A 97089-nucleotide genomic window follows, 5' to 3' on the forward strand; every position below is an offset into this window, starting at 1 on the left:
AGAGGACGGCCATGATGACGCGCCCCATGACGCCACCGGGCCGGACACCCCCGACCCCACGGCTCCGGGCGGCCCTCCGGAGGCGATCGAGCGCACCGCGGCCGATGGCGATGGCGTACGCACCCCGCACGCCGGCACGGTGGTGCCCGGCGGAGTGGCCAGCTCCGCCCGGGCGTTCGCGGCGTACGGGCGTGCGTTGCGCGAGGGAGCGCTCCCGGGCCTTGAGTCGTTCGACTACCTTCCCGAGCGCCCCGACCGGGTCCGGGACGACGATCTGCTGGGGCTGGCCCTGCGCGGTGTACTGCGCCTGGCGTCCGGCCGGTTCGCCGAGGCGGAGGCCGACCTCACCGCCGCCACCGCCCGGGTGCGGCCCGGCGGCGTGCGCCTGCTCGGTATGAGCTCCCGGATGTACCTGGGTATCTGCCACTTCCTGACCGGCTACTGGGACCAGGCCGCCCGTGATGTGGACCGCGGTCTGGCGATGGTCGCCACCCACGGGCGGGTGTTCGACCGGGCCATGCTGTTCTCCCTGAGCGCCATGATCGAGGCGGCGCGGGGAGACCAGAGCGCCGCCGCCCGGAGCGTGGGGCTGGCCACCGAGGCCTCCCGCGACCTGGACTACGCGGGCCCGCAGTTCCACATCGCCCTGGCGCGGGCCGTGACAGCACGGGCCCGGGGGGACTTCCGCGGCGTTCTGGCGGCGTTGCAGAACGTGGCCCAGCAGGCCGCGTACATCGAACGGGCGCGGCTGTTCGCCGCCTGCTGGCTGCCGATCCGGATCGAGGCGCTGATCGAGTGCGGTCGGCTGGAGCAGGCGCGGCAGGCGATCGCCGCGCTCGCGCCGGAGTCCGATCCGGACAACGCGCTGCTGGCCGTCGCCGACATCTGGCTGCGCGGGCGGCTGGCGGAAGCGAGTGGCGATCCGAAGGCCGCCGAGGAGGTGTACGCCACGGCCGCCGACGCCCTGCGTCCGGAACAGGACATGCCGCTGTTCCGGGGGTTGCTGGAGCAGGCGTACGGGCGGTGTGTGGCGGCGCAGGGGAGGGTGGCCGACGCCCAGCGCCATCTCCAGGCGGCGGAGGCCACGTTCACCGCGCTGGGGGCCATCCCGTTCCAGGTGGCGTGCCGTGCCGACCTCGCGGCGCTGGGCACCCGGGAAGGGCTGGGCGAGCTGGAGGCCCTGCTGACCCCGCGGGAGCGCGAAGTGGCCGGTCTGGTGGGGCTCGGCCACACCAACCGGGAGATCGCCCAGGAGTTGCTGTTGAGTGTGAAGACGATCGAGTACCACCTGCGGAGCATCTTCAGCAAACTCGGGGTGCGCAATCGCCGGGAGTTGCGCAACCGGGTGCAGGACCGGAGCTTATGACCGTTCGCGGGCCACTTCGCGCGGTCCGGCCGGGGAGGCGTCCGGAAAACGGACGGTGCCGTGGCCGCCACCGCATGCCCATGCGCTGTCGAGGGGTGAATGCGGTGTTGATGGCGCACAGGTGTTTCAAAACGAAATGATTTGCATGGTCGCACTTCTCGCTCGTGCGTTTCATCGGCGTTACCGTACTGGCAAGTTAGGAAAGTTTCTTGCTGGTGGGTGAAAACAATGGCGTCTGGTGCCTAAGATGTTGTTGTTCCCGGACGACCACGCAACCCGCAGAACTCCCACGATCGGACCGGCTGTTGACTCCCTCGGCCGCCGCTGTCCATACCCGCCTCCCCCGGGTGAGGCGGCTGACCATCATGCCGGAAGCCATGCGTCGAAGTTGAAAGCGAAATGACCAACCAACTCGCGCGCGGACACCGGCGAAATCGTGGCAGGCGGGCACTGCGAAGAACTACACCATCGGGGTTGGACCATGCCATTGCTCGCCTGGAAGGCCAGGAAAGACACCCTCGTACGACGGGCTTCCGCACAGCCGCCCGCGGCCTTCACCGCCACCGTCTCGCGGCGACGGTCCGGCTTCCCGGCCCTGAGCTCCTCATCGGCGGAGAGCGCGTTAGAGCGGCGTGCGCCATGTCCCTCGGCTCCGGCAGCGGGTGATGGCGTCGATTTTGGTCCGGCCGCGGGGGGTCGCGGGGGTGGCGGCCGATGAACCGGGCGTCGATGGCATCGCTGGTCCGGGAGTCCGTGGACGGCGATATGGCGGCGCTCCGAGCGGTCCGGGAGGGCCGTACCTCGGTCTTCCGTGAGGTGTACGAACGCCATCAGGCATCCGTCCGTGCCTACGCGCTGACCTGCACCACCTCACCGGCGCTCGCGGCGAAGCTGGTGTCGGTGGCCTTCGCCAAACTGGGGGAGCGGGTGGCCTCGCCGCATCCGCTGGACCGCGGCCGCCACGCGGGATGTGTGCGGTTGCAGCTCCTGGAGTCCACCCGGCTGGCCGCGGTGGCGGACGCCCTGAGGCATCCACACGCGTTCTCCTCCGAGTTCATGGCGTGGATCGCCAGTGGCTCGGTGTGGCCGATGCACGACGACGGCCAGTTGCAGGTGGCGTACGAGGGTCTGACACCGCTGGAGCAGTGCCTGCTGTGGCACACCCTGGTCGAGCGGGACGACTTGGCGGCCGTCGCCGGTGTCACCGGCCTGACGGGCCGCGTGCTGCGGGCGCGCCTCGCGACGGCCGACCGCGGTCTGCGGCGCTCGCGGATGGAGCTGTACCTGGCGCGGGTCGACGGCGAGGAGTGCGTCAAGGTCCTCGGGGACGGCGGTGGCCTGCCCTATGGAGACCCGGGACCGGAGGTCGCGGCGCATCTCGCCGTATGCCCCCGGTGCCGTGCCCTCTACGAGGACCTGGTGCGGCTCGACGCGCGCGCGGCACGCCATCTGCCGTCACGGTTGCTGGGGTGGTGGCCCGCCGAGGAGTACCAGCGCAACAAGGAGACCACCGCCGGTACGGCGCCCCGGCAGCGGCCGGTGCGCGATGCGCCGGTCCCGCGCCCCGCGGGTGCGGGCCGCCGTCGGCACCGCGACACCGGGTCGGTGGGGAAGGCGGTGACATGGCTGCGCGGTACGCGCCACCGGACGACGGTCTTCGTCGCGGTGAGCGTCACGGTGGCCACGGCGCTCACCGGCACCCTGGCGATGCGCTGGATGGATTCGTCCGAACCTGCCGCCTGTGGACCGGGGGGCCAGAACCCCGATGTGACGGCCTCGTCGGAGACGGGCCCCCCGCTGTCGCTGTCCGCGCGGCTGCGGGTGAACGCCGACGAGTACACCAGCCACGAGGGGACCGCGGAGTCCAAGTCCGGCTACCGACACGCACGCACCCTGGCCGACGGGGACCGGCTTCGCTACGACCGGGTGGACTTCGGCCAGCAGGGGGACGGCCGCCTGGTCACCCGGGTGTCCAACGGCCGGGAGAGCGGAGCGCGGTTGGAGCTGCGGATCGACTGCCTGGACAGTGAGCCGTGGGCCACCATCACCGTCCCCGCGGACGGGGAGCAGGAGGATGTCACCGCCGAGGTCCAGGCCCTCCAGGGCAGACACACGGTGTTCATCACCGCGGTCTGCGACACCCGCGAGGCGTGCGGGGACCTCCACTGGTTCGGCACGGTGGCCCACTGACACCGCGGGTGGCCGCCGGATCCCGGCGGCCACCCCGAGTCCGGGCCGGTCAGTTCAGCTTGGCGAGCTGCGCGGCGATGGTCTTCTCGGGCAGCTGGCCCTTGTGGGCCGGGTTGAAGCTGGTCGTGCTGAAGAGGGCGAGGACCTGGCCCTTGCGCACGGCGGCGACCCGGACCGGCACCGATATGTCACTGCCTGCCTGCTCGGGCAGCGTGATGTTCCACGCGGCGCTCTCGTCGCCCCAGTCGGCGGGGAGTGCGGAGACCGAGCTGAACTTCACCGGCCCGTCACCGAATCCGCCGTCCATGCCCTGCCGCTTGTCGGTCTGCTTGGGGAAGGACTTGGTGGGCGTCGCGGTGAACCCCTGGGAGCACTGTGTCCCGGCCTTCTTCAGACCGGCGAGGGCCTGGGCGGCGCCCTGCCCGTGGTAGGAGCTGAGCGAGATCATCTCCATCCTGATCTTGGCCAGGAGGCCGAAGCTCTTCTCCATGGCCTCCATCCCCTCCGACGGGTTGTCGTAGTGCTTCTTCTTCGGGAGCCCACGCACCCCGCCCGTCCCGGTGGTCGCGTCGGGGCTGCCCTGGGGGAGGGCCATGAAGGCGCGGGCGAGTGGCAGACACGCCTGCTTGTCGGCCTTGATGAAGGCGGAGCTGTCCTGCGCGTAGACGTCGGCGGCCTCGTCCTTCTCGCCGAGCTCGAGGCCCTTGGCGTCACCCTGCTTCAGAAGCATGCTCTTCAGTTCGGCGGCCGTCGGTCCCTTCGGCTCGGCGGCCTGCTGTTCCTCCTTGGCGCTGGTGCTGTTCGTGGTGGATCGCTCGGGTTCCGTGGACTCCTCGCCGCCACAGGCGGAGGCCATGAGGGCGAGTGACACGGCGGAGGCGGCCATGGCGGAACGGCGGACGATGGTCTTCACGCGCACATCCTCAATGTGGCTGACAGCTTGACAATTCCGTCGTCTCCCCTGTCGGCGGGAGTGACGGCATTCTCCCGAAGGCATCACGGCACCAAGGCGTCATCCGGGGAATCCGCGCACATCGGCTCAGGATGCGATCCCACACGGCAGCGGCGGCCCGATGCGTGGTGGCTTTCGGGTATTCCGCGCAGGCGGACGTGGAGGTGCGTACAAAGGTTCGGATGCCTCGGAAGTGTGCACAGCGTATGTCACAAGATTCCGGATCGGCTCCCCCGGGGATGACTAGGGTAATTCCCTGATGCTCTCCTCTCGCATTCCTGAAAAGCTCCGTACAAGCGGAGAAATGCACCCTCGGACAGGGGTATGCGCGCCGACGGCGGCGAATGGCGAAAGCCGCCCCGCCGGACACCGCCATTTCCCGTATGGACCTGACCGGTGCGGGCCACGTCGTGTGCCGCCCCTCCGGTGTCATCCCCTCGTGCGTCACCGCCGGGGCCGGTGTGTGCGCACGGCGGCGCCATGTTCCCCGCCCGGCACATGTCCCGCGCCCTGCTCCGCGGCTCGTCCGCCTTCTCCCCGCAACGCTTCCCCTCGTGCTCCGCGCCATGCGCGCCGCGCCGTCCACGGGTCCGTACCTCGCCGCCGGTCGATGTGTGCGGTGAGGTATCGGGGTGCGGACGGGGGGTTGACGTGGCCGTCCCGCGTAACCCAATACTGAACGCTCAATCAGTAAGCGAGTCCTGTGCCGTCTGGAGGCAACCGTGTCCGCTCTTCCCGAAGTCAAGCCGCGAAAGACGCGCTACGACGCCGTCATCGTCGGTGGTGGTCACAACGGGCTGGTCGCCGCCGCCTACCTGGCCCGCGCCGGGCGCAGTGTGCTGGTGCTGGAGCGCCTGGACCACACCGGCGGCGCGGCGGTGTCGACCCGCCCCTTCGACGGGGTGGACGCGCGGCTGTCCCGCTACTCCTACCTGGTGAGCCTGCTGCCCCAGCACATCGTGCGTGACCTGGGGCTCAGCTTCCAGGTGCGGTCGCGGTCGGTGTCGTCCTACACCCCGACGGTCCGGGACGGGCAGGCCACCGGGCTGCTGGTGCACCGGGACACCGCCCGCACCCGTGACGCCTTCGCGCAGCTCACCGGTTCCGACCGTGAGTTCACCGCGTGGCAGGAGTTCTACCGGATGACCGAGCGCGTCGGGCGCCGGATCTTCCCCACGCTCACCTCGCCACTGCCCAGCCGGGAGGAGCTCAGGGCCCGGGTCGGGGACGACGAGGCATGGGAGGCGCTGTTCGAGCGGCCCATCGGGGAGGCCGTGGAGTCGCGGTTCCATGACGACCTGGTGCGCGGTGTCGTTCTCACCGATGCCCTGATCGGCACCTTCTCCGGTGCCCATGACCCGTCGCTGCGGCAGAACCGCTGCTTCCTCTACCACGTGATCGGCGGTGGCACCGGCGACTGGGATGTGCCCGTGGGCGGTATGGGCGCGCTCACCGACGCGCTCGCGGACGCCGCCCGCGCGGCCGGAGCCGAGCTGGTCACCGGCTGCGAGGCCACGCGGGTGGCCAGCGACGGCACACGGGCGGAGGTGACCTTCCGCCCGGTCGACGGGGAGGGGCGGCCCGGCGACCGCGAGCTGGTGGTCGACGCGGACCATGTGCTGGTGGGCGCCTCGCCCAGGGCCCTGGCCGAGCTGCTGGGCGAGGAGCCGCCCGCGTCGGCCGAAGGGGCCCAGCTCAAGGTCAATATGGTGCTGCGCCGGCTGCCCCGGCTGCGGGACACCTCCGTGGACCCGCGCACCGCGTTCGCCGGCACCTTCCATATCGCCGAGGGCTACACCCAGCTCGAGGAGGCGTACCAGCAGGCCGCGGCCGGGAACCTGCCCACCACACCGCCCTCGGAGATCTACTGCCACTCGCTCACCGACCCCTCGATCCTGGGTCCCGGGCTGGTGGAGAAGGGCTGGCACAGCCTGACCCTGTTCGGTCTGCACGCCCCCGCCCGGCTCTTCGCCGAGGACAACGAGGGTGCCCGTCAGGCGCTGCTGAAGGCCACGCTGGCGCAGCTCGACGCGCACCTCGCCGAGCCGCTCAGCGACTGCCTGGCCACCGACGCCGAGGGCAGGCCCTGCGTCGAGGCCAGGACGCCACTGGACCTCGAGGAGGACCTGCGGCTGCCCGGCGGCAACATCTTCCACGGCGACCTCGACTTCCCGTACGCCGAGCCCGGTGCGGGCCGCTGGGGAGTGGAGACCGGACACGCCAACGTCCTGCTGTGCGGGGCCGGAGCGGCCCGGGGCGGCGGAGTCAGCGGTGTACCCGGACACAACGCGGCCATGGCCGTGCTCGGCCGCTGACCCGCGGCATGGCAACGGGGCCGTCCGCGGGGTCTCGCCCCCGGACGGTCACGGCCGGGCCACGCGCGATGTCCGCCCGAGGCCCGGCCCGCACGCCAGCGGTCCCGCCACCGGGACCCGCCACAAGGAGCGGTATTGATTCGGCAGTCAGTAAATTCGGTGACGTCTGTTGACTCCCCAGTCAGTAGCGTCCTACGGTTCAAAACCAGTGAAGCGCTCGGCTTTCCTTCTGTGCCGGCGCCATGTTTCTCACCGAAGCCCCAGTCCGCGCCCGAGGAGCACGACCATGGGTAATCCGGTCACCTTCCCCCCGATAGGCCATCTGGACCCGGACCGCCGGGAGTTCTGGATCGGCGGTGCGTGGCAGGCTCCGCTGGAGGGGTCCGCCGACGCACATGTGGTGGTCAGCGATCCGGCCACCGGACGTGCCATCGGCCGGGTGCCCCAGGCGACGGAGGCCGATGTGGACGCGGCGGTGGCGGCGGCCCGCGCCGCCTTCCCGGCCTGGGCGGCTTCCGGCGTCTCGACCCGGCAGGCGCTGCTCGCCGCGGTGGCCACCGGTATCAGGGAACACGAGGCGGAGTTCGCCGCGGTCATCACCGCGGAGATGGGCGCCCCGCGCGACAACGCCCTCGAGGTGCAGACCCGCCTCGCGGCGGAGGTCTTCGACTCCTACCTCACCGTCCTCGCCGACTTCCAGTGGCAGGAGCGCGTCGGCTCCTCCCAGGTGGTCCAGGAGCCGGTGGGGGTCGTCGCCGCCATCACACCGTGGAACTACCCGCTCTACCTCATCGCGGCCAAGGTGGCCGCCGCACTCGCCGCGGGCTGCACCGTCGTCCTCAAGCCGAGCTGTGAAGCCCCGCTGAACGCCTTTCTGCTCGCCACCGTCTTCGAGCGGGCGTGTGCGGCGGCCGGGGCGCCCAAGGGTGTGTTCAACCTGCTCACCGGCGCCGGATCGGTGGCCGGTGCGGCACTCGCCGCACACCCCGGTGTCGACGCGGTCTCCTTCACCGGCTCCACCGGAGCGGGCCGCGCCGTGGCGCGCACCGCCGCCGAGACGGTCAAACGCGTGGGCCTGGAGCTCGGCGGAAAGTCGGCCCGGGTGATCCTCGCCGATGAACCGGACGGCGCCACCGTCAAGGACCTGGACCGTGCCATCGCCACATCCCTCGCCGACGCCTTCTACAACTCGGGCCAGACCTGTACGGCCTGCACCCGGGTGCTGGTGCCGGCGGCGGTGTACGAGCAGGCGGTGGCGCTCGCCACCGAGGAGGCCGGACGCTGGCGGCTGGGAGATCCGGCCGGGCCCGGAGACCACCTCGGCCCGATCGCCACCGCCGCGCAGTACGACAGCGTGCTCGCGCATATCGCCCAGGGGACGGCCGAGGGAGCCCGGCTGGCCACCGGTGGCGAGGCGCCCGCGGACCGGCGGCCCGACGGCCTGGCCACCGGCCACTGGGTGCTGCCCACCGTGTTCGCCGATGTCACCCCCGACATGACCATCGCGCAGGAGGAGATCTTCGGCCCGGTGGTGTGCCTGATCGCCTACCGGGACGAGGAGGAGGCCGCCCGGATCGCCAACGACTCGATCTACGGTCTGGCCGGAGCGGTGTGGAGCGCCGATCCGCTCCGCGCCGAACACTTCGCCCGCCGTATCCGGGCCGGGCTGATCACCGTCAACAACGGCACGTTCAACGTCCTCGCCCCGACCGGTGGCTACAAGCAGTCCGGAATCGGCCGGGAACTGGGCGCACACGGACTCGCCGAATACCTCGAGACGAAAACCATCCAATGGTGACACCGACCCCCCGCGCAGGCGAGGATGAACCGGGCGGAGCCTGACCGGCCCCGACTCCCGGACGTTCCCGCCGTCCCCGGGCGCCGGCGCCACGGCTTGCCGCGCGTACCGCCGAGGACACCGGGTGTCCGCCGGACCCACCACGGTGTCCGTGCCACCCCGGCCCCGTGCCCCACCCCGTACGGCACCGGCCGGCTCCGCCACCCAGACCCTTCCGGGGTGTGCCGCCATCGCGGCGGCGCACCCCCCGGAACCCACCCCCGCACCCCGGGGGACACCGCCACACGGCCCCACCCCGGACCACCCTCACCCCGGGTTTCGAGCCACCGCACACCACAGACCCCGCCCGCCGCTTCGGCGCACCTGCACGTGAATCACCGTTCGCCGTTCCTTCGCTCCCGACGTCAGGCCCCCGTACCTTCCTGCCGCCCGGTCATCTTGCGAAGCGGCAGCTTCACGAGAGGACACCCATGGCCGGACCACCACTCATACCGAGCCGACGACATCTGCTGACCTTCGGTGCCGCCGGAGCCGCGGCAGCCTTTCTCTCCGGCTGCGGCGGACCCGGCTCGCCCCCGCGCCCCGGGCAGCTGGCCCACGTCGGCGGCTGGGCGCCCGGCCCGGGCGACCAGAGCGGCGCCCGCCGCGGTGGACACGTCATCACCGCCTGGTCCGACGAGGCCCAGTCCTACGACCCGGCCATCGGCTGGGACCTGCACAGCTGGGAAGCCATCTCCACGGTCCTGCACGCCCCGCTGTACCAGTACGCCGGAGCCGCCGACGGCCCCGCGCCGCACGCCGCGGCCGCCATGCCGAAGATCTCCGCGGACCGCAGGACGTACACCGTGCCGCTGCGGCGGGGCGTACGGTTCCACAACGGGCGCCTGGTGACCGCGCGGGACTACATCTGGTCCTGGACCCGGGTCCTGGACCCGGAGCTGGCCTCCTGGGCGTCGAGCTATCTGCTGGGCATCGACGGCGCCAACGAGGTGTACGAGAAGAAGGCGAAGAAGGTCCGCGGGCTCGAAGCGCTCGACGACCACACCCTGCGCATCCACCTCAGCGAGCCGGACATCCTCCTCCAGGCGCTGCTGTGCCAGCCGTATATGGCCGCGCTGCCCAAGGAGGAGGTCGAACGTCTCGGCTCGGGCTTCTCCCGCACCCCCGTGGGCACCGGCCCCTTCCGGATCACCCGCTACGACAGCAAACGGCAGCGCGCGGTGTTCCGCCCGTCCGAGCACTACTTCTGGCGTGGCACCCCACTGATCGACACCCTGGAGTACCGCTGGGGCATCGACTACCCGCTCCAGGCCCTCCAGCTCAGCGGTGGCAAGGTCGATGTGCTCGGCGAAGGGCTCGTGCCCAGTCAGGCCGCCCGCTTCACCGCCGATGCCGGGATGCGGGAACGCTTCGTCCAGCCCGTGCCCGTGCGCGGCAGCCGGTGGATCTCCGCCAACCAGAAGCGGCGCGAGCTGCGGGACCCCCGGGTCCGGCAGGCGCTCAACTGGGCCGTCGACCGGGAACAGCTCAGCCGTGTCGCGTTCGGACTCTCCGACCCGTGGGGCTCTCCCTTCCCCAAACACCTCGACCGCTACCGCCGTACCGCGCGCCCCTACACCCATGACCCGGAGCGCGCGCGTGCCCTCCTGAAAGAGGCCGGTGTACGGCGGCTGCGGCTGAAATTCCTGCACGGCACCCAGGACCCCTGGCCGCTGATGGCCCAGGTCGTCCAGCAGCAGTTCGACGCCGTGGGGGTGGAGATCACCCTGGACGCGATGAGCGAGTCCGCCTTCGAACTCGCCATCTCCAAGGGGGAAGGCGATCTGTACGGGAGCGACATGTACATCGTGCTGGACAGCGCGCTGGAACTGGTGACCACCTGCTACACCGCCTCGGCCACCCAGAACTACTCCAGCTACCGCAACAAGCGGGTGGAGTCCCTGACGGCCAAGGCCCGCAAGGCACCCACCGTCGAGACGTCCAACAAGCTGCTCGCGGAGGTCGAGCGGGAACTCACCGAGGACGCCGCGGGCATCTTCATCGGCAGCCTCAACTTCCTCGCCGCGCGCTCGCCCAGCATGCGCAACTACCAGATGCGCGGCGAGACCGGCAGCTACTACGACCGGCTGTGGGTGAAACGATGAGCACCGTTCCCGTCACACCGCAGACCGCCACCGCCCCGGTGGCGCCCACCGGGCCCGGCCAGCCGCCGGACCAGCCACGGCCCGCCGCCCGCGCCACCGCGCGCGCCACGGGGCGCCGGCTGTGGCTCACCGGACTGTGTCTGCTGGGGTTCCTGGTCGTCCTGGCGCTCTGCGCCCCGATGGCCGGATCCCCCTACACCATCCACACCGACAGCCTCACCTCCCAGGGGCTGCCCGCAGGAGTCGGCGAGAACGGACACGTCCTGGGCACCGATGCCATCGGCCGTGATCTGTTCGCCCGCTCGCTCTACGGATTGCGCGCCACCCTCATCATCGCGCTGACCGCCAACCTCACCTCGGTGGGCCTCGGCGCCGTGGTCGGACTTGTCGCCGGCTTCTACCGCGGCTGGTTCGAACAGGTGCTGATGCGCATCGTCGATGTGTTCCTGTCCGTCCCCACCGTGCTCTCCGGGCTCGCCCTGGCGAGCATCGTCGGCCGCGGCACCACCGGCATCATCATCGTCGTCACCGCCCTGTACTGGGCCTGGACGGCGCGGCTGGTGCACGGTGAGACGGTACGGCTGCGGGGCCGCGGCTTCGTCGAGGCGGCCCTCGCCCACGGTGTGCGCCGCCACACCGCGCTGCGCCGCCACGTACTGCCGCATCTGTCCACCATCCTGCTCAACGTGGCCGCGCTCAACGGCGCGGCCGTCGTGGTGGTCGGCGCCGGACTGTCCTACCTCGGTGCCGGTATCCAGCCGCCCACCCCCGAACTGGGCAATATGCTCGCCGACGGTTCGAGCAGCATGACCTACGCGCCGCACACCCTGTTCGTCCCGCTCGTCCTCGTCATCGCGACCGTCCTCGCCTTCGTCCTGGTCGCCGAAGGACTCAACCGCCGCAACCCCCTCTCGGAGCGACGCTCATGGCTCGACGCATAGCCGTCCGCATCCTGCTGGGCGCATTCACCGTCCTGGCGGTCGTCCTGCTCACCTTCGTGTTGCAGTACGTCGTCCCCGGCGACCCGGCGCGCAGCATCGCGGGCCCCAAGGCCACACCCGAAGTCCTCAAGGAGATCCGCGGACAGCTGCGGCTGGACGACCCGTGGTGGTCCCAGCTCGGCCACTACCTCTCCTCGGTCCTCCAGGGCGACCTGGGAACCTCCTACTCCAACGACCGGCCCGTGCTCTCCCTCATCCTGGAGCGGCTGCCCGCCACCGCCGCCCTGGCCGCGGCCGCCCTGGTGGTGGAACTCCTCCTCGGCGGTCTGTGGGGCATGTGGGAGGCCATGCGGCCCAAGCGCAGCTGGCTGCTGGCCACCGTCAATGTCGGACTGCTGTCGATGCCGGTGTTCTCCCTGGGCTTCCTGCTCCTGCTGCTGTTCGGATACAAGTTGCCGATCTTCCCCATCGACGGCGGCTCCGGTCTGCCCCAACTCGTCCTGCCCGCGGTCGCCCTCGGGCTGATGGGCTCGCCGTACTACGCCAACGTGGTCCGCGACAGCATGCGCGAGGCACTGTCCTCGGCATATGTGCGCACCGCGGTGTCCAAGGGCCTCAGCCGCAGGCGGATCGTCTCCCGCCATGTGCTGCGCAACATCGCCTCCCCGGTGACCACCCTGATCGGCATGGACGTGGCCGTGTTCCTGTCCGGTGTGGTCTTCGTCGAGAAGATCTTCGCCTGGCCCGGGATCGGCCAGATGCAGACCGACGCCTTCGCCGACCTGGACCGTCCACTGCTCACCGGCACCGTCATCGTGGCCGCCGCCCTTGTCGTCACGGCCAACCTCCTGGTGGATCTGGTCCGGACCGCCATCGACCCCCGTGCCGCATCGGAGGCACCATGACCACCGCCCAGGCACCTGCCGCACCCACCCTCGGCAGCGACGTCACCATCGACCAACTGTCCGTGAACTATGGCGACTTCACCGCACTGCGGGACGTCAGCCTCACCGTGCCCGCGGGCACCACCACCGCCCTCGTCGGCGAGTCCGGCTCCGGGAAGTCCACCCTCGCACTCGCCGCCGGGCGCATCCTGCCACCCGGCGCCGCGATCAGCGGCGGCTCCGTACGGGTCGGCGACACCGAACTGACCGCCCTCACCGGCAGGGCGCTGCGCGAGGCACGCGGCCACACCGCCGCCTACCTCGCCCAGGACGCCTCGGCCGCCCTCAACCCCGTCATGCGTGTCGGCAAGCAGATCGCCGAGGTCCACCAGGTGCGCGGCGGGGCGAGCCGGGCCGAGGCCGCCGAACTGGCCCGGCAGGGCCTGGCCGATGTGGGGATCCCCGACCCCGACCGGGTGGCGCGCCTCTACCCCAACGCGCTGTCCGGCGGTATGCGGCAGCGGGTCATCATCGCCATCGCGCTCGCGTTCCGCCCCCAGCTGCTCATCGCCGACGAACCCACCACCGCTCTGGACGTCACCGTCCAGGCCGAGATCCTCGCCCTGGTCTCCAGGCTCCAGCAGCAGTGCGGGCTCACCGTCATCTGGATCACCCACGACATGTCGGTGGTCGCCGAACTCGCCGACCACGTGGCCGTGCTCTACGGAGGGCGGCTGGTCGAACACACCGATGTGCTCACCCTCTTCGAACGTGCTCGCCACCCCTACACCCAGGCCCTGCTCACCTGTTTCCAGAGCGGCCGCACCGCGGGGCCCAAGGAGCCCTTCACCACCATCTCCGGAAGTCCGCCGGTCGCCGGCCCGCCCGGTGGCTGCCCCTTCCACCCCAGATGCCCGCAGGCCGACAGCCGGTGCACCATCGAGCTGCCCGTACCGCGCCCGGTCGGCCATGACCACCTCGCGGCCTGTCACCGCCTGGAGGAGACACCGTGAGCACGACGAAAAACACCCCCGGCGGACCGCTGCTGGAAGCCACCGGGATCACCAAGCGCTATGGCCAGTACACCGCGCTGGACGATGTCGACCTGTGCATCGAGACCGGCCGCACCGTCAGCATCGTCGGTGAGTCGGGCTCGGGGAAGTCCACCCTCGCCCGCATCATCGTCGGCCTGGAGCGCGCCGACAGCGGCACCGTCCGCTTCCGCGGCGAGGAGGTCCGCGGCCGCCGCGCCCGCCACGCCTTCCGGCGCAACGTCGGCATGGTCTTCCAGGACCCGTACGAGTCGATGGACCCCCGGCTGACCATCGGCGAGATCGTCGCCGAACCGCTGCGCGCCCACGGTATGTACCGGGACGGCGGCGAGCAGCGGGTCCGCGAACTCCTGGACTCCGTCGGCATGCACGGCGCCGAACCCGACGCCTACCCGCACAAGTTCTCCGGCGGACAGCGGCAGCGCGTGTGCATCGCCCGCGCCCTGGCCACCGACCCCGATCTGGTCATCTGCGACGAACCCACCTCCGCCCTGGACGTGTCCGTACAGGCCCAGATCCTCAACCTCCTGCTGGACCTCCAGTCCCGGCGGCAGCTGGCCTATCTGTTCATCACCCACGACCTCGACGTCGTACGGCGGATCAGCGACGAGGTGGATGTCCTGCTGCGCGGCACCGTCGTGGAACGCGGCAGCGCCGAACAGATCACCCGCAGCCCCGAACACACCTACACCCGCCGTCTGCTGGGCGCGGTACCGGCCATCTCACCGCGTCAGCGCCACATCGGTCCGCCGCTGGACACCACCGGCCCGGAGCCGTACCCGTCCCGGAGCGTGAAGGAGGGCCCCGCGTGACCACCACCACCGCCACCGGCACCACGCAGACCGTCACCATCCCCCTCGGTGACGGCACACGGCTCGCGGCCACCCTCTATCTGCCGGTACCCGGTGCCGAGGCGGTGCCCGCCCTCCTGGAGGCGCTTCCGTACCGCAAGGACGACCACCTCGGAGTGGAAGCCCGCCCGGAGTACCTGCGCTTCCGGGACGAGTACCGCTTCGCGGTGTGCCGGGTGGATCTGCGCGGCACCGGCAGCTCCGAGGGGTTCGCGGACGACGAGTACCCCGAGGGGGAACCCGACGACCTGTGCGAGGTCATCGCCTGGCTCGCCGAGCAGCCCTGGTGCAACGGGTCGGTGGGCATGTTCGGCACCTCCTACAGCGGCTTCAACGCCTTCCACGCCGCCATGCGCGCCCCGGCCGCCCTCAAGGCCATCGTCCCCATCTACAGCTCGGACGACCGCTACACCGACGACGTGCACTACCTGGGCGGCGCGCTGCGCATGGTCGACCTGATCGACTATCCGCTCTACCTGGCCGCGATGAACGCCCTGCCGCCGGTGCCCGCACTGGCCGGTCCCGACTGGCGCGAGACCTGGCACAAGCGGATGGACACCATGGAGCCCTGGCTGCTGAGCTGGCTGGAGAACCAGCGCCACGGCGCCTTCTGGCGGCGTGGATCGGTCCGCCCCGACTACGGTCTGGTGCGCTGTCCCACCATGATCGTCCAGGGCTGGGCCGACGGATACCGCAACAACAGCTTCCGGACCATCGGCCACCTTCAGGCCCAGGGCACGCCGTACCGGCTGCTGATCGGACCGTGGAGCCATATGGCCACCCACAGCTCGCTGCCCGGCCCCTGGATCGACCTGGTGCCGGAGATGGCCCGGTGGTTCGACCGCTGGCTGCGGGGGATCGACAACGGCGTCGAACGCGAACCCAGGATCAGCTACTTCACCCGGCGCTCCACCCGCCCCGAACCCGACCTCGCCCAACTGCGGGGGGAGTGGCGCAGCGAGCGGCAGTGGCCGCCGGCCCGCGCCGAGGAGGTCGTCCTCGGCCTCGGCGAAGACCCCCGTGAGCTGCGGGTCAAGCCCTCCACCGGCACCGCCGCCTGGATCGACTGCGCCGGTTCGCTGCCCTGGGGGCAGCCGAGCGACCAGCGCTACGACGACGCCGACTCCCTCACCTGGGAGTGGACCGTCGGGGAAGGGCCGTTGCCCGACGGCTCCCTGGAACTGCTCGGCCACCCACGGCTGCGACTCACGGTGAGCGCCGACGTCCCCGTCGCGTATGTGTCGGTCAAACTGTGCGATGTGTTCCCGGACGGCACCTCCTCCCTGATCACCCGTACCCTGCTCAACCTCACACACCGGGACGGCTACGACGCCGACCCGCGTCCGCTGACTCCCGGGCAGGCGGAGACGGTCGACATCGACCTGAACGCCATGGCGTGCATCCTGGAGCCCGGACACCGGCTGCGGCTTTCCGTCGCGGGAGCCGACTGGCCCAACACCTCCGCCCCGCCACAGCCGTTGACCCTGACGGTGGACGGGGCCGGGAGCGGGCTCACCCTGCCGGTCGTCGCGGGGCCGGGCCCCTGCCCGCCGCCGGTCTTCCACGAGGTCACGCCGGAGGCCCTGCCCGACGGCAAGGGGGTGACCTGGACCGTCGAGCGTGATGTCCTGGCCCGTACCACCACCTGTTTCGTGGACTACGCCGACGCCTGGAACACCCACGACGGCACCGTGTGCGAGGCGCGCAACACCGGCCGCGTCACCGTCGACGAACGCACCTACCAGCAGACCCTGGTGGCGCGTTGCGCGTATGTGGTGGGCTGGCCCGAGGCGCGGGTGACCACCGTCGCCGAGCTGTCCCTGACCACCCACGCCGACCGTTACGAGGTGGACATCACCGTCCGGGCGAGCGAGGATGACCAGCAGGTCTTCGAACGCGACTGGAAACGATCCCTGCCACGCGACCTCGCCTGACGGCGGCGGTCCCGGCACCACCGCGACCCGACCACCGACGTCCCCTACCGGAGCCGCCATGTCCAGTGAGCGCGCCGGATACCCGGCACTGCTGCGTTCCCCGGGCGTTCCCGCCGTCGTCCTGCCGTCCATCCTGGCCAGGCTGCCGGTCGGGATGACATCGGTGCTGCTGGTCCTGCTGGTCCAGCACAGCACCGGGTCCTACCGGGCGGCCGGTCTGGCGATGGCGGCGAACTGGCTGGCGTTCGCCGCCACTTCCCCCTTCTACGGCCGTATCTCCGACCGGGGCCACGCCGTGTGGGTCATGGTCGTGGTGGGCTGTGCCAACCCCCTGGCTACCGCGGCCTTCCTGCTGTTGGTGCACAACGGCGCACCGGTGTGGGCCATCGTGGCGGGCGCCGCGGTGGCGGGTGGCGCCGCGCCGCCCGTCGCCGCCGTCACCCGAGCGGTGTGGCCCCATCTGGTCGACGGCCGTCTCCACCCCGTGGCCTTCGGCTTCGAGGCCGTGGTGGTGGAAATCCTCTACGTCCTGGGCCCCTTGGTGGCCGGTCTCGTGTGTGCCGTCGCCAGCCCCTCGGCGGGTCTGCTGGTGGGCGCCGCCGCGGTGATGATCGGTTCCCTCGGTCTCGCCCGCGCGCCGGTGATCCGCTCCTACAGCAGCCGTGACCAGCCGCGTCCGGCCGGTGGCGGCCATGTCCTGGCCTCGCCCGCCATGCGCCGGATCCTCATGGTCACCTTCCTGATGTCCGTCGCCTACGGCGTCCTGGAGGTCCTGGTACCCGCCTTCGCGGTGGAGGCGGGCTCCCCGTCCTCCAGCGGACTGCTGCTGGGGGTGTGGTCATCCGCGAGCATCGTGGGCGGGATCCTCTACATCCGGATCACCCCGCGCTCGTCCCTGGTGCGTCAGCTCGTCGTCCTGATCTTCGCCAACGCCGCGGGCTTCGCCGTGCTGGCCGTCGCCCGCGAGCCCTGGCAGCTCGGACTGCTGCTCGCCCTCGGCGGTACCCTGATGGCGCCCGCCACCTCGGTGGAGTACATGCTGGCGAGCCGGGCCACCGACGGCGCCCGGGCCACCGAGGGATTCACCTGGTTCGGCACAGTGGCCTACGGAGGCGCCGCCGCGGGCGGAGCCCTGGCCGGTGTGCTCATCGTGCCCTGGGGCCTGCCCATGACCTTTCTCGCGGCGGCCGGCGGCGCGGTGCTGGCCGGGTGCTTCGCGATGCGGATCGCCGAACCCGGCACGGTGCAGGAGCGGGAAGCGACCGCCGCCGAGGGGCAATCGGCGGACGCCCCGGCCCCGCACGCCGAGGACGAGCTCCGCTGACCGCGGGCCGGGTGCGCACGGGTCACCAGGCCGTGGTGAACAACTCCTCCGCGGCGTCGACCGCCTTCGCCAGGGCCTCGGGCTCCGGACGCAGCCCCGCCACGATCGTGTCGGTGCCGCGCAGCCCCGCCCGCTCGAGGAGCCGTTTCTCGTTGGTGACCCATTCCCCGCGCGCCGCCAGCACCGCGTGAGCCGTCTGGAGGGCGGCGGTGGCCACCGCCCCGGCCATCTCGGTCGTCTGTCCGCGCGGTGCGTACGCGGCCCTGGCGTACTGGAGCGTCAGCGCGGCCCGGCCCCGCCACTCCCGCGGGGCCGTCGTACGCAGCTCCGGGGGGAATCCGGGGCGGGGCAGCGAGCCGCGCAGCACTCTGTTGAGGGCGAGTTCGGCGACCAGCAGATAGCTCGGGATCCCCGCGAGGTGGAACATCAGCGGCTCCCAGCGGAAGCGGCCCCGCTCGGCTTCGGCGAGTTCATGCTCCACCACGTCGAGGTCGCGGTAGTGGACGTCGACGCGCCGCCCCTCCACGGTGAGCCAGGCGCCGCCGTTGAACACCCCGCCGCCCCAGGCGCCGAGGTCCGACACCTCACCCTCCCACCCGACGGCCCGCAGCGTGTCCGGATCGAAGGCGCCCCGGTAGTACACGCCCAGGTCCCAGTCGCTGTCCGGAGTGTGGGTGCCCTGCGCCCGTGAGCCGCCGAGTGTGACGGCGCGCACCGTCGGCAGGGCCGCGAGCCGGTCGGCGAGGAGATCGAGAAACGCGTTGTCCGTCGTTCCGGTCATGGCAGGAAGGCTAACGGTGCGGGGGCCTGCGGACATGGGACGGCGCCGCCGCACCGGTCGTGTCCGGAGCGACGGCGCCGCGTCTCACACCGGCTTCCCCTGCCGTCAGCTCCGGCCGGTGGTGTGTGCGCCCAGCAGGAAGGGGGCGGGCGGGCCCTCGCCACCGGTCGCCAGGTCCGCCGTCAGTTCACCGATGAGCGGGGCGAACTTCGCGCCGTGTCCCGAGCAGGGTGAGCACACGATGAGCGCGCCGACCCGGTCCAGGAGGAAGTCCTCGCTCGGTGTGGTGGTGTACAGGCAGGTGGTCTCGGTCCGCGGGGTGGGATCCAGCCCCGGCAGCCACCGTTTGACGTACTCGATCGTGCGCTGCCGTGTCTCGGGGGTGACGATGCCGTCCCGGCCGGTGGCGGTGGTCCTGCGGCCGCCGTAGTGCTCACCGATCTTGCGGTCGTCCCCCGGTCCGCCGTCGCGGCCCCCGGCGAGGTGGTAGACGCCGTTGCCGTGCTCATGGATGACACTGGGCCAGGCGCCGGCGGCCTCGTCGAGCCGGGGGAAGTGGAAGGCGTCCTGCTGGGTGACGGTCAGCGCGGGCAGCGGAAGGCGGTCGCCGAGCAGTTCCGCGGTCCAGCCTCCGGCCGCGACCACCACCTGCCCGGCCTCCACCGTCTCCCCGTCGTCGAGGAGGATGCGGACACCGCCGGGGCCCTCTTCCAGGGAACGCACCGTGGTGGAGAAGCGGAGCGTGGCGCCGCGCCGTTCGGCGCCGTCCAGGAACGCGGTCACGGCTGCCGCCGCGTCGACCGTCCCGGCCTGCGGATGGTGGATGACAGGGCCCTCGAAGACCATGCCCGGCCAGCGGCGCTCCGCCTCGCGGGCGTCCAGCACCTCATGTTCCACCGTGGCGGCGGAGAGCTGTCCGGCGACGGCGTCGACATAGGAGCGGGCCCCGAAGTCCACGCCGCCCAGCATCCGCAGCAGGGGCACACCGCTGTCGAACTCCAGCTCCCGCCACAACTCGAAGGCGCGCCCGGTGAGCCGGGTGTACATCGCGTCGTCGTAGGCGCGGCGGACGATCCGCGCGCTGCCGTGCGAGCTGCCGCGGTGGTGGCCCGGGTCGAACTGTTCCAGCAGCAGGACCGACAGTCCTCGGCGACTGGCCGCCCACGCGGTGGCGGCTCCCATCAACCCGCCGCCGATGACGGCCAGTTCAACGCGTTCCGACATGGTTTCCTCCACCAGGGATCGAACCGGCCGGGGTGCCACCGGGACCGAACCGGGCGTCAATGGCGGTGATCTTGTCCGCGACGACGCCGAGCGCGGCATCGCGGGGGGTGACGCCGTAGTGCCGGGCGTTGGTGAGCATGTCGGTGGTGATCCGGCGCATCGACTCCCGGACCTTGCGGTCGGCCTGCGCGGCGTCGGCGCCGATGTCGCCGAAGAGGGTCCACCACCACCAGGCGTTGGTGGCCGAGTTGGCGACGAAGTCCGGTATCACCTGGACACCGCGGGCGTGCAGCGCGGCCTCCGCCTCGGGGAGGGTGGGCATATTGGCGGCCTCGGCGATGATCCGCGCGGTGATCCGGGTCTGGTTGACCGCGTCGATGCAGTAGGAGACCGCCGCGGGCACCAGGACGTCGCAATCGATGTCGAGCCAGCTGTCGCCGTCGGCCTCCCGGTCCCCTGGGCGCAGCTGGCCGCGGTCGATCCCGCCGAGGGGGTCACGGGTGCGCAGCAGATGCTCGACGTCGAGACCGTCCGGGTTGGCGATGACGCCGTGGGCGTCGGCCACCGCGACCACCGTGACACCCGCCTGCGCCAGATAGCGGGCGGTCGCACCGCCCATCGAGCCGAAGCCCTGGACGACGGCGCGTGCCGAACCACGGGGGATACCGGTCAGATCCAGGGCGGTGAGGGCCGATTCGGCCACCCCCAGACCGCCGACCAGCTCGGGCAATGCCACCCCGTCGACATCGATGGCGAACGCGTCCGCCAGCCGCTGCCGCGCCTGGGCGTCGTCGTCCAGCAGCGGGTAGATGGCCTGGATGGAACTGGCCAGCCCCACCTCGGTGATGACGTCGTCGATGGTGTCCTGGCGCAGCCCGAGGTCCTCACCGGTGGTCCAGTGGTGTTCCAGGACGCAGCGCACGGCCTCCAGGAAGCGGGCGAGGATCGCACGGGCCTCAGGGTCGTGCGGACTGCAATCGATACCGCCCTTGGCCCCGCCCAGGGGGATGTAGCGGTTGCCCGGGTCGTAGTGGAGCGCTTCCTTGCGGGTCATCCCGGCCGCCAGGCCGCGCACCTCCTCCAGGGTGCAGCCCTCGCGCATCCGCAGGCCGCCGCTGGCCACGCCGCGGATCAGACGGTCGATGACAACGAAGCCGCGCCGCCCGGTGACCGGGTCGGTCCAGATCAGCTGGAGATGCGGCTGGGTGGTACCGGTGAGGAGAGGTGTGCTCAAGGGGGTCGCTGTCATGGTTTCCGTCCAGTGCGGGCACTCGTCACTGAATGCGCGTTCAGTCGTGGGTGGGGAGTGCGGGTCGGATATCGGCTGGATCCGGTGGCCCGGGGCGGGGCCGCCGAACCGGCTCAGGTCATCCAGTTGACCGGGTACTGGCTGTCCGTCAGCGCCGGGCGGTCGAGCCGGAAGGTGGTGTACGGCTCGGTCTCCGCCAGCTTGGGGTCGCCGGCCAGCTCGGACAGCATCCGGCCCAGTGTCGGCGCGAACTTGAAGGCGTGGGCCGCGCCGAGCCCGACCAGGACACGCTCGGCTCCGGGCACCGTGCCGAGGACGAAGTCACGGTCCGGGGTCAGGGTGTACAGACAGCGCTTGGACCTGATGGGACGGCCACTGAGCGGGAAGCGCTCACCCATGAACCGGGTGAGCCGGTCCAGCATGTCCAGATCCGTACTGCCCGACCGCGACTCCGCGCCCACCTCGGGCCCTCCGCAGTCCTGGCCGGCCTTCACGGTGGCCTCGCCGAAGCAGGGGAAGCCGTAGTAGCAGGGTTCGTCCAGCCAGATCCAGACGGGGAACGACTCCGGGGCGAACGGTGCCGGGTCCGCGGGCCGGAAGTAGGTGACCTGCTCCTCCAGCACGGTCAGCGGGATCTCATGGCCGAGCGGGGTGAGGAGCGTATTGGCCCAGGCGTCGGTGCACAGCACCACCTGCCCGGCGGAGTACCGGCCGCCCGGGGTTTCCACCTCGACCCCGTTCGCACCGTGGTGCACGGCGGTCACCGGGGTGTTGTCGAGCAGCTGGGCACCGGCCGCGGTCGCCAGCCGCTGCATGGCGGCGGTGGACCGCGCCGCGGGCACCATGGAGGTGCGCTCCTGGTACATCGCGGTGGTGTCCTCGGGCACGGAGATCTGCGGCCAGCGGCGCCGCACCTCGGCGGCGTCCAGCAGCTCGTAGGAGATGCCCTCGGCGTCCAGGCTCTGCCAGTAGTCGGTGAGCGGGATGGAGGACTCACGCGGACACAGGTCCACACCGCCCGTGGTGGTGACGAACCGCTCGTCGGCGGCGCGCTCCAGATGGGCCCAGTCGTCGTAGGCGTGGCGGGTGAGACGGACGTAGTCGGGCCGGTGGTAGCTGTGGCGCAGGATGCGCGAGGTGTCGTGGGACGCTCCGCGTTCATGGCCGAACGCGAACTGTTCCAGGCCGAGCACCCGGCGCCCGGAGGCTGCCAGATGCCACGCGGCGGCGGAGCCCAGGCCGCCCAGGCCGACAACGATGACGTCGAACGACTTGGTCCCGTGGTGCGCGTTCATGGATTGGCCTCTCGACGCGGAGCTCGTGCCACCCGTGTCCCGGTGAGATGAGGAGGGGAAGCCACGGTGGCGGAACAGGAGCTCGGAACTACTCGTGGTGAGAAGTGAAGGCCCGGCGGCCGACGCGCGGGATGACCCTGCCGCGTGGCCCGCAGGCTTATCGGTTACTGAACGACGATGTAGTACGTGTTCCGCGCTTGTCAATACCGGCGGGTCGAGTGGCATGTCCGCCACGCCGGGAGAAGCCGTGCCGGCGCACGGCGAAGCGCCTGCCCGTACACCGGGGAAAAGTCCAGGGCGGGAGGTGGGGCTCAGGGTCGGGACGCGAGTGCGGGACGACAGGGCCGGGGCGGCGGGGAACCGTGCCCGGGGCCGCTCAGTCGCGCTCCAGATCGCTGCTCTTCACGCCCAGCTCCCGGGCGACGATCTGGCGTGACCAGTCGGCCGCCTGCTTCCGGTCCTGGGTGCCGCGGTGGACGATGGTCTGCACGGCCACCCCGTCCAGCAGGGCGGTGATCCGCCACACCGCGCCCCGCGGATCGTCGGTGGTGAACTCCTTGGCGTCCACGCCGTCCTGGATGATCGCGGTCAGCGCCTCTTTCCAGCGCAGATCCAGCTCCCGTCCGACCTTGCGCAGGGTCGGCTCCCGCAGCGCTCCCGACCAGCCCTCGATCCACAGGGTCCAGCCCTTCGCCTGCCCGGTCGGCGCGTACCAGTCCAGGGCCGTGCGCAGCCGCTCCAGCGCGGTGGGCAGTCCGGCGGTGAGGTGGTCCAGGTGGTCCAGCTCCCGCTGGACGGCCCAGGCGAAGGCCTCGGCGATCAGCGTTTCCTTGTTCTGGAAGTGGTAGATCACCAGGGCAGGGCTGACCGACAGTTCGCGGGCCACATCCGAGATCCGCAGGGGGTGGATGCCCTGCTTCTTGATCTCGGAGACGGTGGCGCGAAGGATCTCCCCCCGGCGCAGACTCGGGTCCTTACGGCTGCGTGTCACGCCATGAGGATAGGACATGCCCCGCCGCCGTCCCCAGCCGTCAGCCGGACCCGGTTTTGAACCGGTGCTGAACAGGCGGCCAGCGAAGTGGTCACGGGCATTGACAAAGTCCCGAGGAAGAATCCACGATGCTGACGGTTTAACTGTACGGCTAGTCAGTAAAGAGCGTGGCGGAACCCCTCGCCCGCGTGCGCTCCGGCGCGGCTGACCCGTGAAAGACATCAGGCCCCCGCAGCCCCGGCGCCCGGTCGCCCGTCCCCCCCGGCGCCACCCTCACCGCCCCCTCCCGCCGAGAGGAGCCGCAGGACTCATGCCCACCACCTCGTCGCCCGCCGGTACCCGGCGCGCCGGACTCGCCGCCTTCCGCGATCCGGCGTCCGTGGCCGTCGTCGGGGCCTCGGCCAATCCATCGAAATGGGGATACTGGCTGGCCCGCGGCGCCCTCGCCGGCCGGGACCGGCGCACGGTGCATCTGGTCACCCGCGGCGGCGGCGAAATCCTCGGCGCTCCCACCGTGGCCTCGCTCGGTGATCTCCCCGAGGTCCCCGAACTGGTCGCGCTCTGCGTCCCCGCCGCGCAGCTGGACACCGTCGTCGACGAAGCCCTCGAGATGGGCGTACGCGGACTGCTCGGCATCACCGCCGCCGTCCAGGACGAACAGCGGCTCGCCGCCAAGGTGGCCGCCGCCGGTGCCAGGATGATCGGCCCGAGCAGCCTCGGCCTGTTCGACGCCGCCACCTCGCTGCACATCGCCTGGGGCGACTTCACCGCCGGGGGACTGGCCGTGGTCTCCCAGAGCGGACAGGTGGGCAGTGAGATCGCCCTGCTCTCCCGCCGCTCCGGCCTGGGGATATCCCGTTTCGTCTCGGTCGGCAGCCAGCTCGACGTCACCATGGCCGACCTCCTGGAAGACCTCGCCGACCACGACCTCACCCGCGCGGTCGGGGTCTACCTGGAGAGCTTCCACGAGGGCGGACGGGTCTTCGACGCCCTCCGGGCGCTGCGCGCGGCAGGCAAACCGGTCGTCCTGCTCGCCGCCGGTGACAGCGAGGCCGGAGCGCGCGCGGCACGCTCCCACACCAGCGCCCTCACCTCACCGATGGAACTCGTCGACGCCGCCTGCCGGGCCGCCGGTGCGCTGCGCGTCCCCACCCCCACGGCGCTGGTGGACGTGGCCGCGCACCTCCTGAGCGCCTCGCTGCCCACCGGGCCGCGCGTCGCCATCGTCAGCGACAGCGGGGGACAGGGTGCCCTCGCCGCCGACCGGGCCACCCGGCAGGGGCTGACCGTCCCGGAGCTGAGCGGACCGCTCACCACGGAGCTGGCCCGTCGGCTGCCGGACGGCGCCGCCACCGCCAACCCGGTCGACCTCGCCGGTGGCGGCGAGCGCGACCTCACCAGCTACCGCGATGTGGTCGCGGCCCTCCTCGGCTCCGGCGATGTCGACAGCGTCCTGCTCACCGGCTACTTCGGCACCTACGGCCTGGACAGCCCGCCCCTGGCCGCCGCCGAGGCCCGGGTGGCACGGGAAGTCGGCGAGCTGGCCCGGCAGTACGGACGGCCACTGATCGTCCACTCCATGGGCGCCCACAGCGACACCGCCGCCGAGCTGCGCGCCGCCGGTGTCCCCGTCTACGCCACCATCGACGCCGCCACCAGCGCGCTGGCCGGGGCCCACACCCTGCACCAGTACCCCGGGCGGCCCCCGCGGGGCACCGCGGGCGACGGCCTCGCCACGCCCCGCGGCTTCTGGGCCACCCGAGCCCTGCTGAGCGAGTCCGGTATCGCCTTCCCCGCGGCGCACCGGGTCCATGACGCGCGGCAGCTCGAAGCCGCCGCCGCGCGGCTCCGCCCGCCCTACGTCCTCAAGGCCTCCTGGCTGGAGCACAAGAGCGAAGCGGGCGGTGTGGTGACCGGTCTCCAGGACGCCACCGGCGCTCTGCGCGCGTTCACGGCGATGCACACGCGGCTCGGCGACGGCCCGTATGTGCTGGAGGAACAGGATGTCCGCCCCGATGTGGTCGAAGTGATCGTCGGCGCCCGCCACGACGCCCGGCTCGGGCCGATGGTCATGGTCGGCGCGGGCGGCACCGAGGCCGAGCTGCACCGCGACGTGGTCACCGAATGCGCGCCGGTCGACCCCGAGCAGGCACGGGCGATGATCCAGCGACTGCGCTGCGCCCCGCTGCTCGCGGGCTGGCGCGGGCGGCCCGCCACCGATATCGCGGCGCTGGCCCGGGCGGTCGCCGCCGTCTCCCGGCTCATCGCCCAACTCGACGGCCAGCAGGTGGAGTTGGAGATCAATCCACTGCGGGTCGCCCCCGACGGCGCCATCGCCGTCGACGCCCTGCTCCTTTCGGCGGACCACGACCCGGCGGACCCCGATCCGGCGAGCCCCGACCCGGTGGCCCCTGACCCGGTGGCCCCCGATCCGGCAGCCCGCGACACCAGCACCGACAGCCCGGCCCCCCTCGGCACGGCCCCCGACACCAAGGGAAACCCATGAGTCACCAGATACAGGCCGACGAATTCACCGGCCGCACAGCACTGGTCACCGGCGGCGGATCAGGCATCGGCCGGGCCATCGCACAGCGCTGGGCCGCGGGCGGCGGCCATGTCACCGTCCTCGGCCGCCGCGAGGAAGCGCTGCGGGAGACCGTCGCCCTGATCGAGGCGGCGGGGGGCAGCGCCGACGCGGTGAGCTGCGACGTCCGCGACGCCGCCGCGGTGGACGCCGCCGTGGATCAGGTGGCGGAGCGCCACGGCCGACTCGACGCCCTGGTCAACAACGCCGCGGGCAACTTCGTCGTCCCCGCCGAGGAGCTCTCCCCGGGCGGCTGGAAGGCCGTGGTGGACATCGTGCTCAACGGCACCTTCCACTGCACCCGCGCCGCCGCCCGCCATATGCTCCCGGCCGGTCGCGGCGCCGTGCTCAACGTCATCGCCAGCTACGCCTGGCACGGCCATCCGGGCACCGTGCACAGCGCCGCCGCCAAGGGCGGTGTCCTCGCCATGACCCGCACCCTCGCGGTGGAATGGGGCGGCCGCGGCGTCCGGCTCAACTGCATCGCCCCCGGCCCGACCGAGACCGACGGAGCCTCCGCCGCCCTGTGGCCGACCGAGACCGCCCGGGCCCGGGTGAGGGGCAGTGTGCCGGCCGACCGGTTCACCACCCCGGAGGAAGTGGCCGAGACCGCGGCCTTCCTCATCAGCGACCGCGCGGCCTACGTCACCGGCGATGTCCTCGTCGTGGACGGCGGCCAGTGGCTCGGCAAGGCCATCTACACCACGGAGCAGGACCGCTCATGACCGATCAGCTCACCGGCGGACAGGCCCTGGTCGCCGCACTCGAAGCACACGGGACGGACACCGTCTTCGGCATCCCGGGCACCCACAACCTGCCCGTCTACGCCGCCCTCGCCGCCTCGTCGATCCGCCATATCCTGCCGCGCCATGAGCAGGGGGCGGGCTTCGCCGCCGACGGCTGGGCCCGGGTCACCGGGCGGCCCGGGGTGTGCGTCACCACCACCGGGCCCGCCGTCCTCAACGCCGCGACCGCGGCCGCCCAGTCCTACTCCGACTCCATCCCCGTCCTGCTGGTCTCCCCGGGGCTGCCGCTCGGCCACCCCGGCCGTGGTAACGGCTATCTGCACGAGGTCAAGGACCAGCGCGCGGCCCTCGACGCCATCGTGGCCTACAGCCACCGGGTCACCAGCGTGGCGGAAATCCCGCTGGCCGTGGCACACGCCTTCGCCGCCATGACGGCCGGACGGCCACGCCCCGTACACCTGGAGATCCCGCTCGATCTGCTGGACGCCTCCGCACCGGTCGAGGTGGCCGTGCCGACACCGGTGGCCCCGGTGACGGCCGGACGGGCCCAGATCGCGGCCGCCACCACGGCGCTGGTCGCCGCACGGCGCCCCGTGATCATCGCCGGAGGCGGCAGCAGCGGCGCCGCCCACTCCCTGCGCCAGGTGGCGGAACGGCTCGGGGCGCCGGTGGTCACCACCGCGAACGGAAAGGGCGTCTTCCCGGACGGCCACCCGCTGGCCATCGGCGCCGGACTGCACCACACCGCCGTACGCGAGCTGGTGGCCGACAGCGATGTGGTGCTCGCCGTCGGCACCGAACTCGCCCCGGCCGACCTGTGGTTCGGCCCGTTCGACATCCCCGGCGCCCTCATCCGCGTCGATATCGACCCGCAGGCGCTCACCACCAACGCCCTGCCCGACATCGGACTCGTCGCCGACGCGGCGGACGCCCTCAAGGCCATCGGCACCCGGCTCGAGGCGGCCCGTACCACCGGCCCCGCGGACCCCGAACGCGCCGCCCGCACACGCCGGGAGTTCACCGCCGCTGCCCGTGCCGAGGGGGCCGACTACCTCGGTCTCACCGCGGCGCTCGGCCAGGTCCTGGGGCGCGAGGGCATCCTCGCCGGGGACTCCGCGATGGCCTGCTACTACGGCGCGCTGTCCAATCTGCCCGCGTACCACCCGCGTTCGTTCCTCTATCCCACCGGACTGGGCACCCTCGGCTACGGACTGCCCGCCGCCATCGGCGCCAAGCTGGCCCGCCCGGACGCTCCGGTGGTCGCCCTCCACGGGGACGGCGGCCTGATGTTCACCGTCCAGGAGCTGGCCACCGCCGCCCAGCTGCGGCTGCCGCTGCCCGTGGTCGTGTGGGACAACGGCGGCTACGGCGAGATCCGCAACGAGATGGCCGACCGCGACGACCCCGTCCACGCGGTGGATCTGCCCACCCTCGACTTCCCGGCGCTGGCCCGTTCGATGGGCTGCCACGGCGTGCGGGCCGAGGACAGCGCACAGCTGGCCACCGCGCTGGAAACCGGGCTCGCCGCCGACCGCCCCACCCTCATCCACCTGCCAGGAGGAACACCGTGAACGCCCTGACCGAACCGTGGCCGCTGACCGACGAGCAGCGCGCGATCATCGACCTGTGCCGCGACTTCGCCCGTAACGAGATCCGCCCGCGCGCCCGCGAGGTGGACGAGGCCGATGTGGTCACCCCCGTCGACATCTGGCAGAAGGCCGCCCAGGTCGGCATCACCGACTTCATGCTGCCCACGGAGGTCGGCGGCGGTGGCTTCACCGATGTCTTCACCCAGTGTCTGGTCCAGGAAGAGCTGTGCTTCGGCGACCCCGGCATCGGCAATCTGCTCTGCTCCAACGGCTTCTTCGCCGACCCCGTCCTCGAACTGGGCACCGAGGAACAGCAGAAGAAGTGGCTCGGCCCGCTGGTGGGCCCCAAGGCCCCGATGACCGCGCTGGCCACCACCGAACCCGGCTCCGGCTCCGACGCCGCGTCGATCAAGACCACGGCCCGCCGTACCGGCGGCGGCTATGTGCTCAACGGCCAGAAGGCGTGGATCTCCAACGCCGGGTCGGCCAGGTCCTTCGTGGTGTTCGCCAAGACCGACCCGAGCCAGCGGTCCAAGGGTGTCTCGGCGTTCCTCCTGGACGCCGACACCCCCGGACTCAGCGTCGGTGAGCCGATGCGGAAGATGGGCCAGCGCGCCATCGTCTGCCGCGAGGTGTTCTTCTCCGATGTCGAGGTCGCCGAGGAGAACCGGCTGGGCGACGAGGGCCAGGGTTTCCGCGGCCTCATGCGGACGTTCGACATCTCCCGCATCGTGCTGGGCGCGGCGGCCGTCGGCGCCGCACGCGCGGCGTACGAGTACGCCCGCGACTACGCCCGTACCCGCATCCAGTTCGACAAGCCCATCATCGAGCACCAGGCCGTCGCCTTCCGTCTCGCCGATATGGCCGCCCGGATCGAGGCGTCCCGGCTGCTGGTGCTGAGCGCCGCCCGCGCGGTGGACGCCGGAGCGGCGGTCACCGGACCGGCCGCCATCGCCAAGCTGACCGCCTCCGAGACCTCGATGTTCTGCACCTGGGCCGCCGTGCAGACGCTCGGCGGCTGGGGGTACTCCCGCGAATACCCGGTGGAGCAGTGGATGCGCGACGCCAAGCTGGAGGAGATCGAGGAGGGCACCTCGGACATCATGCGCCTGGTCATCTCCCGCAACCTCCCCTGACCTGCCCACCTGACCCCCACGAACGAGACTGGAAAGAGGCCGAGGACATGGCACACGAGGTACGAGGCGTGGTCGCACGCGCCAAGGGCGAACCCGTCCGGCTCGAGACGATCCTGGTACCCGACCCCGGACCCGGTGAAGCCCTGGTGAAGGTGCAGGCGTGCGGTGTCTGCCACACCGATCTGCACTACCGCGAGGGCGGGATCAACGACGACTTCCCCTTCCTTCTCGGCCACGAGGCCGCCGGAACGGTCGAGGCGGTCGGCGAGGGCGTGACCGATCTCGCCCCCGGTGACTTCGTCATCCTCAACTGGCGCGCGGTGTGCGGCAATTGCCGGGCCTGCCGCCGTGGCCGCCCCTGGTACTGCTTCAACACCCACAACGCCGAGCAGAAGATGACCCTCGCCGACGGCACCGAGCTCTCCCCGGCCCTGGGGATCGGCGCCTTCGCCGAGAAGACCCTCGTGGCCGCCGGACAGTGCACCAAGGTCGATCCGGCCGCCGCGGCCACCGCCGCGGGGCTGCTCGGCTGTGGGGTGATGGCCGGTCTGGGCGCCGCCATCAACACCGGCGGGGTCACCCGCGGCGACTCGGTGGCCGTCATCGGATGCGGTGGTGTCGGTGCCGCGGCCATCTCGGGATCCGCCCTCGCCGGTGCGGCCCGCATCATCGCCGTCGACATCGACGACCGCAAACTCGACACCGCCCGTGGCCTCGGTGCCACCCACACCGTCAACTCCGCCACCACCGACGCCGTCGAAGCGATCCGCGACCTCACCGACGGCAACGGCGCGGACGTGGTCATCGACGCCGTCGGCCGCCCCCAGACCTATGAGCAGGCGTTCTACGCCCGTGATCTGGCCGGGACCGTCGTACTGGTGGGCGTGCCCACCCCGGAGATGAAGCTCGAGCTGCCGCTGCTCGATGTCTTCGGCCGTGGCGGTGCCCTCAAGTCGTCCTGGTACGGGGACTGTCTGCCGTCCCGCGACTTCCCCATGCTCATCGACCTGTACACCCAGGGCCGTCTGGACCTGGACGCCTTCGTCAGCGAGACCATCGGGCTCGACGAGGTGGAGAAGGCGTTCACCCGGATGCACCAGGGGGATGTGCTGCGCTCGGTGGTGGTCCTGTGAGTTCCCCCGTCCGTATCGACCACCTCGTCACCTCCGGCACCTTCAGCCTCGACGGCGGCACCTGGGAGGTGGACAACAACGTCTGGATCGTCGGCGACGACACCGAGGCACTGGTCATCGACCCCGCCCATGACGCCGATGCCGTGGTCCGGGCGCTCGGCGACCGCAGGCTCACCGCCATCGTGTGCACCCACGCCCATGACGACCACATCAACGCCGCCCCGGCGCTCGCCGTGCGCACCGGCGCCCCCATCCTGCTCCACCCCGATGACCTGCCGCTGTGGCGGCAGACCCATCCCGACCGGGCCCCGGACGGGGAGCTGGCCCACGGCCAGCGGCTCAACGTCGCCGGGATCGGCCTGACCGTGCTGCACACACCCGGCCATGCGCCGGGCGCGGTCTGCCTCTACGCGCCCGACCTGGACACCGTGTTCACCGGGGACACCCTCTTCCAGGGCGGCCCCGGCGCCACCGGCCGGTCCTTCTCCGACTTCCCGACCATCGTCGACTCGATCAAGCACCGGTTGCTGCCCCTGCCCCCGGGGACCACGGTCCGTACCGGGCACGGGGATTCCACGACCATCGACGCCGAAGCACCGCATCTGGAGGAGTGGATCGCCCGCGGTCACTGAGGTGGTGGCGTGGGCCGCGGGGCGGTGGTATTCACCGCCCCGCCTCGACACCCGGCAGGCCCAGCCGCGCCAGCCGCCCCGCGGCCCCGGTGAGCGCGGAGAGCACCACCGGCAGGTCCAGGGGCGGCGCGGCCTCGTTCCACACCGCGCCGTAGCGGCACATCGGGGCGTCCTCCAGCTCGAGCGCGATCAGCCCCAAGAGCGGGTGGGCCGTGTAGGAGACCGGCCGGAGCATCACCATCGCTCCGGCCGTGAGCCGTGCGTGGGCCACGCTGAGCCAGGTCTCGTGGATCATCGGCACCGCGCCCACGGACGAGGCCAGGGCGTGCACCGCGTGCCAGTACCCCGGATGGCTCGACCGCGGCCACGTCAGCCACTCGTACGCGGTCAGCTCCGCCAGCCGTACCCGCCCCCGGGACGCGAGCGGATGGTCGGGGCCCACCACGGCGCACCAGGGCTCGCCGCCCACCACCTGCTGGGCCAGCCCGTCCACCCCGGACTCCAGCTCCAGGCCCACCCCCAGATGCACCCGCCCGTCGGCCACCGCGGCCCGCAGACCCATCTCGGTGTGTTCCTCGGTGCGCAGACACACCGCCGGATCCCCGCCGTCGAGCAGACCGGCGGCGTACGGCAACAGCCAGTACGCGGCCGTCGGCGTATGGCCCACCCGTACCGTCCGGCGGCCGCCCTGTGTCCCCAGCTCGCGGGCGGCGCTGATGGCATCGTCCAGCGCCTGGAGCGCCGGACGTACCCGGTCCTGCAACTCACGTCCGGCCGCCGTCAGTTGGACGTTCCGTGTGGTGCGCCGGAACAGCTCCGTGCCCAGTGCGTGTTCCAGCGCCCGCACCTGGGAGGAGACCGCCTGCTGGGTGAGGTACAGCCGTGCCCCGGCCCGGGTGAAGCTCATCTCCTGCGCCACCGTCAGAAACGACCTGAGCCGGCGTATGTCGATCAGGTCGGCATCCGGTGTCCCGTCGCCCATACCTTTCCCTTCTCTGACATACCGCCGGTGACCAGTGGTACGGAACCGTGGGATCGCGGCACAGCGACCGGCGATCTCCGCGTCTCGGACCAAGCGTGACGTCGGTCGGGGTCCCTCACCACCACCTTGTCGCAATCGGACAACAACCTCGCGGCGCGGCCCCCGGCTTCGCGCCGCGGACCACGCTGAGTAGGCGGTCGGCGTCACACCGTAGGTACTCCCGGATCCGTGAACGTGGGCCGCCTCCTGAATTGCGCGGCCCGGCGGCCGACGGGATGCTTGAGGTGTCAGCCCTGCGGCGTGCGCTCACCCGTCGGGCCGCTGACGGGTGCCTGGGCGCCGGCGCACCACCAGGAGATCGCCATGGACGCCGGAACACTCGAAACGATGCGGACCACGCTGCGCGGACCGGTCATCGGCCCGCGGGACGGCGCGTACACCCGGACCCGCCAGGTGTACAACGCCATGATCGACCGGCACCCCGCCGCGTTCGTGCCCTGCGCGGACGCCGCCGACGTCATGGCCGCCGTCACCTTCATCCGCGACAACGGACTGGAACTCGCCGTCCGGGGCGGTGGTCACAGCGGACCGGGCCTCTGTCTGGTGGACGACGGCGTCACCATCGACCTGTCGCCGATGAACTGGGTCCGTGTCGACCCGGACGCCAGGACAGCGCAGGTCGGCGGGGGCACTCACCTCGGCGACCTCGACCACGCCACCCACCCCTTCGGTCTGGCCACTCCCACCGGCATCATCTCCATGACCGGGGTCGGCGGTCTGACCCTCGGTGGTGGCCACGGCTACCTCACCCGCAAGTACGGCCTCACCGCGGACAACCTGCTGTCCGCGGACGTCGTGCTGGCCGACGGCAGCTTCGTCACAGCCGATGAGACCGAACACCCGGACCTGTTCTGGGCGCTTCGCGGGGGCGGTGGCAACTTCGGCGTCGTGACCTCCTTCACCTACCGGCTCCACCCCGTGGACACGGTCGGGGTGGCCATCACGGTCTGGCCGGTCGACCGCACCCGCTCCGTTCTCACCTGGTACCGCGAGTTCCTGCCGCAGGCGCCGGATGACGTGTACGGCTTCTTCACGCTCTTCTCCATCCCGCCCGGGCCGCCGTTCCCCGAGGAGATCCACGGACGGAAGATGTGTGGCGTCGTGTGGTGCCACACCGGCGGCCTTGACCACCTCGAGGAGGCGCTCAGGTCGGTGCGGGAGCCCGGCCCCCCGGCCTTCCACTTCACGTCACCGATGCCCTATCCCGCGTTGCAGAGCATGCTCGACCCGGTGATCCCGAGCGGGTACCAGTGGTACTGGCGCGGCGACTTCTTCGACGCGATCCCGGATGCCGCCGTGGAGGTGCACCAGAAGTACGGCGAGAACCTCCCCACTCCGCTCTCCCTGATGCACCTCTATCCGGTCGACGCCGCCGCCCACCGGCCGGGTCCGGACGACACGGCCTGGAGCTACCGCGACGCCGTCTGGTCCGGTGTCTTCGCCGGTGTCGACCCCGATCCCGCCAACGCCGGGGCCATCAGGCAGTGGTGTGTGGACTACTGGGAGGAGACGCACCCGTACTCCATGGGCGGTTCGTATGTGAACTTCATGGGCACGGGCGAGGGCCAGGAGCGGGTCCGCGCCACCTACCGCGGTCACTACGACCGCCTCGCCCGGATCAAACGCGCGTACGACCCCGACAACCTCTTCCACGCCAACCAGAACATCGAGCCGGCCACGAAGCCTCCTGACGGGGTCAGCTCCGGGGCATGAGCTCCACCACGACCGGGATGACCTTTGCGCCTTTGCGCCTTTTGCGCCTGAGCCCTGCGACAGGGAGACGCGCGTCACATCCATCCATGTCACAGCCTGCCGAGCTGTTTCGTCCAAGAGGTGTAGCCATCGACAACCACACAGGAGCACACACCATGGAAGCTCGGCTGAACATCATGGCCAGCCCGGTCGCGGCCAAGGCCATTGGGCACCTCGTCGCCGCGAGCAAGGCGCTCGCGGACTCGACACTGCCGGCCGCCACCCGCGAACTGGTGATGCTCCGCGCCAGTCAGATCAACGGCTGCGCCGGATGCATCGATATGCACACCAAGGAGGCCGCCCACGCCGGCGAGAGCTCGGTACGCCTCCACCTGGTCGCCGCCTGGCGGGAGGCGACGGTGTTCACCGAGGCCGAGCGCGCCGCCCTGGACCTGGCCGAGCAGGGCACCCGCATCGCCGACGCGGCGGGCGGGGTCAGCGACGAGGTCTGGGCGAACGCCGTCAAGCACTACGACGAGGACCAGCTCGCCGCCTTGGTGGCCCAGATCGCCCTCATCAACGCCTTCAACCGCGGAAACGTCATCACCCAGCAGCCCGCCGGCGACTACCGGGTGGGCCAGATCCACTGAGGGGACGGCCGTGGCAGCCGGCGCCGTCCGGCGGTCCGGCGGATCCCGGTCCGACGATCCGGACCGGGACGACGCGGGTCTCCTCGTTCAGCCCGGCGCGAGCCGGTGCGCCTCACCTCCGGTCACGGGGGTACCGGAGGTGAGGGGGTGCAGCACCTGGGCGAGGACCTCGGCCCCGCGCACCACACGCGGCCCCGGCCGGTTGAAGTACGCGGGGCCGTCCACCACCCACACCTCACCCGCGCGGACAGCGGGCAGTTCGTCCCAGCCGGGCAGCCGGAACAGCGACTCCCGCTCGGCCTCGGTGCGTGGGGGGCTGAAACCACACGGCATCAGTACGATGACCTCCGGCCGCGCGGCCCGCACCGTCTCCCAGTCCACCGGTGCGGTGTGCTCGCCCGCGGCCGCGAGCAGCGGTTCGCCACCGGCGTACCGGATCTGCTCGGGAACCCAGTGGCCCGCGGGCCACACCGGGTCCAGCCACTCGATGGCGGCCACCCGGGGGCGCGGGCGCCCCGCCGTTGCCCGCGCCACCGCGGCCAGCCGGTCCCGCAGCGCACGACAGCGCTCCTCCGCGACCTCACCGGCACCCAGCTCCCGCCCGACCCGGAGCAGGCAGTCCAGGACGTCGTCCAGGGTGCGCGGCTCCAGGCTGAGCACCCGCGGACCGCCGTCGAGTACCCGCAGTGCCCGCGACACGGTGTCGTAGGAGACGGCGCACACGTCGCACAGGTCCTGGGTGAGCACCACATCCGGGGCGAGCCCCGCGAGCGCCTCGGTGTCCAGGGTGTACAGCGACGAGCCCCGATGGGTGGCGCCGCCGACCGCGTCGGAGATCTCACGGCTCGTCATGCCGTCGGTGGGCAGCGCGGACGCCGTGACCACCGGAATCCGGCCGACCTCGCCCTCGGGCCAGTCGCATTCATGGGTACGGCCCACCAGGCTCGGGAGCAGACCGAGCTCGGCCACGATGTCGGTGGCGGCCGGGAGCAGGGAGACGATGCGCATGCTCCGAGCCTACGAGCACGGCCGTGCCGGTCGGCTCATGTGCTGTCGGCCGCCGGAGATCCGTACGCCGCCACCGCTTCGGTGTCGACACCGATCGGCGGATGCGACGACGCTCCGCCCAGCGAGCCGAGCGGGCTGTCCCGGCCGGGCAGCGGGCGGGCGAAGAACGCTGCGTCCTCGGCGGCGATGGGGTCCGGTGCGGATCCCCGCGACACCACCACCGGGGCGCTGTTCGGGCACACCTCGGCACAGGCACCGCAGTCGATGCATTCGCCGGGATGGATGTAGAGCTTGCGGTGACCCTCGTAGATGCAGTCCACCGGGCACACCTCCACGCAGGAGCCGTCCATCTCGTCGACGCAGCTCTCACCGATCGCGTAGGGCATCGCGGGCCTCCTTCTCCTCCGTGTTGTCCGACTGCCGCGTGTGGGCCGTCCGTTGGTCGCCGTCCGTGGAGTGTCCGGGGAAGAGATCGGCCAAGGGGTCGAGCCGTACGGCCGCGTTCGCCACCGCCGTGGCGGCCTCGCCGAAGCCCACGGACATCAGCCTGACCTTGCCCGGGTACTCGGTGATGTCCCCCGCGGCGAAGACCCCTGTAACGGTGGTGGCCATCCGGCTGTTCACCACGATCCTCCGGTCCACGATGTCCAGGCCCCAGCTCTCCAGCGGTCCGAGGTTGGCGGTGAAACCGAGCGCGGCGATCACCGACTGGCAGGGGATCTCCTCCGTCCCGCCCGAGGCCCGGTCGATCAGACGCACCCCGTCGACCGTGGCCCCGCCGAGCACCGCCTCGATCTCCGTGTTCGTCCGGATGTCCACGCCCGCCTCGGCCGCCGCGCGCACACCGGCCTGGTGGGCCCGGAACGCCGTACGCCGGTGCACCAGTGTGAGGTGCTTGGCGAGGGGCGCCAGCGCCAGGGCCCAGTCGACGGCGCTGTCGCCACCACCGGCCACCACCACCTCACGCCCCCGGTGCGCCTCCGGATCGGGGACGAAGAACTCCACGCCCCGGCCGGTGAAGTGCGCGGCGCCCGGCAGCGGCCGCGGCACGAACCTGCCGATGCCCGCGGTGATGACCACGGCGCCCGCCTCCACCCGTACGCCGCTCCGTGAGACGACCGCGATCCGGTCGCCGGGCGTGTGCCACAAGGTGTCCGCCTGCTGGTCGAGCAGGAGGCGGGGGCCGAACCGCGCGGCCTGACGGGCCAGTCCGTCGACGAGCTGCCGTCCGCGGACCGCGGGGAAACCGGCGACATCGTGAATCAGCTTCTCGGGATAGAGCGCGCTGATCTGGCCGCCCACCTCGGGGAGGGAGTCCATCACCGCCACGCTCAGTCCGCGGAATCCCGCGCAGTAGGCGGCGTAGAGGCCGACCGGCCCGGCCCCCACCACCAGGATGTCGACGGCCACCGTCCCGGCCGGGCCTTCCTTCGATGGCGCGGTGATCTGGGCGTCCACCGGTAAACACCTCCTCCTGCCCCGGGGGCATGTCGATCACATGGACTTGCCTTCGTTCCGCGGCGTCACTAAACTGACCGCCGGTCACAAATAACTTCTGATCGGGGTCACAGTGGCGGCGAACCCGAAGTCGTCTTCGGCGTCTGAACAGCCCCCCGTACGGCGGCGGGCGCGCGGGATCAAGACGCGTGAGCGCATTGTCGAGGTGGCCATGCGGCGTTTCGCCGACGAGGGCTACCACGGGACGCGAGTCGATCGCGTCGCCCAGGAGATCGGGATCTCGAAGGCTTCCGTCTTCCAGCATTTCGGGACCAAGGAAGAGCTGTTCATCTCCGCGTTCCGGAAGGCCGTCGAGACGTTTCCCGCCTATCTCGACGCCCCCGACGAGGTGCTGGCCGAGGGTTTCTTCGCCACCCTGGAGTACTGGCTGAACCGTACCGAGGGCTATATCCAGGACGACTGGGTGCCCTACCGGGTGGCCCTGCTCGGTTCACACGCCGTGGAGCTGTCGGTCAAGCGGGAGATCAATCGCTTCCTGGCGGAGGAAGACCCCTACGGGACCTTCGCCTTCGTGCGGTTCGGTGTCGAACGCGGCGAGGTCCGCGACGACATCGCCATCGACATGATCGTCGCCATGGTGGACTGGCTGGTGGAGCGGATCCAGGACGCGCTGGTCACCGAGGAGCTCGACCCCGGTCTGTTCCATCACCCCGGCCGCGCGGGCGAGACCACCACGGCCAGGATGGCCCAGTTCCTGGAGCTGGTCCGCAGCGCCATCGGCGTCCGCTGACGGGCCGGGCCGCCTCCGGAAGGGCCCGTCAGTCATCCCGCAGCCTCTCGTGGATATAGCGGCGGATGTCGAGGGAGTAATCCTCCATCGGGGCGTAGTAGCCGGAGGTGAACGGACGGGATCCCATTCCCCGCTGCACGCTCTCGCAGATCCGCCAGTCCTGGCGATTGACGAGGTCCCAGAAGTCCACCGCGTCGGACGCGTCGAACTCCGGGCGCTCCATCTCGGCCGGGTCGAAGAGGAAGTCACAGGTGATGACCGTGCGGTGCGGGCCGTCCGGCCACAGCAGGAACGCCGCGACATGGTCGGCGGAGCAGCTGATGAACATGTTCGGATAGACGAGTTCGCCCTTGTGGCGCTCCCGCTCCTCGGCCGACAGCTCCGGGAACGGGCGGCGGTTGCTGGTGCCGGAGAAGGTGAACGTCCACGCCCCTTCCCGGTGGGGCACGCCGTCCTCCCAGTCGAGCCCGGCGCCACCGTCCTCGCGGAACGCCGGGACCACTTCGCACAGTTCGGGATGGACCGGTCCGCAGTGGTAGCACTCGTTGTAGTTCTCCGCCACCACCTTCCAGTTGGCGGCCACGTCATAGGTGATCCGCCGGGCCGTCCGCAGCCGGTCCAGGGGGTAGCGGCGCAGGTTCTCGGGGATGGGGCCGAGCTGGTCCTCCAGGGAGCCCGCCTCCGCCGGTGAGAGGTTCACGAAGACGAAGCCGCCCCAGGTGGCGACCCCCACCTCGTGCAGGGACAGCTGATCGCGGCGGACACCGTGCCGCTCGTCGAGGAACCGCGCCTGGCGGAGCTCACCGCTGAGCGCGTAGGTCCATGCGTGATAGGGGCACACGATGGCTCCCCGGAAGCGGCCGCTGCGGCAGGGCGCCTCACCGTCGGTGGTCTCGGCCGCCGCGTCGGGGACCAGTTGGGCGCCGCGATGGCGGCACACGTTGTAGAAGCCTTTGAGGGATCCGTCCTTGTCCCTGACGACCAGGACGCTTTCGCCGACGACATCGACCTGGAGGTAGTCGCCGCGGTCCGGCAGCGATTCCTCCCGGCCCACGCAGAACCACTCGCGGGTGAAGATCCGCTCCCGTTCGCGCTGCCACGCGTCCGCCGAGAGGTAGGCGTCGCGGGGGAGTGTGCGCTCCATCGGTGTGTCTCCGCCGGTGTCCGGATCCGCGGTGGTGGCGGGGGCGGGGGAGGGGGTATCCGAGGTCGATGCGGCACTTTTGTAACCCATGGTCACCTCATTCTCCGGGGTGGACGGGCCCAGTGTAGACACAGATATTTCAAGATCGCACTAACTTTTACGACCCGAGGTCACTTAACTCGACACCCCATCGCGGCACGGTCCCGGGGGAAGGGATCTTGAAGATCACCGGAAACACGCGGGCGCGCACCGAACGCACACCGCTCAGGGGCGGCGGTGATGGGTGCCGGGGGTGCGGCCGAACGAGCGGCGGAAAACATCGATGAAGGCACTGGCCGACGCCCATCCGCAGCGATGCGCCACGGCTGTGACGGGCATGTCGTCGGCCAGCATGCGCAACGCGTGGTAGAGCCGCGACTGGGTGCGCCACTGCGGAAACGTCATGCCCAACTCGGCCCGGAACAGACGGCTGAGAGTGCGTTCGCCGACACCGGTCGCCGCGCCCAGGGCCGCGAGGGTACGAGGGTCGTCCGGATGGTCGTGGACGAGCGCGCACACGGCCACCAGGCGGGGATCGGAAGGGGCCGGCAGGTGTACGGGCTGCTGGGGAGAGGCGCGCAACTGGTCGCGCAGCACGGCTCGCAGACGGCGGCGTTCGGCACTGGTGTCATCGGGGGAGCGGGTGTAGGCGAGGATCAGCTCGCGCAGCAGCGGGCTGACGCTGAGCACGGTCGGGGCGTCCAGCCGGAGTGGGTTGTCGTCGGCGGGCAGGCCCACCAGATGCAGATCGAGCGTGCCATGGGCGCGGTGGGCGTGGACGGTCCCCGCCGGAACCCACAGGGCGCGGGTGCCGGGCGCGAACCAGGTGCCCGCGTCGGTGGTGACGGCCACCACGCCCGATCCCGCGTAGATGATCTGGTGGTCGTCGTGCCGGTGCGCGTCGATGCCCTCCCCGGCGGCCAGCGTCCGGGCGCGGGTCGGGGCCTTCGGCGTATGGCGGATATCCGGCATCGACTGGCACTTTATCGGAAGCGGGACACACCGCCACCGGCCCACGATCGAAGGGTGCCCACATCCAAGACCCCACCACGCCACCGGTCCGTCACGCTGCTGTCCGTCGGGCACGGCTGCGTGGACATCTACCAGGGAGCGGTGGCCGCGCTGGTGCCGTTCTTCGTCTCCGAACGGGCCTACACCTACGCCGCGGCCTCCGCTGTCGTGCTCGCCGCCACTCTGCTGTCGTCGGTGGTGCAGCCGCTGTTCGGAGTGTTCACCGACCGCTGGGCACTGCCCTGGCTGCTTCCGGTGAGCACACTGGCGGCCGGTGCGGGCGTGGCTCTGAGCGGACTGGGCGGCTCCTACCCGCTCACCCTCCTCGCCGTCGCGGTGACCGGTATCGGTGTCGCCGCCTACCACCCCGAGGCGGCGCGCGTGGCCCGCGAGGTCAGTCACGGCAGCCACACCGCGATGAGCTGGTTCTCCCTCGGCGGCAACATCGGCTTCGCCCTCGCCCCGCTGCTGGTCTCCGCCGTCGTGGCCACGGCCGGACTGCGCGCCTCGCCGCTGTTGGCCGTGCCCGCCCTCGTCGGCGCCGTGCTGTGCGCGACGGCACTGCGGTCCACGCGCACCTCCGCCACCGCCGCGGCCGCCACCCGCGCGGCCACGGCCGCCGGCCGTGACGACTGGGCGTCCTTCACCAGGCTCACCGGCGCCATCGTGTGCCGTTCGATCGTCTTCGTCGGCCTGAGCACCTTCCTCTCGCTCTACGTCCACCAGCGCACCGGCGCGGGCAGCGCCGCCGGCACCGCGGCCCTCTTCGTGCTCTACCTCGGCGGTGCGGTGGGCACCGTGGCCGGAGGCAGGCTCGCCGCCCGCTATCGACGCGTCACGGTCGTACGGTGGGCCTACGCCCTGACCGTCCTCGCCGTCGCCGGAGTGGTGTTCGTCCCCGGTCCGCCGCTCTACGTCTTCGTGGCGCTCACCTCGGCCGGTCTGTACGTGCCCTTCTCCCTCCATGTCACGCTCGGCCAGGACTACTTGCCACGGCGGGTGGGAACGGCCAGCGGGGTCACCCTCGGCCTCGCCGTGAGCGTCGGTGGTATCGCGAGCCCGGCCATCGGTGCCCTCGCGGACGCCACATCGCTGCACACCGCGCTGATGCCGCTCATCGCCTTCCCCGCCGTCGGCTGGCTCCTGCTGCGCACACTGTCCGAGCCCGGCACACCGCGGGCGGCGGCGCCACCGACGCCGGACGGCGCGCGCCCCACGCCCGCCGCGGACACCGGCCACCGCCCCTGAGAGCCCGGCCTCGGGGTGTCCGGCGCCCCGCCGCCCGTGGGGGCGGACTGAGTAGCCGTCCGAGTACTTTCGCTCAGGCTCCGGCCCGGCCACTGTTGGATACTGATCCCATGACAACGGCCCCACACGACGGCACCCTGCCCGCCCCACCCGCCACCGGACCACTGCCTCCGCACCCCCCGGCCCCGCCGCGCAACCGGCGGACCACGGTGGCCGGTGTCCTCGTGGCGCTCCTCGTGCTGGCCGCCGGGGCGGGTACGACCTGGTGGCTGACGCGTGATGAGGACGGCTCGCCCCTGGCCGGGCGGCCCCGGGTCACGGACCGCGCGGCGGGTCTCTCGTACGCGGTCCCCCAGGGCTGGAAGCGGGAAAGCAAGGACCTGATCGGCGCCTTCACCTCGTCCATCACCCGGCGCCCCGCCGAGGACACCGCGGGGACCGGGGGCAGCACCGAGGACGACGGCAGTGTGGTGCTGGCCGGACGTGGCGGGCCCGTACCGCACTCCACGCTGCGGCGGCGGGCGGAGGGCGCGGCGCGCTCGAACGCGGAGTTCTTCTACCCGGACGGCAGTTCGACCTTGAAGGAGTCACGGGCGGTCGAGGTGGGCGGCCGTCCCGCGCACACGGTGGCGTTGGCCGTGCGCGACGCCGACGGCGGCACCGAGAAGCGGCTGCGGCTGACGCTGGTCTCGGTACGCGACGACCGTTCCGCCTTCCTCCTCGGCGTCGCCCAGTCGCCCGAGAAGGCGGCGCGGCAGGAGGTGGACTCGGTGCTGGAGAACGCCACCGTGCTGTGACCGCCGAGCCCCGACCACCGATGCCACCGCCCGCGCCGCCACGTCCCGCCGTCAGCCCGCGTAGACGTCCTCGATGTACCGGCCCCGGTCCGTCAACGTCCGCAGCCAGCCGTGCGCTTCGTCCTCCCCGGCGCCCGGGGTGTGCCGCGTGTACAGGGCCCTGAGGGCGTCGCGCACACCCGGCGCCATGCGGCTGCCGTCACCGCACACATACACCGCCGCTCCCGCGGCCAGCAGCCGCCACACCTCGTCGCCCTCCGCCGTGACGCGGTCCTGGACGAACCGCAGTCCCTCGACCGGCGCTTCGCTGAAGACCGGCCGCAGGGAGACGGCACCGGCCCGCTCCGCGCCGTACAGCTCCTCGGCATGCAGGAAGTCGGCGTCCGGGGCGTCGCAGCCGAAGTAGCAGAGCGCCGGGGCGAGTTCGGCCCCCTCCGCCACCAGGGCCCGGCGGTCGGCGATGGCGCCGCGGAACGGGGCCAGCCCGGTTCCGGCCGCGATCATGATGACGGGCGTCTGCGCGCCGTGGCGGACGCGGAACGCCTCACGGCACGGCTGGATCCGGGCCAGCACGGTGTCCCCGGGACGTACGGAGGCCAGATGGCCGGATCCGGTGCCATGGAACGTACCGCGTCCGGAGCGTGCGGGCGCCCGGAGCACCGAGACCATCAGGTCGACACCACCGGGGCTGACCGCGGGGGAGGAGGAGATGGAGTAGTGGCGCGGCCGGATCGGCGGCAGCAGCTCCAGCGCCACCGGCAGGGTGAGCGCCTCCCGCAGGGCCGGGTGGTCCTCGATCAGATCCAGCACGGTGCGGTGGTCGGCGGAGCGCGCGGCAGGGTCCTCGGCCAGCCTCAGCAACTCCCGCCGCTCCGGCGGACAGGGGTTGAGCTCGGCCAGAGTGGTGAGCTGTGCGGCGGTCGGCCGGTCCTGGAGTTCGAGATGGCGGGTGAGCAGTTCACGGACGGTCAGCGGCCGGTCGATGGCGAGCCCGTCGTGGCGCGGACGGCGCGCAGTGACCCGGACGACCGTGTCCGGCTCGACGCCGAGGAGCCGGGCCACCCGCTCCACCAGGCCGGGGGCGTTGGCCGGGAGCACCGTCAGATGGTCCGCGGTGCGGTAGGCCATACCGTCCGGAAGTGCCAGCCGGACCAGCCGTTTCACCCGCGGATACGCCGGGTCGCTGAGGCTGTCCGCCCCGGTGACGGTCAGCTCCGTCATCCCGTGGCGGGCGGTCAGCGCGTCCAGCGGACCGCCGGTCACCTCGGTGACCGAATAGCCGGGGCCGTCGTCGGTCGTCTCCTCCCGCGGGGCGCCGACGGTGGCCGGGTCCCCGGCGGATGCCAGCAGCGCGGTGCGCAGCGCGGCGGTGAACTCCTTCACCGAACCGGCCAGATCACCCGAGGCGTCGGCCTCGGCGCGTGCCAGCAGCCGGGTGCCGCCGAGGGCCACGAGCCGTTCGTCGATCAGCGTGGGGATCCGCTGGTAGGTGGCGGACCAGTTGCGGTCGCCGACCCCCAGGACGGCGTAGGTGACACCGTCCGCCGCGCCGGGCTCGGCGCTCTCGAGCCACCGTACGAAGGCGGAGGCGTCGTCCGTGGGCTGCCCGTTGTAGGAGGCGGCGGTGATGACCACCGGCCGGTCGGTGGGCAGCGCGCCGGTGTGGGCGTCCAGCGGAGCACACGCCGTGGCACAGCCGATGTCCCCGGCGGTGTCGGCGAGCCGGGCCGAGAAGTCGCGGCAGGTGCCGTAGTTGGAGCCGTGGAGCAGCAGCAGCCCGGTGTCCGGCAGCACCCGTGTGGGCAGCGAGCCGTCCTCGGCGGCGGAGGTGTGCGGGACGGTGTCCGTGGGCAGTCCGGTACCCCGGTGCGTGCGGTCGGCGGCCGTACGCGGTACGAGGGTCAGGGTGAGGCCCTCGGGCTTGATGGTGAGTGTCTGCTTGAGCCGCAGCCGGTAGTCGTCGTGGTCGATCAGCCGGTAGCGGTGGACGAGCATACCGAGCAGCATCGTGGCCTCATGGAGGGCGAACTGCCGTCCGATACAGGCGCGTTCCCCGGTGCCGAACGGTTTGAACGCGTGCGGTGAACGGGCCGCCTCCGCCTCCTGGGTGAAACGGGAGGGGTCGAACCGCTCCGGGTTGTCACCCCAGACCGGGTCGCGGTGCAGCATCGTGGTGAGCACCCGGACGTCCTGTCCCGCGCGCAGTGGAATCCGGCCGCCCAGCAGGGTGTCCCGGCGTGGTGTGCGGCTGAACGACGGTGCGGTGGGCCACAGCCGCAGCGTCTCGTTGAGCACCTGCCGGGTGTAGCGCAGCCTGCCGATGTCCTCGAACGTCGGCTCGGGGTCACCGGTCCCACCCCACAGCCCGTCCACCTCGCGCCGCACCAGCTCCAGTGCGGTCGGATTCCTGGCCAGGAAGTACAGGGCGAACGCCAGGGTGCCCGAGGTCGTCTCGTGTCCCGCGATCAGGAAGGTCCGTCCGGTGGGGTGCCCGGGGCGGTACGTGCGGCGATCACCTCGTCCACCACCGAGGCCAGATAGTCGGCGTCCTGGCGGAACGCCTCGTCGCGCTCGCTGTAGTCGACCCCCGGCTTCCGGCTCAGCCCGGCCATCGACCAGGCCAGACAGCGCACCATCGCATCGACGAAGGGATGCGCCTCCTCGCTGTCGAAGGAGCCGAAGTCGAACCCGAATCCGGCCAGTCCGATGGTGTCCAGCGTCATCCGCGTCATATCGCCCGCGACATCCACGGGAGTGCCGGTGGCGGCGCGCCGGTCCCAGGCGGCGATCAGCCGGCGGGCGACGCGCAGCATCACCGGGTGGTAGGTGCGCATCGAACCCAGCGCGAACGCGGGCATGAGGATGTCATGCGCCTTGGCCCAGTTGGGCTCGTCGTTGAAGGCCGTGAACAGCCCGTCGCCGGTGAACTCGCGCACATGGCGCAGCCCCGGGCCGACCGCCTTGCCGAACCGCTGCTCGTCGGCCAGTTCGGTGACCAGGTCCAGGCCGCTGACGAACAGGGTGTCCTTGCCGTGCAGACGCTGTACGAAGGCGGGGCCGTGGCGCCGTGCCTGGTCCATCGCTTGCAGGGTGGGGGTGGCGGTCATGCCGGTGGCGGAGATGTCGACGACGGGAAGGCCGGGGTGGACGCCGTCGTGCGGAGGGAGGATGACCTCGGTCATGGAGAAGCCTTTCCCCGGAAGCCGGAAACTGCCGTGCGGGTGGATGCCGTTGGTGCGGCGTTTCCTTCAGCGTGGCCTTCCCGACGGGCCGTCCGCAGACCCGCTCCTACACGAATGTGTAGTGACCGGGGTCTCCTGACTCTTGCCCCCGCGCCGGATGCCGCTGTACAGCCCATGGGCAGACAGATGTGCTGAGAGCCGCGCCGATCGGCCCTGCTTACGGCCGGCCGTCGCCCGTACGGTGGCGCTCCGTCGGCGGGGACTCCGCCGTCGGCGGCCAGACACCGGTGTCCAGGACGCCCAGCACATAGGCGCGGGCCACCAGCGCCGTACGGTTGGCCACGCCCCAGCGGCGGGAGAGCTGGGAGAGGTGATAGCTGACACCGTCCGTGGTCAGGCCCACCGCACGGGCGATCTGGGCGGTGGTGGCACCGCCCGCCGCGAGCGCCAGGATGGCCCGCTCCATGGCGGTGACCTGCTCCGTCCGCGGTCGCGGGGGCTCGTCGGGAGTGTCATGCGTGCCGAGCACCCTCAGCAGCACCAGCAGCCACAGCGGCGCCTCGGGCGTATCGCTCACCGTGTCCGCGGTCAACTCCCCGTACCGCTCCCGGCCGTCGGGGCCGGGCCAGTGCACCAGGATCGGATACCGGGAGCGATGTCCATGGCGAATCGCCTCGACGATGCGCTGGACCTGCGCCACGGAACGGGGATGGAACAGCTCCAGCACATCACGGCCCCGGAGCCGCCCCGGGGTGGTGCGCCACTCCGCGCCCATGGCCGGATTGGCCAGCAGCACGGTGCCATCGGTACGGCACACCGCGGCCGGGATCGGTACGCGGTCGAAGACGAGCAGTGCGCGATTGCGCCACGCCGGAACATCCGCGTTGCCGAAGATCTCTTCCGGACCGACGTCCATCGCCCCACCGCGTCCTCCCGCCGCCCCACGCGGCTCCTATGAAGATCGTAGGGGCCCGATGAGGCCCTGACACGCCGACGAGGTGCCCGAAGACATGTGCGCGGGGGGTCTGCGCACTTCGTCTTCGGGCACCTCGCCGAGCTGGTGGGATCCCCGGCCGCCGCCGGGTACGGCACCGGTCCACGCCACGGAGCGCGGCCGGAACGTACGGCGGCGGACCACGGAAGGGGAACCGCCTGTCGGTGGCCGACCTCAAGTGCCGAGTCGGCCACCGGTCAGCCGTGCGAGAGGGCGACGGCGACGCGCGGCCCTCCGGCGCAGGACGACCACCGTGGCGGCCGCGGCGGCGGCCCCGGCACCGGTGGCGGCGGTCAGAACCTTGCGCGCCTTGATCACCATCCAGGCGGTACCGGCCGCTGCCGCGGCCTTCTTGGGTGCCTCGACCGCCGCGGTGCGACCGGCGGCGGCCGCCTTCCCGGCAGTGGCTTGCGCCTTTTCCGCGGCGGCGTGGGTGACGCGGCTCGCGGTGCGCGTCGTGGTCTCCGCTGCCTCCTTCGCGGTGTCCTCGGCCTTGTCCGCCGCCTCCTTGGCCTGAGAGGCGGTCGTCCCCTTTGCCTTGGCGGCGGTGGCCTTCGCCTTTGTGGTGGCGTTCCGGGCAGTGGTGTGTGTGTTGTTCCTTGTTTCGGCCATGGTCTCCGCGTTACCGGATGGCCCGGCTGCAAACGTCGCGGCGCGATTCGGGCGGGCGCACGCCGGTGTGCGGGTGTCGGCCGTGGTCGCTCGCGATCGTCCGCGGAGCCATGCGGACGAACATGGCGCCGTCCGTGGCTCCGTGGGCGGAGCCGGTGGCGAGTGCCATAGTGATCACCTGAGGCGGACCGCGCCGGGATCCGAGGAGGATGCGTATGGGCGAGACCCTGGGCGACATACTGGATGAGGCCGTCCATGGCCGGTTTCCACCGCCTGACGGCGGAACGACGGTGGTGCCGTCGCCGAGCCACCGGGACTCGGGGGTGGTCGCCTTCACGGCGCACTCGGTCGTGTTCACCGATGAGGATCCACGGTGGGTCAGAGACACCCTCGCGGGCATGGACTGCGATCCGCTGGCCGCCACCATGAACCCGCGCTTCCTGGGGGCGTTGCTGGACCGCACGGGGCGGTCCTTCGACACCATCGACCTGCTGACCGTCGCCGATCCTCTGCCGGGGGCACCCGCGCTGGAGCTCCACGAGATCGAGGACCCCGGCCATCCGCGGGTGAGCAGGGCGCGTAAGCGCCGCGACGAGGTGCGGGTGTGGGCGGCCGACGGTGGCATCGTCCTCCTGGGCCGCGGGGTGGCCGGTCGCTGGGAGACCGCCGTCGAGGTGGACGAGAGCGCCCGGGGGCGGGGGGTCGGGCGGGCGCTTGCCATCGCGGCCCGTCACCTCGTACCCGATGGGCAGCCGGTCTGGTCACAGCAGGCCGCGGGTAACGCGCGCAGCGTACGTGCCTTCCATGCCGCGGGGTTCCGGCCGGTGGGCGCGGAGGCGCTCCTCCTCGCCCGGTGACCACCGCGGGTCACAGCCAGCCGAGCGCTCCGAACACGATCAGACCGACCGCGTCCACACCGAGAATGGCCGACACCGTGATGGCCTTCGCGCGCACCGTGCGCATGTCGTGGACGGCGAAGCAGGCGATGAAGAAGGGCACATAGCCCAGGAGGAACACGAAGAGCGGGAAGCTCGCCTGCCACCAGGACCAGTCCCAGGTCAGGACGCCCGCCCGGTTCAGCAGGAGCTCGACGCCCACCGCCGCGGCGGAGTTCACCGCGATCAGCACCGGGCGATTGGGCATGCCCAGGACGCGCACCTCACGTGGTGGCAGGAACTTGGCCGCCACCACGCCCATGATGGCGAACATGAAGCAGATCTCGATGTTGAGCCCGATGAGGATCTGATACGCGGTCTCCCCCCGCGCGCCCCACATGGGGGCGCGGTCCGTGAAGTGGAAGACCAGTGAGTTCCAGATCTCGTTGAACCAGTCCATGCCCCATAGGGCGAGACCGGCGAACAGCACGTTCCAGTTCCTGCGTTCCACCTCGACGGCGTACACATACAGGACCACCAGCAGCAGCGGTATCACATACCACTCGAAGTGGCTCGCATCGCGGAGCTGATCGAGCGCAGCTCGGGCGTCGTCGGTCACCGTCCACCTTCCCGATTCTCTGGGTTCCGCAGTGCCGGTCCGTGCCACACAGCGCCACAGGTCCGCCTTACCAGTGGGTAACTATGGAGGTGGCCCCAGCCGGGGTCAAGAGCGACGCCGAACTCCGCGGGGCCGGGAACGCGGCAGATGGCCCAGCCGATCGGTGGTGAAGTGGCCCTGAGGAACGGGCCATCGCCCTCATAGGCTCGGGACGTGACCACACACCGCATCCTGCCGCCCGCCGGTCCGCCCCGGATCCTGGCTCTCGCGCAGCTCATCAACTCCATTGGCGACGGAGCGTTCTACACCACCTCGGCTCTCTACTTCACCACTGTCGTCGGTCTCGACCCGACGCGGGTCGGTATCGGACTCACCGTGGCCTGGGCGGTCGGCGCGGTGGCGGGCGTGCCGCTGGGGACACTCGCCGACCGGCGGGGCCCGCGTGGCACGGCGGTGCTGCTCGCGCTGGCCACCAGCGCGTCCGTGGCCTCGTTCCTCGCCATCCGGTCCTTCTGGCCGTTCCTGGTGGCGGCGTGCTGCTACGCCGTCGCGCAGTCCGGGCTCGCGGCCGCCCGGCAGGCCCTGCTCGCCGGACTGGTCGCGCCCGGTGAACGCACCGGTGTACTGGCCCATTTGCAGTCGACGGTCAACGCGGGGCTCGCGGTGGGGGCCGGGCTCGGCGGGCTCGCGCTGTACTCCGGCACCCGCTCGAGTTTCCTCGCCGTGTTCGCGGTGGACGCGGTGAGCTTCCTGGGGTGTGTCCTGGTGTTGCTGCGACTGCCCGTCGTCGCACCCGTGTCCGTCGCCCGGGGAGCGGCGCTCGCGGTGCTGCGGGACCGTCCGTTCACACTGATCACTCTGCTCAACGCGGTGCTGCTGCTGCGGATGCCACTGCTCAGCCTCGGGATACCGCTGTGGATCAGTGAGCACACCCGGGCGCCGGAGTGGCTGGTGTCCGTGCTGTTCCTGCTCAACACCCTGGCCGTGGCCGCGTTCCAGGTGCGCGCCGCGCGAGGGGTCTCCTCGACGGCCACGGCGATGGGCGCCGTCCGCCGGTCCGGATGGATCCTGCTGATGTCCTGTGTGGTGTGCGCGGTGTCGGCGGCCGATGTGCCGGTGTGGGTGGCGGTCCTGGTGCTGCTCACGGGCGCGGTGCTGCACGTCGTGGGCGAGATGCTGCACTCCGCCGGGTCGTGGCACATCGCCTTCGGCCTCGCGCCGGACGGCCGGGTCGGTGAGTACCAGGGCTTCTTCGGGACGGGGCTCATCGTGGCCCGCACGGCCGGACCCCTGCTGCTCACGGCGCTGCTGGTCACCTGGGGTGTGCCGGGATGGCTGACGCTGGGCGGGCTGTTCGTCGCCGCGTCGTACGCGATGGGACCGGCGGTGCGGTGGGCCGAGCGGTCGACGCCGGTCGCGCCGGTGCCCGCACCGTCCGGGACACCGGCTGCCGACCCCGTCCAGGGCTGAGGGTCCGTCTCCATCGGGGGAGGCGTCAGCGCCCGGGGCCGGGGGCTGGCAGTATCGGCGTATGGCTGAACAGATCATCGCCGCGTGTGACGGGGCATCGAAGGGCAACCCCGGGCCTGCGGCCTGGGCATGGGTCATCGCGGACAGTGACGGCACGGTGGCGCGCTGGGAGGCGGGGCCGCTCGGCACCGCCACCAACAACGTGGCCGAACTGACCGCGCTGCGCAAGCTGTTGGAGGCCACCGACGCGAACCATGCCTTGCAAGTGCGGATGGACTCGCAGTACGCGATGAAGGCGGTCACCACCTGGCTTCCCGGCTGGCGGAGGAAGGGATGGAAGACCTCCTCGGGCTCGCCGGTGGCCAACCGAGAGCTGGTGATGCGCATCGACGAGCTCCTGGACGGCCGGTCGGTGGAGTTCGTCTACGTGCCCGCCCACCAGGTCGACGGTGACCCGTTCAACGCGGCCGCCGACCAGGCGGCCAGCCACACCGCCCGTACCCAGGAGCCCGCGGGGACCTCCCTCGGATCCGCCCTGCCGCCGCCCGAGGCCCCGACGGCACGCGCGGGCCGTACCGGTGCGGCGCGCCCGCGGAAGGCGGCGGCACAGCGGGGGAGCGGCACCCGCTCGAAGGCGTCCCTCAAGGCGAAGTTCCCGGGCCGGTGCCGCTGCGGTACGCCCTACGGGAAGGGCGAAACGATCATGAAGAACCCCGACGGCTGGGGGCATCCGTCCTGCGCCACCGAGGCCGCGGCGACGGACTGAGCCATCCCGCCCGCTCGTGCCCGACCGGCCGGGCCCGGCGCCCCGGCCGGGACCGGCCGTCTTCCGCGATCGATGTCACCCGACCCCGGACCATCGTCCGCACCACCGATCAACCGCCGATCAACCGCCGTCCAGCGCGGCGAGCAGCGCCCTGGCTTCGGAGTGCAGTCGGCCGTCCGGCCGGTCCGCGGTCTCCTCCTCCGCGAGGTCCACATCCCGCTCGTACGGCTCGGCCGCCACCGGAAGGTCCAGCAGGGCCTGGGCGAACTCCCGTACGTGCGCGGCGTCGTCGAACGGGACGAACTCCCTGAAGACCGGTGGACCGGCCCACAGCAGCCACCGCCGCCCGTCCTCCGTCGGCTCGTACACCACGGAGAGCAGCGAGGGGGTCCCCTCCGCCGGGTCGTTCCGCCAGACGTGGATGAAGACCTGCTCGAACTCCGGGAGATGGGTGATCACTGTTGTACGCCCCCGTTCCCTCGTCCCGCCCCGGCCCTCATCGTGTCTCGGCGGCGGCCAGGACCTCGGCCTGACGGTGCGTCAGCCGTCAGAGCTGTTCCGAGCCGGAACAGCCTGTCGGCGCCGACGATCGCCCCGTCCAGCACGATCGCGTAGGAGAAGTCCCGCCCGTCCGCCCAGCGTTCCGAACGGCTGGCCAGGAAGCTGGCGGTCCTGTCCATACTGTGCTCGGCGACCCATCGCACCCACGGGCGCAGGTGTTCCAGCGACTCCTCGATGACCCGGAAGAGCTCCGGGAGGTCCTCCTCGCCGTTGAAGCGGCGCGGTGTCAGGCCGTCCAGCTCGATCACCTGCGGTGGGGGGTCCATGCGCTGTGGGAGGTCCATACCAGGAGGATCGTATGCGGCCGCCTCCGCGGGCAAAGGGATTCCCCGGGGCCGTGAGCGGAGGTTCAGTCGATGATCGCGGTGGCTTCGATCTCCACCAGATGCTCGGGTACGTCCAGCGCCGCAACGCCCAGCAGTGTGGCGGGCGGGACCGGTGTGACGCCCAGCTTCGCGGCCGCCCGGGTGACCCCCTCCATCAGCAGGGGCATCTTGCCGGGGGTCCAGTCGACGGCGTAGAGAGTCAGTTTCGCCACGTTGTCGAAGGACGCTCCGACCCCGTCAAGGGCGGTGGCGATGTTGAGGTAGCACTGCTCGACCTGAGTGGCGAGGTCACCTTCGCCGACCGTGACCCCATCGCCGCCCCAGGCCACCTGCCCGGCGATGAAGACCAGCTTCGATCCGGTAGCGATCGACACCTGATGGTAGACGTCGATCTTCGGCAATCCGTCGGGGTTCACCAGGGTGATGGCCATGCTGCCCGCCTCCTCGTCATCAGAGCCCTAGGGGCTCACTTCCACCGAACCACGACATCCGTGGTCTCTCGTGGTTACTCGAGAACCGTAGGAGAGCAGGCGCTGACCTGGAAGAACGCACTTTTTGGTGACTGGGGAACCTGAAGGTGACCCAGCAGTTCAGCGGCGTTGCCCACCCGGAATCCGCGCATGCCGGAGCGCGAGCCTGCCGCCGCCGCGGAGCCAGATGCCGCGCCCCATCACTGCGGTGTCGAGCTGGCGGTTCTCCGTCGCGGCATGGCCCGGAACCAGATGCCGGTAGGCCGCGGGGACCGTCACACGTCGCCTGTCAGGCGGGGGCGGCGGCGCGGGGCGGCAGATCGTCGAGGAGTCGAAGAGCGTCGATGGCGGCCGGGGAGAGCGGGGAATCCCCAAGTTCCGACAGCGGCAGCCAGGCCGTCGCGTCGGTGGAGCCCTCGGTCTCGACTACCGCCGGTGCGCCGCCGGTGAGGTCAACGGCGTAGAACAGCCCGGTGAGATGCCAGCTCACCCCGTTCCGGTGGACCGCGTAGGTCCGGGCGTCGAGCAGTCGGCAGGTGTCCAGCTCAAGGCCGGTCTCCTCGCGGAGCTCACGGGTCAACGCGTCCGCCACCGCGATCGTGTAGGCCGACACACGGGTCCGTACGGGTTCGTCCAAGGCCCCCACCCTTTCACCGCAGTTGGACGGCGTGCGCACTCTGGCCCGGACATGATCCCTTTCGCGTGGCGAACGCGCTCGGCGATTTCGCTCGGCAACAAGCACGGAGGTGGTCGCGGGTGTGAGGGGTGTCAGGGCGAGGTTCCCCGGGTGGTGGACCCCGTGCTACAACTGGTCTAAACCACTTGGCGGTGCAGAACCCTATGTCCGCCGCACCCCGGGTATCAGGACGCGGGCGTTTGCCGCGTTGTTCAGGAGGGCCATCGTGACCAGCGTGACGTCACCGCTTGCCGGGCGCGCCATCGGCTTGGCGGCAGTGCCGGATCCCGTCTTCTCGGCTGCGATGGTCGGTCCGGGTACCGCCATCGATCCGGTCAGGGAACCGCAGGAGGCGGTCGCGCCACTGGACGGCGTCGTGCTGTCCCTGCACCACCACGCCTTCGTTGTCGTCGATGACGAGGGACACGGGGTGCTGACCCATCTCGGTATCGACACCGTGCAGTTGGGCGGGGAGGGCTTCGAGCTCCTGGTCGGCAAGGGCGACACGGTGGTCCGCGGCCAGGCCGTGGTGCGCTGGAACCCGGCCGCCGTCGAGGCCGCGGGCAAGTCCCCGGTCTCCCCGGTCGTGGCGCTGGAGGCGGCGGCCGACTCCCTCTCCGACGTCCGCGCCGACGGCGAGCTGAAGCCGGGCGACGGACTCTTCCTCTGGACGTGACGCGACGGCCGTCGACGCGGCGGCACGCAGGACGACCAGCCCCGCGGCGCGGACGCCGCATGACCGGAGACAGGTGAGATGGGAACAACGCTGCGAGACGTCGGTGTGAGCCACGGGGCGGCGACCGGTGAGGTGCACCGGCCCGGCCGGATCATGGCCCGCGAAATGGCCGAGCAGCCCGAGGTGCTGCGCCGGATCCTCCACGAGGGCGCCCCGGGGATCCGGCGGATCGCGGACACCATCGCGGCGCGTCATCCGCGCTTCGTGCTGCTCACCGCCCGCGGCACCTCCGACAACGCCGCGCTCTACGCGAAGTACCTGATCGAGGTGGTGCTCGGCAGACCGGCCGGACTGACCTCGATGTCCACCACGACCGCCTACGGTGCCCGGCAGGACCTGACCGATGTACTGGTCATCACCGTGAGCCAGTCGGGCGGCTCCCCGGACCTGGTGGCCTCCACCCGTACCGCCCGTGCGGCCGGTGCGATCACCCTGGCGGTCACCAACAACGCGGACTCCCCGCTGGCCGCCGTCTCGGAGTTCCATATCGACGTACTGGCCGGGCCGGAGAAGGCGCTGCCCGCCACCAAGACCTACACCGCCGAGCTGCTCGCGCTGTATCTGTTCGTCGAGGGGCTGCGCGGCGGCGACGGCTCGGCCGCCAAGGTGCTGCCCGACATCGCCCAGCGGATCCTCGCGCGGCAGCCGGAGGTCACCACGCTGGCCGCGCGCTACCGCTTCGCCGAGCGGCTGGTGCTCACCTCGCGCGGCTACGGCTACCCGACCGCGAAGGAAGCGGCGCTGAAGCTGATGGAGACCAGCTACATCCCCGCTCTCTCCTTCTCCGGCGCGGATCTGCTGCACGGTCCGCTGGCGATGGTCGACAACGTCTCACCGGTGATCGCGATCGTCCCCGAGGGGAAGGGCGGCGAGGCGCTCCAGCCGGTGCTGGACCGACTGCGCGGCCGGGGCGCGGACCTGGTCGTCATCGGTGGCGAACACCAGGTGCGGCAGGCATCCGCGGGCTTCGTCCTGCCGACGGATGGCGTGGCCGAGGAGGTCCAGCCGATCCTGGAGATCCTGCCGCTCCAGATGCTGGCGTACGAGATCACCGTGGCCCGCGGCCAGGACCCGGACGCGCCCCGCGCGCTGGCGAAGGTGACGGAGACCCGCTGACGTCCACCGTCGGCGGGTCCGGTGCGGCCGGATCGTGCCGCCCGGATTCCCGTTTCCCTCGAGTCGCCGCGGTAACTCGCCCGACATGGTGCGATGCGGATACACGATGATGACCGAGCAGGCCGGCCCCCGCGAGCTCGTGGAACACGTCGTACGGGCCGAAGAGGTCGGCTTCGACTTCTCCGTCACCTCCGACCACTACTCGCCGTGGCTGGCCTCGCAGGGGCACTCCCCGTACGCCTGGAGTGTGCTGGGGGCGGCCGCGCAGGCCACCTCGCGCATCCCGCTGATGACGTACGTGACCTGCCCGACGACCCGCTACCACCCCGCCGTCGTCGCGCAGAAGGCCGCGACCGTGCAGCTGCTCGCGGAGGGACGCTTCCGGCTGGGACTGGGCTCCGGTGAGAACCTCAACGAGCACGTCGTCGGTGGTGGGTGGCCCAGCGCCGATATCCGGCAGGACATGCTCGCCGAGGCGATCACGATCATCCGCGAACTCTTCGAGGGCGGTCACGTCAACCACCGTGGTGAACACTTCGACGTCGAGTCCGCCAAGCTCTGGGACCTCCCCGACGACCCGCCGCCGATCGGCGTGGCGGTCTCCGGCGAGCAGTCCTGCCGCCTGGCGGGCGAGCACGCCGATCTCCTGATCGCCACCGAGCCCGAGTCCAGGCTGCTGACCGCCTTCGACCGGCACGGTGGCGCGGGCAAGCCACGCGTCGGGCAGCTGCCGGTGTGCTTCGACCGCGACCGCGACGCCGCGGTCGCGCGGGCGCACGAGCAGTTCCGCTGGTTCGGCGGGGGCTGGAAGGTGAACGCCGAACTGCCCGGCCCGGCCTCATTCGAGTCCGCCACCGCCTTCGTCCGGCCCGAGGACGTCGCCGCGTCCATCCCCTGCGGCGATGACGTCACGTCGTTCGTCGACGCCGTACGGGCCTACGTGGACGCGGGGTTCACCGAAGTGGCGCTGGTCCAGGTCGGCGGCGCCTCCCAGCTGCCGTTCCTGGACTGGGCGCGGAAGGAACTGCTCCCCGCGCTCCGCGAACTGTGACATGTGTGTCCGACTGACACGTGTGTCCGAGGCCGGAGGGTCGCCGGGCCACTCACGGCCGTGGTCGAAGCGGCCACCGCCGGGCCGCCCCCGGGGAGGCGGCCCGGCGCCGTCGGGCGCGTCCCTCGCGCCGGCGTGCGACCAGGCCGGCCACCTCGTGGTGGTGGCGCGATCGCACGCCGTGCGATGTGCGAGTCCTCGCGGACGGTGTGTACGCCGGGTAGGCCGTCAGCGTCCGGCGAACCGGTCCACCAGGACGTCGAGTCGCCGCGAGGCGTCGTCCCGGGGGAGTCGGCCCGAGCGGGTGAGCGCGACCTGCCCGTGCAGGGCGGACCAGAACACCTCGACGAACAGGGCCGGTTCGGTGTCGCCCGCGATATCGCCGAGGGTCTCGAGCAGCGCCCCGAACGCCTCGCGCAGTGGCCCCGGGGTGTCGTCGTCGGCGAATGGGAGACCCGTGTCGAGGAGAAACATCGCGTCGTAGAGCGCGGGGTTGCGCTCGGCGAAGTCGACGTAGGCGCCCGCGAGCGCGGCCACCGCGGCGCGTCCGGCCGGACGGTCCGCCACCGCCTGCCGGATCGCCGTCGTCAGCTCGGGGAAGCCCTCCAGGGCCACGGCCCCGACGATCTCCCGTTTGCCACGGAAGTGGCTGTAGAGCACGGGCTGGCTGTACTCGATGCGCTCGGCGAGCCGACGCGTGGTCACCGCGTCCCAGCCCTGGGACTCGGCGAGTTCGCGGGCCGTCGCGACGATCAACCGGTGGCGGTGGGCCCGCTCCCGCTCTTTGCGTTCCTGTACCGACATACCCCGGATCCTAGCACTGCTAGACATTCGAGCGGTGAGCGCCCAGCGTCGAACTGTGATCTAACGGCGCTGGAGTCGCGCCGGACTCCTCGGGAGGGGACATGGAGAGCACACTCGTCACGGTCGTGGTGGGTACATCGGCTCGGTCGTGCTCGGCGGCTCTGGGCGGGACTCGCGTCCTCGCCGCGGCGTTCGTCCTGCTGGTCCTCGGCCTCGTGTGAACCCGGCCGTCAACCGTCGCCCTCCACACATGCGTTCATGCTCGCAAGTGGGATCGACGGGGTGGACGGGTGCGGCTCAGCGGAATTCGCGGACCACCTGGATCTCATCGACGGCCGCCCCCGGTTCGTCCGGGCGGTGGCCCAGCGGGTTGAACGCCCCGCCGCGGGCGGCGAGATACGCCGCCTCGGCGCTCGTGCGGACCAAACGCGCGTCGATCGTGCCGCGGAGGATGAGGATGCGGTAGTAGAAGGGGGCGCTGAGGGCCGCGATGACCTCTGTGGCGTCGGCTTCCGCGGTGAGTTCGCCACGTGCGACGGCGCGGTGCACGAGGCGTGTGACGTGCTCGGTGCGGGCGGTGAAGGCACCGCGCACGATGTCCGCGATGCGCGGGTCATGTGCGGCCGCCACCACGACGCCCTCGATGAGGTGGCGATTGCGCGGCGTGGTGTGGAAGTCGGCGATGGCCTGGGCCAGTTCCCGCAGGTCCTGGCGGAGGTCACCGGAGTCGGGGGTGGGGATCGTGGTGCTCTGCTGGGCCAGCAGATCACCGATGACACCCTCGACGGTGCGCCAGCGGCGGCGGATCGTCGACACATGGACGCCGGAGCGCGTGGCGAGCCTGTCGAGGGTGAGCGAGCCGATTCCGGCGTCGTCGAGTTCGTCCAGGGCAGCCGTGAGGACGGCGGCGCGGGTGCGGGCGGTCCGTCCGCCCGGGCGGGTGGAGCCGTGAGGTGGTCGCTCAGTCATCGCTGCCCAACGTACACAACATGTTCACGCCCGGCCTCACCCCTCCACAGCTTCGATGGGCGTCTACGGGCTGGAACATTGCGAGTGCCACCGACCGCGGCGTCTCAGCCGTCGGCGAGGGTGGCCAGATAGGCGGGCCAGCTTCCGTGCACGGTGATGTCCGTCCCCGCCTCCGAGGATGCCGGGTCGGTGTGGAAGCCCACCACCCACATGCCGTCGGTGAGTTCGACGCGGCCGAGGTACAGGGGGGCAGGGAGGGCCGCGAGGAAGTGACCGAGGGCGCTGGGTGAGAGGGTCCACCGTTCGCCGGTGATCTCGGCGCCGTCCGGTGGGGACACGCGGAGCAGGCCGGGCTTGGGCGGGACGGTGTCCAGGGCGGTGAGGCGGTAGACGGGGGCCGTGCGGATCTCGCCGCGGTAGCGGGCTCCGGCGTCCGTGAGCTGGTGGTTCAGCGGCTGGCCGCGCAGGTGGGCGCCGAATACCGCCAGGTCGACGCCGTTGCCGGGATAGGGGACCGGGGCTTGTTCGGCGGTCAGGAGGGCCGCGATGTCGATGGCCGCTTGGTCCTCGAACGCCCGGGTGATGACGCTGACGCCGAATGGGCTGCCGTCCGCCTCGCCCGCCGGAACCGCGACGGCGGCCAGGTCGAGCAGGTTGACGAAGTTGGTGTAGGTGCCGAGGCGCGCGTTGAGGGCGATCGGGTCGGCCTGTACGGCGGCGATGTCCGGGTGTTCGGTGGTGGTCGGCAGCAGCAGGGCGTCGAAGCCGGAGAGGACACCACGGGCCGTCGCCCGGTAGCCGTCCAGGCGCTCCAGGTCGTCGACGAGCGCGTGGGCGGGGAGGGAGGCCGCGGCCAGGATGATGGCACCGACCGAGGAGTCCGCGGCGGAGGGGGCGTCGGCGATGAAGTCGCCGACAGCCGCGTACCGTTCGGCCACCAGGGCACCGTCGTACAGCAGCTTCGCGGCCGCCAGCAGGGGGCTGACATCGATCACCGCGGTCTCGGCGCCCGCGTGTTCCAGTTGCTCGACGGCCTCGTGGAAGGCCGCGCGGGCCTGGGCCGAGAGTGGTGCCAGGTCCTCGTCGCGGGGAAGGGCGACGCGGGGGTGCGGTGGTGCGGACAGGCGCACGTCGTCCGGCCAGGTGCGGCCGCGTGGATCGGCATCGTCCGGGCCCGTCATGCGCGCGAGGGCCCGCTGCGCCTCGGTGAGGGTGCGGGCGAAGACGGTCACCGCGTCGTAGGAGCGGGCCGCGGGCACCACACCGGTGGTGGGGACCAGTCCGAGGGTGGGCTTGATGCCCACGATGCCGTTGAGGGCGGCCGGGACCCGGCCCGATCCCGCGGTGTCGGTGCCGAGGGCGATGTCGGTGATGCCGAGCGCCACGGCGACCGCCGAACCCGAGCTGGAGCCGCCGGAGATCTTCTCGGGGCGCAGCGCGTTGCGGACCGGACCGTGCGGGCTGCGGGTGCCGACCAGACCGGTGGCGAACTGGTCCATGTTGGTCTTGCCGAGCACGATCGCCCCCGCGGCCATCAGCCGTAGCACCGCGGGCGCGGAGACACCGGGGGTATAGGCGTACGCGGGGCAGGCGGCCGTGGTCGGGAGCCCGGCGACGTCGATGTTGTCCTTGACCGCCAGCAGCGTTCCCGCGAGGGGCAGTTCCTCACCGGCGGCGACGCGGGCGTCCAGCGCGTGGGCCTCGGCCCGCACGTCCGCCTGCTCGCGAAGGGAGATCCAGATCTCCGGCCGGTCGGTCTCGGTGATGCGCCGGTAGGCTGCGGCGACGCGCTCAGCGCAGCTGGGCGGGGTCGGGGTCAGGGTCATGCGGCTTCTTCCCTCACGAGGACGGCCAGCGGGGTGCCGGCGTCGATCTGCTGTCCGGCGGTGACGAGTATGTCGGTGACGGTGCCGGAGGCCGGGGCACGTACCACGACCTCCATCTTCATGGCCTCCAGGACGACCAGCGGCTGGCCCGCCTCGACCGTGGCACCGGGGCCCGTCTCCACCTTCCACACGCTGGAGCTCAGCGGTGCCTCGACCAGCCGGGAGCCCGGTGGCGTGGCGACGGGGGCGAGGGCCGGGGCGGGTGTGGCGGGCGGGCGTTCGGTGAGTTCGCCGGACGCCTCCCAGGCATGGCGCTCGGCGGTGAACGCGGCGGCCTGGCGAGTGCGGAAGGCGGCGATGTCGTCGGCGTTCTCGCGGAGGAAGCGCTCGTGCTCGGCGAGGTCGAAGGTGCCGGGCCGGATGTCGAGTCCGGTGCGGCCGGAGGCCAGATCGGCGCGGATGTCGAGGAGTTCGGCGGGCGAGACCGGGTGCCAGATGATGCGGTCGAAGAAGCGCAGCAGCCAGGGCGTGCCGTCGGCGAACGAGCGGTGCGGACGCAGGCCGCCCCAGATGGGCACCGTACGGCCGATGAGCTGGTAGCCGCCGGGGCTCTCCATACCGTAGACGCACAGGTAGGAGCCGCCGATGCCGACGCCCGCCTCGGCGGTCCAGGTGCGGGCCGGGTTGTACTTGGTGGTCACCAGGCGGTGGCGTGGATCGAGCGGGGTGGCTGCCGGCGCGCCGAGATAGACGTCGCCCAGGCCGAGTACGAGGTATTCGGCCTCGAAGACGGTGCGCCGTACGTCGTCTGCCGAGTCCAGGCCGTTGATCCGGCGGATGAACTCGATGTTCGACGGGTTCCAGGGGGCGTCGTCGCGCACGGAGGCCGAGTAGCGGGCGATCGCCTCGTCGACGGTCGGGTCGTCCCAGGACAGCGGGAGGTGAACGGCCCGGCTGGGGACGGTGAGTTCATGGGCGGCCGGAAGGTGGTCCTCGGCCTCCTGGAGGACGGCGAGGAGAGTGCGCAGCGGCAGGGAGTCGGGGTCGGTGTGCAGATGCAGCGAGCGCACGCCGGGGGTGATGTCCACCAGACCGGGCGGACGGTGTGCGGCCAGATGCGTGGCCAGGGCGTGTACGCGCATGCGCAGGGCCAGATCGAGGGTCATGGGCCCGTACTCGACGAGGATGTTGTCGTCGGCGCCCCGCCGGTAGGTCACCTCGGGGGCGATGTCCGTGGCGGCGCGGCGGGCGAGGACACCGTCGTCACCGTCCGCGCCGTCGGTGGCGAGGGTGAGCAGCGCCGGGGTGCGGCGCAACGCGTCGGCCGTCGCCTCGGTGACGGGGACGAAGCGGACGGTGTCGCCGGGGCGCAGCTGACCCGCCTTCCACCGCTCGGCGCTGACGATGGTGACCGGGCAGGCGAAGCCGCCCAGGCTCGGTCCGTCGGGGCCGAGTACGGCGGGGGTGTCACCGGTGAGGTTGACGGCACCGACGGAGTACGCGGTGTCGTGGACGTTGGAGGGGTGCAGTCCGGCCTCGCCGCCGTCCCGTCGGGCCCAGGCGGGCTTCGGGCCGATCAGCCGGACCCCGGTGCGCGCCGACTGGGCGGACACCTTCCACTCGGCCGCGTACACGGTGGCCAGCCCCTCACGGGTGAGGAAGTCCGGCGCGGGGTGCGGGCCCTCGCTGACCGCGATCCGCCACTCCCTGGTGAAGTGCGGCCGGGCACGGGCCGATACGGGGGCGGGGGCGGGGCCCTCGCCGCCGTGGGCGGCCGGGCGCAGTACGTCGCCGGTGCGCAGGGCGCGGCCCGCGTGTCCGCCGAAGCCGCCCAGGGTGAAGGTGGCGGCGCTGCCGAGGTATTCGGGTACGTCGAGGCCGCCGCGGACGAGGACGTAGGTGCGCATCCCGGGCCCCTCGGCCGTGCCGACCTCCAGCAGCGCCCCGGCGGGCACCTGAAGCGGCTCCCACTGGGCCGCCGGGACGCCGTCGACCGTGACGGGAGCGGGGGCGCCGGTGACACAGACGACCGCGGGGCGGGAGAAGCGCAGCGCGGGGCCGTCGAGGGTGCACTCCAGACCGGGTGCGCCCTCGGGGTTGCCGAGTGCGGTGTTGCCGAGACGGAAGGAGAGGTCGTCCATCGGGCCGCTGGGCGGAATGCCGACCTCCCAGTGGGAGATCCGGCCTGGCCAGTCCTGGACGGTGGTCATGGTTCCGGGCCGCTCCACGTCCACGCGCGGGCGGTCATCGGCCACCTCGGCGAGGGTGGCGGTGGTGTGCCGGGCCGCGGCCATGTCCGGGTGGTGGCAGGCGGCCCGGAGCAGGCCGAGGTTGGTCTCGACACCGTCGATCCGGGTGTGGGCGAGGGCGTGGTCAAGACGGGTCAGGGCTACGGCCCGGGTCGGGCCGGTGGCGATGACCTTGGCGAGCATCGGGTCGTAGGAGGTGGACACCTCCTGGCCGGTCTCCACCCAGCTGTCCACGCGGACGTCGTCGGGGAACTCGACCCGGGTGAGGAGCCCGGCGCTGGGGCGGTGGTCGCGGGCCGGGTCCTCGGCGTAGACCCGGGCTTCGACGGCGTGGCCGTCCCGCGGCGGACCGTCGTCGGGTATCCCGTCGAGGAACCCGTTCTCGCCACGGGCCAGACGAAGCATCCAGCCGACGAGGTCGACACCGGTGATCTCCTCGGTGACCGGGTGCTCGACCTGGAGGCGGGTGTTGACCTCCAGGAAGGACGCCTCCTCGCGGTCGGCGTCATACACGAACTCCACGGTACCGGCGGACCGGTAGCCGACCGACGCGCACAACTCACGTGCACTGAAGTGCAGTTGAGCACGGACGGCCGGAGGCAGTCCCGGCGCCGGAGCCTCTTCGAGGACCTTCTGGTTGCGGCGCTGGAGCGAGCAGTCGCGGTCGCCGAGGCTGACCACCCGGCCGGTGCCGTCCCCGAAGATCTGCACCTCGACATGGCGGGCGCGGGTCACGTACCGCTCCAGGAAGACTCCGCCGTCACCGAAGTTGCCACGCGCCAGCCGGGTTACCCGGGCGAACGCCTCGCGCAGCTCCGCCGGACCGGCACACGCCTGCATCCCGATACCGCCTCCGCCGCCGGTCGCCTTGAGCATGACCGGATAGCCGGTCTCCTCGGCCGCGTGCAGCGCGCTCTCGGCGGTCGCCAGCAGCCCGCTGCCCGGCAGCAGGGGCACTCCGGCGTCGAGCGCGGCGGCGCGGGCGGTGTGCTTGGAGCCGAAAACCTCCAACTGGGCCGGAGCAGGGCCGACGAAGACGAGTCCGGCCTCCTCCACGGCGGTTGCGAACGCGGCGTTCTCCGACAGGAAGCCGTACCCCGGGTGGACCGCTCCCGCGCCGGTGGCCAGGGCCGCGTCCAGCACCTTGTCGGCCCGCAGATAGCTCTCGGCGGCGGGCGCCGGGCCGAGCCGTACGGCCTCGTCGGCCATCCGGACGTGGGGCGCGGTGCGATCGGCGTCGGAGTACACCGCCACGGTCCGCAGTCCGAGGCTGCGCGCGGTGCGGATGACGCGGCAGGCGATCTCTCCGCGGTTGGCGACGAGCAGGGTGTCGAACACAGCGGCTCCTCCGGGGCAGGACGGGGCGGGGCAGGGGGATGGTGTGTGTGGTGGACCGCCCGCCGGGCGGTGGACTCATATCGTGGAAGGCTGCGCGGGCAGTACGTGGTCACCGGCCCGGTCGGTGCTCAGGCACAGCGAACACACCACCGCCTGATGTGCCTGGCATGCCGTCAGATCCGGGCGCTCATAAGGCTGCTCGCACACATGGCAGTCGTAGGTGGCCGCGCTCGGGTTCCCGTCGGCGTCCAGGAGGGGTTCGGCGATACCGTCATCGGTGCGGCGCAGGTAGTACCTGCCTTTGGTGATGAGCGCCATCAGCGGGGTGAGGACGAAGGCGATCACGGCCGCGGCGACCGGGGAGTACGGCTGGAGGGCATCGCCGAGAAGGTGGAAGTACATGGCGATGGACAGGCCGGAAGCGGAGACGAACGCGACCACACCGACCGGGTTGACGGCGTGGAGCATGCCGCGGCGGAACTCGGGGGCGTGCGGGGAGAGTTTGAGCAGGTACTTGTTGATGAGGATGTCGGTGGCGACGGTGACCACCCAGGCGATCGCGCAGTTGGAGTAGAAGCCCAGGATGTCGTTGAGGAAGCTGAACATGTCGGCTTCCATCAGCACGAGCGCGAAGCCCAGGTTGACCAGCACGAAGACCATACGGCCGGGGTAGTGCCCGGTGACGCGGGTGAAGGAGTTGGTCCAGGCGAGCGAACCGGAGTAGGCGTTCGTCACGTTGATCTTGATCTGGCTGATCACTACCAGGACCACCGCCAGCGGGACCACCAGCCAGGACGGCATCATCGCGTCGAAAGCGCCACGGAACTGCTGGATCGGCTCGGGCGCGGCGGCGGGTCCCACCTCGGCCAGGATGTGGACGGCGAGGAAGACGCCGATGGCCTGTTTCAGCGCCCCGAGCACCACCCAGCCGGGACCGGCCGTCAGCACGGCGGTCCACCAGGCGCGCCTGTTCGCCGCCGTCTTCGGCGGCATGAAGCGCAGATAGTCGATCTGCTCGCCGATCTGGGCGATGAGGGACAGACACACGCCCGCGCCGAGAAGGACGGACGCGGTGTTGATACCGCCGTCCCCGTCCGTGCCCGCGTAGGAGAGGAAGCGGTCGACGGTGCCGGGGTCGGTGGCGACCAGGTACACCAGCGGAGCGACCATCAACAGCAGCCAGACGGGAGTGGTCCATACCTGGAGCGTGCTGAGCGCCTTCATACCGTAGATCACCAGCGGGATCACCATCAGTGTGGAGACGAGATAGCCCAGCCACAACGGCAGTCCGAGCCCGAGTTTGAGCCCTTGCGCCATGATCGAGCCCTCGAGGGCGAAGAAGATGAAGGTGAAGCTGGCGAAGATGACGCTGGTGAGCACCGAGCCGTAGTAGCCGAAGCCGGAGCCGCGGGTGATCAGGTCGAGGTCGATGTTGTAGCGGGCCGCGTAGTACGCGAGAGGGAGGCCGGTGACGAAGATGACCACGGCGGCGACGGCGATCGCCACCAGCGCGTTGCCGGTGCCGTGTGCCAGCCCGATTCCGGCGCCGATGGAGAAATCGGCCATGTAGGCGATGCCACCGAGTGCGGTGGTCGCCACGACCGTCGGTGTCCAGCGGCGGTAGCTGCGCGGTGCGAAGCGGAGGGTGTAGTCCTCAAGGGCCTCGTTTACCGCCTGGTCGGTGCCCGGGGCGCCGGGCGGCTCTGCCCGAGCGGTGTCATGCGCCGCCGTCGGCTGTGACTCGGTGGTGCTCATACCACGCCTCCTGGGAGTGCGATGGGTGGTGCCGGATGTGCCGTGCGGGCGGCCGGTTCCCCGTGCGACGTCGTCGGCGGGACGGGGGAGTGTCGGGACGGGGGAGTGTGCGGAGGGTGCGGGCGAAGGCCCCGCGAGGGGGGAGGAGAGGAGTTCAGAGCCGGTCCGCGTGCAGGGCCATCTGCGTCATGGCCCGCTGGGCGCGCTCCATCACCACGGCCATCGAGTCGCCGACGTGGGCGTGCAGAGCCCGGTAGCCCTCGTCGAGACGGCCGTCGCGGACCAGTTCCATGATCTCGATGTGTTCGGTGATGGTGGTCTCCACCCGGTCCCGGGTGAGGAAGTCGTACATCCGCACCCGGCGGATCCGTTCGCTGACCGCCACGAGCGCTTCCGTGAGAGCTGGATTGCCGGAAGCGCGGGACAACTCGGCGTGGAACCGCTCATCCATGACGACGAAGCGCGGATCCGGCGGCGGAGGGGACTCGCGCATCGCGTACCAGCGCTCCAACTCGGAGGTGAGGAGCGAGGGATCGTGCCGTACGGAGGAGTCCTCGATCGCGCGGGCCACCCCTCGCAGCTCCAGGGTGACCCGCAGTTCGTAGAGGTCCTTCAGCTGGGTGAGGTTGGGCACGGTGGCGAAGAGGCCGCCGTCACCGCGCTCGACCAGCCCGTCGGCGTTCAGCCGCACCAGCGCCTGGCGCACCGGTGTCCGCGACACCCCGAATCGCGCGGCGAGCCGCAGCTCGGTCAGCGATTCGCGCGGCCCGAACTCCCCGTCCAGGAGAGCGTTCCGCAAAGTGGCGTAGACCGTCTCGGCGAGCGAGGACACGGGCCGGGCCGCTGTCGCGGAGGCGGTGTCCAGCTGTGTATACAGCTCTGCATCCATAGGTGGAAACGCTAGGAACGGCGTGTTTCCCGGACGGCCGCGCTCCTGTGAAGGGCTCGTTTCGGAGACCTCACCGTGGCGGGTACCGGCGTCCGGCCACCGTTCCGGCGCCGGTACCGCCGCCCCGGGTCGAAGCCGCGCGTCCAGCCAAGGGCCACCGCCCGCTCGGGGCGTTGGGGCGACGGCGGCGGGGCGCTTCTAGTGGTGGAAGCGGGTGGTCTCCGCGAGCTCCGCGCGCGGCATGCGGGCCTGGTTCCTGGGAGAGGACTCGTCGGCGTAGCCGAAGGAGATACCGAAGATGAGCTTGTTGTCGCTGACCCCGAGCGTTTCGCGGAGGGTGTCGCAGAAGAAGCCCAGGGACGCCTGCGGACAACTGGCGACACCGTGGGAGGCCATGGCCAGCATCAGGGTCTGTGCGTAGATCCCGGTGTCATTCGCCATCCGCTCCTCCGCGTTCGGCGGCATGAACAACAGCGCCACATGAGGGGCGCCGAAGAACCGCAGGTTGTCCCGGATGATGACTTCGCGCGCCTCGTGGTCGTCCCGCGCGATGCCCAGTGAGGTGTACATCCGCGCCCCCATGTCGCGACGCCACCGGTCGTTGTTGCCCGAGTACATGTCGTCGCTGTAGGGGTAATCGAAGGTAAACGCGTTCTTCTCCTTCGCCGCGAGGAGCGCCTTGCTCAGCCGGTCCCGGGTGCCCCCGCTGGCCACCTCGACCAGCCAGGGCTGGCTGTTGGACGAGGAGGGTGCCGCACCGGCCAGTGTGAAGATGTCCTGGAGCGTTTTCTCGGGGACGGGGTCCGGGAGGAACGCCCGGGTGGTGCGCCGGCCACGGATCAGCTGTTCGGCGTATGCGGGCATCTGGGTGGTGGAGGACATGCGCATCACTTCCTTGAGGTCATGACGAGGGATGGGTAAGAAGGCCGGGCGGCATCGCGCGGTCCCGACGGATGGCCCGGACGTCCCCGGACGGCACTCCTCCGCGCTGCCTGCCCACAGCAACCCTCCCGGCGCCCCACCCCGGCCCGCCCGAGCAATTCCTACTCCCTTGAGGCTCCGGGCCCATGCCATGAGTAATCGCACGAGCACATCGTGGCCTCCACGGGGTCAGCGAACGCTCTTGATCGGCAGCACGGCCACGGCGCCGACGACCGCGAGCACCACCGCGGCGCCGAAGAGGGCGCGGTAGCCGCCGAGAGCGCTGATCAGGCCCGCGGCGACCACAGGGGCCACGGCAGTGGCCCCGTTGTTGGCGATGCTCAGGATGCCCATGTCCTTTCCGCTGTCCTCGGCGTTCGGCAGCACCAGTGTCATCAGCGCCTGGTCCACCGCCGCGTAACAGCCGAAGCCCAGACCGGCGATCGCGTAGAACACGTACATCGCGGTGACGGTGGGCCAGATCAGTGGCGCCAGCCCGGCGATGGCGATGGTCAATGAGGAGAGGAGCACGAACACCTTGCGGCGGCCGAGCCGGTCGGACAGGGCACCGGAGGGCAGGGTGCCGAAGATGACCCCCACCACCAGCACCAGGTTCAGCGCCGGGCTGAGCTCCGCGGCGTCGTCCAGGGACATGCCCACGTAGTCCTGGAGGATGTACAGCTGGTAGGTGAGGATCGCGTTGAAGCCGAGCACCATCGCCGTGCGGGCGAGGAACGCCCACGCGAAGTCCGGGTATCTGCGGGGACTCACCCAGAAACCACGGAGGAAGCGCCTCAGGTGGAACGGGGCCCGCGGTTCACCGGCGGTGGAGCGGTCGCGGGAGAGCAGTGCGAACAACCCGGCCGCGGCCACCAGGCCCACGGCGATCACCGCGTAGCCGACGGGGATCCGTGACACGAAGGCCGCGGCCACCAGCGTGCCTCCCACCGCACCCGCGAATCCCGCCAGTCCCATGAGGGCGGAGACGAAACCACGCTTCTCCGGGGGAGTCCGGTCCGGAACCAGCGCGTTGACCGGTGCGATCAGCACGTTGAGGAACATCTTCGTCAGCGCCCAGAACACCGCGATCCACACCAGTGATCCGAGGGCGCCGAGCGCCAACAGGGACACCGCGCTGCCCAGGCCACCGGCGAACACCCAGGGCGTGCGCCGCCCCCAGCGGCTGCGGGTGCGGTCCGACAGGGCACCGGCGATGGGATTGGCCAAGACGGTGACGGCAGCGCCGACCGCGGTCACCGTGGCCAGCGCGCCGACCTTGCCGTCGGGGGTGATCTCGGCGATCTGCTTCGGTATCAGGATCCCCAGCGCGCCTCCCAGGCAGATGTTGTACATGAGGGTGACGCCGACGACCGACGTCATCAGTGCGCCGTACCGTGCCTTCGGTGGATTCCCGGTTTCCGGCGGGGCGGTCGTGACGTTCATGGAGCGACTCCCTGAGGGTCTGGGGGTGGCCGCGCCGCCGGGCGGTGTGCGCAGCCCTCATCACACAGCGCACCGGGGCAGGCCGGGTGTCGGGCTGCCCGTTCCGGCAGGCACGCACCGGGCCATGGAGGAAGGCCACCACACAGGTGTGCTCCCACAGCGGTCGCAGAGGCGAGGAGTGAAGAGGTGTCGATCATTGGGACGCGGCGCGCCTCGTGGCCCGAGGAGCGCGTGTGCGGATACGCCGTGGCGTCCCTGCGGTGGGTGACGGCCCGCTCGGCGGGCCCCCGCTGCGCAAAGTGTTACCGGCCGCACGCGTTCGTGTCCAGATTGCGGACGTGGTGGCGGCGACCACATCGGGTGGGCGGACTGTGGTGGCGGTCCGCCGCACACGTTCGGCGCCGCCCGGCAGGGCCTCTCCGGCCCGGGAGTGTGGACGGCCCAGTGTTATTACGGATGCGGCCGCGTCCGGCCCCGGCCTTGGATGACGGGCAGGTCGGCAGCGTTGCCCAGGGTGACAGCGGCGCGGTCGGCCGCAAGGGCGCGAGCCCACGAACGGCCGCCATCCGGTCCCGCGCCGCCATCGCGTCCCGGAGAGGGACAGGAAGGGACAGCCGCATGTCCGAGACGATCGTCCGTACCGGTGAACTCCAGCTGTGGACCGAGGATTTCGGCGATCCCGCCGATCCGACCGTACTGCTCATCGTCGGGGCGGACGCCCAGGCCGTGGGATGGCCGGACAGCCTGTGTCACGGCCTGGCGGCGAGCGGGCGGCACATCATCCGCTACGACCACCGCAACACCGGCAAGTCGACCCTCATCGACTACGACAAGAACCCCTATGACTGCCGCGACCTGGCCCGCGACGCCGTGGCGGTCCTCGACGCCTACGGCGTCGACGCCGCGCATATCGTCGGCGGATCCATGGGCGGACTCATCGCCCAACTCCTCGGACTCGACCACCGCGAGCGCGTACGCTCACTGACCCTGTGTTCGACCAGCTCGTCCCTGGTGGGCATCGTGCCCGCGCTCAGAGGCGAGACGTCGTCCTTCTCCCCGCCGCCGCACGCCGGCTATCTGGCGCATATGGCCGAGGTGGCGGCCGAACTGACGGCCAGCCCTCCCGCCACCCGGGAGCAGCTGATCGAGGCCCGTTTCCGCGCCTACGCGCCGCTGGCCGGCAGTGTCCATCGCGATCTGGAGGAGTGCCGGACCGTCCTCACCCGCGAGTACGACCGCGCGACCAACCCCTGGCATCCGGACGCCAGCCAGCTCGCCATCGACGCCACCGCGGCCGTCGGAGATCTCGCGCCCAGGCTGCGCACCCTGGACGCACCGACGCTGGTCATCCACGGTACGGAAGACCCGATCATCCCCGTCGGGCACGGCCGGGCGCTGGCCGGGAGCATTCCTGGTGCCACGGGTCTTTTCATCGAGGGCTACGGCCATGTCTGCCCCGATGCCACGGTCATCGAACGGCTCCGCGCGGCCATCGTCGAGATCACCGGCGGGGTCTGAACCCCCGGCCCGGGTGACGGCGCGCAAGACGGCAGGCGCCGGGCCCGGCGCCTGCCGTTGGGGTGGAAGCCGGGTGGAGTGGTGGCGTGGTGCGGACGGGGACCGGCGGCGGGTTCCTAGGGTCGGGCGTCCGTCCAGAACAGATGGGTGTGTCATGAGCCGCTTCTCCACCAGACACCGACTGACCGCGCTGTCAGGGATTCTGACGCTGTGTACGGCTGGCGTCGCACCGGCGACCACGGCCACGGCCGTGCCGCCCGACCCCGCACGCCGCGCCGTCCCCCTCTACGTCTCCGAGTACACCGACAACACGGTGCTGAGGGTCGCCACCGACGGCAGCGATCAGACCACCGTGCCGACCACCGGGCTCACCCGCCCCACCGGTCTCGCGCTCGACACCGACGACAACCTCTTCATCTCCGACACGGGCAACAACCGTGTGGTGGAGGTCCCGGCCGACGGCGGCGGTCAGACCACCGTGCCCACCGACGGCCTCAACCGCCCGATCGGACTGGACCTCAACCGGGCCGGTGACCTCTTCATCTCGGACAGCTTCAACGACCGCGTGGTGCGGGTCGCGCCTGACGGAGGCGGTCAGACCACCGTCCCCACCACCGGTCTGCTCCACCCGGACGGCCTGGCGCTCGCCCCCGACGGCGATCTGTTCATCGCCGACTTCATCAACGACCGTGTCGTGGAAGTGCCCTCCGACGGCCGACCGCAGCGCACCGTGCCCCTGGTGGGCCTCTCCCAGCCCACCGGTCTCGCGTTCGACCGGGCCGGAAATCTGTATGTGTCCGACTCGGGGAACAACCGGGTGATCAAGCTGCCCGCCCGCGGTGGCTCGCAGTGGACCGTCCCGGCGACCGGGCTGAACAGCCCGCAGGGGCTGGCCCTCGACGCCCATGGCAATCTCTTCATCGCCGACTTCGGCAACGACCGGGTGGTGGAGGTCCCCGCGAACGGCGGCGGTCAGACCACCGTCCCCATCGAGGGGCTGCACACCCCCGTCGGTCTGGCCATCCCGGCCGTGACCCACCACAAGCCCGCCCCTCGTGAGTCCACCCGTCTGACGGCCTCCCCGGCCACCGTGCAACGGCATCTGAATCCCGCGTCTCTGGAGGTCAGGGGGGTGTCCGCCACTCTGACGACGGCGCAGGGTGCCCCGCTGCGCGGCCAGACCATCCGCTTCACCGACGCCTCCGGCAGCCGGAAACTGTGCACGGCCGTCACCGACGCACGGGGTACGGCGAAGTGCGACGCCACCCTCCGCAACGGCACCCGCGCCCGCTATGACGGGCTGCGGCACCATGGCTACCGCGCCACCTACACGGGCGTCTCCCCGTACAGGACCAGCTCGGCCACCGCCCCCGTTCGCCCCGCACACCGGTCCTGAGGACCCGCACCTCCACACCAGATCCTGACCTGGGCAAGTCACCGTACGAACGGGGGCTTGCCCAGGTCTCTTTCCGTATGCCCGGCACCCGCGCGGCGGTGACGCGTGGCCGCCGGGGCGGGACGGTCAGACGTCGTATTCGTCGGGGAGGCGCATGGCGGGGCCGCCGACCTGGAGACCGAGGGGGGCGGCGCGGCCCTGCGGCTCCTCCCACGCCTCCTGGCGGCCGAGCGCGGTGAGATCGAGGTAGTGGTAGCCGTTGTGGAACTCCTCGATGCCTCGGCCGAACGTGGAGTAGGTGTGGAAGACCTCGTCCCCGACGCGCAGGAAGGTGCTGATGCCCGGCCAGTCGCCGCGCATCCGCTCCGTCCACGCCATACCGGCTTCGGCGAGCTCGGCTTCGGTGCGGTGGAAGACCTGCACGGGTGCGACCCGTTCGTCAACGGTGGCGTGGAAGTCGTAGTTGAAGTCGCTGCCGGCCGAGGAGTACCAGGGGAAGGTCCATCCCATGCGCTCGCGGTACGCGGCGAGCTTCGCGTACGGCGCCCGTGTCACCGCGGCCAGCGTGGTGTTGCGGACGTGGAGCTGCCGTAGATTGCCGATCCCGTCGGCCGCGGAGGAGCAGCTGGAACAGCCGGTGTCGCGGGGGTGCTCGGTCCCGTCGGCGTCGATGTCGAAGGTCCACATGAAGTGGTGCACGACCAGCTGGGGCCGTCCCTCGAACAGGTCGAGCAGGCCCACCCGCCCGCCCGGCCCCTCGAAGGTGTACGCCTTGTCGACGCGGACCATCGGAAGCCGCCGCCGGTCCGCGTTGACCCGGTCGCGCGCCCGGGTGAGCTCCTTCTCCTCGGCCAGCAGCTCCTTGCGCGCGGCGAGCCACTCCTCGCGCGACACCACCTCGGGCAGGTTCGCCATCGCTGTCATCTCCGTCCTCCGCGCTGGTCTCCGCGCTGCTCTCGGTCCGCCGTCGGGTGAAGCGGTCCACCTCTCCAGCTTCGCCTCACTCGGGCTCGGCGGCTTGTCGCGAGGTCATGAGGTCGCGAGGTCGTGAGGTCATGAGTCGTGAGGGAGGCCGAGGAGGACGCAGGGACCGTGCGCCTAGGCGGCCCCGGGGCCGGGCGGCGGGGTCTGTGCGTGCTCATCGAGGGCGGCGACGTGCCCGGCGGCCCAGCGGGCCCACTCCTCGTGCATGGCGGACTGCCGCATGCCGTATTCCAGGACGATCCGGCCGTAGACCGACAGCGGATCCCCGCCCCAGTCGATGGACGCCTCCAGCTCCTGGAGGGAGGCGCGGCGCGCGACCGCGCGGGAGGCCTCGGCCTCGAGATAGGTGACGGCCTCCAGTCGGGTGAGCCGACCGAGGAAGAACACCCGCAGCAGGGCGTCGCTGCGGCGGGTGGTGGTGGGTGGGGTGTCGGTGAGCCATCGCCGCAGCTCGGCCTTGCCGTCCTCGGTGATGGCGTACTCCTTGCGGCCGCGCGGACCCTCGGCCGTCACCGTCAGCAGGCCCGCGTCGGAGAGCTTGCCCAACTCCCCGTAGACCTGGCTCTGGTTGGCCGCCCACACGTTCGCCAGCGAGGTCTCGAACAGTTTCATCAGGTCATAGCCGCTGGCCGGGTGGTCGGCCAGCAGTCCCAGTACGGCATGGCGAAGGCTCATGACCTCCACTTTACCTTCCACTGTTGACACGTCAATGATAGACCTTCTACTTTTGACATGTCGGACTGAGAACGTCGCCTCGCGGGAAGCGGGGCGACGCGAGGGGCGCAAGGCCCACAGAGGAGCGGACATGACCTACCTGCGCGGCTTCATCCCCTGGATCGCCTTCGCGGTCGTGTCCTCGCTGGGCTGGCAGTGGGGTGCGCTGGCGGGTCTGGTGATCGCGGCCGTGCTGCTGGTGCAGCAGCGCAGATCGGGTGTGGACGCGGACGCCCTGGTGCTGGAGTGCAGCACGGTGATCTTCTTCGCGAGCCTGACGGCGCTCTCCTTCGCCCGCCCGCACAGCGCCCTGGAGGCCTACGACGGCGCGCTCGCGCTGGGCTGGCTGGCCCTCACCGCCTGGCTGACAGTCGCCGTGCGGCGGCCCTTCACCACGGGCATAGCCCGCCGTCAGGCGCCGCGCGAGGTGTGGGGCACCCCGCTGTTCCGCCGGGTCAACGTGGTGATCACCACCGTATGGGCCACCGCCTTCACCCTCTCCGCCGCGGCCCTGGTCGTGGTGCGGGCCGCGGATCTGGACGATACGGTCTCGACCGCGGTCCAGGTCGCCGGGTTCGTGCTGCCCGCCATGTTCACCGCCCGCTACCCCGAGCGGGCCCGTGCCCGCGCTCTTCAGCAGGCCGCCCCGCAGTCCTGAGCGGCGCGGGATACGGGCCCCTCGCGGAGAACTCCCGCTGTCCGTCGGAGCATTCGGCCTTGTCGTGCGTCAGCGCGGCAAGGCCGCTCGTCTGTTCATGGGCAACGGCGGCCTCGGGCACGCGAGTTCATGAATGTGGGGGTGATGCCGGTGTTCGCCATGAATCGAAGCGATGAGGGCCGATGCGAAACCGGTCCGACGGGGGTCAGGAATCCGCCATGCGAGATGGTATCCGCAAGACGTTGACGAGGGCTGTACGCACTGCCATCCTTCTGGACGTGAGCCAATCCGAGAATTTCGCCGTGCGTCTGCACGTCGATCTGCGACGCCAGGCCAGCGCCATCTGTGCCGCCGGCCGCTGAGCCTTTCGCGCTCGACTCTCTCACTCTTCTTCCCACTCGGCATCTGACGGTATCCGCCGCCCTGTGAGCGCGGCGACTTCTGCCGTTCCGCCCTTTCCGTTCCGCATCTCCGCCTTCCTCGGTCATTCCCGCGCGGTATGACGAGGAAAGGCTTCACAGCGATGCCAGGACTCACCCCTGTGCGGATTTCCGGATAGTGCCGTGTGGCGATTCGGCCTGCCCTTCTCCTCCCTTTCGCAAGGACCCCTTTCATGCGTACAGCCACTTCCAGGCGACAATTCATGACCCTTCTCGGTGTCTCGGCCGCCGCGGTGAGCTGCGGTACGGCCACGGGCAGCGCCTCCGGAAAACAGACCAAGAAGCTCCGGTACCAGGGGTGGGCGGGACAGGTCACCCTCCCCGAGCTCGCCGAGGAGCTGGGGTATCTGGACGGGGTGAAGCTGGACTGGGTCGGCAACACGATCAGCGGCCCCCAGGACATCCAGTCGGCGGCCACCGGACAGGTCGACTTCGGTGGGGCCTTCAACGGCGCGGTGGTCAAACTGGCCGCGAACGGTGCCCCCATCACCTCCGTCATCAGCTACTACGGCTCCGACAAGCGCGCCTACAACGGCTTCTACGTCCTGGAGGACAGCCCGATCCGGTCGGCTCGCGACCTCATCGGTAAGAAGGTCGGGATGAACACCCTCGGCGCCCACTCCGAGGCGATGCTCGACATCTATCTGAAGCGCCATGGGCTGTCCAAGGGCGATATCGGCAAGGTGGAGCCCCTGGTGGTGCCGCCGGTCAACACCGAACAGTCGCTGCGGCAACGCCAGATCCAGGTGGGTGTGCTCGGCGACATCCTGCGGGACAAGGCCGTGGCCAACGGCGGGATCCGGCCGCTGTTCACCGACTTCCAGCTGCTCGGGGCGTTCAGCGCCGGAACGTATGTGATGACCGATCGCTTCCTGCGGCAGAACCCCGACACCGCCCGGTCCTTCGTCACCGGTGTGGCCCGGGCCATCGAATGGTCCCGCCGAACACCGCGCGAGGAGGTGATCGCGCGGATGACGGAGGTGGTGAAGAAGCGCGACCGCAAGGAAGACGCCGCACCGCTGAAGTACTGGAAGTCCTTCGGGGTCGCCGAGACCGGCGGCCGGATCACCGACAAGCAACTCCAGCTGTGGATCGACTGGTTGGGGGACCGCGGCGACATCAAGCGCGGCAAGGTCACGGCGTCCGGCCTCTACACCAATGAGTACAACCACTACCGCCCGGCGAGCGCCACATCCGGCTCCCCGGCCCCCTCCGCCACGAAGTCCCGGAGCTGATCGCATGACCGCCAAAATCGCCTTTGAGCAGGTCCGCAAGGTGTTCCAGGTGCAGGGGTCGGCGGGCGGCCGCCAGGCGACCGAGTTCACCGCCCTGGACGGAATCGACCTCGAGATCTCCGCGGGTGAGTTCGTGGTGGTCGTCGGGCCCAGCGGCTGCGGCAAGTCCACCCTGCTCGACCTGCTGGGCGGCCTCGCCCGGCCCACCAGCGGGCGGATCCTCCTGGACGGAGAGCCGATCACCGGTCCCGGCCTGGACCGCGGCATCGTCTTCCAGCAGTACGCACTGCTGCCCTGGCGCACGGCGCTCGGCAATGTCCAGTTCGGCCTGGAGGCCACCGGGGTGCCACGGCGCCAACGCGCCGCACGCGCCCGTGAATACCTGGACCTGGTGGGCCTCACCGGATTCGAGGACCGCCACCCCCATGAGCTGTCCGGCGGGATGCGGCAGCGGGTGGCGATCGCCCGCAGCCTCGCCTACGACCCCGATGTGCTGCTCATGGACGAGCCGTTCGCCGCCCTGGACGCCCAGACCCGGGAGCTGTTGCAGAACGAGCTGCTGCGGATCTGGGAACGGACCGGCAAGACGGTGGTCTTCATCACCCACGGCATCGAGGAGGCGGTCTATCTCGGTCAGCGGGTGGCCGTCCTCACCTCCCGGCCGGGGACCGTCAAGGAGGTCGTACCGATCGCACTCGACGCCCGCGGCACGGCGGACGACGTGCGCTCGAGCCCGGAGTTCGCCGCCTACCGGCATGAGATCTGGAGTCTGCTGCACGACGAAGTCGCCCGCGCCCAGCAGTTGGAGAAGGAGAGTGTCCCCGCATGAGCCCCGCCACCGGGACTACCACCGTCAAGGACCCCGTCGCCCCCGTGGCGGACGTGGCGGAAACGGCTCCCGGAGCCGCCGCCGAGCCACGCAGACCGGAATTCACACCGGAATCCACACCGGACATCCGTCCCTCGCGGGCGAAACGGCTGACGGCCCGGGGCCGCGCCCTCGGCCACCGGCTGCCGGCGCTGCTGCTGCGCGGCCTGACCAAGGTGGTGGCCGTCGCCGCCCTGCTGGCCGCGTGGGAGATCGCGCCCCGCGCCGCTCTGGTGGACCGCACCTTTCTGCCGCCCTTCAGCGAGGTCGCCCGCGCCTGGTGGGAGCTGCTGGCCGACGGGAGCCTCGTGGACAACGCCGAGGCCAGCCTGACCCGTTCGTTCACCGGATTCGGTCTGGCCGTCGCCGTCGGCGTCCCGCTCGGGCTGCTGATCGGCCGCTACCGGGTGGTCGCGGATCTGCTGGGACCGCTGCTCGAGATCTTCCGTAACACCGCCGCGCTGGCGCTGCTCCCCGTCTTCGTGCTGCTGCTGGGGATCGGCGAGACGTCCAAGATCTCGATCGTGCTCTACGCCTGCACCTGGCCGATCCTCCTCAACACCATCAGCGCCGTGCGCCAGGTGGATCCCACCCTGCTCAAACTGGCGAAGTCCATGGACCTGTCCGCGCCCCGGCTGTTCCAGAAGGTGATCCTGCCCGCCTCCGTGCCGACGATCTTCACGGGCATACGGCTGGCGGGAGCCTCTTCCATCCTGGTGCTGGTGGCCGCGGAGATGGTCGGTGCCAAAGAAGGGCTGGGCTATCTCATCAACGCGTCCCAGTACAACTTCGCCATACCGCAGATGTACGCCGGGATCCTCACCATCTCCATCATCGGCGTCGCCTTCAATCAGTTGCTCGTGACCGTGGAACGCCGGCTCAGCTCCTGGCGCGTCCCCGCACAGACCTGACCCGCACAGAGCCGACCCCTACGCAGATCTGACCCCGTACAGAGCTGATTCCACGCCACCAGAGAGGTCCCCATGGCCAGCGGACAACGCCAGTTCCATCTCAACGCCTTCCTCATGAACGCGGGCCACCACGACGCCGCCTGGCGACACCCCCGCACCCAGCCCGAACGCATCACCGACCTGGGTTACTTCCAGGAGCTCGCGCGGACCGCCGAACGCGGCAAGCTCGACTCGCTCTTCCTCGCCGACGGTCTCACCCTGTGGGGGAACGCCCGCCACAACGCGGTGGGTGGATTCGAACCGCTCACCCTGCTGTCCGCGCTCGCGGCCACCACCGAACACATCGGGCTGATCGCGACCGTCTCCACCACCTTCGACGAACCCTTCCATGTGGCGCGCCGGTTCGCCTCGCTCGACCACCTCAGCGGCGGCCGGGCCGGGTGGAACATCGTGACCTCCGGCAATGTCGCCGAGGCCCGTAACTTCGGGCGCGAGGAACATCTCGCACACGGGCTGCGCTACGAGCGGGCCGCCGAATTCCTCGACGTGGCCACCCAGTTGTGGGACAGCTGGGAGGACGACGCGGTGGTGCTGGACCGGGAGGGCGGTGTCTACGCCGACGGGGACAAGGTCCGTGCCATCGGCCATCGCGGAGCCCACTTCCGGGTGGACGGTCCGCTCAATGTGCGGCGCTCACCCCAGGGCCATCCGCTGCTGGTCCAGGCCGGGTCCTCGGAGGACGGCAAGGAGTTCGCCGCCCGCTACGCGGAAGCCGTCTTCACCGCCCAGCAGACCCTCGCCGACGCCCAGACCTTCGCCAAGGATCTGACCGCCCGGCTGGCACGGTACGGCCGCACCCGCGACCAGCTGAAGATTCTCCCCGGTATCTGCCCCGTCATCGGATCCACCGAGGCCGAGGCCCGCGCGCTCGAGGACGAGCTGACCGAACTCCAGGTGCCCGCGTACGGGTTGCAGCAGCTCTCCGGAATGCTGGGTACGGACCTGACCGGCCTCCCGCTCGACGGCCCGCTGCCCGACCTTCCGGCGGAGCGGGACATCAACGGCAACAAGAGCCGCTTCACCCTCGTCGCCGAACTCGCCCGCCGCGACGGCCTCACCCTGCGGGAGCTGATCGCCCGGCTCGGCGGCGGCCGTGGCCACCGTGTCTTCGCCGGTACCCCGGAACAGATCGCCGATGAGCTGGAGGAGTGGTTCACCGAAGGCGCCGCCGACGGCTTCAACATCATGCCGCCCCATCTGCCCGGCGGACTCGAGGACTTCGTGGACCACGTCGTCCCGGTCCTCCAGCGGCGCGGTCTGTTCCGTACCGAGTACACCGGCGGCACCCTGCGCGACCACTACGGACTGGCGCGGCCCGCCGCGGGCGCCGGAAGCGCGAGCCACTCCGGGTGACGCCGCCCGCCCCGCACCGCCCCTCACCCCCTGAAGCACACCATCCGGACACACCCCGTCCTGAAACACACCACCGAAGGGAAACGGCCCCCATGACCACCAGCACAGGATTCGACATCCGGAGGACCGGCGGGCGGATCGGCGCCGAAGTCCTCGGCGTCAGGCTCTCCGACGAGCTCGACCCCGCCCTCGTCACCGACATCAACGCCGCGCTCCTGGAACACAAGGCGCTCATTTTCCGCGGCCAGCATCTGGACGACGCGGCCCAGCTCCGCTTCGCCGCCCTCTTCGGCGAGCTGACCACCGCGCATCCCACGGTGCCGTCCGTCGACGGACAGCCCAGCGTCCTGCCGGTCGACGCCGAGGAGGGCATCCGCGCCAACCGCTGGCACACGGATGTGACCTTCGTCCGTACCCCGCCGAAGGTGTCCACCCTGCGCGGCATCGTGGTCCCGCCCTACGGCGGCAATACGCTCATCGCCAACGCGGCCGCCGCCTACCGGGATCTGCCCCGGCCACTGCGCGAGCTGGCCGACACCCTGTGGGCCGTGCACACCAACGACTACGACTACGCGGCGCCACCCAGGAACGAGAAGGCGGCCGAACACCGTCGGCGGTTCGTCTCCCGCCCCTACCGGACCGCCCACCCCGTCGTCCGCGTCCACCCCGAGAGCGGTGAACGCGGGCTGTTCATCGGTGGTTTCGCGCAGAGCCTCCTCGGTCTCGGCCCGTCCGAGTCCCGCGATCTGCTGCGGATCTTCCAGTCGTATGTCGTCCGCCCGGAGAACATCGTGCGCGTCGCCTGGTCCCCGGGCGATGTGGTGGTCTTCGACAACCGCAGCACCCAGCACTACGCCCCCGACGACTACGGCGACCTGCCGCGCCTGCTGCACCGGGTGACCGTCGCGGGCGACGTCCCGGTCGGGGTGAACGGTGAGCGCTCCTACGTCCTCGAGGGCGACGAGGCCGGTCACTACACCCCGGCCGCCGCCTGACGGCCGGGTGACGGCGGACGTGGTCCGGGGCGTCGCCGAGCGCGCCGTCCCGGACCACGGACCACGGAAGCACGGTCAGCCGCGGAACGGTCCGGTCACCTCGTAGGTGATGCCGTCCGAGGAGCTGCCCGTGGTCCCTCGCTGCGACGAGAAGTACAGCCGGTCGCCACCGGGCGAGAAGGCGGGGCCGGTGATCTCGGAGCCCGGCTGACCGGTGACGCGGAGGAAGGGCGCGACGACGTCATCGGGGGTGATGACGCAGATCTCCATGTTTCCGCCGTCCTCGGCGACGAAGAGGTCGCCGGAGGAGGAGCCGGTGACGTTGTCCACTCCGGTGAGCGGCGCGCCGCCGCCGGTGACGAGGGAGTCGTCGTAGGCAAGCTCATAGCTGTCGCTGGTGAGGTTCAGCCGCCAGACACGGTTGTCGCCCTTGGCGGTGAACCAGACGGTGTCGTCCGCGTAGTGACAGCCCTCGCCGCCGTTGAACCGCTTGGCGCCGGAGACCTGGTCGCGGGTGACGGTGGGGGAGCCGTCGGGGTCGGGGACGGTGGCCCAGGTGAACGATCCGGACGTGGCCGTCCCGGCCTTGAGGACCTGGAGCGAGCCGACGGACAGATCACCCCAACTGGTGGGGACGAAGCGGTAGAAGCAGCCGTCGGGCTCGTCCTCGGTGAGGTAGATGACCCGGCGGGCCGGGTCGGCCGCGGCGGCCTCGTGTGTGAACCGGCCCATGGCGTCGCGGCGGGTGGCGGCCTCTACACCCCATGGGTCGGTTTCATAGACATAGCCGCGGCTGACCTCCTCGCAGGAGAGCCAGGTGTTCCACGGTGTTTTGCCACCGGCACAGTTCTGCCGGGTGCCGGAGAGGACACGATGGGCGCCGGTGATGGCGCCCGAGGAGTTGAACGTGACGGCGCTGACGCCACCGCCGGGGTTGATCTCGGAGTTGGAGACGTAGATCCAGCCACTGCCGTCGGCGAAGCAGGCCCCGCCGTCGGGAGCGCTGTGCCAGCGGTACGACGTGCCCGCGACCGGCTGCCCGGACCGGGCTATGACCCGGCCGCTGAATCCACTGGGCAGCTGGAGACCGCTGGCGTCGGCGGATCCCAGCGCGCCGTACGGCCCGGGGCCCGGCTGGGCGGGGGCGGCGTAGGCCGCGCCGCGCATGAGAGTGCCGCCGAAGGCGGCGGCCGATGTGCCGATGGCCGCTCCGCGCAGAAAGTTGCGACGTTTCACACTGACTCCACGGGTGACGAGACCCCGCCGTCCCGGGGCGGACGACGGGTGCGCGCAGGACAGTAGAACAGGCGGTCCAAGAAAGGGAGGTGACGGCACATCAACTCTGGATGAACCGCTGCCGCGCGTATGTCGCCCCGTCCCCGCGACGCGGCTATGCGGACGCCACGACCTGGCCGGACATGACCTCGGGAGGGTGGGGGAGCAGCGAGGCGAGGTGGTCCCGTACGAAGTCCGCCGCCTTCTCCACCGATTCCGCGGCCCCCGCCTCATCGTCGAAGACACTGGTCGAGACCATGACCCCGTTCCCGGCGTCGACCCAGTAGTAGGCCAGGAGCCCCGGGACCTGCCGGAGGAGCGGTACGAACAGTTCGTTCACCCGGCGTCCCGCCTCGGCCGGATCGGTCACCCCTGTGTACCTGCGGACGGCTGCGTACACGGCTGCTCTCCTCATGGGTCGGGGTCTCCGTTGCGCAGACGCCGTACCCCCCCGAGGTGTGCTCCGCCCGCGCGCCGTCCGGAAATCACCGGAAGGGACCGCCCGCCGGTGGGCCGAATGGCGGCCTGATGGCGGTCCGGCCACCAAGACGGCGGCCCCGGCATACGCCGCCCGGGAAGTGCGATGGGGTGTCCGCGGTGACACCGGCCGGTGCCGGGCCCGTGGACGTGACGGTGACCACCCCGCGGGGGGTGTGCGGCGTCGGCAGGTTCTCCGCCCGGCTACCAGGCACGCGCGTCCGCGAGGAGATGGGCGCGGATGGCCGCGATGGACGGGCTGTCCTGGGTACCGGCACGGCAGGCCAGGTAGAGGGTGTTGATCGGCGGGATTTCGGGCTCCAGCAGCGGTGTGAGGGTGCCGTCGGCCAGTTCCGCGGCACACAGGTAGCGGGGGAGCACGCTCACGCCCGCCCCGGCGAGTACCGCGGTCAGCACGGCACGGAGGTCGGGGACGACGATCGCCGGACTGTGCGCGGGGCGGGTGCCGAAGACGGTGCGCCAGTAGCGGCGGATGATGGGCAGATCCTCGGCGTAGCTGATCAGTGGGACTTGGCGGAGCGCCGCGGGCCCCTCGCGGGTGAGCCGTTCGTCGTCGATGCCCGCGGCCGTCTCCGGCGACGCCACGAGGACGAACTCCTCGTCGATGAGCGGTACCGCGGCGATGGCGCGGCCCCGGGGGCGGATGCTGGAGACGACCAGGTCGAAACGGCCCTCCGGAAGACCGGCCAGCAGATCGTCGGCCAGCCCCAGCGTCACCCGCAGCTTCAGGCCCTGGTGGATGAGGGGAGCCAGGGACCTCAGCACACGGGTGCCGGTGAGCTCGGCGGGACCGCCCAGGTGCATGGGTTTGGTGAACGGATGGGTGCGGTCCGCGAATCCGCGTTCGCCGATCGCCACCAGCGCGTCCACATGGGGAGCGGCTTCGGCGGCGAGCTCGTCGGCCACGGTGGTGGGCACCACGCCCCGTGGCAGCCGACGGAACAGCTGCTGGCCCACCTGCTGCTCCAGTGTCCGGATCTGCGCGGTGACCGTGGGCTGCGACAGGCCCACCTGCCGCGCCGCAGCGGTCAGCGAGCCGCTCCGGTAAGTGGCCAGAAAGGTTTTGAGCAGGGAGAGGTCGATCCCGTCCATCCCGTCTCCTCCCTGCCCCCGCAGAGGCGTTTCCCTGCCCCCGCAGAGGCCATCCCATCGATTTTCCGATGGGCATATGACCATTCTTCCATTGGTCTTCTATGGCCGCATCGGCCTACGGTGCTGATGCGCCGGGCGGCCCGTCCAGACGGTGGTTCCCGGCGGCCCGTACACGGACAAGGAGAACGTCATGCCCCGCACCGGCAAGGTTGCACTCGTTCTGACCAGCCACGACCAGCTCGGCGACACCGGCCGGACCACCGGCTTCTACCTTCCCGAGGCCGCGCACCCCTGGAAGGTCCTGTCGGACGCCGGGCATGAGGTCGACCTGGTCTCGGTCAAGGGCGGCCGTCCGCCGATGGACGGGGAGGATCTGACCGACCCGGTCCAGCAGGCGTTCCTGGACGACCCGCGTATGGCCGGGCAGCTGGACCACACCACCCGCGCGCAGGACATCACCCCGGCCGACTACGACGCGATCGTGTACGTCGGCGGACACGGCACCATGTGGGACTTCCCCGGCAACACCGACCTGGCCGGTATCGCCCGGGACATCTACGAGGCGGGCGGCGTCGTGGCGGCCGTATGCCACGGCCCGGCCGGTCTGGTCGACATCACCCTGTCCGACGGGTCCTACCTCGTGGCCGGCAAGAATGTCGCGGCCTTCACCAACGAGGAGGAAGCCGCCGCCGGACTCACAGATGTGGTGCCGTTCCTGCTCCAGAGCAAGCTGGAGGAGCGGGGGGCCAAGCACACCGGTGCGGCGAACTTCGAGCCCCATGTGGTCGTCGACGGCCGCCTGGTGACCGGCCAGAACCCCGCCTCGGCCACCCGCCTGGGCGAGGCCCTCGTCAAGGTCCTGGCCCGGTAGCCGCCGGGCGGCGATCCATCAGGAAGGGGTGGCGCCGCCACGGGGCGCTCTCAGTCGCCGGGTCGGCCGACATGGTGCTGGAGCACATCGCAGGTGTACTGGAACTCCTCCATCAAGCGGGTGGCCTCGATGACCAGGACGCCGTACGGGCGGGCCGGGTCGGCCAGCGGAAGGCGGTCCGCCATGGCCTGTTCGGCCACGCGACGACGGCACCCCTGTGCCTCGTCCGCGAGCCGGCACAGCCGCGGGGCCTGCGCGTCGAGCCGGTCCTCGTCGAGTTCGGTGAAGACCTCCGTGAGGCCGGAAAGACACTCCAGGAAGTCGGCGTAGCACTCCAGGAACGGCCCGTCGCGGTGGTGGTCCTCGTCCCGGCTCCACCGGTCCAGTGCCCGGACGAGGCTGGCCACTTGGTGCATGGTGCGCTCAAGCGCCTCCAGCACCGCCCCGTAGCCTTCGAAGCCGGTGCTCCGGCGGTGGCGGCGGAAGAACCGGCGCGGGTTGTAGTGGAGGCTCTCCTGAGCCGTCCGCAGCCCCGTCCGCGCCTGGGTGATCAGCCCTTCCGTCTGCCCGGCCCGGGCTCGCCAGTGCGCGGTGCGTTCATCGTCGAGGTCGTGGCGGCGCAGCGCCGGATGCATATCGCTGACCAGGTCGCACAGGGCGTGGGCCAGGGCGTGGATGCCGTGCTCGGCACCGCGGTAGCGCAGGGGCGGCACGACGGTGATGTTCACCAGCACCCCGACCCCGCAGCCGATGAGGACCAGCAGGATGATCTGGCCGAGCTGGGTGACCTTGTCATGGTTGGTGGCCGCCGAGATGTAGGTGGAGAAGGCGAAGAACGCCGCGGTGGCGACCTGGGAGCCCTGTGACCCGAGCGCGGGCCACCGGCCGATGGTGAGGGCGATCAGCGCCATCAGGGCGAACGTCAGCAGCTCGGGGCCGATGAGGAAGCCCAGCGCCGCCTGCACCGCCACACCGGCGGTCACGGCCGCCACATAGCGAGTCGACTGGAGCAGCGACTGGTACACCGTCACCTGCATGATGAGCACCGCCGAGAACGGGGCGAACGCGGGGGACTGCGCGTGCAGCAGGTGGTGGGAGATCACCCAGGCGAGGGTGGCGGCCAGGGTGCTCTTGCTGATCAGCAGCACCGTGTGGCGCTCGTGGCCCTCCGATCCGAGGGCCCGTCGCCACCACCGCGAGATGTGTGCGAACCGCTTGTTCAAACGACCTCTCCTGTTCGACGGGGTCCGTCCGGCCCCGGTACCCCTGCTCGGCGGCCTTATCCGCGATGACCGGAGGTCGTGGCCGTCGTCGCACCTCCGACGGAGGTAATCCGCGGCGCGGTGACGGTGCGAGGAGGGTCGTGCATGTGAGCCTGTGGGCCGGGTACCCGGTCGGCGGGAGGTGCGTACACGGTGGCGCGACGGCTGATGGCGGGTGCCGAACTCATCGGCTGGTGGGCGGCGTTGACCTTGTTGTGGATCGTGCTGATCGGCCCCGTGGACACTCTGGAGTGGGTGGTCGGCGCGGCTGCCGCGCTGGTGGCCGCCGGTGCCGCGCGCGGAGCGCGGCGTGCGGCCGGTGCCCGGTGAACGGCTGGACAGCCGCGGGCACCGCACTGCTGCTCTGTGGTGTGGCACCGGCCGGGTGGTGCGCGGCCACCGGCCCGTTCCGTCGCCGGGTGCCCGCGCAGAACATGACCAGCACCCTGCTGTGCCTGGTCTTCCTCCTGCTGGCGCAGGGGTTTCGCCGTACCGCCTACACCGACACGGCGCTGGTGCTCTCGGTACTCGGCCCGGCCGGCACCCTGCTCTATGTGCGTCTGCTCGCCGACGAGTTGGCGGACCACCCGCCGCGACCGTATGCGCTGCGGACGGTGACCGCGCTGAGCTACCTGGCGGTCCCGGCGGTGCTGCTGCCCCTGTGTCTTGTCACCGACCCGGGCAGGGCGATGGTGAAACTCCTGGTCATCGGCGCTCTGTTGGTATTGGGCAGCTGGGGCGCGGTCCGCGCGGTGAGCGCCGCCGCCACCGCGGGACACGTACTCGGCGCATCCGGGAAGGGGGCGGACGATGGCTGAAGACCTGCCGTTGCTGCTCGGGCTGGTGCTGGTGGCCGCTGCCGGGACCGGCACCGTCCTCGTACGCGACCCCGTGCGACAGTCCTTTCTGATGTCGCTGTTGGGCCTGGCCCTCGCCACCTTGTTCGTGCTGCTGCAAGCGCCCGATGTCGCGCTCTCCCAGCTGGCCGTCGGCTCCGCGCTGACCCCGCTGATGGTGCTGCTGTCGGTGCGCAAGGTGCGCCGCCGGGCCCGCGGTGAACGCGGGGAGGAGCGGGAATGAGCATGCGGACACGGCTGTGGGTGCTGGCCGTCGGGGGCCTGGGCACGGCCGTGCTGTTGCTGCTGGCGTTCCTCGAACTGCCGGCGTTCGGCGGACTGTGGCACCCCTACGGTGACCGGGCGGTGCACGCCGCCCTCTCCCGGCACACCGCCAACACCATCTCCTCGGTCAACTTCGACCAGCGGGCCCTGGACACCCTCGGCGAGGAATCCATCCTCTTCGGCTCCGTCCTGGGCACCGCCGTACTGCTGCGGCAGACCCGGGACGAGGACCGGCTGCCCCCGCGACCGGTCCGGGTGGCCCCGCCGGTGCGCCGCTACGCCCTGCTCGCGCTGCCGGTCACCCTGCTGATCGGGCTGTATGTCATCGCCCACGGTCAGCTCAGCCCGGGCGGCGGCTTCCAGGGCGGTGTGGTGGTGGCGACCGCGCTGCATCTGCTCTACATCGCCGTGGACTACCGGGCGCTGGAGCGGATCCGCCCCCTTGGCAGATACGAGGTGGCGGACGCCGCGGGTGAGGCGGGCTACCTCCTGCTGGGCGCCGGCGCGCTGCTGACCGGTGCCGCCTTCCTGACCAACTTCCTGCCCTACGGCACCTTCAACACCCTCGCCTCCGGCGGCACCGTCCCGCTGTTCAACGCCGCCATCGGGGTGGAGGTCGCGGCCGGTGTGGTGGTCCTGCTGGCAAGTTTCCTGGACCAGGCCGTGGAGATCGAAAGCGAACGACAGGACACCGGTGGGAAGGGCGAGCGATGAGCGTGCTGCCGTATGTGATCGCGGGGTGGCTGTTCCTGATCGGCTGCTACGGGCTGGCCACCAGCCGTAACCTCATCCACGCGGTGGGCTGTCTCACGGTCTGCCAGTCCTCGACGTATGTGCTGCTGCTCGCCATCGGCTACCGGAAGGGCGGCACCGCACCGGTCTTCTCCGACCTCACCCCCGGCTCGCGCCCGGTCGTCGACCCCGTCGTCCAGGCCCTCACCCTCACCGACATCGTCATCGGCGCGACCGTCACCGCACTGCTGCTCTCCCTGGTCATCCAGATCGCCAAACGCCACGGCACGGTGGATCCCGACCACCTCTCGGAGCTGAGGGGATGACCGCCGCGCGGCTGCTGCCACTGATCGTGGCCATCCCGCTGTTCGGCGCCGCGGTACTGGTCGGAGCGGGACGGCGGCTGCCGCGGTTCGCCGCCGAGCTGCTGGCCTGCCTGTTCGCGGCGGGCTCCGCGACGCTCTCGCTGTGGACCGCGGCGGCGACCCCCGCATCCGTCGCCCGGCCCGTCGAATGGGTGGGTGGCTGGCGGCCGCACAACGGCGCGAGCGTCGGCATCGTCCTGGTCGGCGACCACATCGGCCTCGGGCTCGCCACACTGGTGTCGCTGCTGGTGCTGGCTTCCCTCGCCTACGCCTGGCGGTACTTCGACGAACCTCCACGCCGCCACGCCGGCTCCTTCCCCGGCCTTGTGCTGCTGTTCCAGGCGGGCATGTGCGGCTTCGCCCTGACCGGCGATCTCTTCAACGCGTTCGTCTTCTTCGAGCTGATGAGCGTGGTCGCGTACGCGCTGACCGGCTACCGCGTCGAGGAGGCCCGCGCCGTCCAGGGCGGTCTGGTCTTCGGCATCGTCAACTCCCTCGGCGGCTACGCCACGTTGTCGGGCATCGGACTGCTCTACGCCCGCACCGGGGAGCTGGGCCTCGCGCAGATCGGGCGGGCGCTTGACGCCCGGTCCGGCGACGGCCCGGACGCGCTGGTGATCGCCGCCTTCGTCCTCGTCGCCACCGGACTGCTCGTCAAGGCCGCCGCGGTGCCGTTCCACTTCTGGCTCGCCGACGCCCACGCGGTGGCACCGACCCCGGTGTGCATGCTGCTGTCGGGGGTGATGGTGGAGCTGGGCGTGTACGGGGTGGCCCGGGTCTACTGGACCGTCTTCGCCGGTCCCGGTGGCATCCCCGCGCCCGACGCGCACCGGGCGCTGCTGGCCCTGGGTGTGCTGACGGCCCTCCTGGGCTCGGTGATGTGCTGGCATCAGCGCCATCTCAAGCGGTTGCTCGCCTACTCCACTGTGGCGCACACCGGGCTGTTCCTGATCGGCCTGGCGCAGCTCACTCCGGAGGGGACCGGCGGGGTCACCCTGTACGTCCTGGCCCACGCCGGGGTCAAGGCCGCGCTGTTCGCCTGCGTGGGCATCCTGCTGGACCGCTACGGCAGTGTCGACGAACACCAGCTGCACGGCAGGGGACGCGAACTCCCGTGGCTGGGCGCGATGTTCGGGCTCGGCGGTCTGGCCCTCGCCGGACTGCCCCCGTTCGGCACCGCGCTCGGCAAAGCGGTCACCGAGGAGGCCGCGGGGGGCTGGGCGACCGTGGTGTTCGTGCTGGCCTCGGCGGTCACCGCTGGCGCGGTGCTGCGGGCCGGTGGCCGGGTGTTCCTCGGGCTCGGCAACCGCCCGCCGGACGCCCCGGACGAGACGACCGGCGAGGCCGAGGAGCCGGAGACCCGGGGCGGCCCGCTGTCCCGGATCCCCGGCTCCATGCTCGCGGTCCCGGCCGTCCTGCTCGCCGGTGCGCTGGCGGTGGGGCTGGTCCCCGTGCTGCGCACCGCCGCCGGTCATGCCGCGGACACCTTCACCGACCACCACGGCTACCTCGCCTCGGTGCTGTACGGGCGGGCCGCGCAACCCGCGCCCGCCCCCGCGCCGCACTGGACGGCGGCCGGTGTGCTGGTGGGTCTGTTGGCCACCGCGCTGGCCGTGGTGCTCGCCCTGCTGGCCGTACGCCGCGCGGCGGCGGAACCGGCCCGTTGGTTCACCCCGCTACGGCGGCTGCACTCCGGCCATGTGGGCGACTACGTCGCGTGGTTCCTGGCGGGCATCACCCTGCTGGGAGTCCTGCTCGTCTGAACTCCCCGGCTGCCGACACTCGTTGCCTCCTCACTCGTACCATCCGCCACATGACTGGTGACGTTGCGATGACGGGGCTGGGTGGCCATGACCACTCTCCGCGTGCGGGGGATCGGCCCGTGCTCGAATGGGACGGTGTCCCCGTCGTGTTCTCCGTGGACACGGAAGCCAACCTCTGGATATGCGACCTGCGTGGCGGTCCGTGCGTACGCCGCGAGCTGGACCGGGCCGACTTCGGACCCGACGATGACATCGAGGTGTGGGATCTCTTCGACGGCGGGGACGAGGGCGATGTGCTGCGTGTGTGGGACCTCGCCACGAAGCGTCTGATCGGAGAACCGATGGGCGGGCACACCGACATGATCACCAGGTTGAAGACCACGGTCGTCGACGGGCGCGCGGTGGCCGCCACCGACAGTATGGACGGCACCACCCGCCTGTGGGACCTGGCACGCGGTACGGAGATCGGCGACCCGCTCATCGGGCAGAACCTCAACTCGATCGCCCGGATCGCGGGCAGGCAGGTGGTGATCACGACGTCTGCCGGTCCTTCCTCACGCGAGGGAGAGGGCCGACTTCGCGTGTGGGACCTGGCGCGAGCCATCCGCTGAATTCCAGCGGCGCCGCGGCGAACGGATCACCTTCATGACCACGCATGCGTCCGGCGCCCCCGTCCTCATTGGACCGTGTGGCGGTGCGGACCAGGCTGCTCTCGCCAGTGGGCCAAGGCGCGTGCGCTCTTGACGGTGTCGGGGTGTTCCGGCCCCAGCACACGCCGCCGGTCGACTACCAGTTCGGCGAAGGCGGTGGCGGCGCCCGTGGCGTCGCCCGCCTCACCTGTCCACAGCGCCAGATTGTGCCGCGACATGAGCGTATGCGGGTGGTCGGGCCCTTGGACGCGGATGCGATCCGGGACTATTTCGGCGAACTCCGCGGCGGCACCCGCGGCGTCCCCCGCTCTCCCTCGCCACCGTGCCAGCTCGTGACGGACGTCAAGAGTGGGGGGAGCGTCGGGACCCAGTACCCGCATGGCGTCGCCGAGAAGTTCGGTGAACACCTCGACGGCGCCCCGGTGATCCCCCGATTCGCCCAGGCAGAATCCGAGGTTGTGCCGGAAGCCAAAGGTGCGCTCGTGATCAGGTCCCACCGTCCGGTGGTGGTCGGCGACGATATCGACGGCAACCGTGGCGGCCGCGCCCATGTCGCCCGCCTCCATGAGGAAATGGAAGAGTTCGACGCGCGTGGCACATGTGTCGGGGTGCTCGGGCCCCAGTGTCCGGGTCGCGTCGCCCAGGACACTCCCGAGCGCGGCCGCGGCACTCGCGGCGTCCTGGTCACCTCGGCGGATGGCCAGGTCGCGCCGGACGTTGAAGGAGTCCGGATCGTCCGGGCTCCGGAGCCGGAGGAACTCCTCCAGCAGCTCGGCGGCCGAGGACGCGTTCGGCATCCTGCCGAGGCCGATGCGGGCAGCCCAAGCACTGGCGTCGTCCTCCCCGGTCAGTAACCGACCGAGGAACCAGAACGTGCCCTCGTCACGGGCACGGATGCGGCTCCGCAGCTCCTGAAACGCCGACTCCCGCGCCGAGGGGTCATCGTCGCGATCCAGGATCTCCGCCATCAGCTCGGCCGGTTGCCTCGCGTCCGCCGGTCGGCCGACAGGTTCGACATCAGCGGCCGTCGGAACCCCGAACTCTTCGTAAAGTAACGGCAGTTGCGCCAAGGTGGTCTCGGCCCGTGGGAGCGACTCCGTCAGGACATCGTCGGCGACTCCCGCGCCGACGGTGATCTCGATGAGCTCGCGATACATCCGCTCGAAGCTCTGGAGATGGCTCGTGATCGCTCGTTTCGGGTCCCAGAACGCCTCCGTGACCTCGTAGACGCCATGTCCACCGGAGGAGAAGAGGGCGGCGTTCCCGTCCACGGACACAAGGCCGTCAGGCAGGTCGGCGCGGCATCGGGGCGGCGCGGAATCCCAGTCGGGGACGGGCAGCTCGCGCTCGGCCATCTCCGTGTCGATCGCGTCGCGGACCTTCCTCGTCTCTTCCAGGAAGCTGCTGATCGCGGTCCGGATCTGGTCGGCCGAGTACACAAATCCGTGCTGCGGGAACACGACGGCCACTCTCGGCGAGGTCATCACCCGATCGTTTCCGTCGTAGACGATCTCCAGGTCCAGCGCGTACGCGTACGTGTCGAAGGTGGGTTTCATACCGAGACGGACCTCGAACCGATCCGCTTCTCCCTGCGCGACCACCTGGGAGAGGTCGATGACGGCCCGGTGGGCGCCGGCGTCTTCCGGCGGCGGTATCTCGGCGTCGTATGTGGCGGACACGGGCAGGACGGCGCCGACCCAGATCGCGCGGTAGGGCGTCAGCCGCATGCTGGAGAACATGCTTCCGCACCGGACAGCCCCGTGCACCCGCACCACGAGTCGTTTGAGTACGGCCGACTGACCACCCGTGTTGCGCACCTTGACATCGAGCACGGGAGACACATCGCGCGGACGCGTGGCCGTATCCGAAGGCGGCGCGATGGTCACGTCGACCAGCTCGACCTGCGACTTCGGCGGGCGCCGGGCGTGAAGCGCCGCCCACGCACCGATGATTGCGGCCGCGATGCCGCCGGTCAGCCCGAGAACTGTAGCCAGCACGAGATCGACGTTACCGTCCGAGGCGTTCCACTCACCCCCTGTTCCAAGGATTTTGTGCGTTCTCGGGTGGTGAGACGCCCTTGCCCTGAGCTGTCGTCGGGGCGGAGTAGTTGAGGCCAGGGTGGTGATCAAGGAGGGCGGGAGCGAGCCTGAACGCCGAGCCAACCGCGAGCTGAGCTTCTCGAACGTGACCGGGCCTGGGCGGCGGTCACATCGCCGGCCGAGTCCGTCGCGTCAGTCCTGCCCGGTGACCTTCCGGCCGATCCCTTCCAGGAACTCGCGGATGCTGTCCGCGGCCACCTCGAACTCGTCGGACCAGGAGGCCGTGGTCGACCTCCACACTCGACCACTCCCCGTCACCGCAAACAGGTGTCCGCCACCGTCACTGGCGAACACGAGAGCCGGCCGCTCGTCGTCGATCTGGACGGATCCGTATTCCCGGACGTGTCCTGCGACCATCGAGGGCGAGTGGATGAAATATCCGTTCTCGATGTCCGGCAAGGAGACCTCACACATCACCCAGTAAAGGGTGGTCAGATCGGAGGGGATCGGGGTCAGGTCCACCAGGGTGCCCGTAGCGTCGTGACTCTCATCCGTCGCGAGGGTCACGGCGTTCTCCCCGGGCGGGAACCCATGGATCTCCGGAAACGACGACATCAGAGCCGTGAGTGCTACAGACACCCGCGCACACCAGCTGCGCACCCACTCCGAGTCGAGCCGCTCACCAGACACGTTGATCCCCTTCCGCACACATGCAATGAGTGTCCCGCACTCGGGACACACCACTGCCTGACACGACATGTCGCGGAACAGAACCCGGCAAAGGCGCCTCACGGCGCAGGTGGTGCCTGGACCTCGCCTCCTCGTACTGCCGGCTCTCGAGGTCGTAGCAGCGTCCCTGAACGCGACGGTCAGTCCGAGGCTCGGCGCTGGTCGCTGCTGCTCTGCCGTAGCTGGTCGGTGTGGCGGGTCATGGTGTCGACGCGGGCGGCGAGGTCGGCGTGGGACGGTGTCAGGTGCTGGTGGGCTTCGGCGAGCGGGGCGAGGAGCTGGGCGGCGTCGTCGCGGGAGAGGGCGTCCGCGAGCCGGGTGATGTGGTCCCCGGCCTCGACGGGGAGATCGGTGAGGGCGGTGATCTGCCCGGCGAGCTGCCGCAGACCGGTCGCGTTGCCACGGGCCCACGAGGTGACGGTGCGGTCGGCGGCGCGGCGGTCACGGGTGGCCTGCACGCGCTGCTCACCCGTTGCGCCGGGGGCACCGGGTCGCAGGCGCAGATAGCGGCGCTCGGCGGCCTGGCGACTCGCCACACCCAGGGGGTGCGCCAGCTCGCCCCAGCTGGCTCCCGCCTCACGAGCGGCCTCGATCAGCCAGGGTTCCCACCCGGCGAGCTGGTCCCGGAGCTCCCGCAGCAGCAACAGCGCGGCCAGGGCCTGCTCCGAGCTGGTCCGGTCCCGCTCCCGCCCCTGGCCCGGCGGGGTGGCCTGGGCAGTGTGTACGGCCTCGTTGATGGCGTCCAACCCAGCCGCGGCGGCATGGAAGGACGTGGGGGCGAGCCCGGTCTCGCCGGGCTCCTCCGTGCTGGGCATGGTGTGTTCCTCCCGCAGCTGTCATCCGATCGACGACGCGAGCGCTTGTCATCGTTCCGATGACATGTTACAACAGGGTCAGGTGGCAGCGCATTGGCGGTATTGCCCGAGCACACTGGAGGTGTTTCACGATGTTGATGCGCACTGACCCGTTCCGCGAGCTCGACCGGCTCACCCAGCAGCTGATGGGCTCGTCCGGTACCTGGTCAAGGCCGTCCACGATGCCGATGGACGCCTACCGGGAGGGCGACGACTATGTGATCGCTCTCGACATCCCCGGCGTCTCGACCGATGCGATCGACATCGATGTCGAGCGGAACATGCTCACCGTCAAGGCAGAGCGGCGGCCGGTCCCCAAGAGCGACGATGTGCACATGGAGCTGTCAGAGCGACCTCTGGGGGTCTTCTCCCGCCAGCTCATGCTGGCGGACACCCTCGACATCGAGCACATCAAGGCGGACTACGACGCAGGTGTCCTGACCCTGCGTATCCCCGTCGCCGAGCGGGCCAAGCCCCGCAAGATCACCATCGGTGAGAGCACGGGGCGCAAGCAGATCAGCGGCTGATCCCTCGTGGGCGCTGGCCGCGCACACGGAGGACGGGCAGGGGCAGGGGCTCATACTCCCTGCCCGTCCTCCGCGACCGCTCCCCTTACCCAGCCGCGAGAAAGCCGTTCGGCCGCGTCGCGGTAGGACGCGTCGGACGCTGAATCGGCTGGTCGGCTCGTGTGCTGCGCACCGGCTGACCGGCCCCCTCCGCGCCACCATGACCGCAAGCTGACGAGAAAGGTGACCGACCCAGCCATGCCGGTCCAGTCCGAACCCACCCCGATCCCAGCGGAAATGACGTTCAGCCAGTTGCTGGAGAAGGTCCGCTACGAAGGCGCCTATCCCACCCGTGAACGGGCCGAGACGGTCGTCCGCGCCGTGCTCACCGGCCTGGGCCGACAGCTCACCGGGGACGAACGTGTGGACCTGGCCAGCCGTCTGCCCCTGGAGGCTGCCCGGATGTTCGCAGGCCCGATCCCCGACCCCGAACCGCTCACCGGCTGGGGCTTTGTCAAGGATCTCGTCATCCGGGCGGGTGGTACGCCGGCCACGGCCCGCTGGGACACCGGCTCCGTTCTCAAAGTCGTCGCGCAACTCGTAGGAGACGACCTGGTGGACCGGATCCTCGCCCAGCTGCCCCCCGGCTACGCCCTCCTGTTCGGCCGAATCGAGCTGACGCGCGCGGCCTGACGCCCCTTCCCCTCCTGCGCGAGTGGCCCGGAGCTGCGGACCACGGCCCCGGCGGCCGGACGGGCACGCTCACCTTCCCCGTGCCACCCCATGGTTTCCATCGCCACCCCATGGTTTCCATCACGGTGGGGCGAGCCGACCCGTGCTGTCGGGCCAGGATCCGCCGGGCATAGTGTGTGGGTCGCGACGTCACCACATATGCATCAGAGCGAGGAGCAGACGTGAGAGAGCCTGGGGCCATAGCCCTGCGGCAGGAGATCGCCAGGGAACTCCAGGTCGCCGAGACTTTCGAGGCCGAGCGGGAGATCGAGCGCCGGGTGTCTTTCCTCGCCGGGCAGTTGGCCTCCACCGGTCTGCGATCCCTCGTGCTCGGCATCAGCGGCGGAGTCGACTCCACCACGACCGGCCGGTTGTGTCAGCTCGCCGTGGAGCGCACTCGAGCGAGAGGGCACGAGGCATCGTTCTACGCGATGCGGCTGCCCTACGGGGCCCAGGCCGACGAGCACGACGCCCAGCTCGCGCTCTCCTTCATCCGGGCCGACCACGTGCTGACCGTGGACGTCAAGGCCGCGAGTGACGCGGCGCTCGCGGCCCTCCCGGCCTCCGGTGTGAGCTTCCGGGACGTACACCACCAAGACTTCGTGCACGGCAACATCAAGGCCCGGCAGCGCATGATCGCCCAGTACGCGGTGGCCGGCGCGCACGGCGGCCTGGTAGTCGGCACCGACCACGCCGCCGAGGCGGTCTCCGGCTTCTTCACCAAGTTCGGCGACGGCGCCGCGGACCTGGTCCCCCTTACCGGCCTGACCAAGCGCCGGGTGCGCGCGGTCGCGGACGCCCTGGGCGCCCCCGCCGAGCTGGTGTGGAAGACCCCGACTGCCGACCTGGAGTCCCTCGACCCGGGCAAGGCCGACGAGGACGCGCTCGGGGTCACCTACGACGACATCGACGACTTCCTCGAGGGCAAGCCGGTGGAGGAACGCGTCTTCGACACGATCGTCCGCCGCTACCGCCTCACCGACCACAAGCGCCGACTTCCCATCGCCCCCTGACGCGGGCGCCCCATGCCTTGCGGGTGGTGCTGATCGCGCATCCCGCCGCCACTCCCGCCGTCCCGGCCGCGGGTGGCTCAGGAGCGGGTCGCGTCCGGCGCCTCCCGGTCCGAAGCCGGCCAGACGTAGGGCAGGTCGTCCGGCACTCCGGGGAAGCGAGGGGAGTACACCTCCGGATCCTTTCGTACGAGAGCCGACTGGTGGCTCCGGTGGAAAGCGGCGTCACCCAGCCACGGCGGCAGTTCCCCGGCCTCTGCCAGTCCGGCCTGATCGCGGACGGGGAGGCCAGGCCGGGACGCGCCGAGATCGGCGACCAGCGAGGCGGCGCAGCTGTCCTGATGCCCCAGCTCCCGCCACGCCCGGCAGATCTCCAGCCCGTACCGGACGAGGGCCTCTTCGTATCCGGTCCACATGCGCACGGCTGGGTGCCGCCGCCAGCCGTAACCGGGCACCGTCAGGCCGCGGAGGACCTGGAGGGCCTCGACGCGCTGTTTTCCCAGCCGGCGCCGGTCGAGCTCATGCGCCGACCGCCGGAAGTCGGGATGGGGCAGGAACGTCTGCATCTCGTCTCGTTGGCATCTCACTCTTCCGAGGCGCGTATGGCTGGTGCACGGCCGAGCGGCCGGGCCCGGCGCCACGCGCCTCGCACCACGGGAGTCGGGGGCAGGTATCCACCCTACGGCCAGCGCCCGTGTCGACCCGGACACCCGCGCCGAGCGGGCGGTGTCCAAGAAGGGGGCTCGCGCCTCCATACGGATCATCTCCCGATGGGTGACACGCGCCCCCAGCCGCTCGCGATCCATATCCCGTCGGAAAAGACCGTGAGGTGATCGGTCGGAGAGGGTCAGTGGTGGCCGCGGGCGGAGCTCGAAGCGCCCCCGAAGAGTCGCGCCACGGCGCGGAAGGGGAGGGTGACGACGGTGGCGACGGCGCCACCGATGGACCGGAATACGTCTGCCAGCGCGCGGAACATCAAGGGGCCTCCATTCTGGTCGGAACATGAGCCGGCGGTGACCTACGGCGGTGGGCCCCGCGTGTCTGTCACACGTTCCCTGGTCATGATCGGGGAAACGGGTACATCGCCCGGGTGGCCCAGAGGAGAACCCCGTGGTGCCGGGGCCACCCGACTGGCCACGCCGGCCGTCCAGGCCGCCGGGAGTTCGACCGCCTCGTGGGCTGACGTCGTCCCCTGACCTGCGGCTGGGCGTGAGTCGCGGCCAACCCGCCAGCCGTGTGAACGCCCGCGTCAGGACCGGCTGCCCGCGTGGTTGCCGTGACGTCGGCCGGGTACTTGCCCGACGGAGGCGGGGGATCCGCTCCGGGTCGGTCGCGGTAGCCCGGTGACCGGAACGGCCGGAGCAATTCATCTCCGGGCTTCGCCAGCCTCTTCTCCGGCGCCCGAAGGAGCACGCGCGACATGTCTGCCACCGCCCTGATCGTGATCGACATGCTCAGCACCTACGATCACCCCGATGCCGAGCTGCTCCTTCCATCGGTGCGTGTGGCCCTTCCGCATATCACCGCGTTGATCGAACGGGCCCGCAGGAGTGACGTCGAGGTCATCTACGTCAACGACAATTTCGGTAGGTGGCGCTCCCACCACGACGAACTCCTCGAAGCCGCGCTCAGCGGGCCGCACGCCGATCTCGTGGATCCGGTACGGCCCGACGACGCCTCCTTGTTCGTCGTGAAGGCTCGGCATTCGATCTTCTACCAGACACCGCTGGAATACCTCCTCAGCCAGCACGGGATCGACACCATCGTGCTGTGCGGACAGGTCACGGAACAATGTGTGCTCTACTCGGCGCTCGACGCCCACATCCGCCACCTTCACGTGACTGTTCCCGAGGATGCCTGCGCCCATATCCACGGCGATCTCGCCGAGGCCGCGCTGCGCATGATGGAGCGCAACATGGGGGCCCGCATCGGCCGCGCAGCTGACGAAACGATCTTTTAGGCCGGGCCGAGGCTGCGTGGGGGCAGCCTGGTACGGCGTCCGTTCAACATCTCCTGCGGTCAGGGTGTGCCGTCGGGGTGTCCGGTGCCGCACCGGGGCTCAGTCCTTCCGTTCCTGACGGTGGCTCCTGCCGGGCAGGAACTCCTGGATCTTGGCCTTGACACCCTGCCGGACCACGTTCGTGCGGTCGCTGTCGCCCTTGATGATGGCCTCGGCGGCGGCTTCGATCTGGTCGAGGGTGGCGTGTGGGGGGATGGGCGGTACGGCGGGGTCGGTGCGGAAGTCGATGACGAAGGGGCGGTCGGCGCCGAGCGCCTTGTGCCAGGCGGATTCGACCCCGTCCGGTGTCTCCACCCGCACACCGTCCAGGCCGATGGAGCGGGCGAAGTCGGCGTACGCCACATCGGGCAGGGCCTGGGAGGGGAGGAACTGCGGGGCGCCGGACATCGCACGCATCTCCCAGGTGACCTGGTTCAGGTCGCGGTTGTTGAGCACGGCGACGATCATCCGGGGGTCCTGCCACTCGGTCCAGTACTTGGCGGCGGTGATGAGCTCGGCCATGCCGTTCATCTGCATCGCCCCGTCGCCCACCAGGGCCAGCACGGGCCGGTCGGGGTGGGCGAACTTGGCTCCGATGACGTACGGGACGCCGGGCCCCATGGTGGCGAGCGTGCCGGAGAGCGAACCGCGCATCGTCCCGCGGAGGCGCAAGTGGCGGGCGTACCAGTTGGCGGCGGAGCCGGAGTCGGCGGCCAGGATCACATTGTCGGGGAGCAGGGCGTCGAGCGCGTGGACGACGTACTCGGGGTTGATGGGGTCGGCGTCCACGGCGGCGCGCCGTTCCATGACCTTCCACCAGC

87 protein-coding genes and 1 pseudogene (1 of these 88 running past the window's edge) are annotated in these 97089 nt (G+C 71.1%); 48 read left to right on the forward strand and 40 right to left on the reverse strand.

Features of this window, described 5'->3' with window-relative positions:
* Positions 1–1366: the 3' portion of a LuxR C-terminal-related transcriptional regulator gene (locus tag AB0C66_RS28575; RefSeq protein WP_362444653.1), read on the forward strand. It extends 1373 nt beyond the left edge of the window; the window shows 1366 of its 2739 coding nt (coding positions 1374–2739); the start codon falls outside the window, past its left edge; it ends in the stop codon at positions 1364–1366.
* Positions 1367–2095: 729 nt separating this feature from the next.
* Positions 2096–3556 carry a carbohydrate-binding protein gene (locus AB0C66_RS28580; RefSeq protein WP_362444656.1) on the forward strand — a complete coding sequence of 487 codons (1461 nt, stop codon included), beginning with the start codon at positions 2096–2098 and terminating at the stop codon, positions 3554–3556.
* 49 nt (positions 3557–3605) lie between these two features.
* On the opposite strand, the gene AB0C66_RS28585 is transcribed toward AB0C66_RS28580, so the two are convergent.
* Positions 3606–4469, reverse strand: coding sequence for a hypothetical protein (locus AB0C66_RS28585; RefSeq protein ID WP_362444659.1), 864 nt, complete (start codon positions 4467–4469; stop codon positions 3606–3608).
* Positions 4470–5230: 761 nt separating this feature from the next.
* Between AB0C66_RS28585 and AB0C66_RS28590 the strand changes: the two genes are divergently transcribed.
* The 9 genes from AB0C66_RS28590 to AB0C66_RS28630 all read left to right on the forward strand — a co-directional run bounded on the left by AB0C66_RS28590 (position 5231) and on the right by AB0C66_RS28630 (position 17751).
* Entirely contained in the window at positions 5231–6823 is a 1593-nt protein-coding gene (locus AB0C66_RS28590) for an NAD(P)/FAD-dependent oxidoreductase (RefSeq protein WP_362444662.1), read from the forward strand.
* Positions 6824–7109: 286 nt separating this feature from the next.
* On the forward strand, positions 7110–8621 hold the full coding sequence (locus AB0C66_RS28595) for an aldehyde dehydrogenase family protein (protein ID WP_362444665.1): 1512 nt from the start codon (positions 7110–7112) through the stop codon (positions 8619–8621).
* 470 nt (positions 8622–9091) lie between these two features.
* Complete coding sequence (locus tag AB0C66_RS28600; protein ID WP_362444668.1) at positions 9092–10765, forward strand: ABC transporter substrate-binding protein; 1674 nt, start codon at positions 9092–9094, stop codon at positions 10763–10765.
* Entirely contained in the window at positions 10762–11706 is a 945-nt protein-coding gene (locus AB0C66_RS28605; protein WP_362444671.1) for an ABC transporter permease, read from the forward strand. Before AB0C66_RS28600 ends, AB0C66_RS28605 begins: the two co-directional genes overlap by 4 nt.
* Positions 11691–12611, forward strand: a complete 921-nt coding sequence (locus tag AB0C66_RS28610; protein ID WP_362444674.1) for an ABC transporter permease — start codon at positions 11691–11693, stop codon at positions 12609–12611. Before AB0C66_RS28605 ends, AB0C66_RS28610 begins: the two co-directional genes overlap by 16 nt.
* Positions 12608–13603 carry an ABC transporter ATP-binding protein gene (locus AB0C66_RS28615; protein ID WP_362444677.1) on the forward strand — a complete coding sequence of 332 codons (996 nt, stop codon included), beginning with the start codon at positions 12608–12610 and terminating at the stop codon, positions 13601–13603. The genes AB0C66_RS28610 and AB0C66_RS28615 overlap by 4 nt, the downstream gene beginning before the upstream one ends.
* On the forward strand, positions 13600–14454 hold the full coding sequence (locus tag AB0C66_RS28620) for an ABC transporter ATP-binding protein (protein WP_362444680.1): 855 nt from the start codon (positions 13600–13602) through the stop codon (positions 14452–14454). The genes AB0C66_RS28615 and AB0C66_RS28620 overlap by 4 nt, the downstream gene beginning before the upstream one ends.
* Positions 14451–16427: a CocE/NonD family hydrolase gene (locus AB0C66_RS28625; RefSeq protein ID WP_362444683.1), complete on the forward strand. Its 1977-nt coding sequence runs from the start codon at positions 14451–14453 to the stop codon at positions 16425–16427. Before AB0C66_RS28620 ends, AB0C66_RS28625 begins: the two co-directional genes overlap by 4 nt.
* Before the next feature lie 58 nt (positions 16428–16485).
* Positions 16486–17751, forward strand: coding sequence for an MFS transporter (locus tag AB0C66_RS28630; RefSeq protein ID WP_362444686.1), 1266 nt, complete (start codon positions 16486–16488; stop codon positions 17749–17751).
* 22 nt (positions 17752–17773) lie between these two features.
* On the opposite strand, the gene AB0C66_RS28635 is transcribed toward AB0C66_RS28630, so the two are convergent.
* The 5 genes from AB0C66_RS28635 to AB0C66_RS28655 form a co-directional block, all read right to left on the reverse strand.
* Positions 17774–18532, reverse strand: a complete 759-nt coding sequence (locus AB0C66_RS28635; protein ID WP_362444689.1) for a nucleotidyltransferase domain-containing protein — start codon at positions 18530–18532, stop codon at positions 17774–17776.
* Between the two features lie 105 nt (positions 18533–18637).
* Positions 18638–19756: an FAD-dependent oxidoreductase gene (locus AB0C66_RS28640; protein ID WP_362444692.1), complete on the reverse strand. Its 1119-nt coding sequence runs from the start codon at positions 19754–19756 to the stop codon at positions 18638–18640.
* A complete protein-coding gene (locus tag AB0C66_RS28645; protein ID WP_362444695.1) occupies positions 19740–21005 on the reverse strand; it encodes a Glu/Leu/Phe/Val dehydrogenase dimerization domain-containing protein in 1266 nt (421 codons plus the stop codon). The genes AB0C66_RS28640 and AB0C66_RS28645 overlap by 17 nt, the downstream gene beginning before the upstream one ends.
* Positions 21006–21118: 113 nt before the next feature.
* Positions 21119–22300, reverse strand: coding sequence for an N-methyl-L-tryptophan oxidase (gene solA, locus AB0C66_RS28650; RefSeq protein ID WP_362444698.1), 1182 nt, complete (start codon positions 22298–22300; stop codon positions 21119–21121).
* A gap of 376 nt (positions 22301–22676) precedes the next feature.
* Positions 22677–23291 (reverse strand): TetR/AcrR family transcriptional regulator, encoded by a 615-nt coding sequence (locus tag AB0C66_RS28655; RefSeq protein WP_362444701.1) that lies wholly within the window; start codon positions 23289–23291, stop codon positions 22677–22679.
* Between the two features lie 310 nt (positions 23292–23601).
* Here AB0C66_RS28655 and AB0C66_RS28660 point away from each other — a divergent pair, with 310 nt between their 5' ends.
* Genes AB0C66_RS28660 through AB0C66_RS28685 form a run of 6 tightly spaced genes read left to right on the forward strand, consistent with a single transcriptional unit; the run spans position 23602 to position 31111 of the window.
* Positions 23602–25797, forward strand: coding sequence for an acetate--CoA ligase family protein (locus tag AB0C66_RS28660; RefSeq protein ID WP_362444704.1), 2196 nt, complete (start codon positions 23602–23604; stop codon positions 25795–25797).
* Entirely contained in the window at positions 25794–26600 is an 807-nt protein-coding gene (locus AB0C66_RS28665; protein ID WP_362444707.1) for an SDR family oxidoreductase, read from the forward strand. The genes AB0C66_RS28660 and AB0C66_RS28665 overlap by 4 nt, the downstream gene beginning before the upstream one ends.
* A complete protein-coding gene (locus AB0C66_RS28670) occupies positions 26597–28192 on the forward strand; it encodes a 5-guanidino-2-oxopentanoate decarboxylase (RefSeq protein WP_362444710.1) in 1596 nt (531 codons plus the stop codon). The genes AB0C66_RS28665 and AB0C66_RS28670 overlap by 4 nt, the downstream gene beginning before the upstream one ends.
* On the forward strand, positions 28189–29346 hold the full coding sequence (locus AB0C66_RS28675) for an acyl-CoA dehydrogenase family protein (RefSeq protein ID WP_362444713.1): 1158 nt from the start codon (positions 28189–28191) through the stop codon (positions 29344–29346). Before AB0C66_RS28670 ends, AB0C66_RS28675 begins: the two co-directional genes overlap by 4 nt.
* A gap of 47 nt (positions 29347–29393) precedes the next feature.
* Positions 29394–30479 (forward strand): S-(hydroxymethyl)mycothiol dehydrogenase, encoded by a 1086-nt coding sequence (locus AB0C66_RS28680; RefSeq protein WP_362444716.1) that lies wholly within the window; start codon positions 29394–29396, stop codon positions 30477–30479.
* Positions 30476–31111 (forward strand): MBL fold metallo-hydrolase, encoded by a 636-nt coding sequence (locus AB0C66_RS28685; RefSeq protein ID WP_362444719.1) that lies wholly within the window; start codon positions 30476–30478, stop codon positions 31109–31111. Before AB0C66_RS28680 ends, AB0C66_RS28685 begins: the two co-directional genes overlap by 4 nt.
* A gap of 31 nt (positions 31112–31142) precedes the next feature.
* Here the strand turns inward: AB0C66_RS28685 and AB0C66_RS28690 are convergent, their stop codons facing one another.
* Positions 31143–32093, reverse strand: coding sequence for a LysR family transcriptional regulator (locus AB0C66_RS28690; protein ID WP_362444722.1), 951 nt, complete (start codon positions 32091–32093; stop codon positions 31143–31145).
* A gap of 363 nt (positions 32094–32456) precedes the next feature.
* Here AB0C66_RS28690 and AB0C66_RS28695 point away from each other — a divergent pair, with 363 nt between their 5' ends.
* Entirely contained in the window at positions 32457–33866 is a 1410-nt protein-coding gene (locus AB0C66_RS28695) for an FAD-binding oxidoreductase (RefSeq protein WP_362444725.1), read from the forward strand.
* 155 nt (positions 33867–34021) lie between these two features.
* Positions 34022–34495, forward strand: a complete 474-nt coding sequence (locus AB0C66_RS28700) for a carboxymuconolactone decarboxylase family protein (protein ID WP_362444728.1) — start codon at positions 34022–34024, stop codon at positions 34493–34495.
* Between the two features lie 87 nt (positions 34496–34582).
* Here the strand turns inward: AB0C66_RS28700 and AB0C66_RS28705 are convergent, their stop codons facing one another.
* The 3 genes from AB0C66_RS28705 to AB0C66_RS28715 are packed head-to-tail and all read right to left on the reverse strand — an operon-like array spanning position 34583 to position 36961.
* Positions 34583–35503: a cobalamin-binding protein gene (locus AB0C66_RS28705; RefSeq protein WP_362444731.1), complete on the reverse strand. Its 921-nt coding sequence runs from the start codon at positions 35501–35503 to the stop codon at positions 34583–34585.
* A gap of 35 nt (positions 35504–35538) precedes the next feature.
* Positions 35539–35889 carry a ferredoxin family protein gene (locus AB0C66_RS28710; RefSeq protein ID WP_362444734.1) on the reverse strand — a complete coding sequence of 117 codons (351 nt, stop codon included), beginning with the start codon at positions 35887–35889 and terminating at the stop codon, positions 35539–35541.
* Positions 35870–36961: an NAD(P)/FAD-dependent oxidoreductase gene (locus AB0C66_RS28715; protein ID WP_362444737.1), complete on the reverse strand. Its 1092-nt coding sequence runs from the start codon at positions 36959–36961 to the stop codon at positions 35870–35872. The genes AB0C66_RS28710 and AB0C66_RS28715 overlap by 20 nt, the downstream gene beginning before the upstream one ends.
* Before the next feature lie 205 nt (positions 36962–37166).
* Here AB0C66_RS28715 and AB0C66_RS28720 point away from each other — a divergent pair, with 205 nt between their 5' ends.
* Positions 37167–37751 (forward strand): helix-turn-helix domain-containing protein, encoded by a 585-nt coding sequence (locus AB0C66_RS28720; protein ID WP_362444740.1) that lies wholly within the window; start codon positions 37167–37169, stop codon positions 37749–37751.
* Positions 37752–37779: 28 nt separating this feature from the next.
* On the opposite strand, the gene AB0C66_RS28725 is transcribed toward AB0C66_RS28720, so the two are convergent.
* On the reverse strand, positions 37780–38895 hold the full coding sequence (locus AB0C66_RS28725; RefSeq protein ID WP_362444743.1) for an aromatic ring-hydroxylating dioxygenase subunit alpha: 1116 nt from the start codon (positions 38893–38895) through the stop codon (positions 37780–37782).
* 264 nt (positions 38896–39159) lie between these two features.
* Positions 39160–39906 carry a helix-turn-helix transcriptional regulator gene (locus AB0C66_RS28730; protein ID WP_362444746.1) on the reverse strand — a complete coding sequence of 249 codons (747 nt, stop codon included), beginning with the start codon at positions 39904–39906 and terminating at the stop codon, positions 39160–39162.
* Between the two features lie 54 nt (positions 39907–39960).
* Here AB0C66_RS28730 and AB0C66_RS28735 point away from each other — a divergent pair, with 54 nt between their 5' ends.
* Both AB0C66_RS28735 and AB0C66_RS28740 read left to right on the forward strand, forming a co-directional pair.
* Positions 39961–41193: an MFS transporter gene (locus tag AB0C66_RS28735; RefSeq protein ID WP_362444749.1), complete on the forward strand. Its 1233-nt coding sequence runs from the start codon at positions 39961–39963 to the stop codon at positions 41191–41193.
* A gap of 110 nt (positions 41194–41303) precedes the next feature.
* Entirely contained in the window at positions 41304–41990 is a 687-nt protein-coding gene (locus AB0C66_RS28740; protein WP_362444752.1) for a hypothetical protein, read from the forward strand.
* A 51-nt stretch (positions 41991–42041) separates the two neighbouring features.
* Here the strand turns inward: AB0C66_RS28740 and AB0C66_RS28745 are convergent.
* The 3 genes and pseudogenes from AB0C66_RS28745 to AB0C66_RS28755 form a co-directional block, all read right to left on the reverse strand.
* Positions 42042–45172, reverse strand: a pseudogene (locus tag AB0C66_RS28745) (cytochrome P450).
* A 217-nt stretch (positions 45173–45389) separates the two neighbouring features.
* Positions 45390–46088 (reverse strand): PAS domain-containing protein, encoded by a 699-nt coding sequence (locus AB0C66_RS28750; RefSeq protein WP_362444755.1) that lies wholly within the window; start codon positions 46086–46088, stop codon positions 45390–45392.
* A gap of 252 nt (positions 46089–46340) precedes the next feature.
* A complete protein-coding gene (locus tag AB0C66_RS28755; RefSeq protein ID WP_362444757.1) occupies positions 46341–46778 on the reverse strand; it encodes a hypothetical protein in 438 nt (145 codons plus the stop codon).
* Between the two features lie 215 nt (positions 46779–46993).
* Here AB0C66_RS28755 and AB0C66_RS28760 point away from each other — a divergent pair, with 215 nt between their 5' ends.
* Positions 46994–47635 carry a GNAT family N-acetyltransferase gene (locus tag AB0C66_RS28760; RefSeq protein WP_362444760.1) on the forward strand — a complete coding sequence of 214 codons (642 nt, stop codon included), beginning with the start codon at positions 46994–46996 and terminating at the stop codon, positions 47633–47635.
* A gap of 10 nt (positions 47636–47645) precedes the next feature.
* Here the strand turns inward: AB0C66_RS28760 and AB0C66_RS28765 are convergent, their stop codons facing one another.
* Positions 47646–48272, reverse strand: a complete 627-nt coding sequence (locus AB0C66_RS28765) for a hypothetical protein (RefSeq protein ID WP_362444763.1) — start codon at positions 48270–48272, stop codon at positions 47646–47648.
* Between the two features lie 213 nt (positions 48273–48485).
* Between AB0C66_RS28765 and AB0C66_RS28770 the strand changes: the two genes are divergently transcribed.
* Both AB0C66_RS28770 and AB0C66_RS28775 read left to right on the forward strand, forming a co-directional pair.
* The gene (locus AB0C66_RS28770) at positions 48486–49742 is read left to right on the forward strand and encodes an MFS transporter (protein ID WP_362444766.1); all 1257 of its coding nucleotides are present in this window, start codon (positions 48486–48488) and stop codon (positions 49740–49742) included.
* Positions 49743–49803: 61 nt separating this feature from the next.
* Positions 49804–50508, forward strand: coding sequence for a ribonuclease H (locus AB0C66_RS28775; RefSeq protein ID WP_362444769.1), 705 nt, complete (start codon positions 49804–49806; stop codon positions 50506–50508).
* Positions 50509–50628: 120 nt separating this feature from the next.
* Here the strand turns inward: AB0C66_RS28775 and AB0C66_RS28780 are convergent, their stop codons facing one another.
* The 4 genes from AB0C66_RS28780 to AB0C66_RS28795 form a co-directional block, all read right to left on the reverse strand.
* The gene (locus tag AB0C66_RS28780) at positions 50629–50967 is read right to left on the reverse strand and encodes a hypothetical protein (RefSeq protein WP_362444772.1); all 339 of its coding nucleotides are present in this window, start codon (positions 50965–50967) and stop codon (positions 50629–50631) included.
* On the reverse strand, positions 50964–51353 hold the full coding sequence (locus AB0C66_RS28785; protein ID WP_362444774.1) for a hypothetical protein: 390 nt from the start codon (positions 51351–51353) through the stop codon (positions 50964–50966). The genes AB0C66_RS28780 and AB0C66_RS28785 overlap by 4 nt, the downstream gene beginning before the upstream one ends.
* 65 nt (positions 51354–51418) lie before the next feature.
* Positions 51419–51826 carry a RidA family protein gene (locus AB0C66_RS28790; RefSeq protein ID WP_362444777.1) on the reverse strand — a complete coding sequence of 136 codons (408 nt, stop codon included), beginning with the start codon at positions 51824–51826 and terminating at the stop codon, positions 51419–51421.
* 328 nt (positions 51827–52154) lie between these two features.
* Positions 52155–52502, reverse strand: a complete 348-nt coding sequence (locus AB0C66_RS28795; protein WP_362444780.1) for an NUDIX domain-containing protein — start codon at positions 52500–52502, stop codon at positions 52155–52157.
* Positions 52503–52767: 265 nt separating this feature from the next.
* Between AB0C66_RS28795 and AB0C66_RS28800 the strand changes: the two genes are divergently transcribed.
* From AB0C66_RS28800 to AB0C66_RS28810, 3 genes are all read left to right on the forward strand, one after another.
* Complete coding sequence (locus tag AB0C66_RS28800; RefSeq protein ID WP_362444783.1) at positions 52768–53217, forward strand: PTS glucose transporter subunit IIA; 450 nt, start codon at positions 52768–52770, stop codon at positions 53215–53217.
* Positions 53218–53370: 153 nt separating this feature from the next.
* The gene (locus tag AB0C66_RS28805; RefSeq protein WP_362444926.1) at positions 53371–54393 is read left to right on the forward strand and encodes an SIS domain-containing protein; all 1023 of its coding nucleotides are present in this window, start codon (positions 53371–53373) and stop codon (positions 54391–54393) included.
* A gap of 85 nt (positions 54394–54478) precedes the next feature.
* Positions 54479–55444 carry an LLM class F420-dependent oxidoreductase gene (locus AB0C66_RS28810; protein ID WP_362444786.1) on the forward strand — a complete coding sequence of 322 codons (966 nt, stop codon included), beginning with the start codon at positions 54479–54481 and terminating at the stop codon, positions 55442–55444.
* Between the two features lie 228 nt (positions 55445–55672).
* On the opposite strand, the gene AB0C66_RS28815 is transcribed toward AB0C66_RS28810, so the two are convergent.
* The 8 genes from AB0C66_RS28815 to AB0C66_RS28850 all read right to left on the reverse strand — a co-directional run bounded on the left by AB0C66_RS28815 (position 55673) and on the right by AB0C66_RS28850 (position 67638).
* On the reverse strand, positions 55673–56248 hold the full coding sequence (locus AB0C66_RS28815) for a TetR/AcrR family transcriptional regulator (protein ID WP_362444789.1): 576 nt from the start codon (positions 56246–56248) through the stop codon (positions 55673–55675).
* A 297-nt stretch (positions 56249–56545) separates the two neighbouring features.
* On the reverse strand, positions 56546–57217 hold the full coding sequence (locus tag AB0C66_RS28820) for a TetR-like C-terminal domain-containing protein (RefSeq protein ID WP_362444791.1): 672 nt from the start codon (positions 57215–57217) through the stop codon (positions 56546–56548).
* 104 nt (positions 57218–57321) lie between these two features.
* On the reverse strand, positions 57322–59043 hold the full coding sequence (gene atzF, locus AB0C66_RS28825; RefSeq protein ID WP_362444794.1) for an allophanate hydrolase: 1722 nt from the start codon (positions 59041–59043) through the stop codon (positions 57322–57324).
* The gene (gene uca / locus AB0C66_RS28830) at positions 59040–62630 is read right to left on the reverse strand and encodes an urea carboxylase (protein WP_362444797.1); all 3591 of its coding nucleotides are present in this window, start codon (positions 62628–62630) and stop codon (positions 59040–59042) included. Before uca ends, atzF begins: the two co-directional genes overlap by 4 nt.
* 75 nt (positions 62631–62705) lie before the next feature.
* The gene (locus AB0C66_RS28835) at positions 62706–64385 is read right to left on the reverse strand and encodes an allantoin permease (protein WP_362444800.1); all 1680 of its coding nucleotides are present in this window, start codon (positions 64383–64385) and stop codon (positions 62706–62708) included.
* Between the two features lie 154 nt (positions 64386–64539).
* A complete protein-coding gene (locus tag AB0C66_RS28840; protein WP_362444803.1) occupies positions 64540–65274 on the reverse strand; it encodes a GntR family transcriptional regulator in 735 nt (244 codons plus the stop codon).
* A 198-nt stretch (positions 65275–65472) separates the two neighbouring features.
* On the reverse strand, positions 65473–66156 hold the full coding sequence (locus tag AB0C66_RS28845; RefSeq protein WP_362444806.1) for a nitroreductase: 684 nt from the start codon (positions 66154–66156) through the stop codon (positions 65473–65475).
* A 228-nt stretch (positions 66157–66384) separates the two neighbouring features.
* Positions 66385–67638 (reverse strand): MFS transporter, encoded by a 1254-nt coding sequence (locus AB0C66_RS28850; protein ID WP_362444809.1) that lies wholly within the window; start codon positions 67636–67638, stop codon positions 66385–66387.
* A gap of 618 nt (positions 67639–68256) precedes the next feature.
* Between AB0C66_RS28850 and AB0C66_RS28855 the strand changes: the two genes are divergently transcribed.
* Positions 68257–69156, forward strand: a complete 900-nt coding sequence (locus tag AB0C66_RS28855; protein ID WP_362444812.1) for an alpha/beta fold hydrolase — start codon at positions 68257–68259, stop codon at positions 69154–69156.
* Between the two features lie 154 nt (positions 69157–69310).
* Positions 69311–70552 (forward strand): hypothetical protein, encoded by a 1242-nt coding sequence (locus tag AB0C66_RS28860; RefSeq protein ID WP_362444815.1) that lies wholly within the window; start codon positions 69311–69313, stop codon positions 70550–70552.
* Between the two features lie 126 nt (positions 70553–70678).
* On the opposite strand, the gene AB0C66_RS28865 is transcribed toward AB0C66_RS28860, so the two are convergent.
* Positions 70679–71476: a DUF899 domain-containing protein gene (locus tag AB0C66_RS28865; RefSeq protein WP_362444818.1), complete on the reverse strand. Its 798-nt coding sequence runs from the start codon at positions 71474–71476 to the stop codon at positions 70679–70681.
* Between the two features lie 174 nt (positions 71477–71650).
* Positions 71651–72211 (reverse strand): PadR family transcriptional regulator, encoded by a 561-nt coding sequence (locus AB0C66_RS28870; protein WP_362444821.1) that lies wholly within the window; start codon positions 72209–72211, stop codon positions 71651–71653.
* Between the two features lie 130 nt (positions 72212–72341).
* Between AB0C66_RS28870 and AB0C66_RS28875 the strand changes: the two genes are divergently transcribed.
* From AB0C66_RS28875 to AB0C66_RS28900, 6 genes are all read left to right on the forward strand, one after another.
* Entirely contained in the window at positions 72342–72908 is a 567-nt protein-coding gene (locus AB0C66_RS28875) for a hypothetical protein (RefSeq protein ID WP_362444824.1), read from the forward strand.
* A gap of 643 nt (positions 72909–73551) precedes the next feature.
* The gene (locus tag AB0C66_RS28880; RefSeq protein WP_362444827.1) at positions 73552–74583 is read left to right on the forward strand and encodes an ABC transporter substrate-binding protein; all 1032 of its coding nucleotides are present in this window, start codon (positions 73552–73554) and stop codon (positions 74581–74583) included.
* A gap of 4 nt (positions 74584–74587) precedes the next feature.
* The gene (locus AB0C66_RS28885; RefSeq protein WP_362444830.1) at positions 74588–75412 is read left to right on the forward strand and encodes an ABC transporter ATP-binding protein; all 825 of its coding nucleotides are present in this window, start codon (positions 74588–74590) and stop codon (positions 75410–75412) included.
* On the forward strand, positions 75409–76362 hold the full coding sequence (locus tag AB0C66_RS28890) for an ABC transporter permease (RefSeq protein WP_362444833.1): 954 nt from the start codon (positions 75409–75411) through the stop codon (positions 76360–76362). The genes AB0C66_RS28885 and AB0C66_RS28890 overlap by 4 nt, the downstream gene beginning before the upstream one ends.
* A 72-nt stretch (positions 76363–76434) precedes the next feature.
* Positions 76435–77775, forward strand: a complete 1341-nt coding sequence (locus AB0C66_RS28895; RefSeq protein ID WP_362444835.1) for an LLM class flavin-dependent oxidoreductase — start codon at positions 76435–76437, stop codon at positions 77773–77775.
* 92 nt (positions 77776–77867) lie between these two features.
* Positions 77868–78770: a TauD/TfdA family dioxygenase gene (locus AB0C66_RS28900; protein ID WP_362444838.1), complete on the forward strand. Its 903-nt coding sequence runs from the start codon at positions 77868–77870 to the stop codon at positions 78768–78770.
* Positions 78771–78845: 75 nt separating this feature from the next.
* Here AB0C66_RS28900 and AB0C66_RS28905 read toward each other — a convergent pair whose 3' ends face one another.
* The 3 genes from AB0C66_RS28905 to AB0C66_RS28915 form a co-directional block, all read right to left on the reverse strand.
* Positions 78846–80006, reverse strand: a complete 1161-nt coding sequence (locus tag AB0C66_RS28905) for an alkaline phosphatase PhoX (RefSeq protein ID WP_362444841.1) — start codon at positions 80004–80006, stop codon at positions 78846–78848.
* 154 nt (positions 80007–80160) lie between these two features.
* On the reverse strand, positions 80161–80445 hold the full coding sequence (locus AB0C66_RS28910; protein ID WP_362444843.1) for a hypothetical protein: 285 nt from the start codon (positions 80443–80445) through the stop codon (positions 80161–80163).
* A gap of 281 nt (positions 80446–80726) precedes the next feature.
* Positions 80727–81635 carry a LysR family transcriptional regulator gene (locus AB0C66_RS28915; RefSeq protein ID WP_362444846.1) on the reverse strand — a complete coding sequence of 303 codons (909 nt, stop codon included), beginning with the start codon at positions 81633–81635 and terminating at the stop codon, positions 80727–80729.
* 190 nt (positions 81636–81825) lie between these two features.
* Here AB0C66_RS28915 and AB0C66_RS28920 point away from each other — a divergent pair, with 190 nt between their 5' ends.
* Positions 81826–82506 (forward strand): type 1 glutamine amidotransferase domain-containing protein, encoded by a 681-nt coding sequence (locus AB0C66_RS28920; protein WP_362444849.1) that lies wholly within the window; start codon positions 81826–81828, stop codon positions 82504–82506.
* 50 nt (positions 82507–82556) lie between these two features.
* Here AB0C66_RS28920 and AB0C66_RS28925 read toward each other — a convergent pair whose 3' ends face one another.
* Positions 82557–83729, reverse strand: a complete 1173-nt coding sequence (locus AB0C66_RS28925) for an aromatic acid exporter family protein (RefSeq protein ID WP_362444852.1) — start codon at positions 83727–83729, stop codon at positions 82557–82559.
* A gap of 192 nt (positions 83730–83921) precedes the next feature.
* On the opposite strand from AB0C66_RS28925, the gene AB0C66_RS28930 reads away from it, so the two are divergent.
* Genes AB0C66_RS28930 through AB0C66_RS28960 form a run of 7 tightly spaced genes read left to right on the forward strand, consistent with a single transcriptional unit; the run spans position 83922 to position 88360 of the window.
* Positions 83922–84098 carry a hypothetical protein gene (locus tag AB0C66_RS28930; protein ID WP_362444855.1) on the forward strand — a complete coding sequence of 59 codons (177 nt, stop codon included), beginning with the start codon at positions 83922–83924 and terminating at the stop codon, positions 84096–84098.
* Positions 84095–84586: a monovalent cation/H+ antiporter complex subunit F gene (locus tag AB0C66_RS28935; protein ID WP_362444857.1), complete on the forward strand. Its 492-nt coding sequence runs from the start codon at positions 84095–84097 to the stop codon at positions 84584–84586. Before AB0C66_RS28930 ends, AB0C66_RS28935 begins: the two co-directional genes overlap by 4 nt.
* Positions 84579–84848 (forward strand): DUF4040 domain-containing protein, encoded by a 270-nt coding sequence (locus tag AB0C66_RS28940; protein WP_362444860.1) that lies wholly within the window; start codon positions 84579–84581, stop codon positions 84846–84848. Before AB0C66_RS28935 ends, AB0C66_RS28940 begins: the two co-directional genes overlap by 8 nt.
* On the forward strand, positions 84845–85603 hold the full coding sequence (locus tag AB0C66_RS28945; protein ID WP_362444863.1) for an MnhB domain-containing protein: 759 nt from the start codon (positions 84845–84847) through the stop codon (positions 85601–85603). Before AB0C66_RS28940 ends, AB0C66_RS28945 begins: the two co-directional genes overlap by 4 nt.
* Positions 85600–85947, forward strand: coding sequence for a sodium:proton antiporter (locus AB0C66_RS28950; RefSeq protein WP_362444865.1), 348 nt, complete (start codon positions 85600–85602; stop codon positions 85945–85947). Before AB0C66_RS28945 ends, AB0C66_RS28950 begins: the two co-directional genes overlap by 4 nt.
* The gene (locus tag AB0C66_RS28955) at positions 85944–87749 is read left to right on the forward strand and encodes a proton-conducting transporter membrane subunit (protein WP_362444868.1); all 1806 of its coding nucleotides are present in this window, start codon (positions 85944–85946) and stop codon (positions 87747–87749) included. Before AB0C66_RS28950 ends, AB0C66_RS28955 begins: the two co-directional genes overlap by 4 nt.
* 50 nt (positions 87750–87799) lie before the next feature.
* Positions 87800–88360 (forward strand): WD40 repeat domain-containing protein, encoded by a 561-nt coding sequence (locus AB0C66_RS28960; RefSeq protein WP_362444871.1) that lies wholly within the window; start codon positions 87800–87802, stop codon positions 88358–88360.
* A gap of 65 nt (positions 88361–88425) precedes the next feature.
* Here AB0C66_RS28960 and AB0C66_RS28965 read toward each other — a convergent pair whose 3' ends face one another.
* The 3 genes from AB0C66_RS28965 to AB0C66_RS28975 all read right to left on the reverse strand — a co-directional run bounded on the left by AB0C66_RS28965 (position 88426) and on the right by AB0C66_RS28975 (position 91982).
* A complete protein-coding gene (locus tag AB0C66_RS28965) occupies positions 88426–90396 on the reverse strand; it encodes a tetratricopeptide repeat protein (RefSeq protein WP_362444874.1) in 1971 nt (656 codons plus the stop codon).
* 234 nt (positions 90397–90630) lie between these two features.
* Positions 90631–91005 carry a hypothetical protein gene (locus tag AB0C66_RS28970; RefSeq protein ID WP_362444877.1) on the reverse strand — a complete coding sequence of 125 codons (375 nt, stop codon included), beginning with the start codon at positions 91003–91005 and terminating at the stop codon, positions 90631–90633.
* A gap of 302 nt (positions 91006–91307) precedes the next feature.
* A complete protein-coding gene (locus AB0C66_RS28975; RefSeq protein WP_362444879.1) occupies positions 91308–91982 on the reverse strand; it encodes a type III effector protein in 675 nt (224 codons plus the stop codon).
* Between the two features lie 131 nt (positions 91983–92113).
* On the opposite strand from AB0C66_RS28975, the gene AB0C66_RS28980 reads away from it, so the two are divergent.
* The 3 genes from AB0C66_RS28980 to nadE all read left to right on the forward strand — a co-directional run bounded on the left by AB0C66_RS28980 (position 92114) and on the right by nadE (position 94272).
* Positions 92114–92548 (forward strand): Hsp20/alpha crystallin family protein, encoded by a 435-nt coding sequence (locus AB0C66_RS28980; RefSeq protein WP_362444882.1) that lies wholly within the window; start codon positions 92114–92116, stop codon positions 92546–92548.
* 276 nt (positions 92549–92824) lie between these two features.
* Positions 92825–93220: a DUF2267 domain-containing protein gene (locus AB0C66_RS28985; protein WP_362444884.1), complete on the forward strand. Its 396-nt coding sequence runs from the start codon at positions 92825–92827 to the stop codon at positions 93218–93220.
* A gap of 221 nt (positions 93221–93441) precedes the next feature.
* Positions 93442–94272 carry an ammonia-dependent NAD(+) synthetase gene (gene nadE / locus AB0C66_RS28990; protein ID WP_362444887.1) on the forward strand — a complete coding sequence of 277 codons (831 nt, stop codon included), beginning with the start codon at positions 93442–93444 and terminating at the stop codon, positions 94270–94272.
* Between the two features lie 77 nt (positions 94273–94349).
* Here the strand turns inward: nadE and AB0C66_RS28995 are convergent, their stop codons facing one another.
* Positions 94350–94835, reverse strand: coding sequence for an MSMEG_6728 family protein (locus tag AB0C66_RS28995; RefSeq protein WP_362444890.1), 486 nt, complete (start codon positions 94833–94835; stop codon positions 94350–94352).
* Positions 94836–95116: 281 nt separating this feature from the next.
* On the reverse strand, positions 95117–95245 hold the full coding sequence (locus AB0C66_RS29000) for an LPFR motif small protein (protein WP_362438612.1): 129 nt from the start codon (positions 95243–95245) through the stop codon (positions 95117–95119).
* Positions 95246–95689: 444 nt separating this feature from the next.
* On the opposite strand from AB0C66_RS29000, the gene AB0C66_RS29005 reads away from it, so the two are divergent.
* Positions 95690–96229: an isochorismatase family cysteine hydrolase gene (locus AB0C66_RS29005; protein ID WP_362444893.1), complete on the forward strand. Its 540-nt coding sequence runs from the start codon at positions 95690–95692 to the stop codon at positions 96227–96229.
* A gap of 99 nt (positions 96230–96328) precedes the next feature.
* Here the strand turns inward: AB0C66_RS29005 and AB0C66_RS29010 are convergent.
* Positions 96329–97089, reverse strand: a 761-nt coding sequence (locus AB0C66_RS29010; protein ID WP_362444896.1) for a thiamine pyrophosphate-dependent enzyme, incomplete at its 5' end; no start/stop codon positions are given.

The organism is Streptomyces sp. NPDC048636, from assembly GCF_040650655.1.
In the GTDB taxonomy this organism is placed as follows: Bacteria; Actinomycetota; Actinomycetes; order Streptomycetales; family Streptomycetaceae; genus Streptomyces.

What these genes read in the sequence shown, in the direction of transcription:
- AB0C66_RS28850 (WP_362444809.1), bottom strand. Translation starts at nt 67,638, where the DNA reads ATGAACGTCACGACCGCCCCGCCGGAAACCGGGAATCCACCGAAGGCA.
- AB0C66_RS28870 (WP_362444821.1), bottom strand. Translation starts at nt 72,211, where the DNA reads ATGAGCCTTCGCCATGCCGTACTGGGACTGCTGGCCGACCACCCGGCC.
- AB0C66_RS28665 (WP_362444707.1), top strand. Translation starts at nt 25,794, where the DNA reads ATGAGTCACCAGATACAGGCCGACGAATTCACCGGCCGCACAGCACTG.
- AB0C66_RS28985 (WP_362444884.1), top strand. Translation starts at nt 92,825, where the DNA reads ATGACGTTCAGCCAGTTGCTGGAGAAGGTCCGCTACGAAGGCGCCTAT.
- atzF (WP_362444794.1), bottom strand. Translation starts at nt 59,043, where the DNA reads ATGACCCTGACCCCGACCCCGCCCAGCTGCGCTGAGCGCGTCGCCGCA.
- AB0C66_RS28810 (WP_362444786.1), top strand. Translation starts at nt 54,479, where the DNA reads ATGGTGCGATGCGGATACACGATGATGACCGAGCAGGCCGGCCCCCGC.
- AB0C66_RS28840 (WP_362444803.1), bottom strand. Translation starts at nt 65,274, where the DNA reads ATGGATGCAGAGCTGTATACACAGCTGGACACCGCCTCCGCGACAGCG.
- AB0C66_RS28880 (WP_362444827.1), top strand. Translation starts at nt 73,552, where the DNA reads ATGACCCTTCTCGGTGTCTCGGCCGCCGCGGTGAGCTGCGGTACGGCC.
- AB0C66_RS28865 (WP_362444818.1), bottom strand. Translation starts at nt 71,476, where the DNA reads ATGACAGCGATGGCGAACCTGCCCGAGGTGGTGTCGCGCGAGGAGTGG.
- AB0C66_RS29000 (WP_362438612.1), bottom strand. Translation starts at nt 95,245, where the DNA reads ATGTTCCGCGCGCTGGCAGACGTATTCCGGTCCATCGGTGGCGCCGTC.
- AB0C66_RS28580 (WP_362444656.1), top strand. Translation starts at nt 2,096, where the DNA reads ATGGCATCGCTGGTCCGGGAGTCCGTGGACGGCGATATGGCGGCGCTC.
- AB0C66_RS28890 (WP_362444833.1), top strand. Translation starts at nt 75,409, where the DNA reads ATGAGCCCCGCCACCGGGACTACCACCGTCAAGGACCCCGTCGCCCCC.
- AB0C66_RS28725 (WP_362444743.1), bottom strand. Translation starts at nt 38,895, where the DNA reads ATGGAGCGCACACTCCCCCGCGACGCCTACCTCTCGGCGGACGCGTGG.
- AB0C66_RS28755 (WP_362444757.1), bottom strand. Translation starts at nt 46,778, where the DNA reads ATGGCCGAAACAAGGAACAACACACACACCACTGCCCGGAACGCCACC.
- AB0C66_RS28740 (WP_362444752.1), top strand. Translation starts at nt 41,304, where the DNA reads ATGACAACGGCCCCACACGACGGCACCCTGCCCGCCCCACCCGCCACC.
- AB0C66_RS28615 (WP_362444677.1), top strand. Translation starts at nt 12,608, where the DNA reads ATGACCACCGCCCAGGCACCTGCCGCACCCACCCTCGGCAGCGACGTC.
- AB0C66_RS28945 (WP_362444863.1), top strand. Translation starts at nt 84,845, where the DNA reads ATGAGCATGCGGACACGGCTGTGGGTGCTGGCCGTCGGGGGCCTGGGC.
- AB0C66_RS28975 (WP_362444879.1), bottom strand. Translation starts at nt 91,982, where the DNA reads ATGCCCAGCACGGAGGAGCCCGGCGAGACCGGGCTCGCCCCCACGTCC.
- AB0C66_RS28750 (WP_362444755.1), bottom strand. Translation starts at nt 46,088, where the DNA reads ATGGACGTCGGTCCGGAAGAGATCTTCGGCAACGCGGATGTTCCGGCG.
- AB0C66_RS28805 (WP_362444926.1), top strand. Translation starts at nt 53,371, where the DNA reads ATGGCCCGCGAAATGGCCGAGCAGCCCGAGGTGCTGCGCCGGATCCTC.
- AB0C66_RS28680 (WP_362444716.1), top strand. Translation starts at nt 29,394, where the DNA reads ATGGCACACGAGGTACGAGGCGTGGTCGCACGCGCCAAGGGCGAACCC.
- AB0C66_RS28845 (WP_362444806.1), bottom strand. Translation starts at nt 66,156, where the DNA reads ATGTCCTCCACCACCCAGATGCCCGCATACGCCGAACAGCTGATCCGT.
- AB0C66_RS28610 (WP_362444674.1), top strand. Translation starts at nt 11,691, where the DNA reads ATGGCTCGACGCATAGCCGTCCGCATCCTGCTGGGCGCATTCACCGTC.
- AB0C66_RS28700 (WP_362444728.1), top strand. Translation starts at nt 34,022, where the DNA reads ATGGAAGCTCGGCTGAACATCATGGCCAGCCCGGTCGCGGCCAAGGCC.
- AB0C66_RS28595 (WP_362444665.1), top strand. Translation starts at nt 7,110, where the DNA reads ATGGGTAATCCGGTCACCTTCCCCCCGATAGGCCATCTGGACCCGGAC.
- AB0C66_RS28885 (WP_362444830.1), top strand. Translation starts at nt 74,588, where the DNA reads ATGACCGCCAAAATCGCCTTTGAGCAGGTCCGCAAGGTGTTCCAGGTG.
- AB0C66_RS28790 (WP_362444777.1), bottom strand. Translation starts at nt 51,826, where the DNA reads ATGGCCATCACCCTGGTGAACCCCGACGGATTGCCGAAGATCGACGTC.
- AB0C66_RS28670 (WP_362444710.1), top strand. Translation starts at nt 26,597, where the DNA reads ATGACCGATCAGCTCACCGGCGGACAGGCCCTGGTCGCCGCACTCGAA.
- AB0C66_RS28920 (WP_362444849.1), top strand. Translation starts at nt 81,826, where the DNA reads ATGCCCCGCACCGGCAAGGTTGCACTCGTTCTGACCAGCCACGACCAG.
- AB0C66_RS28660 (WP_362444704.1), top strand. Translation starts at nt 23,602, where the DNA reads ATGCCCACCACCTCGTCGCCCGCCGGTACCCGGCGCGCCGGACTCGCC.
- AB0C66_RS28695 (WP_362444725.1), top strand. Translation starts at nt 32,457, where the DNA reads ATGGACGCCGGAACACTCGAAACGATGCGGACCACGCTGCGCGGACCG.
- AB0C66_RS28980 (WP_362444882.1), top strand. Translation starts at nt 92,114, where the DNA reads ATGTTGATGCGCACTGACCCGTTCCGCGAGCTCGACCGGCTCACCCAG.
- AB0C66_RS28760 (WP_362444760.1), top strand. Translation starts at nt 46,994, where the DNA reads ATGGGCGAGACCCTGGGCGACATACTGGATGAGGCCGTCCATGGCCGG.
- AB0C66_RS28895 (WP_362444835.1), top strand. Translation starts at nt 76,435, where the DNA reads ATGGCCAGCGGACAACGCCAGTTCCATCTCAACGCCTTCCTCATGAAC.
- AB0C66_RS28630 (WP_362444686.1), top strand. Translation starts at nt 16,486, where the DNA reads ATGTCCAGTGAGCGCGCCGGATACCCGGCACTGCTGCGTTCCCCGGGC.
- AB0C66_RS28690 (WP_362444722.1), bottom strand. Translation starts at nt 32,093, where the DNA reads ATGGGCGACGGGACACCGGATGCCGACCTGATCGACATACGCCGGCTC.
- AB0C66_RS28645 (WP_362444695.1), bottom strand. Translation starts at nt 21,005, where the DNA reads ATGACAGCGACCCCCTTGAGCACACCTCTCCTCACCGGTACCACCCAG.
- AB0C66_RS28640 (WP_362444692.1), bottom strand. Translation starts at nt 19,756, where the DNA reads ATGTCGGAACGCGTTGAACTGGCCGTCATCGGCGGCGGGTTGATGGGA.
- AB0C66_RS28815 (WP_362444789.1), bottom strand. Translation starts at nt 56,248, where the DNA reads ATGTCGGTACAGGAACGCAAAGAGCGGGAGCGGGCCCACCGCCACCGG.
- AB0C66_RS28940 (WP_362444860.1), top strand. Translation starts at nt 84,579, where the DNA reads ATGGCTGAAGACCTGCCGTTGCTGCTCGGGCTGGTGCTGGTGGCCGCT.
- solA (WP_362444698.1), bottom strand. Translation starts at nt 22,300, where the DNA reads ATGAACGCGCACCACGGGACCAAGTCGTTCGACGTCATCGTTGTCGGC.
- AB0C66_RS28915 (WP_362444846.1), bottom strand. Translation starts at nt 81,635, where the DNA reads ATGGACGGGATCGACCTCTCCCTGCTCAAAACCTTTCTGGCCACTTAC.
- AB0C66_RS28955 (WP_362444868.1), top strand. Translation starts at nt 85,944, where the DNA reads ATGACCGCCGCGCGGCTGCTGCCACTGATCGTGGCCATCCCGCTGTTC.
- AB0C66_RS28710 (WP_362444734.1), bottom strand. Translation starts at nt 35,889, where the DNA reads ATGCCCTACGCGATCGGTGAGAGCTGCGTCGACGAGATGGACGGCTCC.
- AB0C66_RS28835 (WP_362444800.1), bottom strand. Translation starts at nt 64,385, where the DNA reads ATGAGCACCACCGAGTCACAGCCGACGGCGGCGCATGACACCGCTCGG.
- AB0C66_RS28600 (WP_362444668.1), top strand. Translation starts at nt 9,092, where the DNA reads ATGGCCGGACCACCACTCATACCGAGCCGACGACATCTGCTGACCTTC.
- AB0C66_RS28900 (WP_362444838.1), top strand. Translation starts at nt 77,868, where the DNA reads ATGACCACCAGCACAGGATTCGACATCCGGAGGACCGGCGGGCGGATC.
- AB0C66_RS29005 (WP_362444893.1), top strand. Translation starts at nt 95,690, where the DNA reads ATGTCTGCCACCGCCCTGATCGTGATCGACATGCTCAGCACCTACGAT.
- AB0C66_RS28705 (WP_362444731.1), bottom strand. Translation starts at nt 35,503, where the DNA reads ATGCGCATCGTCTCCCTGCTCCCGGCCGCCACCGACATCGTGGCCGAG.
- AB0C66_RS28785 (WP_362444774.1), bottom strand. Translation starts at nt 51,353, where the DNA reads ATGGACCTCCCACAGCGCATGGACCCCCCACCGCAGGTGATCGAGCTG.
- AB0C66_RS28855 (WP_362444812.1), top strand. Translation starts at nt 68,257, where the DNA reads ATGTCCGAGACGATCGTCCGTACCGGTGAACTCCAGCTGTGGACCGAG.
- AB0C66_RS28605 (WP_362444671.1), top strand. Translation starts at nt 10,762, where the DNA reads ATGAGCACCGTTCCCGTCACACCGCAGACCGCCACCGCCCCGGTGGCG.
- AB0C66_RS28635 (WP_362444689.1), bottom strand. Translation starts at nt 18,532, where the DNA reads ATGACCGGAACGACGGACAACGCGTTTCTCGATCTCCTCGCCGACCGG.
- AB0C66_RS28875 (WP_362444824.1), top strand. Translation starts at nt 72,342, where the DNA reads ATGACCTACCTGCGCGGCTTCATCCCCTGGATCGCCTTCGCGGTCGTG.
- AB0C66_RS28820 (WP_362444791.1), bottom strand. Translation starts at nt 57,217, where the DNA reads ATGACTGAGCGACCACCTCACGGCTCCACCCGCCCGGGCGGACGGACC.
- AB0C66_RS28960 (WP_362444871.1), top strand. Translation starts at nt 87,800, where the DNA reads ATGACTGGTGACGTTGCGATGACGGGGCTGGGTGGCCATGACCACTCT.
- AB0C66_RS28950 (WP_362444865.1), top strand. Translation starts at nt 85,600, where the DNA reads ATGAGCGTGCTGCCGTATGTGATCGCGGGGTGGCTGTTCCTGATCGGC.
- AB0C66_RS28730 (WP_362444746.1), bottom strand. Translation starts at nt 39,906, where the DNA reads ATGCCGGATATCCGCCATACGCCGAAGGCCCCGACCCGCGCCCGGACG.
- AB0C66_RS28775 (WP_362444769.1), top strand. Translation starts at nt 49,804, where the DNA reads ATGGCTGAACAGATCATCGCCGCGTGTGACGGGGCATCGAAGGGCAAC.
- AB0C66_RS28995 (WP_362444890.1), bottom strand. Translation starts at nt 94,835, where the DNA reads ATGCAGACGTTCCTGCCCCATCCCGACTTCCGGCGGTCGGCGCATGAG.
- AB0C66_RS28860 (WP_362444815.1), top strand. Translation starts at nt 69,311, where the DNA reads ATGAGCCGCTTCTCCACCAGACACCGACTGACCGCGCTGTCAGGGATT.